We start from the raw sequence: 115343 nt of genomic DNA on the forward strand, positions 1-115343 counted from the left end.
TCATATCCAGGGTGACGTCGCCATCCTGATAAGCAGTGAGGAGACCAACCACATTTTTTTGCCCATCCCGGGGACGATAGAGTTTGACCTCCACCTCAGCGCCCTGAAATTGGGCGTAGTGCTCCGGTTTCTTTAAAGGCCGGTCGGCACCGGCAGAGGACACCTCAAAGGTGTAGCTGCCCTCAATGGGGTCAGTCTCATCTAGTTTGTCGGACAGGGGACGGGAGACGGCCTCGCAGTCGTCAATGGACACGCCGCCCTCCTTATCGATATAGACACGGAGAAACCACTCTCCGGCCTCTTTCACATACTCCACGTCCCACAAGGAGCAGCCCGCCGCTTCCACAAAGGGGGCGGCCAGGGCGGCCACCGTATCGGTTACTTTTGCCATGGGATACCTCCCTTGGCCGGCGGCAGAGCTCCGGCCACTTTTTTAAATTTAGTCAATCAAAAAGAGCGGAGCCTCGACCCCACTCTTACCAATACTACCTTAATTACATTAAAACTATACCATATCCCAAAACGGATTGCAAGAGGGGGCGGTGAAGTTTTTTCCAAAGAAAGGATAAAAGGAAGTCGAAACAGGAAAAATGGGGGACCAAAGGCAGGGATTGCCGGCTGTGATTGAGCAAAAAGAGGGCATACTAGTCCACGGATGGGACGTCCATTGGGAGAAACGAGGGGGAAAATGGAAGATGAAGCAGCAATGGATCACAGCGGCGCTGGCTTTGGGACTGGCGGTTACCTTGACTGCCTGCGGTAAGGACAGCGGCAGCACGATGGACACCAATATGACTGGCAGCGCGGGCCGGGCTGGCTACACCGGACAAAATACCACGGTGGGCCGGGCGGCTTATGATAAGAACCATACCACGCAGCGGCGCACAGCCTATGACTATCTCCATGAAGGGCGCTACACCGCGGGGGACAACGGAGCGGTGAAGGACAACGGCACCAGTTCGGCAGCTCGGGATTTCACACAGGATGCCCGGGACCTGATGCGGGACGCCGGAAATGCGGTGGGTGACGCGGGAAAAGCGGTAGGCGATGCCATCGACCGGGTTGGCGGCGGCGTGCGCGATGCGACCCGGGACATGACCAAGCAGTAATCCACCTTCACACGAGTGAATAGCCAAACACACAAAACCGCGGCAAGCCATCGCTTGCCGCGGTTTTTTCAACGGGAACCCCGTTTTTTCGTCCCTTTTTTTACTGCCGGCTTTGCTTTGGCCCAGCCCGCTTTCCGCTTAGGACGGGAAGCCTCAGAACCGGAGCGTTTTTCCACAGTGTGCCGCCCGTCAAAGGCTTCTTTGCGCCCGGAGCGGCCCTGCTTGAAGGAGGGTGAATCCTTCCGGCCATTGTCTTGCTTTGGCTGGCTGCTGCCTGTCTTGTCCGGCCGGATGAGACAGTGCTTTCCATAGCCAATTAGGTCCTCCCGGCCGGTGCGACGGAGGGCTTCCAGCACCAGGGCACGGTTTTGAGGCTTGCGCCACTGCATTAGAGCACGCTGCATGGCCTTGTCGTGGGGGGTCTTGGGCACAAATACCGGCTTCATGGTCCGGGGGTCCAGTCCGGTGTACCACATGCAGGTGGCCAGGGTGCCGGGGGTGGGATAAAAGTCCTGGACCTGCTCGGGCATGTGCCCCTGCTTATTCAGCCACTCCGCCAGCTGCACCGCGTCGGAGAGAGTGCAGCCGGGGTGGGAGGAGATGAGGTAGGGGACCAGGTACTGGTCCTTGCCGTAGCGGCGATTGAGCTTGAAATACTTTTCCCGGAACTTCTCATATACCTCAATGTGGGGTTTGCCCATGTAGTCCAGGGTGTTGGCCACGCAGTGCTCGGGAGCCACTTTTAACTGTCCGGAGATGTGGTGCTGAATGAGATCGGTGAAAAACTCTCCACTGGGGTCTTTCATCAGGTAGTCAAAGCGGATGCCGGAACGAATGAACACCTTTTTCACGCCTGGGATGGCACGCAGCTTCCGCAGGAGCATCATATAGTCGGTGTGGTCGGCGTCCAGATTGGGACAGGGCTCGGGAGCCAGACAGGCCCGGTTTTTGCACATGCCGTATTTCAGCTGCTTTTGGCAGGAGGGGCGGCGGAAGGTGGCAGAGGGGCCGCCCACATCGTGGATGTAGCCTTTAAAGCCGGGGTGATGGGTGAGGGCGGTGACTTCCCGAATGACGCTCTCATGGCTGCGGCAGGAGATGGTGCGGCCCTGGTGGAAGGCCAGGGAGCAGAAATTGCAGGCTCCGAAGCATCCCCGGTTGTGGGTGACGGAGAAACGCACCTCCTCAATGGCGGGCACGCCTCCCATGTTATCGTACATGGGGTGGGGCTCCCGGACGTAGGGCAGTTCGGCCACCCAGTCCATCTCGGGGGTGGACAAGGGCGGAGCGGGGGGATTGACCAGTAGGAACTGGCGGCCATGCTTTTGGAGAATAGCCCGCCCCACCACGGCATCGTGCTCCAGATACTCCGTCATGTTGGCCCGGGCATAGGCCTCCTTGGAGGCGGACACCTCCTCAAAGGAGGGAACCTCTACCTTGGGGTAGGCACACATTCCAGGGTGGCCAACCGCCACACAAGTGCCCCGCACGTCGGTGATCTCAGACACCGGAGTGCCTGAATTCAGGCGGCGGGCGATCTCTAAGGAGGCCTTTTCTCCCATACCGTAGGTGAGAATATCCGCCTGGGCATCGAAGAGGATGGAGCGGCGCACCTTGTCCTCCCAGTAGTCGTAGTGGGCGAAGCGGCGCAGGGAGGCCTCCAGCCCGCCGATGATGACGGGAATGTCCCCAAAGACCTCCCGCACCCGGTTGGAGTAGACCACCGTGGCGTGGTCGGGGCGCAGACCGGCCCGGCGGCCGGGAGAATAGGCGTCGTCGTGGCGGCGCTTTTTGGCGGCGGTGTAGTGGGCCACCATGGAGTCGATGTTCCCGGCCGAAATGAGTACCCCTAACCGAGGACGGCCCAGAGCGGTAAAGGCGTCAGGGAAGCGCCAGTCAGGCTGAGCCAGGATGGCCACCCGGTAGCCCTCCGCCTCCAGAACCCGCCCGATGATGGTGGGGCCGAAGGAGGGGTGATCCACGTAGGCGTCACCGGTGATAAGGAGGAAATCATATCCATCCCACCCCCGGCGGTCCATATCCTCCTTTGAGACGGGCAAAAACAGATCTCGGTCAAAGCTCATGGCGCTTCTCCCTTTCTTGATAGAATGAAGGAGGGCCGCTGGGAGCGGCCCTTCCTTATTGATCGTAGCCGATATACTTTTCCAAAATGTCCAGGGGAACCCGGCTGCCGGGCTCCTCCCCAATTTTTTGGAAGCCGTGGGTGCGGTAGAAGTGCTGAGCCCCGGCATTATAGGGAGCGCAGCGCAGGCGCAGCTTGTCCCGGCCCAGGGGGCGGAAGAAGGAGACGGCCTGTCCAATGAGCTGGACACCCAACCGCCGTCCCCGGAAGGGGGGAGTTAAGTAACAAAAGGCGATGTATCCCGCCCCGTCTTGAGCGTAGCGCTGCTGGTCTACCTGAAGCAGACCGGCAATTTCATCCCCAGCCATGGCCACGGTGATCCCCCAGGGGGAGTGGGACAGGTGCTCCCGGGCACCCTCCAGAAAAGGCTCTGCCTGGAAGGGAACATTTTCCCCATGGATGGAGGTCCAGGCCTCCTTACGAGCACAGAGGTACAGTTCCTCTTCCTGGGTCCACTGAATGGGGCGGTACCACAGGTTGATGTCCGCGTTTTTCTCCCCCTTTTTCCACCAGTTCTGCCGGCCCAGGGTGGACAGCTCCGGGGTCAGGTGGGAGGCGTCTCCCTGAAATTGGATGGTAAAGACTCCGTCCTGGTAGGTCAGGCAGGTGACAGCAGTGTTCTCAAAGTGGGGCAGGGTGCGCCAATCCTCCGGAGCGACGCCCGCAGCATTGGCCAAAAATTGCCGGATGGCGGTGCCGTGGGAGAAGATGGCCACCGTTTGCTCCGGGTGGGCCTGGGCAATGTCGCGGACAGCCTGTTCCACCCGGGCTCCCAGATCTCCTAGACTGTCCCCGTGGGGGGCGCGCCAGGTGGGGTCGCTGCGGTTAAACCGGCCCAACTCTCCTGCGTCGGTGCGGTAAATCTCACCCCAGGGGTGATCCTCCCAGTCTCCCATGTGGACCTCCCGCAGACGGGGGTCGGTGTGGAGGGAGAGCCCCTTGGGCTGAAAGACAGCACGGGCGGTGGCTTGGGTGCGGTAGAGGTCGCTGGAGTAAACGGCGTCTACGGGAACCTCCCGAAAACGGTTCTCCAGGGCTTCAATTTGGCGAAATCCGTTGTCGGTAACCAGAGCGTCATACCAGCCGTGAATCCGGCGGTAGAGGTTGCCCTCGGCTTCCGCGTGGCGGACGAGGTAAATGGTGGTCATAAAACGACAATTCCTTCTTATTGTTTCGAATTTGGCCGTGTCCGCATCTCTCCCCGCATTTCGATATGGATGAGTAGGGACAGCAGAGCCCGCAGGAGAATGACAATCCCCAGCACCAGCAGCTCATTGAGTTCCCGGACCAGGACGGTTTTCAAAATTTCTGCGGCCATTTTAAATTCCAGACTGGTGGCCAGACCATTGGCCAGGTCAAATTTCACATCCCGTGGGGCGTGAGTGACCAGCCCTGTGCAGTAGCTCCAGAAGGCCCGCAGGGCGGAGATTACCACCACGATAATGCCCATCAGCTCGCACAGAGAGATAATAGGGGGCACAATCAGCTTGACCAGTTCTTCCAGCACAGTCTCAGCCTCCAGTCCGATCAAATGGGAAGGGGTTCAGTTCCAGGGGAGCACGCCTCCGGTGAGCTGGCTTACCTGAGACAGCCCTTGGCGGGCAGCCAGCTGCGTCAGGCCGTCCCGTACCTTCAGGGGGGCGTAGGGGTCAGCGAACAGGGCGGTGCCCACCGCCACGGCGGAGGCTCCGGCCAGCATCAGTTGGGCGGCGTCCTCCCCCTTGGCCACTCCGCCCATACCCAGAATGGGCAGGTCCACCGCCTGGGATACCTCCCAGACCATCCGGACGGCCACAGGCAGTACGGCAGGGCCGGAGAGACCGCCAGTGTTCATCTTCAAAATGGGGCGGCGGGTGTTCACGTCGATGCGCATGCCCCGGATGGTGTTGATGAGGGAGAGGGCGTCCGCCCCAGCCTCCGCCACCGCCTTGGCGATTACCGTGATGTCGGTGACGTTGGGGGAGAGCTTTACCATCACCGGTACGGCTCCCGCGTGGGCCTTGGCCACCTCGGTCACCTCAGCGGCCAGCTCGGGCCGGGTGCCGTAGGCCATGCCTCCCGCCTTCACATTGGGGCAGGAGATGTTGACCTCGATCATATCCACACCGGCCTGGGAGAGCTTCTGGCACATGATGCCGTACTCCTCCGGGGTGTTGCCCGAGATATTGGCAATGACCCGGGTGTCAAACTGGCGCAGAAAGGGCAGCTCATGGGCAATAAAGGCGTCTACACCGGGGTTCTGCAGGCCCACGGAGTTGAGGATGCCCATGGGAGTTTCAGCAATGCGGGGGGCGGGGTTGCCCTCTCTGGGGTGGAGGGTAAGGCCCTTGGCGCAGATACCGCCCAGCTCGCCCAAATCATAAAACTGGTTGTACTCCCGGCCAAAGCCAAAGGTGCCCGAAGCCACGACCACCGGATTTTTCATGGTCATTCCCGCCAGGGTGACGCTCTGGTCCACCGTGGGCAGGGGCTGCTCGGACCGGGAGGGCCGGACCGAGAGGTCGGGGCGGGAGCCGGTGAGGGCGCCGCCCACATTGTGCTTGGGAAGAAACAGAGTCTTTTTCTCAGACATCCCAATCCACCTCCTTGGAGTCAAACACAGGGCCGTCCTTGCACACATGCTTCCGGCTTCCGTCTGCCATGTCGCAGGCGCACACCAGGCAGGCTCCGACGCCGCAGCCCATCCGCTCCTCCATGGAGACCTGGCAGGGCACGCCGAACTCCTCGGCGGCCTTGGCCACGTTGCGGAGCATCAGCTTGGGTCCGCAGGCCAGCACGGCGTCGTAGTGGGAGTCCTCCGCCAGCTCCTGGCGGACCAGGGCGTCCACAAAGCCGTGGTAGCCCAGAGAGCCGTCGTCGGTGGCGATCAGGACCTTGGCGCAGCTATCCTCCAGCTGGGGGAGGAGGATGGCCTTGTCCTTGGAGCGGAAGCCCACAATGGCGGTGGATTTCCCGCCGCTGTACTGGGCGCAGCCCATCATGGGGGGGACACCGATGCCACCGCCCACCAGGAGGTAGCGCCCCTCGGGCTTCATGGAAAAGCCGTTGCCCGCCAGGCCCAGCACATCCACGCTGTGGCCCACGGGCCGGTTGGCCAGCCACTCCGTGCCCTCGCCCCGCACCTCAAAGATAATGGACAAAAGGTCGTCGGGTTTATCCTCCATACAGGAGCACACGGAGATGGGGCGGCGCAGCAGCAGGCCGTCCCCGCACTTGATGTGGACGAACTGCCCCGGGGCCCGGAAGGAGGTGCGGACCATGTCGCCCACCTCCAAAACCAGAAAGACGGCGTCGGGATTGAGCCACTCCTTGGATATAATTTTACACTTTCGTTCCACTTTCATGCCAGTTACGCCCCTTTTCCTGCTTACACAATGGTAACAAACTGCTTGATGTCATCCCGCATGGCGATGGCGGCATTCCGGGCGGCCTCCTTGAAGTCGTGGCCGTCTCCGCCGGTCTTCTTCCAGGCGCACATGATGCCCCGGGAGGAGTTGACGATGGCGCCGTGGCCATACTTGTCAAAGGCGTACTGCACATCGTCGGCGGTACCGCCCTGAGCCCCGTAGCCGGGGACCAGGAAGAAGGTGTGCTCCAGGCGCTTACGCAGAGCCCGGATGTCGGAGGGGTAGGTGGCCCCGGTGACGGCTCCGGCCATGGTGTAGCCGTACTTGCCCTCGGTGCCCTTGGCAATGCGCTCGTTGAGGTCGCCCATTACCTGGTACACCAGCCGGTCCCCGGCCACAATGTCCTGCAGCTCCCCAGAGCCGGGGTTGGAGGTCTTCACCAGCACGAACACGCACTTGTCCTCCCCCTTGGCGGCCTCCAGGAAGGGCTTGATGGAGTCGGAGCCCATATAGCCGTTGAGGGTGACGCAGTCGGCGTCGAAGGACTTGAACACCTGGCCCTCGATGGGAGCGCCGGACAGCCAGCCCTCCGCGTAGGCGGAGGCGGTGGAGCCGATGTCGCCCCGCTTGATGTCGGCGATGACGAACAGGCCCTTGCTCTTGGCGTAGCGGATGGTCCGCTCCAGCATCTCCATTCCCTGCCAGCCCAGGTTCTCGTAGTAGGCCGACTGGGGCTTGACGGCGGGGACGATGTCGCACAGCGCGTCGATGAGGCCCACATTGAACTGCCAGATGGCCTCGCAGGCCCCCTTCAGGCCCACACCGTGCTCCTCAAAGGCGGCCTGGCGGATATATTCAGGGACGTACTCGATGCGGGCGTCCAGCCCGGCAACGGTGGGGTTTTTCATGGCGCGAATCTTGTCCTGCAGGATATCAAATGACATGGAATGTGCTCCCTTTCCTCTTATAAAATCAGGCGTCCTGGTAAATGATGCGGCCGCCCACAATGGTGTACTTGACCCGGCCCTTCACCTTGTGGCCGGCGAAGGGGGTGTTGCGTGCCTTGGAGGCAAACTGCTCGGGATCGATGACCCACTCCTCATCGGGGTCGAAGATGGTCAAATCGGCGTCCACCCCCAGGGACATTCGGCCCTTGGGCAGATGGAGGATGTCAGAGGGGTTAGTGGTCATACGGCGGATGATGGCGGGCAGCTCCATTTTCTTGGTGTGATAGAGCTGGGTGAGGGTGATGGCCAGAGAGGTCTCCAGGCCGATCATGCCGCTGGGGGCCCGGGTGAGGGGGCGGGCCTTCTCCTCGGCGGAGTGGGGGGCGTGGTCGGTGGCGATGACGTCAATGGTGCCATCCTTCAGGCCGGCGATGATCCCCTTCACGTCCTGGGCGGTGCGCAGAGGGGGATTGACCCGGGCCATGGCGCCCTGGGTGAGCACCTCGTCCTCGGTGAGGGTGAAGTACTGGGGACAGGTCTCGCAGGTGATGGCGATTCCCTTCTTTTTCATCCGGCGAATGATTTCCACACTTTTGGCGGTGGAGACGTGGCAGATGTGGACATGGGCTCCTGTCTCCTCGGCTAACATGGCATCCCGCATGACCACCAATTCCTCGGCGATGGCGGGGCGGCCCTCCAGCCACAGCTGGCGGGAGACGCTGCCTTCATTGACGGCCCGGCCGGCCACCATGGTGGTGTCCTCACAGTGGCACAGCACGGGGATCCCCAGGCGGCTGGCCCGGATGAGGACGTCCCGCATGAGATTGGCGTTATCCACATTGTTCCCGTCGTCGGACAGGGCCACCGCTCCGGCTTTTTTCAGCGCTTCGGCGTCGGTGGGTTCCTCCCCACGCAGGCCTTTGGACAAAGCAGCGATGGGGTAGACCTGGACTCCGCAGCCCTCCAGGGCGCGGTTTTTCACATAGGAGACCAGCTCCGGAGAGTCCACGGTGGGGTCGGTGTTGGCCATACAGGCCATGGAGGTGACCCCGCCCCGGGCAGCGGCGGCGCAGCCGGTCAAAATGTCCTCTTTATAGGTGAGACCGGGGTCCCGGAGATGGACATGCATGTCCACCAGACCCGGGCAGACCACCATTCCGGAGGCGTCAATGATCTGGTCGGCCTCCGGGGGGAGCTTGCGCTCCAGAAGGGAGATCTTCCCGTCTTCGATAAGCAGGTCCTGGAGCAGGACGGCGTTGGTGACCGGGTGAACCACCCGCCCGTTTTGAATCAGTAATTTCATAGTGTATGATTCCTCCGAACGATCAAGGCGCACAGGCCGTTAAAAAATAAGGGACAGGCAGACGCAAAAATGCGCTGCCCCGGTATGGAAAAATAAGATAGATCGCAGCCCATACCAATGGCATGATAAATTATAACGGAATGCGCAGAATTTAGCAACGGATTTTTCCCGATTCCGGGGAAGAATAATTCCCAGCGAGGCGGGACAGAAGAGACCGTTTCGCAAAAAGGAGGGAACAGCATGAACAATTGTTGTGGGGCTGGATATGGCAAATTTATCATGGGCATGGCCACAGGGATGGTGGCTGGCGCCGCTGTGGGCATGGCCATGGCACCCTCCCACCGCCAGATCCGCCGGGCGGCCCATATGGCGGCCAAACGGGTGAACGAAGCGGTGGAAAATTTGGCAGAGGCCATGGATCTGTAACCAAACAAAGCCGGACGGGAACATCCGTCCGGCTTTGGCATAAGGAGGAGAAAGGGAACTTACAGGTCCGTTCTGGGACGGGCGCTCATTTCCCAAAAGTGCAGCTCGTGGAGGGAGCAGGCGTGGAAAATTTCCCGGCACTTGGCCTGGCGTTGGGGGGAGAGGTCCTGACAGGCCTGATCGGTGAAGGAGGACCAGGACGAGCAGATGGCCTCATAGCGGTTGCCGGCATAGTCTCGGACAAAAGGCCAGTAGGGGGTGTGCTCTACCTGGGGAGAGCGGCGGATGAGCTCCCCGAAGATCCAGCCATAGCTGAGCATGCAGGGCAGGCAGGCCATCATACATTCCGCTGCACCTTCCCCTTCCTGGGCGGCCTTCAGCATGGTGTCCACATAGGCCCGATTCTCCGGCCGGAGGGGGAGAGGCTGGATGTCCCGGTCAGTGATACCGTAGCGCTTGAGGTAGTACAGGCGGGTGGCGTCCTCGCTCTCGTTGACAAAGGAGAGTAGGGAGTAGTAGTTGCGAATCTCAGCCATATCCTGGGCGTGGAGCATGCCCCAGGCAAATACCTTGGCATACTCCCGCAGATACAGGCTGTCATCCACAATGTAGCCCTTAAAGCACTCCTCGGAGAGGGTGCCGTCGGCTACCCCCCGTAAAAAATCTGTGTCCAGGCAGCGCTCCCAGATGGGCAGGCTGTCCTGAATGCATTCCTCCAGAAAGGTCATGGCTGATTTCCTCCAATGGCTTTTTTGATGGTGTTCAGGGGCAAGGCCAGAAGGATCAGGGTGGTGGCAATGCCCTCGGGGATCTTGCAGGACAGGTGGTAGGTGATGCTGTAGCCCCAGGCTCCCCAGCCGTCCCAGGCGTTTTGGGAGAAGAAGACCACACCGGAGAGCATCTGGCCCATGAATCGCAGCAGGATGGCCAACAGCACTCCGCACAGTACCTTCCATTTTTTATCGCTGCCCAGCACGCCGGCATAACCCAGGGCGGAGAAGGCCACCAGGTGCTCCACGGGGATCTGAGCCCAGTGGACGGGAGCCCAGGCAGGGATGAGGAAGATGGCCAGGATGCCGGTGACCCAGCCGGTGACACAGGCCAGGCGCCAGTCGTAAGTGAGGGCCAGCAGCATCAGGGGAATCCAGGAACCCGGGCTGATGGCCGAGCCGGTGGGCAGGTAGAATAAGAAGGAGCCCAGGACCAGGGTGGCGGCGCACATCAGGCCACCGTAGCACAAAGAGCGGGTGTTCAGCCGCAGTCCCCGGCACAGCCACAGGGTTATGAGCAGATAACCAACAGTAAATACCGTGGTGATGGTCAAAGTCATCATAGGAGGAACTCACCTCTTAAATCAAAGAGGTGGTTCATGGGCCCACGTCCGGCCCCCAGGTCCAGCATGGCCCCCAGGGCTCCGGAAATGTAGGCCTTCGCCCGCTCCACAGCGGCGTCCAGGCCATAGCCCTTGGCCAGGTTAGATGCGATGGCGGAGGATAGGGTGCAGCCGGTGCCGTGGGTGTTGGGGTTGTCGATGCGGCGGCCGCGGAACCATTTGCTTGCTCCGTCCCGCCACAGCAGGTCGTCGGCGTCGTGGATCTGGTGTCCGCCCTTGCACAAAACGGCGCAGCCATACCGCTGGCTGATGGCTTGTGCGGCCCGTTCCATGCCCTGGGCGTCGGTGATGGTCAGTCCCGAGAGCACTTCGGCCTCCGGAATGTTGGGGGTGAGGAGGGTAGCCAGGGGGAGCAGCCGCTCCTTCAGAGCATCCACAGCCTCCTCAGAGATGAGCCGGGATCCGCTGGTGGCCACCATCACCGGGTCCACCACAATGTTTTTGGCCTGGTACTGCTTGAGCTTGTCCGCGATCACCTCAATGAGGGCGGTGGAAGAGACCATCCCGGTCTTGACTGCATCGGGGTAGATGTCAGTGAAGATACAATCCAGCTGTTGAGCCAGAAAGTCAGGGGTGGATTCCAGAATGCCGTAGACGCCGGTGGTGTTCTGGGCGGTCAGGGCCGTGATGGCGCTCATGGCGTATACGCCGTTGGCGGTCATGGTCTTGATGTCGGCCTGAATCCCGGCGCCTCCGCTGGAATCGCTTCCAGCGATCGTCAATGCTGTTTTCATAGTAACTCCTTTCTTTCTACACGCATTGAAGTTTTGTTACGCGACAGAAGGTGGTGCCCCCAATCTGCCGCGGCCCATAGGGCCCATCCGGCGGTGAACCGGACGGTTATCTCAGCTGGTCCAGAAATTCCGGGTCGTCCAGAGCTTCCAGGTACCAGTTAGATACAAGTTTCATCTGTTCCCGATCCCCCTGCGCGGAAGGATCGTAGACGCCCACCACCAGAAACCCACCCGCCCGGGCGGAGCGGGCGGCGTGGAGGGCATCCTCAAAAACCAGGGTGAGCTCTGGGGCGGTGCCCAGGCGCCGGGCGGCCTCCCAGTAGAGGTCGGGGCTGGTTTTTGGGCCGTACTGGGTGGAACTAATGGCAAAGGAGAAGCAGTCCCATAGCCCCAGCCGCTCCATCGCCTGCTGGGCCTGCCGGGTCTCGCTGGCGGTGGCGATGGCGCAGGGGATGTCCAGCTCCTTCAAACGGCGGAGAAGGGTCCTCGCCCCCGGCTTCAGCGGGACCTTGTCCCGGTACTCTCCGTCCACCAGAGCGTTGACCTTCTCCATCAGCTGCGCCCCATCCAAAGGCAGGCGGAAGGTGCGGATCAGGTAGTCGGCGGCCTCCCGGCGGTCCATTTCCCGAATGGTGTAGGCCAGGTCGGGGGGCGGAGTTCCGCCCAGGCGGCGCACCAGCTCCCCGGGGACCCAGTCCCAGATGTACATGGAGTCGGTGAGGGTGCCGTCCAGGTCAAAAATTGCGCCGGCCGGTCTCATGCCTCGACCAGCTGCCCGCACAGCTGCCGCAGCTGCCGGGCGGCGGCGCGGACGTCGGGCTGGGCGAAGAGGGCGGAGACCACGGCGGCCCCGGCAATGCCGCTGCCGGCGAGCTGTAGGATGTTTTCGGCGGTGATACCCCCAATGGCTACGGCGGGTATGTCCACTGCGGCGCAGATCTCCTTTAATGCTCCGTGGGGGAGGGCGGAGGCGTCGGACTTGGTGCCGGTGGGAAAGACAGCCCCCACACCCAGGTAGTCTGCCCCGGCGGCCTGGGCCCGGAGGGCCTCTTCTACGCTGTGGGCGGATACGCCCAGAATCCGGTGGGGACCCAGCTTGGCCCGGGCCTGTCCGGCCTCCAGGTCCTCCTGCCCCACATGGACCCCGTCCGCTCCGATCTCCAGGGCCAGGTCCACATCATCGTTGACGATCAGGGGGACCTGGTAGCGCCGGCAAAGCTGCTGCAGCTGCCGGGCTTCCTCCAGAAAGGCGGCATGGGAGAGGTGTTTCTCCCGAATCTGTATCATGGTCGCGCCCCCCTCCAGGGCCTGTTCCACCTGGTCGGCCAGGGTTTTTCCCTGGGGTAGCCAAGAGCGGTCGGTGACGGCGTAAAGCAGTAGCTGATGTTTATCGAATTTCATAGTTGGCTCCCTCCTCCAATTGCCGCTCGTCCATGTGGTAGATGGCGTCTAGGATTCGATTGCGGTAGGTGGCGTTGCCCTCCCAGGGGGCCAAATGGCTCCAGCCGATCTCTCCGGCTACCCCCATGCAGGCCACAGCGGCGGCGGCGGCCTCCAGCGTTCGGTTGGGATTGGCGGCCAGAAAGGCGGCGGTGAGGGCGGAGAGCTGGCAGCCTGTCCCGGTGATGCGGCTCATCTCTCTGCGCCCGTTGCGGATGACAAAGCACCGCTGCCCGTCCGATACCAGGTCAATGGCCCCGGTGATGGAGACAAGGCACCCAAACCGGGCAGCGGCCTCCTTGGCAAAGGAGATTCCCGTCTCCAGATTTTCTTCCGTCACCGCGTCGGTACGGCTGGCGTCCACCCCCTGGGTGTCTGCCGCTCCATGGAAAAGGGCGTGAAATTCCGAGATGTTGCCTCGGATGGCGGTAAAGGAGATCTGCTCCAGCAGCCGTTTGGCCGACTGGGTGCGCAGGGCGCTGGCCCCCGCCCCCACCGGGTCCAGTACGGTGGGGTGGTCCAGGGCGGCAGCGGTCTGTCCCGCCAGCTCCATGGCGGGGAGAGTGCGCTGGTTGAGGGTGCCGATGTTGATGGTGAGTCCCGCACAGAGCTTGGAGATATCCGCTGCTTCCCCGGGGTCGTCGGCCATGATGGGGCTGGCCCCACAGGCCAAGAGGGCGTTGGCCACATCGTTGACGGTGACATAGTTGGTGATGCAGTGGATGAGGGGGGCTGCGGCGCGCACCCGATCCAGACAGGTTCCCAACAAGGAACATTCCTCCTTTGTGATAAAACAAAACCCGCGGGTACGTCCGGCCAAGGCGGAAAGACGTTCCTGCGGGAAGCTCCCAAAACTATCTCCCTACGTTGGCATTACCCAAATCAGGTCACAGGTCGAAGCGCACAGCTTCCTCTCAGCCCGTTTGCGAGCTCCCTTGTTATTGGTTCCATATGTAATGTTATCTTCAAATGCTTGGATGGATGCTATTATAGCCCCCCAAAAAGAGGATTGCAAGTTTTTTTTTCGTAGGGTATGCTAGAGTGGAAAGAGAAAGGAAGAACGCGAATCGCAGGAAGCGGCAAGGGAAGGAGACGAGAGAATGACAGATCAGGAACTGGTGCAGCGGGCCATTGATATGGAGGAGCGGGCCTATGCGCCCTATTCCCATTTCCCAGTGGGGGCGGCGCTGCTATGTGAGGACGGGACGGTGTTCACCGGCTGCAATGTGGAAAACGCCGCCTACGGCAGCAGTATCTGCGCCGAGCGCACTGCTCTGGTCAAGGCGGTAAGCGAGGGGCGGCGAACGGACTTTGCTGCTCTGGCTGTAGCAGGCCGGGGCGAGGACTACTGCTGGCCCTGCGGTGCCTGCCGGCAGATGCTCTATGAGTTTGCACCCCGGCTGCGGATCTTGGCGGTGAGAGGGGATGGAGCCTGGCAGGAAGTGGAGCTGTCCCAGCTGCTGCTCCACGGCTTTGGACCAGAGCAGCTGGGAGAAAAAGAGTAACGGGGAAATTTTACCGTTCAAGTTGGAATATTTACGTCCAGATTGGGTAAGCTACTCCCGGAAGCCAATCCGAGGAGGTAATCTGACGTGATCGTGGACAAAATTGCTTTGACTCTGCTGATTATCGGCGGGCTGAACTGGGGCAGCGTAGGTCTGTTTCAATTTGACCTGGTGGCCTTTGCCTGCGGCGGGTCCGGGAGCATGATCAGCCGGGTGGTGTACACGCTGGTTGGTCTGTCCGCTGTGTGGTGTATCTCCCTGTTGTTCCGAGATCGGGACGGGACAGGAAGAACCTGACCGGAAAGCGGCAGCATAGCATGGGAAAAACAGGGGCTGAATGCATATTTTGCATTCAGCCCCTGTTTCCTTACTATCGTTTGTTTGATTGATTTTACATTCCGTTCGATTTTACAAACAGTTAACATAGAAGTTGTTTTGCATTTTACAAAGACTTTTTATACTGAGCACCGTAATCCAGAAGAACAAATCAAACAGCAAAAGGAGTACTTAAAATGAAAAAACTGACTTGCCTGGGCCTGACCATTGCCATGGCCCTGACCCTGCTGGCCGGCTGCGGCGGCAACACCACTAGCGAGAGCACCGGCTCCAACGCCGGCACCTCCACCAACCAGAGCGCTAGCACCTCCGAGAATAACAGCGCGGAGACCACCCTGAGTGGTGTGGTAAACACCAACGGTTCCACCTCCATGGAGAGCGTGATCAAGATCCTCAGCGAGGCGTTCAGCCAGGAGAATCCTGAAGTAGAAGTGAAGTACAGCGGCTCCGGTTCCGGCGCGGGCGTGACCTCCGCCATCGAGGGCACCGCTGATCTGGGCCTGGCCTCCCGTGAGCTGAAGGCTGAGGAAGAGGAGCAGGGCGCTGTGGCCCATGTGGTGGCTCTGGACGGTGTGGCCGTTGTGGTCAACCCCGAGAACGCCGTGGAGGACCTGACTGTAGAGCAGATTGCCAAGATCTTCACTGGCGAGATCACCAACTGGAAGGATCTGGGCGGCGCTGACGCTGAGATCGCTGTGTATGGCCGTGAGGCCGGTTCCGGCACCCGCGGCGCCTTCGAGGAGATCGTGGGCGTGGTAGACGGCTGCAAGTACCTCAACGAGTATTCCTCCACTGGTGATGTGATCGGCAACGTGGCCTCCAATCCCAATGCCATCGGCTATGCCTCCCTGTCCGCTGTGGGCGACACCGTTAAGGCCGTGAAGGTTGGCGGCGTGGAGTGCTCCGAGGCCACCGTGCAGGACGGCACCTATGCCATCCAGCGCCCCTTCATCATGATCACCAAGGACGGCACCCAGCTCTCCGAGGCTGCTCAGGCCTTCCTGGACTTCGCCACCAGCGAAGCGGTGGGCGATCTCATCAAGCAGGCCGGCGCGGTGCCCCCTGTGAAGTAAGATTACTCCCTCATACAGGCTTAAGACACGCGCCGGTCGGCCGCGTGTCTTGGCCTGCATAGAGAAGATTTCAAACCCTATGAAAGAAATTCGGAACGGACAGAAAGGCGGTTTCCATCTGTGAAGCACACCAAGAAATTAAATCCGCTGGAGGCGGGGATGCACACCCTGTTTTTCCTGTGTGGATTTGTGGCGGTGGCCTTTGTGCTGGTCATCACAATTTATCTGGTCATCTCCGGCATCCCAGCCATTCGGGAAGTGGGACTGGTGGACTTCCTATTCGGGACCACCTGGGCTTCCACCAACCAGACCAATCCCCAGTATGGGATTCTCCCCTTTATTCTTACCTCCATCTATGGCACTGCGGGCGCCATTGTGATCGGCGTGCCGGTGGGATTTATGACAGCCGTGTTCCTGGCCAAGGTGGCGCCCCCCAAGGTGGCTGCCGCCATTCGTCCGGCGGTGGATCTGCTGGCGGGTATTCCTTCCGTGGTCTACGGCATGGTAGGCATGGTGATTTTGCTGCCTGGGATCCGGGAGCTGTTTCACCTGCCGGCGGGCGACACCCTGCTGGCAGCCATTATTGTGCTGGCCGTGATGATTTTGCCCTCCATCATCTCGGTATCGGAAACCGCTCTGCGGGCAGTTCCCCGGGAGTATGAGGAGGCCAGCTTGGCTCTGGGCGCCACCGAAATCGAGACCTATTTCCGAGTCACTGCCCCTGCGGCTAAAAGCGGCATCGCTGCTGCCGTAGTGCTGGGTGTGGGTCGGGCCATCGGTGAGGCAATGGCCATTATGATGGTGGCGGGCAACGCCCCCAACATGCCCAATTTGCTGGGCAGCGTGCGGTTCCTGACCACCGCCGTGGCCAGTGAAATGTCCTATGCTGCCGATGGCAGCCTACAGAAAATGGCCCTATTTTCCATCGGCCTGGTGCTGTTTGTTTTCATTATGATGATTAACGTGCTGCTCAACGTGGTGCTCAAGCACGAGAAGGAGTGAGGAGCATGGAAGGAGTGAATCTCATGTCACAGCCAGCTGGCGGCGCAGTGCAGGGCGTCGGAGCGACCCGAAGCGGTCTGTCCGCCTCCCGAAAGGCCTATGACCGGGGCCTGCGGGCTCTGGTATGGCTGTGCGCGGGTCTGACCTGCGCGCTGCTGCTGTTTTTGATCGGCTACATCTTCTACCGAGGGGTTCCCAACCTGTCCTGGGAGTTCTTGACCACCCAGGAATCCCTGCTCAAAGGGACTATGGGTATCCTCCCCGCCATCTGCAACACCCTGTACGTCATCGGCGTGACACTGGTGATCGCCCTGCCCCTGGGCGTGGGCGCCGCCGTCTACCTGACGGAGTACGCCACCAACTACCGCCTGGTGGCCGGAATCGAGTTTGCCACAGAGACCCTCTCGGGCATCCCCTCCATTTTGTACGCCCTTGTTGGCTACCTGGCCTTCAGCAAGACGCTGGGCCTGGGCTATTCCCTCTTGGCCGCCTCTCTGACTCTGGCCATGATGAATTTGCCCACTATCATTCGTACCACCCAGGAATCCCTGAAAACGGTGCCCCAGGGCTACCGGGAGGGAGCACTGGGCCTGGGCAGCGGGAAGTGGCATATGATCCGCACCATTGTCCTGCCCGGTTCCATCGACGGCATTGTCACCGGCTGCATTCTGGCCGTGGGCCGGATCGTGGGCGAGTCGGCGGTTTTGCTCTATGTGGGCGGTATGGACAGCACCATGAACTCCTTCTTTGCCAGCTGGGACAAGTTTGCCCACAGCTCCGGCGCTACCCTGACGGTGCAGCTGTACGTCTTTGCCAAGGAGCGGGCCATGATGGACCCCGCCTTCGCGGTGGCTGTGGTGCTGCTGGGTCTGACCTTCCTCATCAACCTGTGTGCCAAGCTGGCCGGGAAAAAGCTGAGACAGAAGTAATTTGGTTGCCACAACGAGATTAGAAAAGGAGCCTTCATCATATATGGAAGATATTATCCTGTCCGCCCGGGATCTGAACCTGTACTACGGGGAGAACCACGCCCTGAAAAATGTAATGATCGACATTCCCGAGCGTAAGATTACCGCCCTCATTGGGCCCTCCGGCTGCGGAAAGTCCACCTTTCTGCGCACCATTAACCGGATGAACGACCTGATTCCCAGCGTCAAGATCACCGGCTCGCTGACCTACCGAGGCCAGGAGATCTATGCTCCGGATCAGGACGTGACCGACCTGCGCAAGCGCATCGGCATGGTGTTCCAGAAGCCCAATCCCTTCCCCATGTCCATCTATGACAACGTGGCCTACGGACCCCGTACCCACGGCATCCGCAACAAGGTGAAGCTGGACGAGATCGTGGAGGAGTCCCTGCGGGGGGCTGCCATCTGGAACGAGGTCAAGGACCGGCTGAAGAAATCCGCTCTGGGCCTGTCCGGCGGCCAGCAGCAGCGGCTGTGTATTGCCCGGGCTCTGGCGGTAAAGCCGGATGTGCTGCTTATGGACGAGGCCACCTCCGCTCTGGACCCCATCTCCACCTCCAAAATTGAGGACCTTGCGGTGGAGCTGAAAAATGACTATACTATCATCATGGTGACCCACAACATGCAGCAGGCCGCCCGTATTTCCGATATGACCGCCTTCTTCCTGCTGGGTGAACTGGTGGAGTATGGGGATACCGAACAGATTTTCTCCATGCCCCAGGACAAGCGGACGGAGGACTATATCACCGGGAGGTTTGGCTAAGATGAGAAACACCTTCAACGAGCAGCTGGAGCAGCTGAACGTGGAGCTGATCAAGATGGGGGCTCTGTGCGAGGAGGCCATTTCAGCCGCCACCAAGGCCTATTTGGAGGCAGACCGGGAGCTGGGCCAGCGTGCCTGCCAGCTGGAGCAGGAAATTGACCATAAGGAGCGGGACATCGAAGGACAGTGCATGAAGCTGCTGCTGCGCCAGCAGCCGGTGGCCCGGGATCTGCGCTCGGTGTCTGCGGCCATGCGGATGATTTCGGACATGGAGCGCATTGGAGACCAGGCCTCGGATATCGCGGAGATTGCCCGGGACATCCAGAGTAACCAGCTGGCCAGCCAGGTGCCCATGGAGGAGATGGCCCGGCAGGCCATTTCCATGGTCACAGACAGCGTAGACGCCTTTGTGCGTGGCGATCTGGCGCTGGCACACAGCGTCATTGTTCAGGATGACATTCTGGACCACCTGTTCCTCCAGGTTCGGGAGGAGCTGATCGGCCTGATCGCCTCGGGAAAGAATGGCAGTGTGTGTCTGGATATGCTGATGATCGCCAAGTATTTTGAGCGCATCGGAGATCACGCCTGTAACATTGCCCAGTGGGTAGAGTATGCCATTACGGGGCAATATGAGGATGATTAAAGCGCAACAGAACGCAGGATTTTGAGATAGGGAGGACCGGAGAGGCCATGATCTATATTCTGGAGGATGACGCCAGTATCCGGAAGCTGGTGGTGTACACCTTAAACAGCCAGGGGATGGAGGCGGAAGGCTTTGACCGTCCATCCACCTTTTGGGCTGCCCTGGAAGAGAAAAAACCGGATTTGGCGCTGTTAGATATTATGCTGCCGGAAGAGGACGGCCTACAGGTGCTCAAGCGGCTGCGGAGCGATCCCTCCACCCGGAAGCTCCCCGTGCTGATGCTGACAGCAAAGGGAACCGAGTATGACAAGGTGCTGGGGCTGGATGAGGGAGCGGACGATTACATAACGAAACCCTTTGGGATGATGGAGCTGATGGCTCGAATCCGTACCGCCCTGCGGCATGCCGGTCAGAACCAGGAAAACGGCAGTACCTATCAGGTGGGGGCGCTGTTTGTGGACCCGGGCCGGCACATTGTTCGGGATGGAGACCGGGAAGTGACCCTGACCCTGAAGGAATTTCAACTGCTGTGTCTGCTGCTGGAGCGGCAGGGGACCGTGTTTACCCGGGATCAGCTACTCAACACCATTTGGGGCTACGAGTTTGACGGCGCCAGCCGCACGGTAGACGTCCACATCCGCACGCTGAGGCAGAAGCTGGGGGAGTCGGGAAACTGCATTGAAACGGTGCGGGGCATCGGCTACAAAATATCCGGAACCTGAGGCGGCGGGATAGACCAATTAAAAATATAAGGAGTCCGATATGACAGCGAAAATTTTTCGTAATTCCATGGCGGTGGGCATTTCGGTGTTCCTGTTGTCTGTAGCCCTGTTTATGGGTGTGCTGTATCAATATTTTGGAAACCAGCTGACGGAGGAATTGGAGACAGAGGCCTGGCTGGTGGCCAAGGGTGTTGAGACCATGGGAATGGACTATCTGGATGGACTGAAGTCCTCCAGCCGAATTACCTGGATTGATCAGGATGGGACCGTCCTATATGATAGCGTGGCCGATCCGGCCACAATGAAAAATCACGCCGACCGGGAGGAGATCCAGGAGGCCATGCTGGGGACCCAGGGGACGGCCCGCCGGGAGTCGGCGACTTTGTCAGAGAAGACCTTCTATGTGGCCCGCCGGCTGGAGGACGGTACGGTGATCCGCCTGGCCAGTGCCCAGTACACCGTGGTGGTGCTGCTGCTGTCCATGGTGCAGCCTCTACTGATCATTCTGGTGGTCACCCTGATTTTGGCCGCAGTGCTGGCCTCCCGGCTGTCCAAGCGCATGATCCAGCCCATTTTGGCGCTGGATTTGGAGCACCCGGAGAACTGTGATACCTATGACGAGCTTGCCCCTCTGCTGACCCGGATTCGCCGGCAGAATGATACCATTGGCCGACAGATGGAATTGATGGGCCAGCGCAGACAGGAGTTCGAGGCGCTGACGGAGAACATGTCAGAGGGCTTTGTGCTGCTGGACCAAAAGGGACATATTCTCTCCTATAACACCGGTACCCTGCGTCTGCTGGGCGTGCTGCCTCCGGCGGAGGAGGCTAATGTGCTGGCGCTGGACCGCACAGATGCGTTCCGCAAAAGCGTAGAGCAGGTGCTGCAGGGCGTGCGGAATCAGTGCCGCCTGGACCGGGGGGGCCGGTGCGTCCAGCTGTTGGCAGACCCTGTTTTCCGGGACAATCAGGTGGCCGGAGCGGTACTAGTGCTGGTGGATGTTACCGAGCGGGAGCAGGGGGAGAAGATGCGCCGGGAATTTACCGCCAATGTTTCCCACGAGCTGAAAACCCCTTTGACCGCCATTTCAGGTATGGCGGAGATCATCAGCAATGGCATGGTAAAGCCGGAGGATGTTCCTGGCTTTGCAGGCGACATCTACAAGGAGAGCCAGCGGTTGATCGCCCTGGTGGAGGATATTATTCACCTCTCCCGTCTGGACGAGGGTGGAACGGATCTGCGGCGGGAACAGGTGGATCTGCTGGAAGTGGCCCGGAAGACCGTGCAGCGCCTACAGCCCCTGGCCAAGCAGGCAGGGGTAACCCTGGCGGTGGCAGGGGCGTCCCTGGTTATGCAGGGGGTGCCCTCTGTACTGGAGGAGATGGTATACAACCTGTGCGACAACGCTGTAAAGTATAACCACAAGGGAGGGACCGTTACCCTGTCTGTGGTTCCCGGAGAGAGCGGCGGCGAAGTGACGGTGGCCGACAACGGCATTGGGATTCCGGCTGAGGATCAGGAGCGGGTATTTGAGCGCTTTTATCGGGTGGATAAGAGCCACTCCAAAGAAATTGGCGGTACCGGCCTGGGCCTGTCCATTGTTAAACATGGCGCTGCCCTTCATGATGCCAGAGTAGAGCTGAAAAGTACCCTGGGAGAGGGCACCACAGTGCGGCTGATCTTCCCTTGATTGGAGAAAAAGTCATCAGGCGGCAGAGGATTCTACCGCCTGACTGTTTGATTGGATAAAATTGCTGGAAAGTGGGGAACCTTCTTTTTAAATGGTCGTCAAAGAAATCAGACGGCTGTGACACACGTCTGAAACGGCCAAATGAGAAAAGGAGAATTAACCCAATGAAAAAGATTTGGACGCTGACTTTGGCGCTTGCCCTGACCATGGGCCTTCTGGTAGGCTGCGGAGGAAATACCGCCAGCACAAAAACGCCCGAGGAGCTTACTCAGCTATATTTCGATGCGATTACCAACAATGGCGGCGAGATGGTGGAATATAACCCGGTGATCTCCCAGGCTCAGGAAGGGGACCAATCCCAGATTATTCTGGAGTCTCTGGGATTGGCGGCGGAGGACATGGAGGCATTTGGCATTAGCATGTCCCTGATGAATGTGCAGGCCTATGGCATCGCCGCTATCATGCCTGCCCAGGACAAGGCGGAGACCGTGAAGCAGGCCCTACAGGATTATATTGATCGGCAGCAACAAAATTTTGAGATGTATCTCCAGGATCAATATGAGGTGGCAAAAAACGCCAAGCTGGAGACCCTAGAGGATGGCACCATTCTGATGGTGATGTGCCAGGACCAGGATACGGTGTTCGATGCCATCTCCACCGCCATTGAGCAGGGCTGAACATGACCGCTGAGATTATTCTCAGCGGTATTTTTATGGATAAAATGTCTGAATAATAAGAAAAGATAGAGAGATATATTGTATTGTTTGAACAGGTATGGTATGATGAAAATGGAAAGTGAGGCAGTTTGTATCAGATAGGAGGTATGGTCATGAACGTAACAGTCATTCAGCACAGACTCAACACCAAGCTGGAAATCTCCGTATACTCCGGTCATTTCGCAACCCGCCATTCCCATAACAGTCACTATATTGATATCACTCGTATGAAGCATGAGCACACTATGGCCCGGGAGGCCGCCATGATGCTGGCCCAGCGTTACTCCTACGAAAAGGGAGTGGACACCGTGGTATGCCTAGATGGCAGCGAGGTCATTGGAGCGTTCCTGGCCCGTCACTTAGCGAAAAATGATATTTTTGCCATGAACAGCAATAAAAATATCAATGTGGTTACGCCGGAATATGATTCCAATGGTCAGCTTATCTTCCGGAATAATCTGGCCCCCATGGTGGCAGATAAGGACGTTCTGATCCTGATCTCCACCGTCAACTCTGGCAAAACCGCCCGGCGCAGTTTGGAATGTGTGGAGTATTACGGCGGACGGGTACAGGGAATCGCATCTATTTTCAGTACCCAGGAGCAGGTAGACCAGGTGCCTGTCTATAGCCTGTTTACTCCAGAGGATATCCCCAATTACGCCACCCATGATCCCAAGAACTGCCCCATGTGCGCAGCCGGCAGAAAAATTGATGCCCTGTCCAATAGCTACGGATTTTCTTTGGTATAACAAACCAATCCTGTTTCCCTGCGGCCCGTCCAATAGACGGGCCGTTTTTATGCGTAAAACAGAATGAATATTCATTTTATTCCACTAAAAAATGAATAATATTCAAAATAAGCAAAAATAGATGGAAAGAACTGAAAATTTTGTGGATAATAATACGAACCAGGGCTTGCAATTCTGGCCGAAGAGTGATAGACTGACAGCACTGAACCAAGGGCGGCAGGAACCGCGGTTCCTCCGGGACGGTGTGCTGGACTGCGGCTCTGGATACATATGGAGGAATTGGATCATGTCTGAGATTAAAAAAGTCGTGCTGGCCTACTCTGGCGGCCTGGATACATCTATCATCATTCCCTGGCTGAAGGAGAACTACAATAATCCCGAGATCATCGCCGTCTCCGGCGATGTGGGTCAGGGCACCGAGCTGGACGGCCTGGAGGAGAAGGCCATCAAGACCGGAGCCTCCAAGCTGTATGTGGAGGACCTGACGGACGAGATGGTGGATGAGGTTATCATCCCCTCTATGATGATGGGCGCCAAGTACGAGGACTACCTGCTGGGCACCGCCTTTGCCCGTCCCATCATTGCCAAGCGGCTGGTGGAGATTGCCAAGCAGGAGGGAGCCGACGCCATCTGCCACGGCTGCACCGGCAAGGGCAATGACCAGGTCCGTTTTGAGCTGGCCATCAAGCGCTTTGCCCCTGAGATGAAGATCATCGCTCCCTGGCGGGAGTGGGACATCAAGGGCCGTGACGAGGAGATCGACTACGCCGAGGCCCACAACGTCCCCCTGAAGATCAGCCGGGAGACCAACTACTCCAAGGACAAGAACCTGTGGCACCTGTCCCACGAGGGCCTGGACCTGGAGGACCCGGCCAACGAGCCCCAGTATGATAAGCCCGGCTTTTTGGAGATGGGCGTGTCTCCGGCCATGGCCCCCGACAAGGCCACCTATGTGACCCTGGACTTTGAGAAGGGCTGGCCCGTGGCCATCGACGGGGAGAAGATGAAGGCCAGCGACATCATCCGCAAGCTCAATAAGCTGGGCGGGGAGAACGGCATCGGTCTGCTGGACATCGTGGAGAACCGTCTGGTGGGCATGAAGGACCGGGGCGTGTACGAGACTCCGGGCGGCACCATCCTCTACCGGGCCCATGAGGTGCTGGAGATGATCACCATCGACAAGGATACCAAGCACATGAAGAGCAAGCTGGCGGTGGACTTTGCCGACCTGGTGTACAACGGCAAGTGGTTCACCCCCCTGCGGGAGGCCCTTCAGGCCTTCGCCGTGGACACCCAGAAGCACGTCACCGGACAGGTGAAGCTGAAGCTCTACAAGGGCAACATCATCACCTCCTCCGTCACCTCTCCTGAGACCCTGTACTCCGAGAATCTGGTCACCTTTGAGGAGAGCGACTACAACCAGGATGATGCCACCGGCTTCATCAACCTCTGGGGCCTGCCCGACACCGTTCAGGCGCTGCGGGAGCAGGGAAAGCTGAAATAAGATTGAATACAAAATCAACGGGCGGCCTCTGGCCGCCCGTTGCGGAATAGGAGCGGATCATATGAAGCTATGGGCAGGACGGTTCCAGAAGGAGACCGATACCCTGGTAAATGACTTCAACTCCTCCATCGGCTTTGATGCCCGGCTGTACCGGCAGGACATCGCCGGTTCCATTGCCCACGCCCAGATGCTGGGCAAGCAGGGGATCATCGAGGAGCACGAGGCGGAGAAGATCGTGGAGGGCCTGAAGGCCATTCTGGCGGATATTGAGGACGACAAGGTGGAGTTCTCCCTGGACAACGAGGACATCCACATGAATATCGAGGCGCTGCTCACCCAGCGCATCGGGGACGCGGGCAAGCGCCTGCACACCGGCCGCAGCCGAAATGACCAGGTGGCGGTGGATACCCGTCTGTACGTCAAGCAGGAGATCCCCACCATCATCAAGGCCATTTTGAACCTGGAAGAGGTGCTGGTGAAGAAGGCTAAGGACAACCTGGACACGGTGATGCCGGGCTATACCCACCTGCAGCGGGCCCAGCCCACCACCTTTGCCCACTACATGATGGCCTACGCCAACATGTTCAAGCGGGACGTTACCCGTCTGGAGGACTGTTTGCAGCGGCTGGACGAGTGCCCTCTGGGCGCCGGCGCCCTGGCCACCTCCACCTACCCCCTGGACCGCTTCGCCACCGCCCAGGCCCTGGGCTTTGCCAAGCCCACCGACAACTCCATGGACTCCGTCTCCGACCGGGACTATGCCATCGAGTTGCTGTCCGATCTGTCCATCTTGATGATGCACCTCTCTCGCTTCTCTGAGGAGATCGTGCTGTGGTGCTCCTGGGAGTTTAAGTATGTGGACCTGGACGATGCCTACTCCACTGGTTCCTCCATCATGCCCCAGAAGAAGAACCCCGACGTGGCCGAGCTGGTCCGGGGCAAGACGGGCCGGGTGTATGGCTCCCTGGTCACTCTGCTGACCATGATGAAGTCCCTCCCCCTGGCCTACAACAAGGACATGCAGGAGGACAAGGAGGCCCTGTTCGACGCGGTGGACACCGTGGAGCTGTGCCTGCCGGTGTTTGCCGCCATGGTGGACACCCTGACGGTGCGGCCCAAGAACATGGCCAAGGCGGCCGCCGGCGGCTTCATCAACGCCACCGACTGCGCCGACTACCTGACCAAGAAGGGCCTGCCCTTCCGGGAGGCCTACATGATCGTAGGCCGTCTGGTCAACCTGTGCATCAAGACGGGGGACACCCTGGATACCCTCACACTGAAGGACTTTAGGGCCATCTCCTCCCTCTTTGACGAGGATGTGTATGACGCCCTGGCCCTGAAGACCTGCGTTAACGAGCGGAAGGTATACGGCGGTCCCTCCAAGGACTCTGTCCAGACCCAGATTAAATTGATCGAGGAGTTTGTAGACGGACATCGGGTATAATTTCCCCAAACGGTCCGGCAGCAAACGGAAGAAAGACGGCCGTCCCGCCCAGGGACGGCCCAACCATAATTTTTAGAGAGCAGGAGGACACTATGAACAAACCGAAGGTATATATCGACGGCAAGGAAGGCACCACCGGCCTGCAGATTTACGAGCGCCTGGGCTCCCGGGATGATATCGAGCTGCTGCTCATCGACGAGGATAAGCGCAAGGATACCCAGGAGCGAAAGAAGTTCCTGAATGCCGCCGATCTGGTCTTCCTGTGCCTGCCCGACGCGGCGGCCATTGAGGCCGTGTCCCTCATTGACAATGACCACACCCGGGTCATTGACGCCTCCACCGCCCACCGTACGACAGATGGATGGGTGTACGGCTTTGCCGAGCTGCTGCCCGGCCAGCGCCAGCGCATTCAGACGGCAGCCCGGGTGGCTAACCCCGGCTGCCATGCCACCGGCTTTTTGGCTGGTGCGGCGCCCCTGTCCCAGCTTGGGGTGCTGCCCAAGGACTACCCCATCACCTGCTTCTCTCTCACCGGCTATTCTGGCGGAGGCAAGAAGATGATCGCGGAGTTTGAGGACCCTAGCCGCAGCGTCCTGCTGGACTCCCCCAATATCTACGCCACCGGCCTGAAGCATAAGCACCTGCCTGAGATGCAGAAGCTGGCCGGGCTGACCCAGCCCCCCCTCTTCGCCCCCATCCTGGGCGACGTGTATAAGGGCATGGCCACTTCCATCCTGCTGCAAAACGGGATGCTCAACGGCACTCCCACCGCCCAGGACATCTACGACATGCTCTGTTCCTACTATGACGGCCAGAAGATGGTAAAGGTGGCTCCCTTCGGCGGGAGCACTCCCCGGTTGGCCACCAACGCCCTGGCGGGGAAGGACTATCTGGAGCTCACCGTCAGCGGCCACGAGGGTCAGACCATGATCACTGCCCAGTTTGACAACCTGGGCAAGGGGGCCTCTGGAGCTGCGGTGCAGAATATGAATATCATGCTGGGCTTTGACGAGACCACCGGTCTCAGCCTGTAAGAGCCCGAAACAATAAGAGGAGTGGAAACCATGAAGCTGCAAGAGATTTCCGGCGGCGTATGTGCCGCCCAGGGCTTTCAGGCTGCCGGCATCCACTGCGGCGTCAAGGCCAGCAGCAGCCCGGATAAAAACGATCTGGCCCTGATTTTGTCCGAGAAGGAGTGTACCGCCGCCGGTGTGTACACCCTCAACCGGGTAAAGGCCGCACCCATCTATGTCACCATGGACCACCTGGAAAACGGGGTGGTGTGGGGCATCGTAGCCAACAGCGGCAACGCCAACGCCTGCTGCCCCCTGAGCCATGAGAACGCCCTGGCCATGTGCCAGGCCGCTGCCGACGCCACCGGTCGGGAGGCGGGGGACTTTGCCGTAGCCTCCACCGGAGTCATTGGCCAGACCATCAACATCTCTGCCATCCAGGCCGGAATGCCCAAGGTAGCCGCCGCCCTGTCCAAGGACGGCTCCGACGCCGCGGCCAAGGCCATTATGACCACCGATACCGCTAAAAAGGAGATCGCCGTCTCCTTTACCCTGGGCGGGAAGGAGGTCAAAATCGGGGCCATCGCCAAGGGCTCCGGCATGATCCATCCCAACATGGGCACCATGCTGGCCTTCCTTACCACCGACTGCGCCATCACCCAGGAGATGCTCTCCGATGCCCTCCATGAGGTGGTGTCCAAAACCTTCAACCGGGTCACCGTGGACGGAGACACCTCTACCAACGATACCTGTTTGCTGCTGGCCAACGGCATGGCGGGCAACCCCCTGGTGGAGTGGAAGGACGAGGACTACGAGACCTTCAAGGCCGCTCTGGACCATGTCTGCCGCTATCTGGCCCGGGCCATCGCCGGGGACGGCGAGGGTGCCACCCGTCTGGTCACCTGCAAGGTGACCGGAGCCCGCAGCGAGGAGAGCGCCGAGCGCCTGAGCAAGGCGGTGGTGGGCTCCGCCCTAGTGAAGGCGGCCATGTTCGGCGCCGACGCCAACTGGGGCCGTGTGCTGTGCGCCATGGGCTACTCCAAGGCCCCCTTCCGCCCTGAGCATGTGGATGTGTCCTTCTGCTCCAAGGCGGGGGAGATCCTAGTGTGCAAGCAGGGGGACGGCCTGGACTTCGACGAGGAGAAGGCCAAGGAGATCCTCAGCCAGGAGGAAGTGATCATCGCGGTGGACCTGCATGAGGGAGACGAGAGCGCCGAGTGCTGGGGCTGCGATTTGACCTATGACTATGTAAAAATCAACGGAGACTACCGCACCTGATCCCCAAGGAAAAAATTACGACCAGGAGGAAATGGATATGTCTTTTAATGAAGTCGATCGGGCCCACGTGCTGGCAGAGGCCCTGCCCTACATCCAGAAGTATTCCGGGAAAACCGTAGTGGTGAAGTACGGCGGCAACGCCATGATTTCTGAGGAGCTGCGCCACGCCGTCATTTCCGATATCGTGCTGCTCAGCCTGGTAGGTATCCGGGTGGTGGTGGCCCACGGGGGCGGCCCGGAGATCAGCGAGATGCTCAAGAAGATTGGCAAGGAATCCAAGTTTGTGGACGGTCTGCGCTACACCGACGAGGAGACCATGGATGTGGTGCAGCAGATCCTCTGCGGCCGGGTGAACAAGGACCTGGTGGCCACCATCAACCGCACCGGTGGCCGGGCCATCGGCCTGAGTGGCATGGACGGCGGCCTGTTTAAGGCGGTGAAGCTGGACGAGAAGTACGGCCAGGTGGGCGAAATCACCCAGACTGACCCCACGGTGGTCACCGATGCGTTGAACATGGGTTATATTCCCGTGGTCTCCTCGGTGGCCCAGGGCGTGGATGAGCCGGTCTCCTACAACATTAACGCCGACACCGCTGCCGCCAAGCTGGCCACTGCCCTGAAGGCGGAAAAGCTCATCCTTCTCACCGATGTGCGCGGCCTACTCCGGGACCCCAAGGACGAGTCCACCCTCATCTCTGAACTACAGCTCTCCTCCGTCCCTGCCCTGATCCGGGAGGGGGTCATCACCGGTGGTATGATCCCCAAGATCGATTGCTGTGTGGAGTCGGTGCGCTCCGGCGTCAAGTCGGCCACTATTCTGGACGGCCGGGTGGCCCACTCCATCCTCATCGAGCTGCTGTCCGACGCGGGTATCGGCACCATGCTGGTGGGCTGAAGGACCACTTCCATTTCGTAGAGAAGAGAGGAAAGGCATATGAACTATGAAGAATTGAAGGCCCTGGACGAGCAATATGTGATGCAGTGCTACGGCCGTTTCCCCGTGGGCATCGACCACGGCAAGGGTGCTACGGTGTGGGATGGGGAGGGAAAGGAGTATATTGACTTCACCTCCGGTATCGGGGTATGTTCCCTGGGCTATGCCGACGAGGGCTGGGTCCAGGCGGTGTCCGACCAGGCCGCCAAGCTGGGCCACATCTCCAACCTCTTTTATTCCCAGCCCTATGCCCAGGTGGCCCAGAAGCTGTGCACCCGGACGGGAATGTCCAACGTGATGTTTGCCAACTCCGGTGCCGAGGCCAACGAGGCCATGATCAAGCTGGCCCGTAAGTATTCCTACGACAAGTACGGCAAGGGCCGGGGCACTATTATCACCCTCCACAACTCCTTCCATGGCCGTACCATCACCACCCTGGCGGCTACCGGCCAGGATAAGTTCCATGACTACTTCTTCCCCTTCACCGAGGGGTTCCGCTATGCTGACGCCAACGATCTGGACAGCGTGGAGGCGGTGGCGGGCCACGACGTGTGCGGCGTGATGTTTGAGCTCATCCAGGGTGAGGGCGGTGTGCTGCCTCTGGACCAGGAGTTTGTAACAAAGGTAGCTGAGCTGTGCGCCAAGCGGGACTGGCTGCTCCTCATCGACGAGGTCCAGACCGGTGTGGGCCGTACCGGCTCCCTGTTTGCCTTCCAGCAGTACGGCATCCAGCCCGACGTGGTGTCCTTTGCCAAGGGCATTGCCGGCGGTCTGCCCTTCGGTGGGGTCATGGCCAACGAGAAGTGCCGCAACGTCTTCACGGCCGGCACCCATGGCACCACCTTTGGCGGCAACCCCATCGCCGCCGCCGCGGCCAACTATGTGCTGGACACCATTGACGACGCCTTCCTGGCCCAGGTTCAGGAGAAGGGGGAGTACCTCCGCTCCCAGATCGAGGCCATGGACCTGCCCTGCCTGGGTGCCACCCGGGGCATGGGTATGATGATCGGTATCGAGGTCAAGGGAGACAAGACCAACAAGGAGTTGGCCACCAAGCTCATTGAAAGCGGACTGCTCATCCTCACCGCCGGCCCCGGCCTGCGTCTGTTGCCTCCTCTGGTGGCGACCAAGGAGGAGATGGACAAGGGTCTGGCCATTTTGAAGAATACCCTTGGCTGAGAAGTAAACAGTCCGGCGTGTAAGGAAGTGTATAGGAAATGACAAAAGACCTGTTGAAACTGCTGGACCTGACGGGGGAGGACATCGACAAGATCCTCAATACCGCCGACCAGCTGAAGTATAACCAGAAGCACGGGATTCCCCACGACTACCTGAAGGGCAAGACCCTGGCGATGATTTTCGAGAAAAACTCCACCCGGACCCGGGTATCCTTCGAGACCGGAATGTTCCAGTTGGGAGGCCACGCCCTGTTCCTGTCCGGGAAGGAGAGTCAGATCGGACGGGGAGAGCCGGTGGAGGACACCGCCCGGGTGCTGGAGCGCTACTGTGACGGTATCATGATCCGCACCTTCGCGCAGAAGGAGGTGGAGGAGCTGGCCAAGTACGCCCGCATCCCCATCATCAATGGTCTAACCGACTTCTGCCACCCCTGCCAGGTGCTGGCTGATCTGATGACCATCCGGGAGCACAAGGCCATTTTGAAGGGACTGAAGCTGTGCTACATCGGTGACGGCAACAACATGGCCAACTCCCTCATCGTGGGCGGCCTGAAGTGCGGCATGGAGGTGTCGGTGGCCTGCCCCGAGGGGTATGATCCCGATCCCCAGGTACTGGAATTTGCCAAGAGCGATCCCAACTTCCGGTTCTCTCTGGTCCGCACGCCTCAAGAGGCGGCGGTGGGGGCCGACGCGGTGTTCACCGACGTGTGGGCCTCCATGGGCCAGGAGGAGGAGCGTGCCGTGCGGGCCAAGGCCTTCGAGGGCTATCAGGTCAACGAGGAGCTCATGGCCCTCACCAACCCCGGATGTATGGTGCAGCACTGCCTGCCTGCCCACCGGGGGGAGGAGATCACCGCTGAGGTTTTCGAGGCCCATGCCCAGGAGATCTTTGACGAGGCGGAGAACCGTCTCCATGCCCAGAAAGCAGTCATGTACCTGCTGATGAAGGGAAACAAGGAATAAGAAACAAAAACCGGCCGGACTTGGAGCTCCAAGTCCGGCCGGTTTTCATCTTGCTCTCACAGAGCCTCCAGGTCCTGAATCAGGGCTTGTAGGTCCTCATCCCGGGTGGACCAGCTGGTGCAGAAGCGCACTGCGGTGTGGTCTGGATCGGGCTTAGACCAAAAACTCCAGGAATATTTCTCACCTAAAGTGGGGAGCACTCGGTCAGGAAGAATGGGAAAGAGCAGATTGGATTGGGTAGGGACTAGAAGAGGACAGCCCTTGGCCTGGAAGGCGTTAGACAGAAGTTTTGCCTGCTCCACGGCCTGGCGCCCGATTTCTTTATACAGACCATCCTCCAGCAGCATTTCAAACTGTACCCCCAGCAGCCATCCCTTGGCCAGCATCCCGCCCCTCTGTTTGATCAGGGAGCGGAAGCCGGGCTTGAGGGCGTCCAGGGTAATGACAACCGCCTCGCCAAAGAGGGTGCCTGCCTTAGTGCCTCCCAGGTAAAAGACGTCACACAGTCGGGCAAGATCTGGAAGGGTGAGGTCGGAGGCGGCCAGGCCGTAGACCAGCCGGGCCCCATCCAGAAAGAGGGTCAGGCCCCACCGGCGGGTTACGGTGTGGATGGACTCCAGCTCCGCTTTTGTATATACTGTTCCCAACTCAGTGGGGTGGGAGAGGTAGACCATGGCGGGCTGGACGGTGTGTTCAGCAGTGGGGTCCTCCTGGTAGGACCGGCAGGCCTCTTCGATCTGTCCGGCGGTCAGTTTGCCGTCAGAGGAGGGGATGGGGAGGACTTTGTGACCGGTGGACTCAATGGCCCCGCTCTCATGGACGTTGATGTGGCCGGTCTGGGCGCAGAGCACGCCCTGCCAGGGGCGTAGAGCGGCGGCGATCACCGTGGTGTTGGTCTGGGTCCCGCCCACCAAAAAGTGGACGTCGGCGTCCGGGGCCTGGCATAGCTCCCGGAGCAGAGCCCGGGCCCGGTCACAGTGGGGATCCAGACCGTAGCCGGGATTTTCCTCCAGATTCCATGCCGCCAGCCGCTGCAAGATTTTGGGGTGGGTTCCGGTGGCATAGTCGCATTCCAAACGGATCATGGGTTCTCCTCCAATCATAGGGTAATGCGGATGGAATCCGCAGCAATGAAAAAGGGGCCCGCGGCAAATGCAGTGCCGCGGGCCCTACCTGTTTGTTTAGCGCAGAACGGCGCCGCACTCCTGTTCCAGGGTCTCCAGGATGGACTTGACATCCTGGTCGGCCTCCTCACTGGTGAGGGAGCGGTCGTCCGCCCGGAGTACCAGGTTGAAGGCCACGCTCTTCTTGCCCTCGGGGACTCCCTTGCCCCGGTAGATATCGAAGAGGGCGCAGTTCTTCAGCAGCCCCTTGGCCCCCTTGCGGATGGCCTTTTCCAGCTGGCCCACGGTGACAGCCTCGTCGCACACCACGGCAATGTCCCGGGTGACAGCGGGGAACTTGGGCAGGGGGACGTACTCGGGATCGGGGCCCTTGGAGCACAGAAGTTCGTTGAGCTCCAGCTCCGCACAGTAGAACTGGGCGTCTACCCCGTAGTTCTGTGCCACCAGGGGATGGATCTGGCCGATCACGCCGATGCGGCGTTCCCCGGCGTACACGTCGGCGCAGCGGCCGGGGTGGTAGGAGGGGTTGACCTGAGAGGGAACTTCGAAGGAGATGTCGGAAATCCGCAGGTCCTTCAACACGGCCTCCACACAGCCCTTCAGGGTGTAGAAGTCCATGTCATCCCCGTAGGCGCCCATGGAGAGAATCTTGTTTTCTACAGCCAAACCGTCCTTGCCGCCGGGCAGATAGATGCGGCCCACCTCGTAGAGACGGACATTCTGGTTGCGGAAGTTGTAGTTCCGGGTCAGAATTTCCAGCATGGAGGGCAGGACCGTGGTGCGCATGATGGAGGTGTCCTCACCCAGGGGGTTGAGGATTTTAAAGGACTCCCGCCGGGGATCGTTCTCCGGCCAGCGGATCTTGTCGTAGCAGGTGGGGGAGATGAAGGAGTAGGTGATGATCTCATCATAGCCCATGGTACGGCACATGGCACCGATCTGCCGCTCCAGCTGCTCCTCCTGGGAGTAACCGCCCAGGGTGGTCTGGCCACGCATAAGGGTGGTGGGGATCTTGTTGTAGCCGTAGAACCGGGCCACCTCTTCCGCCAGGTCGGCAATGCCTACCACGTCAGCCCGCCAAGAGGGGATGACCACAGGGGCAGGGCCGTTGGGGAAACTCTTATCCTGGGTGACGATGTCCACCCGCTCCAGATACTGGTACTGGTCCACCGCCGGGATGTCGGTGCCCAGCAGGGCATTGATCCGGTCGGGATCCATGGTGATGGTACGGGGCTGGGGCACGTAGTTGAGGATATCAATGGTGCCGGGCAGCACCTCGCCGGCCCCCAGCAGCTCCACCAGTTCACAGGCCCGGTCCACCGCGGGGAGGGTGTTCAGGGGGTCCAGGCCCTTCTCGAACTTGGCAGAGGCCTCAGTCCGCATACCCAGAGCCAGAGCGCCCTTGCGGATGCAGGTGCCGTCAAAGCAGGCGGACTCAAAGACCACGTCCACCGTGTCGGAGACAATCTCACTGTTCAGTCCGCCCATGATGCCGGCCAGGCCCACGGCCCGGTGCTCGTCGGCAATGACCAGATGGTTGGCGGTGAGCTTGCGCACCTGGCCGTCCAGGGTGGTGAGCTCCTCGCCCTCCTCCGCCCGGCGGACGATGATCTTGCCGCCCTTCACGTAGCGGTAGTCGAAGGCGTGCATGGGCTGGCCATACTCCAGCATAACGTAGTTGGTGATGTCCACAATGTTGTTAATGGGTCGCACCCCCATGGCACGCAGCCGCTCCCGCATCCACTTGGGAGAGGGGGCGATCTTCACATTGCGCACCATCCGGGCGGTGTACCGAGGACACAGGTCGGCGGCGGGGGTCTCCACATCCAGCAGCTCCATCAGGTTGCCCTCGCCCTCCGCCTTCACCTGGGGCTGGTGGAGCGTCAGAGGCACGTTGAAGGTAGCGGCAGCCTCCCGGGCCAGGCCGATGACGGACAGGCAGTCGGGACGGTTGGGGGTGATCTCAAACTCTACCACGTGGTCATCCGCACCAATGATGGGCTTGATGTCGTCGCCGGGCTTGCATTCCTCGTGGAGGATGAAAATGCCGTCGGGGATGCAGTGGGGGAACTCGGCCTGCTGGGCGTGGAGGTCCTCCAGGGTGCAGATGTGGCTCTTTTTGGTGTCTAGGGCCACCAGATCTCCGGCGTGGAGGTTGGGGCAGACGGTGGACACAGAGACAGAGCCGCTGTCTACCTCGCAGGCGGCGGTGTAGCCGCCCTGTCCATTGGCGGTAACGGCGGTGATGCGGGCGCATACCACGCTGCCGAAAATCTTGTAGCCGGGCTGAATGTCGGCGGGGATGGAGGGCTTGTCCTTGTCCAGGGGGTGATAGTCCCCCAGAATGGCGGCGGGGGTGATGACGGCGTAGGGGAAGTCCCGCTCATCCAGGCCCAGCTCGTACAGGCCGCACATCATGCCGTTGGAGACCACGCCCCGCAGCTTGCCCTTTTCGATCTTTTTGCCGCCGGGGAGGGTGGACTTGTGGAGGGCCACGGGGACCAGGTCATCGGGGTGGATGTTCCAGGCGCCGGTGACGATCTGAATGGGTTCCGCCTGGCCCACGTCCAGCTGGCACACCCACATGTGGTCGGAGTCGGGGTGGCGCTCCATGGACAGGATGCGGCCTACCACTACGTTGGAAATCTCCGCTCCCAGGTCATAGGTGACCTCTACCTTGGAGCCGGAGAGGGTCATGGCCTCGGCAAATTCCTTGTCTCCCGCATCCACGGTGACAAACTCGCCCAGCCATTTACGAGATAAATTCATATCGAAAACTCCTTCATATTGGAATCACGGAAGGGGACGGTCCCCATTCCGGCAGAATCAAAGATTGACGGGAGCTTAGAACTGCTCCAGGAAGCGCACGTCGTTTTCGAAGATCAGCCGCAGGTCGGCGATCTTGAACCGGCGCATGGCGGTACGCTCCAGGCCGATGCCGAAGGCCCAGCCGGAATACTCGTTGGGGTCGATGCCGCTCATCTCCAGCACCCGGGGATGGATCATTCCGGCGCCCAGCAGCTCGATCCAGCCCTCACCCTTACAGGTGGGGCAGCCCACGCCGCCGCACTTGTGGCACTGCACGTCCATCTCGCAGGAGGGCTCGGTGAAGGGGAAGTGGTGGGGACGGAAGCGGGTCTTGGTGCCCTGGCCGTAGAGCTTCTCCACTACGGTGTTCAGAGTACCCTTCAGGTCGGCCATGGTGACGTTCTTGTCGATGACCATACCCTCCACCTGGTGGAACATGGGGGAGTGGGTGGCGTCCACCTCGTCCTTGCGGTAAACACGGCCGGGGGCAATGATGCGGATGGGCAGGGGCATGGTCTCCATGGCCCGGACCTGCATGGGGCTGGTCTGGGAGCGGAGCATGACCCGGCTGTCCTCGTCGAAGTAGAAGGTGTCCGACCAATCCCGGGAGGGGTGGCCCTCCTCGGCGTTGAGCTTGTCAAAGTTGTAGGAGGCCAGTTCCACCTCAGGGCCGTCCAGAACGGTGAAGCCCATGCCGATGAAGATCTCCTTGATCTCATCCAGAGCAATATACATGGGGTGGCGGTGTCCGGTCTTCACCGGCTTGCCGGGGACGGTGATGTCCAGGGTCTCGGCCTTGAGCCGGTCCCCCAGGGCCTTGGCCTCCAGCTGCTTGCCCTGCTCCTCCAGGGCCTGCTCCAGGGCGGCACGGACCTCGTTGGCCAGCTGTCCCATGGCGGGGCGCTCCTCGGCGGAGAGCTTGCCCATCTGCTTGAGCACGGCGGTCAGTTCGCCCTTTTTGCCCAGATACTGTACCCGCAGGGCGTCCAGGGCCGCGGAATCCGGGGCCTGGGCAAAGGCCGCCAGGGCCTCGGAGCGGATCTTGGCTAACTGTTCTTTCATGATAAAAACTCCTTTTAAAAGTTGGATTTTTTATTCCAGCGTCTCCGGGTGTTCCACATAGGAGCGCACCACGGTTCCGCATCGGCGGCAGATCAGGTGGATGAGGGTTTGACCACCAATCCGCAATATGCCCTTCATCGGGTAAACCTGGCCGTAGCCGGTCTGCTTGTACCGCTTCAAGTCGTCGCTGCCGCAATGGGGGCAACGGTCCTGCTGTTCTTCCATGAGAAACCTCCTTTTCAGGGACAAAGAAAAAAGCCCTCCGTCCCACAAATCTGGGACGAAAGGCAACCCTTCCGCGGTACCACCCGGATTCGCGCCCACAGGCAGGCGCGCACTCGTGTACTCCGATAACGGCGGAGAAACCCGTCCCCCTCTCGGGGGCCGCTCCCGGGCGAACCAAGCGCGCGATGCTCCAAGGCGGCTTTCAGCCGGTGACCGCCTCTCTCTGATGAGCCGTAGGGCGCTATTTTCCCGTTCTTCACATTTGGCTACCGTTATTTATAGCACAGATCGGGACGCTTTGCAAGAGGAAAAGCGTCCGGATCTGGGGAAATGGAGACAAACGAGCAAAATCAGGGCTGGCTTCGGCACAAAAAGTCGGGGGCGCGGTCCAATTCAAAGGCGGCAGGCTGGTTGGTCTTGGACAGGTGGTGCAGGTCGATATACTGTACCCGCTGGTTTTCGTAGCTGGTCCAGTAAAAGCGCAGGGATTCTGCACACATCACGCTGGTGTACACGGTGTAGTCGTAGGGGCTGACCCCCTGATCCAGATCTGTGATGTGCCCCTGATGGGTGACCCGGACCATGCCCAGGGGGAAGGCGGCACTCTGGAGGAGGTGGAAGAGATTGGCCACGCCCGAAGCCTCGTCTGTGCCCTTTACCCCCAGCTTTTTCAAAAAGGCCAGACGGACAAAGCGGGAGGGGGAGCTCCAGTCTCCGGGCAGGCCCTGGGCGCCGCTGCCGGAGAAGCACTGGGACAGGGTCTCGCTGCCCATATCCAGCTCGGCGTAGTCCAGGTCCCGGATGCCGGCGTAGTTGAGCAGGTTGAGGCGGTGCCAGGAGTAGCCGGGGCTGTTGGTCATCACGCCCAGGGAACGGCGGTAGATGTGCAGGCCGTCCTGGTCGGGCTCGATGATCATCGTCTCCCCGGTGCGGTCGGAAAAGGCCCAGTGGAGGGGCGGGACTGTACCCATAAAGGGGAGGGCCACCAGGGTGGTCTCCTCCTCCAGCATGGCCGCGGCCTCGTCTACCGTGGCGCATTGAGACAGCAGATGGTAGACCAGAAAGGGGGGCTGGAGAGGGACAGTGCCGGGACGGGGCACCTCGGGGTAGCAGGCAAATTCCCGGTAGTAGAGCTGTCCGCCCATCAGGCCCATCTCATTTATGCCCTCATAGAGAATGGGAGAGGAGGGGATGAGCAGTCCCATTCCGCCGCAGGCGTAGGAGGAGGTGCGGCGGTGCTCCGGCTGGGCGTTGTGCTCCATGGGGGAGCCGCAGGTATAGTACTCGGTGTTTTGGGGGAGATAGATGACCTGGCTGCCCTGGGCTAGGCGGCTGAAATCATAGTTGCGGCCCAGCAGGTGCTTGTGGTCCTGGGTCTCCCAGCTCAGAGCGCTGCAACCGGCGTGGAAGGGGTTGAGGTTAGAAGGGGGTGCATTCATAAAATAATGGCTCCTTTCCCGTTTGAGATGGTGGGGGAGAAAACATTGAACCTGCGAAAGAGGGCACTCGTTTTCGCTGGGCAGGAAGATAGCATGCCTCAAACAAAGACAGCTCATGCGTTTCTGTTGTAGAGGGACGCAACGGGAAACCACTCTGTTTCTATTACCATACCATGACTGATTTGAAATGTCCATGAGAGGATACAGCGATAAAAAAGAAAGTAAACATTGAAAAAGGGCTGTGTTATGTATAGTTTGTTGCTCAAAAATGAAAACGGACAATCCCTGATGTGCAAAGAAAGAATGTAGGGAAGAATGGCTTGACATTCCAAAGAAAAACCCGGATAATGTCGTTATGCGAATCAAAAGGGAGAGTAGGGAGCCTCATTCTCATTAGAAGAACGTACCACCGCCCCCGTGAAGCGCAGGACAACACCAAAAGCCGCAGGGATAGAAAGGAGCACCATGAAACGGAAAACGGAGTTACTTCAAATATTAACAAGTATTATGTTAATTATAGCGCTGGGGGGCACAAAGGCATATGCAGCCGAGGTGGAGGGTACCTTTCGGGATGTGCCAGTTGGCTCTTGGTTTGAAGAAGCGGTTGCCTATGTATGGGAAAACGGTCTCATGAGCGGGACTGGGGAGGACACCTTTTCCCCAGATATGGCCATGACACGGGGGATGCTGGTGACGGTGCTGTATCGGGCAGCGGGCTCCCCTAGCTGGGAAGAGACCGGGGAAGAGACCTTTTTGGATGTGCAGCCCGATGCATGGTACCGGGATGGTGTGTACTGGGCGCGGGCAGAGGGAATTGCAGATGGCTACAGCCAGACTCAGTTCGGACCCAATGATCTGGTGACCCGGGAGCAGTTGGTCACAATGCTGTGGCGCTTTGCCGGAAGCGAACAGGCCGGCGGGGAATTGGAATTTAACGATCAGGATATGATTTCCTCCTGGGCGGTTCAGGCAGTCAGATGGGCCGGGGACAATGGACTGGTCAGCGGCAAGCTGGGGAATTTTTTTGATCCGCAAGGACAGGCTACTCGGGCGGAGACAGCGGTTATCCTGACCCGGTATTGTCAGTGGGCCGCAGCGGAGGATCCGGAGTCCGGCCTGGAAGAGGAAGAGGAGCCGGAGGAGGAAGAACAGGAAGAACAGGAGGAGCAGCCCTCCAATCCTCTTGCCCATAACCCCTATGACCCGGAGGCCTTTGTGGTTGAAAACGGGTTTTTGACCTACCAGGGGGATGCGGCCAGCCATATCGGGGTGGATGTATCTGCCCACCAGGGGGAGATTGACTGGGAAAGGGTAGCGGCTTCCGGTGTGGAGTTTGCCATGATCCGGGTGGGCTACCGGGGCTATACCGCGGGCAATATTTATCAGGACGCATATTTTGAAGCAAACATCAACGGGGCGTTGGATGCGGGGCTACAGGTGGGAATTTATTTCTTTTCCCAGGCCACTACGGTGTCAGAGGCCCGGGAAGAGGCCCTTCAAACTCTGGAGTGGATCGAGGACTATGACATTACATACCCGGTTGTCTTTGACTGGGAGCGAGTCGATTCCGACTCCTCCCGGACCAAGGATACTACGGGAACTGTGGTGACAGCTTGTGCCAAGGCGTTTTGTACCGTTGTGGAGGAGGCGGCTTACACTCCCATGACCTATGGCAGTCCCTCTAAGGTGGGAAAGGACCTGCATCTGTCAGAGCTAACGGATTATGCCTTCTGGCTGGCCCACTATACCACCGGCTGGCAGCCCACCTCATTCCAATACTTTTTCAATATGTGGCAGTACAGCAGCAATGGGTCTGTGGATGGCATTGATGGCCGGGTGGATTTAAATCTCTGCCTGACCAATTGGCCCAATTCATAAGTACATTGTAAAACAAAAAACGAGCCAGGGAGCAGCGCTCCCTGGCTCATATTTTATTTGAGAGGTCTGATGTCCCGGTCTTATTCTGCCAGCCGGGCCACACCGCTGCGGCGGGCGGCCTGGGCCACCGCCTGAGAGACGGCGTCCTTGATTCTGGGATCAAAGGGGGCGGGCAGGATATAGGTGGGACTGAGTTCGTCCGGGGAGACCAGGTCGGCCAGTGCCTGGGCGGCAGCCAGCTTCATCTCGTCGTTGATATCCCGGGCCCGCACATCCAAGGCACCCCGGAAGATGCCGGGGAAGGCCAGCACGTTGTTGATCTGGTTGGGATAATCGCTGCGGCCGGTGGCCACCACCGCCGCTCCGGCGGCCAATGCCTCATCGGGGAAAATTTCCGGTGTAGGATTGGCACAGGCAAAGACGATGGGGTCTTTTGCCATGCGGCTCACCATCTCCTGGGTGAGGGTCCCCGGCCCGGACACACCGATGAAAATATCGGCTCCCTCCAAAACCTGGGCCAAGGTGCCTGTTTTCTGGTGGGGATTTGTAATGCGGGCCATCTCCTCCTTGGCCGGGGTCAGACCAGGTGTCCCCGCGCAGATGGCGCCCTTCCGGTCGCAGAGGATGACCTCCCGCAGCCCGGTGGAGAGCAACAGCTTAACAATGGCGCTGCCCGCCGCCCCCGCGCCTGCCACCACTGCCGAGCAGTCCTCCAGGCGCTTGTGGACGCATTTCAGGGCGTTGAGCAGACCGGCCAGCGTGACCACGGCGGTGCCGTGCTGGTCGTCGTGGAAAATGGGGATGTCGCAGCACTCCTTCAGCCGCCGCTCGATCTCAAAGCAGCGGGGAGCGGAGATATCCTCCAGATTGACGCCGCCAAAGCTGCCGGCCAGCAGGCGAACCGTCTCCACGATGGCGTCCGGGTCCTTGCTGCGAATGCACAGGGGGATGGCATCTACATCGCCAAAGGCCTTGAACAGCACACATTTGCCCTCCATTACCCTGATAGAGAATTACATCTCCGGGCTGTGTGGTGATGGAGGCATCACTTCTGGTCAGCGTGGTGCCCAGAGGTCCGACCTTTTCAAAGCCACCGTAGTCCTCCATCTCAATGGTCACCGGCCCTTGGGCGAGCAGCTGTTGGAACTCCTGGGCAGAAGGATTGTCCTCAAAAGTGGCCAGCAGTTCATATTCACCTACAGTGATTTTCAGCATAGGTTCCTCCGGAGTGGATGTATTACCCTCTGTCAGGTGGCCGTTTTCCGGCTGGGAGACAGACGACTGGGGCTGGGGAGAGGTGGGGACGTCGGAAGTCTCGCCGGTACCGCAGGCGGAGAGCCCCAGGGCGGCGAGAAGCAGATAGAGTATTCTGGTCATCGCAGCTCTCCTTTTGTGTCTGTGTTACTTAAATTGTTCTTGAAAAAACTGCTGGATTTTGTCGAAGGGGATGATTTCTTTCCGGTCATAGAGATCGGTGTGGACCGCGCCGGGAATGATCAGCAGTTCTTTGTTGCCGGCGTAGGGGCTGCCTGCCACCATGTGCGCAAAGGCATCCCGGCTGAAGTAGCAGGAGTGGGCCTTTTCCCCGTGGATCATCAGCACAGCACTGCGGATCTCATTGCTGTAGTGCAGAATGGGCATGTTGAGAAAGGACAGGGAGGAGGTCGTGTTCCAGCCCTCGTTGGAGTTGAGGGAGCGCTCGGTGTAGCCACGCTGTGTTTTGTAGTAGTCATAGTAGTCCTTCACAAAAAACGGCGCATCCTCCGGCAGGGGATCTACCACACCGCCTGCCCGGGCATAGGTACCGGACTGGTAATCTACCGTCCGCTGGGCGTTCAGCGCCTGCTTGGTCTCATACCGGGCGTCAGCGCTGTCGGCGGAATCGAAGTAGCCCTTGGCATTTACCCGGGTCATATCATACATGGTGGAGGTCACCGTCGCCTTGATTCGGGTGTCCATTGCGGCGGCGTTGAGGGCCATGCCGCCCCAGCCGCAGATGCCCAGGATGCCGATTTGCTCTGGATTTGCCACGCCACAGGTGGAGAGATAGTCTACCGCGGCGGAAAAATCCTCGGTGTTGATGTCCGGAGAGGCCACATTTCGCACCTGGCCTCCGCTCTCACCAAGAAAGGAGGGGTCAAAGGCCAGGGCGGCAAAGCCCCGGCTGGCTAGCTCCTCTGCGTAGAGCCCAGCGCATTGTTCCTTTACGGCACCAAAGGGACCGGCCACTGCCACGGCAGGCAGAGGCTGGGCGGCGTCTTTGGGCAGGTACAGATCCCCCGCCAGCTCGATGCCGTAGCGGTTGTGGAAGCGTACCGACTTACGCTGCACGGCGTCCCGCAGGGGGAAGGAATACCCATTGTATTTGGAATGCATATACCCAATCCTCCTTAAACATGTTTGCCCATCTGATAGGCCTGTGTTAACGCAGAATGTCCCTGGATTTCTCCCACGGAGGTCACCCCTCCGGCAAAAACGGTTCCAGCCAGGCGGGCCCGCTCAAAACAGTCGATCCAGCCCTGCAGGCCGGTGACCGCCCCCTGTACGGTGTGCTTCTCATTTTCCGCCGCCGCGGCCAGCAGGTAAATGTCCCGGAACTGATAATCAGCGGAGAACAAAGGGTTGGAGCGGTCCAGCATGGTTTTCATCTGGCCGCACATCCCATAGTAATAGATAGGGGTGGCCCAGACAATTACATCGGCGGACAGCATGGTCTGGACAATGGTGTTTGCGTCGTCCTGGATCACACAGTGCTGGGTGCTCTGACAGGTGAGGCATCCCCGGCAAAAGCCGATGGTTTTCTCGTACAAGCTAACTTTTTCCACCTGGTTTCCTGCCTCTTGGGCACCGCGGATAAATTGGTCCGCTAGGGCGTCGGAGTTGCCACCTTTCCGGGGACTGGTGGAGATCACCAAAACTTTTTTGCTCATGATTGTTCCTCCTCAATGGTTCGTATGACAGTGGCAGGTACCCCGCCTACAATGGTGCGTTCCGGCACATTCTTGGTTACCACTGCCCCGGCCGCTATAATGGCCCCATCGCCGATGGTCACTCCGGGCAGGACGGTGGCGTTAGAGCCGATCCAGACGTCTTTGCCAATGTGGATGGGGGCGGGGATCATACTGCTGCGCTCACTTGGTGATTTGGCATGATTTAGGGTAGCCAGCACCACATTGTGGCCGATGAGGGTGCCGTCTCCAATGTAAATGCCGCCCTGGTCCTGGAACTTGCAGCCCATATTGATAAAGACCCGTTTCCCAATGTGAATGTTCTTTCCGCAGTCAGTATAAAAGGGAGGGAATAGGGCGAAGCTGTCGTCCACCGGTTTGCCGATTAGCTGGGAAAAGAGGGAACGCAGCTGTTCCGGCTCATGATAGCTGCCGTTGATCTCAGCGGTAAGGCGCAGGGCCTCCTGACTGACCGTGTGCATAAACAAGTGGACCGGACTGCCTCCCAGCACGGTTTCCCCACCGTTCAGATGTTCTAAAAATCCTTCTAAATCCATGTTGTACTCCTGCTGTCAAATTGTTTTCTTCATTTTATCACCCCAAAAATTAGATAACAAATACCTATATAGAATAGTTTATTATGCTTGAAAACTATAGTTACTTTGTGCTATGATCGAGGTGTTACGGAGGTGAGAGCAATGGAGCTGCGCGTGCTGCAATATTTCCTGGCGGTAGCCCGGGAGCAGAATATCTCGGCGGCGGCTCACTCCCTGCACCTCACCCAGCCCACGCTCTCCCGGCAGCTGCGGGAGCTGGAGGAGGAGCTGGGGAAGCAGCTGATGATTCGGGGCAGCCGGAAAGTGACCCTTACTGAGGACGGCATGCTGCTGCGCAGACGGGCAGAGGAGATTTTAGAGCTGGTGGACCGGACGGAACAAGAGGTGATGCGTTCAGACGATGCCGTCAGCGGGGACATTTACATTGGGACCGGTGAGACGGATGGGGTACGGCAGATCGTTCGGGCGGCCAACCGGCTTCAGCAGCGCTACCCCGGTATCCATTTTCATATTGTCAGCGGGGACGCGGTGGATGTGTGCGAGCGCTTGGATAAGGGTTTGTTGGATTTTGGTGTTCTGCTGGGAGACATTGATAAAACCAAGTATCACTATGTGGAACTGCCGATGAAAGACACCTGGGGCGTACTGATGCGGCGGGACAGCCCTTTAGCCCAGCAGGATTCGGTCACTCCCCAGGACCTGTGGGACAAGCCGTTGATTCTCTCGCGGCAGGTGGATAACAAGAGTGGATTGTACCGCTGGTTGCGGCGGGAGCCATCAGAGCTTCACACAGTGGCCACCTATAATCTGATCTATAATGCGTCTTTGATGGTGGACGAGGGGATGGGCTACGCCTTTACTCTGGACAAGCTGGTGAACACCACCGGCAGTGAATTGTGCTTCCGTCCGCTTCGACCGGAATTTAAGCTGGGAATGTACCTGGTATGGAAAAAGTCTCAGCTATTTTCCCGGGCGGCGGAGCTGCTGTTGGAGTGTCTACAGGAGCATCTGGCGCTGTACCATGAGGAGAAGGTACAGCAGGTTCTATAACAAAAAGCCGGAGGCCACAATGGCCTCCGGCTTTCAAGTTCTTCTTAGAGGAAAAGCTCTCCTTCTTTTCGGTCGGAACAGACTTTTTTCAGGGCTAGCTCAGCAGCTGTTAACATCACAGAGCTAACTTTTCGGGCCGACTGGGGACAGATGGATACACAGCGCATGCAGGAGATACAGGTCTCCTTGTCCGTTTGTCTGGGATCAGCCAAGTCAATGGCCTGTACGGGGCACTTCTGAGCACACAGACCGCAGCTGGTGCAGTCTTTGGTGGGCTTGGGCACCATACCTACGCCGCCGTACTTTTTATAGGGACGGTTGCCTGGAATATTGGGCTTCGTTTCATCTCCAGCAGCCAGCTTTTCCTGGATTTTTTGGGCGAAGGTTTGCAGCTGCTTCTCATCCTCCACGTCAGGGCGGCCAGCCGCATACCGCCGGATGATGGAATGCTCAGCCAGAGCGGCCACTGCGGCGATAACATGAAATCCGGCCAGAACAGCGGTGTCCTCTAGCTCGGCCAAGGTATCCTCATAGGCCCGGTTGCCGTATACACATACCAGGATAGCCCGAGCGCCCTTGCCGTTCATGGTGCCCAGACGCTGTATGGCCGGGGCTGGAACTCGGCCGCCATAAGAGGGAACGGCAATCACTGCTATATCCTCCGGGGTAAATGCAAGGGAAGAGAATTGAAATCTGCTGTCTGTCAGGTCTATGGCAGTGCATTCGCCACCCAGTCCCTCAACCAATCGATCTGCTGCCCTCTGGGTGCCGCCAGTGGGGCTGAAGGTAATTTTGTAAAGGTTCATTTCATGGTGCCTCCTCACAAAGCTGGGAATTTTCTTGCCGCAATATGTTCGGACCAGTTATTCAGTGGATGATCGTGCAGGCTTCCCTGTTCCAAATTTTATCACACAAAACACACAGATGGCAATGCGAGGAAAAAATATCAATAACTGCTGAATAAGACGGCCATTCCATAACAGAGAATGGGGCGAAAAGTTCTTGCTCGTTCAGTATCGAAGCTCTGCTCCAAAATCTTGACGCTATGGAGCGACAGGTATAAAATAGAGAAAAATACAAGGAGGGATATCCCGTGGAAGAAGTGTATCAATTTTTGAAAACCTGTAAAACCTATTACCTGGCCACCATGGATGGAGATCAGCCCCGGGTGCGCCCCTTCGGAACCATCGATTGCTATAAAGGACAGCTCACCATCCAGACTGGCCGGAAAAAGGACGTAGCACAGCAAATGCTTGCAAATCCTAAGGTAGAGGTCTGTGCCTTTGATGGACAGCACTGGCTGCGGGTGACGGCCAAGGCCGTGGAGGTCCCCGAAGTGGAGGCCCAGGAGCACATGTTGAATGACTATCCCAATCTCCGGGCCACCTATACACCTGGAGATGGCAACACCATGATTTTTGCTCTGACCCAGGCCACTGCTACATTTTCCTCCTTCACGGAGCCCAGCCGCACCATCACGTTTTGAGTTTTGAATCCCAACGAAACGGCATTGTGAAGAGCAGTGCCGTTTTCCATATGGGTCTGAATTGTTTCGTGAATTTTTAATATTTCGTTCAGGAGGTGTCCCCCATGCCCCTTTCCATCGTAAAAAATGACATTACTACGATGAAAGTAGATGCCATCGTCAATGCTGCCAACGAGAGTTTGCTTGGAGGCGGAGGTGTGGATGGCGCCATCCACCGCGCTGCCGGGCCGGATTTGCTGAAGGAGTGCCGCACCTTGGGCGGCTGCAGAACCGGACAGGCCAAGATAACAAAGGGGTATCGCCTGCCTGCCAAGTTCGTGATCCACACCGTCGGTCCCATCTGGCGGGGTGGCAGCCATGGGGAGCGGGACCTGCTGGTTTCCGCTTATCGCTCCTCCTTGGAAGTGGCCTTGGCCAACGGGTGTGAGACAGTGGCCTTTCCGCTGATTTCCGCCGGGGCGTATGGCTACCCCAAGGACCAGGCCATGAAGGTGGCGACGGACACCATCGAAGAGTTTCTCCGCTCCCATGATATGATAGTCTACCTGGTCCTCTTTGATCGGACACCGCATATCATTGGAGAGAAGCCCGGAAACAGACATTGAGAAAATACCTGTTACTTGCAGGCGGCCAAAGAAGGAAAAAATCCCCCTGTGCTGTTGTTACTTTTCAACGCAGCATAGGGGGATTTTATTGTGAAAAAGATTTGATGGAGCTGGCATGTATCCTGGGGATGTCACAACTGCCCCTTCCAGACCCGGGCTAACATATCTTTGAGGACCAGCAGGGCGTCGGTGTTATTGTAGCCATAATCCACCCGAAGCTGGGTGAGCATTTCCTGTAGGGCAGGGGCATAGTCGCTGATCCGAACCGTTTTGTGGTAGGAGGCCAGCACCGGATACTTCTTGCTCCACACCTTGTTCCAGTCGATTCGGGCCTGAGCCTCATCACTGACGCTTTCGATCATCTGCTGGGCCTGCTGCTCATCAAAGTCGTACTCAATCAGTTCGTCCAGGGTCATGTGGTAGAGCATCGCCAGCCCCTTGGACTGACGAATGTCTGGCAGTGTCTCGTTGGTCTCCCATTTGGAGATGGTTTGGCGGCTGACTCCCAGCTTTTCGGCCACACTTTCCTGAGATAGGCCGCTTTTTTTGCGGGCGTGGTATAGGCTGCTTCCCAAACTCATGACTAGTTCCTCCTGATTGGCAAATTTCTGTAGGTCAGTATACCGCCTGGGTTGGGAAAAATCTACCAAGGAAAGCAGTCACTTTCGCCCGTTTTCCGGACAATTCCTCCGGGGACGGACTGCATTGCGGAAAAGAATGTAAAGGGTTGGCCTTGGAGCGGGGGGAGTCAGGGGTGTGGATCAGGGGCAGTTGCCGCTCCACCATTTAATGTTTCGGCTATCCGGTCCAGCCCCATCCCAAGTCCTTCAAAGCCTGCGCATCGGCAGGGACGGGTATTGACGGCGTGGTCCAGCAGAGGCTGGACCTGGCTGGATGGGTCCATGCACAGATCCAGTGCCAGCACATCCTCCCATGCCCGATTGAGAAAGGCCACTTCCCGGCGGCCGTGGGTGCGGGTCAGTTCCATGTCCCCTGCCTGCCGGAGATAGCCTTCCACTTGTTCCGAGGCAAACCCGGCAGAGGTGAGGCTCGCCCAGAGCCCCTCCCGGAACAGCCCGGGGAGATCAGTCCATTGGAGGGGCGACACATCGTAGCGGACGAAGGTGTAACGGCTGTGGCAGTGGACGGCCAGCAGACTTTTGCGCCCATGCAGGTCAATCACATGAAGGTCCCAGCAGAAACGCCGGTCTGGCTGCGTGCCATAGGCCGGTGTTTTCATCTTTTGGAATCGCTGCAGGGGAAAGGTCAGTCCCAGTTCCATCACTTCACCTCGTGGGGGATGGTGACTTTCTCCACTTGGAGTGTCCCTTCTGTGATCTCTGCCATCATCATGGTAATCTCCTGGTGAAACCGTCTGGGACCGCAGGAGCCAGGGTTGAGCCAAAGAATGCCGCCTTTTTCCTCCTGCACGTACCTGTGGGAGTGGCCGAAGACTACTACCTTTACGCCAGTAAGGTCTACGGGCAGCTCCTTTTTGTTATGGACCATGGCAAAGGTTACGCCCTCCAGGGTGAAGGTAAGGTGATGGGGAATTGCCTCCGCCCACTCCTTATCGTTGTTGCCCCGGACAATGTAGAGGGGGGCATATTGCTTCAGCTCCTCCACAATAGCCGGGCGGTTGATGTCACCGCCGTGGAGAATAGCGTCGGCAGTTTTAAGATATTCCACAACCTCCGGACGAAGAAGGCCGTGGGTGTCAGAGAGAATGGCAAGTTTCATGGAGTACCTCCCGTTACAGTCGGATTCTGCCATAAAGAGTCGTTTTTCAGATGCAATGGTTTCGGTTTTCCAGTTCCCGGTAAAATGTACGGGCCTTTTCCAGATCTCGCGGATTTGGGTGTCCCTTGGCAATGCCTCCCACCAGCCGGAAGGGGCCGAAGGTGTCATAACCCTTGCAGGAGAACTCCCCCAACACGGGACAGCCCTTTGCTTGTGCAATCTCTTCCATTGCCTTTGCGCCACCTCCTTTTGCTCCTCCATAGGTATAGACAAAAAACACCGGTTTTCCCTGTGGCAGGTGTTGCTGGGCAAAATGGAGAACTCCATTGTGAAATTTTCCATAATAGATGCCGGAGGCGAAGCCAATGCAGTCATAGTCCCCCAGACGCACGGCCTGGGAGGCGGTCACGTCAATTAGATCAATATCGCCCGTATCATTCATGGACTGTAAAACTTTCCGGGTGTTCCCGTGGTGACGGGAGTAATAGCAGATGTCTCGAATCATAGCTGTGTCTCCTTTGAAAGCAGAAAAGCCGCCCTTTTGGGCGGCTTTTCTTAGAAAATGGCGCAGCGGGAGGGATTCGAACCCTCGTGGGATTGCTCCCAAACTGATTTCGAGTCAGCCCCGTTATGACCACTTCGATACCGCTGCATATGAAATGAGGTACTCTTGTAAGTCTATAGCCGAGTCGGCGTAGAAAACTCGAATACAAACAAAACAAAAACGGGCGATGAAACGAGATTAAGCATACCAGAGAACGGGACAGAAATCAAGGGTTAAAAAATTTTTTTCCTGAAAATGGTGCGCCCGAAGGGGCTTCGGACGCAGCAAAAAGAAAGCGGGCAAAAAAGTGTGGAGAAAATTAGTTTTCATATGGCAGTCCAGATAAATACCGCCGAGCCAAATCAAAGGCGTGGTGAGCAGTTTGAGTGCGCAGCCGGGCACGGACGGGGCGATTCCCCAAGTTAAGTGCGCGCACATAGCTGCCCTTGGGGGTCGCAATGGCCACAAACATGGTGCCGACTTCGTTTCCGCGGTCATCACGGTCCGGCCCGGCTACTCCAGTGGAAGAGAGCGCGATGTCACACTGGAGTAGCTTGCGGGCTCCCTCGGCCATCGCTTGGGCGACGGGAGCGGAAACTGCTCCGAACTGATCCAGCAGTTCTTGGGGGACACCAAGCACACGGGCTTTAACTTCGTTTGTGTAGGATACGACCCCACCCCGGAAGACCTGAGAAGAGCCGGGAACATCGGTGAGCCGCTTGGCCATTAGGCCGCCGGTGCAGCTTTCTGCCACGCCGAGGGTAAGGCCTTGGTCTTTCAGAAGCTGTTCCACTACCTCCTCTAGAGAAGAGACATCAACTCCATAAATTTTGGAGCCAAACAGAGCCTTGAGCTGGGTCACGGTGGGCTGAAGGAGGGCTTGAGCCTCCTCATCAGTGGGGGCTTTTGCCGTGACGCGCAGTTCGCACTCCCCTTCCTTGGCGTAGGGGGCCAGGGTGGGGTTGGACATTGCATTCATTTGGTCCCGCAGCTGAGCCTCCATAGAGGACTCGCCAATGCCAAACAGCTTCAGTGTGTGGGAAGCGATAACCCCTTCCGACAGGCTTTGTAGATAGGGAACAGCCCGGTAGCGGAACATGGGACGGCACTCACTGGGGGGCCCGGGTAGCATGATGACATGCACGCCGTCGGCAAAGAACGCGCAGCCAGGTGCGGAGCCCCAGTCGTTGGACAGCACCGTGCAGCCCTCTGGAAGCATGGCTTGCTGGAGATTGTTCTCGGTCATGGGACGTCCAGTGCGGGTGAAGTAGCTCTTTATGCGCTGAGCGGACGGTTCGTCATAGACTAATTTTTTGCCAAAAGCCTCGGCCAGGACATTTTTCGTCAAATCGTCGCAAGTGGGCCCAAGACCTCCAGTGGTAATAATGATATCGGCCCGGCCTTTGGCGATCTCCACGGCCTGTTTGGCACGCTGGGGGTTGTCGCCTACCACAGTGTGGTAATAGACGTTCAGACCGAGTTCACTAAGTCCCTGGGAGAGCATTTGAGCATCGGTGTTTGCGATGTTTCCCAGAAGCAGTTCGGTTCCCACGGACAGAATTTCCACTGTATGGGACATGAGAGAGGACCTCCTGATATCGTTGTTGGTGTTGTACTGACCTGCCGGGATCAAGGCTGGTAGGTCAGTACGGCTGTTTGACTAGGTGTTTGTGAAGTCAGCTCCATGGTGTTGGAGGAGTACCGAACCACATCGCCTCGCAGCGAAAGAAAATCATCCACTGTGGTCAGTACATCATAACCAAAGGAGGAACTGCGGTAATGCATGGGGATGACAACTCTGGGATGGAGGGTCTGGATCAGCGCCTGAGCCTGCTGGGTGTCAATGGTATAGTACCCGCCTACCGGGATGAGAAGGGCGTCCAGGTTTTGAAGGCGGTCTAACTGTTCCGGGGTGGGCAGGCAGCCCAAATCGCCCAAATGGGCCACACGCATCCCCTCGGCAGAGAGAATGTGGATCCGGTTGGGGCCGCGAAGGGCACCTTGCTGGTCGTCATGAAAGGTAGAGAGGGTCTCCACCTGGGCCTCAAAGGATTGGCCGGTGAGGGAAACAACCTGTCGAGCTGCGTGATCTTTGTGGTCATGGCTGCAAAAAACAGCGTCTGCGGTGAGGGTGAGAGGAGAGAGTCCGGGGACTGAGCCGTCCAAATAAGGGTCCAGTACAGCGGAGCCCTGGTTGGTGGTGATGGTAAAGCAGGAATGTCCATTCCAAGTGAGTTTCATAGGGACGCTCCTTTCTAATAGGAAATAAAAGGGACGTTTTTTGGTGATTGTGCATATTATACCATGCAGAAGAAGGAAAAGGAAGACAACAACCGTTAGATTTTTGCCACGAAGGATAAGAAACACCGAAGAAGAGAGGGGAAAAACAAGAAAGAGGTCTGAAAAAATAAAACTAAATAGACACTTGGGAGAAGGAAAAACCAATTAAGCTGGTTGCAATGCCAAAAGATAGTAAATTAAACGGGAACTAGATGTTAGAAGTGACGAAAAAACAGACCTCAGGTGATTGAAATGGGCTGAATCTTGATTTTTTTGCAATTTTTCGACCATTTTACAGTTGAAATTCTTCTGAAATTGGAATACAATGATAGCCGCGCGAATAAGGAGGGCCAAAGGTGCTGAATATTGTATTGGTAGAGCCGGAGATCCCGATGAATACCGGCAACATTGCCCGAACCTGTGCGGCGACCCGCAGCCGGCTGCATCTGGTCAAGCCGTTGGGCTTTGATATCAGCGATAAGGCGGTCAAGCGGGCTGGGCTTGATTATTGGCCGATGGTGGATTTAAAGGTGTACGAGAATCTGGACCACTTCTTTTCGGTCAATCCCAACCCGGATCTGTGGCTTGCCACCACGAAAGCCCCGCGGGACTACAGTCAGGCGGAGTTTCGTCCGGACTGCTGGCTGATGTTCGGCAAGGAGACGGCGGGATTACCGGAATGGCTGCGCCAGGCCCATCGCGAAAGATGCATTCGAATCCCCATGCGGCCGGATGCCAGAAGCTTGAATTTGGCCAATTCGGTGGCGATTCTTGCTTATGAAGCTCTGCGCCAGCAAGGCTTCCCCGAGCTGTCAGGGGTAGGAGAGATGGGGGACGAGCCCTGAAGCAGCAAATGAAACTGCATTCCCTTTCCACATGCAACTGAAGAAAGGAGTCTATAGCAATGAATTACAACAAGAAGACCGTCAAGGATATGGATGTCAAGGGCAAGAAGGTGCTACTGCGCTGCGACTTCAACGTGCCCATGGCGAAGGATGGCAGCGGAGTCATCACCGATGATAAGCGCATTCGTGCCGCACTGCCCACGATTCAGTATCTGCTGGATCAGGGAGCTGCGGTGATTGCCTGCTCTCACATGGGTAAGCCCAAGGGCGAGGTGAAGCCGGAGCTGTCTCTCAAGCCGGTGGCGGTTCGTTTGGCCCAGTTGCTGGGCAAGGAGGTCATTATGGCCGAGGATGTGGTGGGACCTGACGCCCAAGCGAAGGCTGCCGCCCTTCAGCCCGGCCAGATCATGCTGCTGGAGAACACCCGCTTTGAGAAGGGGGAGACCAAGAACGATCCCGAGCTGGCCAAGGCCATGGCTTCCATGGCCGACCTGTATGTGTCTGACGCCTTCGGCGCGGTGCACCGTGCCCATGCCTCTACGGCTGGCGTAGCCGATTATCTGCCCGCTGTGTCCGGCTTCCTGATTCAGAAGGAGCTGGAGGTCATCGGCGGTGCTCTGGCCAACCCCAAGCGTCCTCTGGTGGCTATTTTGGGCGGCTCCAAGGTGTCCTCCAAGATCGGCGTGATCAACAACCTGCTGGAGATTGCCGACACCATCATCATCGGCGGCGGCATGGCCTATACCTTCTCCGCCGCTCAGGGTGGCAAGGTGGGCGACAGCCTGCTGGAGGCCGACTGGGAGGAGTACGCCAACGATATGGTGAAGAAGGCCCAGGAGAAGGGGGTAAAGCTGTTGCTCCCGGTGGATACCGTCTGCGCAGATGCCTTTGCTCCTGATGCCAAGAGCCAGGTGGTCGCCGCCGGAGAGATTCCCGACGGCTGGCAGGGCCTGGATATCGGTCCGGCCACCATCAAGCTGTACTGTGATGCTGTGGCAGATGCTGGCACCGTGATTTGGAACGGCCCCATGGGCGTGTTTGAGTTCCCCGCCTTTGCCAAGGGCACCGAGGCGGTGGCTGAGGCCCTGAGCAAGACCAGCGCCATCACCATCATCGGCGGCGGCGACAGCGCAGCTGCGGTGCAGCAGCTGGGCTATGCCGATAAGATGACCCATATCTCCACTGGTGGCGGCGCCTCTCTGGAGTTTATGGAAGGCAAGGAGCTACCTGGTGTGGCTTGCCTGCTGGATAAATAATCGATCGCACAAATCCCTTTCTCATCTGGAAAGATGGGAGCGCAACGGATCCATGTATTATAAATAATTTAGGGAGAGATCACCAAATGAACCGTCGTTACCGTAAAACCATCATCGCTGGAAACTGGAAGATGAACAACACCCTCACTCAGACCAAGGCCTTTGCTGAGGAGATCAAGCCCATCATGCCCAAGGGCAAGTGGTGCAGCGTGGTGCTGTGTGTGCCCGCCACCAATATCCAGGCTGCTGTCCGGCTGTTTAAGGATTGCCACATCGCCATTGGCGCGGAGACCTGCCACTATGAGGACCACGGCGCTTACACCGGTGAGATCACTGCGGAGATGATCAAGGATGCCGGAGCCAAGTATGTGATCATCGGCCATTCCGAGCGCCGCCAGTATTACAATGAGACCGACTTTACCGTCAACAAGAAGGTCCATGCCGCCATTAACGCCGGTCTGATCCCCATCATCTGCGTGGGCGAGAGCTTGGAGCAGCGGGAGCTGGGGGTGACCATGGAGCTGATTGCCTACCAGGTCAAGTGCGCTCTGGCCAATGTGCCTGCGGAGAAGATGCGCCATGTGGTCATCGCCTATGAGCCCCTGTGGGCCATCGGCACCGGCAAGACCGCTACTGCTGAGCAGGCCGGCGAGGTTTGCCAGGGCATCCGCACCGTGATCCGTAAGCTCTACGGTGCTCATGTGGCCCGTTCCGTCACCATCCAGTACGGCGGTTCTATGAATGCCAAGAACGCCGCCGAGCTGCTGGCTCAGCCTGACGTGGACGGTGGCCTGATCGGTGGCGCCAGCTTGAAGCCCGCTGACTTTGTGCAGATCATCAACGCTGCCAACCAGGAGTAAGAAGCGCGCAGGCGTATCAGTCAGACATTCAAATTTTGTGTATGTAAGAAAGGTTTCTTATGAAAACACCTACCACATTGATTATTATGGATGGCTTTGGCCTGGAGGGGCCCTCTAAGGGCAACGCAGTGGCCAATACGCCCACGCCCAACCTGGATAAAATCTTTGCCGACTGCCCTGGATGCCGGCTGTCCGCCTCCGGACTGGATGTGGGCCTGCCGGAGGGCCAGATGGGCAACAGCGAGGTGGGACACACCAATATCGGTGCCGGCCGGGTGGTGTTCCAGGACCTGCCCCATATCAGCCGGGATATCGACACCGGGGCCTTTTTCCAGAACAGCGCCTATCTAGACGCCATGTCCAACTGCCGGGAGTGGGGCAGCGCCCTGCACCTGATGGGCCTGCTGTCGGATGGCGGCGTCCACAGCCATATCACCCACCTGTTTGCCCTGCTGAAAATGGCCCAGGACCAGGGAATCAAAAAGGTCTACGTCCACTGCTTCTTGGACGGCCGTGATGTGCCCCCCTCCTCTGGCAAGCACTTTGTGGAGCAGCTCCAGGCTAAGATGCAGCAGCTGGGCATCGGACAGATCGCCACCGTCATGGGCCGGTACTACGCCATGGACCGGGATAAGCGTTGGGACCGGGTCCAGCGAGCCTACGACGCCATTGTCTGCGGCCAGGCCCCCTATGAGGCCGACGCGGCCCAGGCGGTTCAGAAGTCCTACGACGCCGGAGTCACAGACGAGTTCATGGAGCCGGTGGTCTGCCTGAAGGACGTTCAGGTGCAGGACAACGACTCGGTGATTTTCTTCAACTTCCGTCCCGACCGGGCCCGGGAGATCACCCGCTGCCTGGTGGACGAGGACATGAAGGACATCCAGCGCAAGACGGGCTTTGTGCCGGTGTTCTTCGTGTGCACCACCGAATATGATGCCACCATGCCCAATGTCACGGTTGCCTATCCCCGTCAGAAGCTGGAGAACATCTTTGGCGAGTATATCTCCAAGCTGGGGCTCACCCAGCTGCGCATTGCGGAGACGGAGAAGTACGCCCATGTGACCTTCTTCTTCAACGGCGGCGTGGAGCAGGTCTTCCCCGGGGAGGACCGGTGCCTCATCGCCTCCCCCAAGGTAGCTACCTATGACCTGCAGCCGGAGATGTCTGCCTATCAGGTTACTGAGGAGGCGGTCAAGCGAATCCTCAGCGGTGCTTATGATGTGATTATCCTGAACTTTGCCAACTGTGACATGGTAGGCCATACCGGTGTGTATGAGGCGGCCTGTAAGGCCGTGGCCACGGTGGACGAGTGTGTGGGCAAGGTGGTGGAGGCCACCTCCAAGATGGGTGGCATCAGTCTGATCACCGCCGACCACGGCAACGCCGAGCACATGGTGGACGCCGATGGGGAGCCCTTTACCGCCCATACCACCAATCTGGTTCCCTTCTATATCGTGGGTGCCAGCGTGAAGCTGCGGGATGGCCGCCTGGCGGACATCGCTCCCACCATGCTGGACCTGATGGGTCTGGAGAAGCCCGCCGAGATGGACGGGGAGACTCTGATCCTCAACTAAATGCCGCGTTCTGGCGCAATGGGGCCTCAGGCCCCTCTGCGCGGACCATATTGTCCCTGCGGCGGGAGGCGTCCTGCCGCCACAAATGAAAGGAGATTGATTCCTATGAAGCAGATGATCGAGATTGTTGACGTCGTGGGCCGTGAAATTCTGGACAGCCGCGGCAATCCTACCGTAGAGGTAGAGGTTTACCTGGAAGACGGCACCATGGGTCGTGCCGCTGTTCCCTCCGGCGCTTCCACCGGCATCTATGAGGCCTGTGAGCTGCGGGACGGCGACAAGAGCCGCTATATGGGCAAGGGCGTAGAGAACGCTGTGAAGAACGTGAACACCGAGATCGCTGAGGCCCTCATCGGCACCAACGTTCTGGACCAGGTGGCCATCGACAAGATGCTCATTGATCTGGACGGCACCCCCAACAAGAGCCGTCTGGGCGCCAACGCCATTCTGGGTGCCTCCCTGGCCTGCGCCAAGGCTGCTGCTGAGTCCCTGGGCACCTCTCTGTACAACTATATCGGCGGTGTGAACGCCAAGCAGTTGCCCGTTCCCATGATGAACATCCTCAACGGCGGCGCTCATGCCACCAACAACGTGGAGATTCAGGAGTTCATGATCATGCCTGTCTCCGCTCCCTCCTTCCGTGAGGCTCTGCGCCGCTGCGCCGAGGTCTTCCACACCCTGAAGACCGTCCTGAAGGAGAATGGCACCCCCGCTGCCGGCGTGGGCGATGAGGGCGGCTACGCTCCCAACCTGAAGAAGGACGAGGACGCCCTGAAGGTCATCGTGGCTGCCATCGAGAAAGCTGGCTACAAGCCCGGCGAGGACTTCAAGATCGCCATCGATGCCGCTTCTTCCGAGTGGTGGGACGAGGAGCAGAAGTGCTATATCCAGCCCAAGTCCGGCAAGAAGCTGACCCAGCAGCAGCTGGTGAATATGTGGAAGAAGTTCGCCGACACCTACCCCATCATCTCCCTGGAGGACGGCATGGCCGAGACCGACTGGGAAGGCTGGGCTATGCTGACCAAGGCCATCGGCGACCGCGTCCAGCTGGTGGGCGATGACCTGTTTGTCACCAACGTGGAGCGTCTGGCCACTGGCATTGAGAAGAAGGTGGGCAACGCCATTTTGATCAAGGTCAACCAGATCGGCACCCTGACCGAGACCCTGGACGCCATCCAGATGGCCAACCGGGCCGGCTACACCGCCATCGTGTCCCACCGCTCCGGCGAGACCGAGGACGCCACCATCGCCGACATCGCTGTGGCTCTGAACGCTGGCCAGATCAAGACCGGTGCTCCCAGCCGGACTGACCGCGTGGCCAAGTACAACCAGCTGCTCCGCATCGAGGAGGAGCTGGGCGACATCGCCGAGTACCCCGGCATGAAGGCCTTCTTCAACCTGAAGTAAGAAGTTCCGTTTTTACCACAAAGCGGGCCGCTCTTTTACAAAGAGCGGCCCACTTTTGTTGGTATAACAACATACACGGGAAAAAACCTGTGGTATACTGGGCCCATAAACCAAGAGAAAGGCGGGAAGAATATGATTCGCAGAATCATTGAAATCGATCAGGAGAAATGTGATGGCTGTGGTCTGTGTGCCCAGGCCTGCCATGAGGGGGCCATTGGGATGGTGGATGGGAAGGCCAGGCTCCTCCGGGACGACTACTGTGACGGCCTGGGGGATTGTCTGCCCGCCTGTCCCACCGGGGCAATTACCTTTGTAGAACGGGAGGCGGCGGCCTATGACCAGGCGGCGGTCCTGACCAATCAGCAAAAAAAGGGGGCCGAGGCTGCTCCCTGCTGCCCGGGCAGCCAGGCCAGACAGCTGCGGCAGGAGCCTGTCTCCACACCGGTCCAGGCCCCCGTTTCTTCCCAACTGCGGCAGTGGCCGGTACAAATGAAGCTGGTCCCCCTCCAAGCCCCCTATTTTAAGGGAGCCCATCTGCTGGTGGCGGCGGATTGCTCCGCCTATGCCTACGGCAACTTCCACCAGGAATTTATGGCAGGCAAGGTGACACTGATTGGCTGTCCCAAGCTGGATGGGGTAGATTACAGCGAAAAGCTCACTGAGATTTTGCGGCAGAATGAGATTAAGAGCCTGACGGTGGTGCGCATGGAGGTGCCCTGCTGCGGCGGGCTGGAGCATGCAGCGGTCACGGCCCTGAAGAGTAGTGGGAAGTTCATTCCCTGGCGGGTAGTCACCCTGTCCTCCGATGGGCGTGTGCTGGAGGGATGAAAAAAACCGGACTGTCATTGGACAGTCCGGTTATTCTTTTCCGACAGTGCGTCTGTGTGGGGGGAAAGATCCGCTTCTTCCGAGGTCAGCTTTTCCACCAGAGCCCATTCCACCCGGCGGTCGCACAGCTCTTCCACCCGAATCCGCAGCCCAAGGGCCTCTACAACGGGGCGGCTGCCATCCTCTGGAATGACGGGTAGCTGGGAGAATACCAAGCCGCCCAGAGTGTCATAGTCCAACTCCTCATCCTCCGGCAGCTCAATGCCCACCGTAGCGGCCAGCTCCTCCAAATCAGCGGAGCCGGACACCCGCCACTTGTTGTCCTCCAGAGCAATGATGTCCTGCTCCTCCTGGGGATCAAATTCATCGTAAATGTTGCCCACCAGTTCCTCCAGCAGGTCTTCCAGAGTGACCAGGCCACTGGTGCCGCCGTATTCGTCCACCACCAGGGCCATGTGGATCTTTTTTCCCTGCATGTCTCGGAAGAGAACATCGGCGGGGACAGTCTCCGGGACAAAATAGGCCGGACGAAGTAGTTCCTTGATGGGACGGGGATTGGGTAGGCGGAAATTAAGTAGATACTCTCTGGTGGATAAAATTCCAATTACATCGTCTACGTCGTCCTGATACACCGGGAAGCGGGACAGGCCCGACTGACGAATGGTCTCCACAATGGCGTCGTCTTCCTCATCCACAGCCAGGGTGACCATATCGGTGCGGTGAACCATGACATCCCGGGCGGTCATGGTGTCAAATTCAAATACGTTTTCAATCAGCTCCTTCTCGTTGCTCTGAATGGTGCCCGACTCCTCGCCCTCTTCCACCATTGCCATGATGTTGTCCTCCGACACCCGGTCTCTGCGGTGGAGCAGCTGGAGCAGTGGACGGCGCAGAAGCAGAACTATGTTACACAGCAGGCTGATACCGAACAGTATGGGCCATAAATGGTCCCCAGACACGGAAATTCCCCCTTAGTATTTCTGAGCGTTTCATAACACTAATACAGTATGCATCATAGCATAAAACTCCCTGATGTGCAAGGGGCCGCAGGGAGAGGGGGAGGGAAACGGGTGAGTGGAGAAGCGTGGAAAGGGCCGCTTTTTTGCTTTTGGTTTGCGGAAGGGGAAAAAGACAGGTGCAAATTGAAAGGGGATATGCTATAATGACTCCGTCTGAAATGAAGGGGCGTGGCGGCGCCTAACAGGGGAGAGACAAAGTGTGAGGCAGCTGATGGAGCGGGAGCAAATGCACACCCATGTTCAGGAGGGCTTAATCTTTCTGAAATGGGTTCTTTATGCCTGTAGTATCGGATTACTGGTGGGGGCGGTGGCCATTGCCTTTCACTATGGTATTGATTGGGCGGCTGAGCTGCGGGGGGAATATCCCCGAGTGGTGTGGCTGCTGCCGGCTGGGGGAGTGTCCATCGTGCTGCTCTACCGCATCTGTGGAATGGAGCGGGACCGTGGAACCAACCTGGTATTGGTGGCGGTACGGGAGGCGGAGCCCCTCAAACTGCGAACGGCACCCCTGATTTTTTTGTCCACCATCATCACCCACCTGGTGGGCGGCTCGGCCGGACGGGAAGGGGCTGCGCTGCAGCTGGGCGGTTCTCTGGCGGCTTTTGTGGGACGTAAGATCCGGCTGGATGCCAAGGACAGCCGGATGATGGTGATGTGCGGTATGGCGGCGGCCTTCTCGGCCCTGTTTGGTACCCCGCTGACGGCGGCCATCTTCGCCATGGAGGTGGTCAGTGTGGGCGTGATGTACTATGCGGCCATGGTGCCCTGCGTCACGGCGGCGCTGGTGTCCTTTCAACTGGCCAAGCTGTGCGGACTCCATATGGAGGACGGGTATGATATCACACAGGTGGCGGAGCTCTCGCCTGTATCCATGGTTCAAACGGCGGCTTTGGGACTGCTGTGTGCCCTGGTGTCCATTCTATTTTGTAAGGTGATGCATGCCGCCCCTCATCTGTACCAAAAGTATTTCCCGGGAACACTGCTGCGGGTGACAGTGGGTGCGCTGCTGGTTCTAGCGCTCACCGTGGCTGTGGGTAATCAGGACTATAATGGAGCGGGAGATGCGGTCATCCGGCGTATGTTGGCGGGAGAGACCATCCCGGAGGCATTTTTGCTGAAAATTCTGTTTACAGCCTTGACCCTGGGGGCGGGATTCCGGGGAGGAGAAATTGTGCCGGTGCTGTTTACCGGCTGTGCCTTTGGAACCCTGGTGGGCCCGCTGCTGGGGCTGCCTCACTCCTTTTCCGGAGCGCTGGGGATGGCAGCGGTGTTTTGCGGGGCCACCAACTGTCTGCTTTCCTCGTTGATGCTGGCCTTTGAGCTGTTTGGGGGAGGGGGGCTGCCTCTGTATGCCCTGTGCTGTGGAGTGTCCTATATGCTGTCCGGCTATTACGGACTGTACAGCGAGCAAAAGATTGTATATTCCAAATTCAAAACAGAGTGGATTGACAAAAAAGCAAAATAACAAGGAAAACCGGAAAGGAGCTTAACAAGATGACAACCTTTAATCATTTTAACTTTAACGTGCTCAATTTGGAGAAGAGCCTGGCCTTTTATAAAGAGGCGCTGAATTTATCCCCTGTGCGGGAGAAAAACGCCGAGGATGGTTCGTTTAAGCTGGTCTATCTGGGGGATGAGGCGGGTAGCCCCTTCCAGCTGGAGCTGACCTGGCTGCGGGACCGGGAGCAGCCCTACAATTTGGGGGAATGTGAGTTCCACCTGGCCTTTGTCACCGACCAGTATCAGGCCATGTATGAGAAGCACAAGGCCATGGGCTGTGTCTGCTTTGAAAACCCGGCAATGGGCATTTATTTTATCTCGGACCCCGATGGCTACTGGATTGAAATTGTGCCGGAGAAGAAGTAATGGCCAAGGGAGATCGAAATGTGGGATGGCCCGGATTTTTCCGGGCCTTCACCGTGCTGTGCGCCATTATTTTACTCCTGTCCCGGGCGGGAATGGAGCAGCTGGGGCAGGGAAATCAGGTGCTACAGGTCTATGAAGGCCTCACCCTGTGGGCGATTCCGGCCCTGTTTATGCTGTGGGGGATGACAGCCCTGGAGGAGGTCAAAACGGGGACTTTGCCTGCCCTGAGCGGCCTGGCCCTGCCCGCCTTCGGAGCTTTGGTGTTCTGGGGGGCGGTGTATGCTGTAGCTGCCCATCTGCTGGGCGGCGGTGCCCTGAGCTGGGGAGGAATATGGGGGGCCTTGGTATCGGCCGCCCGTGGGAATACCTATGCTCACCTCTGGGTACTCTACCCCCTGATAGGTCTGTATCTGGTCCATCCGGTGCTTCGCCGGTTTACCTCCACGGCCAGCCGGGGAGAGGCGGGGTACTTCCTGGGTTTGTGCTTTGTCTTTGCCAACCTGCTGCCTGTGTGGTCCACCTTTTTCCCTGAAAATTTCTTGGGAGAGCTCCTGCAGAGGCTCCAGGTCCATCTGGTGCTGGGCTGGGTAGGGTGCTATGTGGGCGGGTGGTACTTACGCCACTATGTCATCAGCCGGGTGTCGGAATTTGCCATATATATTCTGGGGGTTCTGGGGCTGGTGCTTACTCTGGCAGGTGACCGACTGCTGGGTGGCGGGGCAGAGCTGTGGCGGGCGTATACCTCGCCCAATGTGGTGCTTACCGCCGCTGCCTTCTGCACCCTGTTTCGCTATGTGCTGGGTATCAGCGAGGAGCGCTCCCGCCGCAGTGCAGTCAACGCCTTGGGAGGCTACGCCTTTGGAATTTATCTGATCCACCCTCTGTGGCTTCTGATCGCCCAGAAGCTGGGCATTTCCCTGTGGGGTATGTCTCCTGTGGTAGGGATACCCTTCTTCGCCCTGATCCTGTTTGCCCTGTCTGCCCCCTTTGCATGGCTGCTGGGCCTGATCCCTGGAGTGGGAGGGGCCCTGACCAGCCGGTGACAGAAACTAGGGTATAAATCAAGCCGGCCCGGAACCTAACTGGTTCCGGGCCGGCTGTTTTGTTTGTTATTGCTGGTCAGGGTGATACTCCTTGCAGGTGCACTTTTTCCACTTCAAACCAGAACCGCAGGGGCAGGGGTCGTTGCGGCCGATCTTAACCACGCGCTTGACCGGCTGCTTTTTCACGCTTCCGTCGCCGCCGGAGGACTCGGCGGTGACCTTAGCCACACGCTCCCGCTTGACCTCCTCATTGCGACGCAGACGGACCAGGAATAGGCGGCGCAGGGTCTCCTCCTGGATGGCGGCGATCATGTTCTCAAACATCTCGTAGCCTTCTTTTTTGTAGGCCACCACCGGGTCGGTCTGGGCGTAGCCACGCAGGCCAATGCCCTGCTTGAGGTCGTTCATGGCGTCGATCTGGTCCATCCAGTATTCGTCTACCACCCGAAGCATAATGACCCGCTCCAGTTCCCGCATCAGGGGAGAGCCGATCTCCTCTTCCTTCTTGGCGTAAACAGCTTTGGCCTTCTCGCTGACCAGGTCCACCAGGGCCTCTGCGTCATACTGCTGCAGCTCCTCATCGGTGAGGGTGAGCTCGCCGGGAGCCAGGAACATGGCACGGAAGGGGGCCACAGCCTCCCGGAAAGACTCAGCGTCCATGTGCTTCTGCTCTCCCATGTGGCCGTGAATGGCGTTTTCCACCATGGTGTGGAGCATGGTCTGAATGGAGTTTTGCAAGTCCTCTCCGTCCAGAACCTGGCGGCGCTGCTTGTAGATGACCTCACGCTGGGTGTTCATCACGTCGTCGTATTGCAGCACGTTTTTACGGGTTTGGAAGTTCCGGGACTCCACCTGCTTCTGGGCGTTTTCAATGGCGCCGGAGAGCATCTTGGCGTCGATGGGGGTGTCCTCATCCACACCCAGCTTTTCCATCATGCCCATGACCCGCTCAGAGCCGAACAGGCGCATGATGTCGTCCTCCAAGGAGAGGAAGAAGCGGGTCTCACCGGGGTCGCCCTGACGGCCGGCGCGGCCGCGGAGCTGATTGTCGATCCGGCGGGACTCATGGCGCTCCGTGCCCAGGATGAACAGGCCGCCCACGGCACGGACCTTGTCGGCCTCCTCCCGGATCTCGTCCTTGTACTTGGCCTCTGCCTCGGTGAACATTTTGCGGGCGTTGAGAATGTCCTGGTTGTCCGTCTCGGCAAAGCCGGTGGCCTCGGCAATGAGCTCGTCGCTCAGGCCAGCCTTGCGCAGGTCGGCTTTGGCCAAGAACTCGGCGTTACCGCCCAGCATGATGTCGGTACCACGGCCGGCCATGTTGGTGGCCACGGTGACAGCGCCGAACTTGCCGGCCTGGGCCACGATCTCCGCTTCCTTCTCGTGGTTCTTGGCGTTCAGCACGTTGTGGCGGATGCCCTTGCGCTTGAGGATCTCAGACAGCTCCTCCGACTTCTCGATGGATACGGTACCCACCAGAACAGGCTGGCCCTTGGCGTGGCACTCCTCGATTTGCTTAACAATAGCCCGCAGCTTGCCGGGGACGTTTTTATACACCACATCGGGGTCGTCGATACGGGCCAAAGGCTTGTTGGTGGGAATCTCCACGATATCCAGCTCGTAGATGGTGCCGAACTCCTCCTGCTCGGTCATGGCGGTACCGGTCATGCCGGAGAGCTTGTCGTAAAGGCGGAAGTAGTTCTGGAAGGTGATGGTCGCCAGAGTCTTGGACTCGTTGGCCACCTCCACGTGCTCCTTAGCCTCAATGGCCTGGTGGAGGCCCTCATTGTAGCGCCGGCCGAACATGAGACGTCCGGTAAACTCGTCCACAATGATGACCTGTCCATCCTTCACCACATAGTCAATGTCCCGCTTCATCACCCCCCGAGCCTTGATGGCCTGGTTGATGTGGTGGGAGAGGGTGGTGTTTTCCGGATCGGCCAGGTTTTCAATGTTGAAGGCCTGCTCGGCCTTCTTGATACCCCGGGCGGTGAGGGTGGCGGTGCGGGCCTTCTCGTCGACAATATAGTCGGCGTCGATATCCACATCCTCCTCTTCCTTGTCGTCCACCTTGGCGATGCGCTGACAGGTGAGGCGGGAGACAAACTGGTCCACCAGGGTATAGAGCTGGGTGGACTTTTCGCCCTGGCCGGAGATGATCAGAGGGGTACGGGCCTCGTCGATGAGGATGGAGTCCACCTCGTCTACGATGGCAAAGGCGTGGCCCCGCTGAACCAGCTCCTGAGAGTAAATGGCCATGTTGTCCCGCAGGTAGTCAAAGCCGAACTCGTTGTTGGTGCCGTAGGTGATATCGGCGGCGTAGGCGGCCTTCTTGGCCGGGCCCATGACGCCGTGGATGACCAGGCCGACAGTCAGGCCCATAAAGCGGTAGACCTTGCCCATCCACTCCGAGTCACGTTTGGCCAGGTAGTCGTTGACGGTGACGATGTGCACGCCCTTGCCTGCCAGAGCATTGAGGTAGGCGGGGAGGGTGGCCACCAGGGTCTTACCTTCGCCGGTTTTCATCTCGGCGATCCGGCCCTGGTGAAGGACGATGCCGCCCACCACCTGCACCCGGTAGGGACGCATCCCCAGCACACGCCAGGCGGCCTCCCGGCAGGCGGCGAAGGCCTCGGGGAGAATATCGTCCAGGGTCTCGCCATTTTGCAGACGCTGCTTAAACTCCGGCGTCTTAGCCTGGAGCTGGGCGTCGGTGAGGGCCTTATATTCTTCCTCCAGGGCGTCTACCTTGTCCGCAATGGGATAGATAGACTTTAACTCCCGCTGAGAGGAGGTACCGAACAGCTTGGTTAACAGACTCATATCAGTTCAAACACCCCTTGGTTATGAGTTTTCTCCTTATTGTGGAAACATATGGAAGTCAATCACAAATCAACTTAGTATACCACACTCACCATGGATAAAAAAGAGTAAATTGTAAACTTTGCGGGCAAAACTGACCAAATTACACCAGCTCCGGGGGTAAGAATCCGCCATGGACGCATAAATGTTCACCAGGGGTTGACAAATAGGAGGGGGTGTGGTATGGTATGGCTTACAATTGAATCGGACAGAAGAAGCGCGCAGGAAAACAGCCGCAGGCTTGCCGAAGGAGTAACACTCTCAGGTGTCCCAAGGGGGACGAGGACTGTGCGCGGATGTGACTCTGGAGAAGCTCGATCACGAGTGCCGAAGGTGCAACACGGGACAAATTGTCCCGCCAATCTCTCAGGCAAAAGGACAGAGGGGAAGACCGGCTTGCTGGGGCGCGTAGCGCCTCTAGGCGGGCATTGGGTGTTGCCTGACGGAAGGACCGTGGAGCTTTGTTCCACGGTCTTTTTTGTCCGTAAAAGGAGAGAGAAGCACATGTTAGCATCCCTGGAGGCAACCCTTTACCCCATTGTATCCAAAATCAACGTGTACCTGTCCAGCTACATCTTGGTCTTTTTGCTCATCGGCGTGGGACTTTGGTATACCATTCGTACCCGATTTGTGCAGGTGCGCTGCTTCGGCGAGGGCATGAAGAAGGTCTTTGGTAACCTATCCCTTCACGGCGGCCGGCAGGAGAGCGGAATGAGCTCCTTCCAGGCCCTGGCTACCGCCATTGCCGCTCAGGTGGGCACTGGTAATATTGTAGGCGCATCGGGCGCCATCCTTACCGGCGGCCCGGGCGCCATTTTCTGGATGTGGGTCATTGCATTTTTCGGTATGGCCACCATCTACGCTGAGGCTACTCTGGCCATTAAGACCCGTGTGCGGGATGAAGAGGGCAATATCCACGGCGGTCCTGTCTACTACATCACCACCGCCTTCCAGGGCGCCTTTGGAAAGTTCCTAGCGGGCTTCTTTGCCATAGCTATCATTTTGGCCCTGGGCTTTATGGGCTGTATGGTCCAGTCCAACTCCATCGGTTCCACCTTCCAGACTGCCTTTGGTATCCCTTCCTGGATCGTAGGCGTTGTGCTGGTGATTATCTGTGCCATCATCTTCTTGGGCGGAGTCCAGCGCCTGGCCTCCGTAACGGAGAAACTCGTGCCGGTGATGGCGGTTATTTTCCTGGTAGGCGGACTGGCGGTGCTCATTGCCCGGATTCAGTACCTGCCTGCCACCTTCGGCATGATTTTCCGTTATGCCTTTGAGCCTCAGGCCATCATTGGCGGCAGCTTCGGCTACGCCATTAAGACAGCAATCAGCCAGGGTGCCAAGCGTGGGCTGTTTTCCAACGAGGCGGGCATGGGCTCCACCCCCCACGCCCACGCCCAGGCCAATGTTAGTGATCCTCACGATCAGGGCGTGGTGGCCATGATCGGTGTGTTTATGGATACCTTTGTGGTTCTCACCCTCAATGCTCTGGTGGTCATTTCTACCCTGTATACGGTGGACGGCCCTCTGGCAAACGGCTATGTGGGGGATGTGACCAATGTTTTGAGCAATACCAATCTGGCCCAGACCGCCTTTGGAACGGTGTTCGGGACTGAGTTGGGTGCTATGTTTGTGGCAATCTGTCTGTTCTTCTTCGCCTTCTCCACAGTGCTCAGCTGGAACCTGTTTGGTAAGATCAATGTGATTTATCTGTTCGGCAAGAAGGGGGCGGCGGTCTATTCGGTGATCGCGCTGGTGTTTATCTTCCTGGGTACACTGATGTCCAATACCCTTGTGTGGGAGCTGACCGACATGTTCAACAACCTGATGGTCATTCCCAACGCCATCGCCCTGTTTGCCCTGACCGGGATGGTGGTACAGTCCACCCATGGAGTTGGGGTGAAGAAGTAAGGCGGCACGTGCCAGTATGACTGTGCACCTTGTCCATCCCAAAACAGTCTCAGCCGGGCCCTCGGGGCCCGGCTTTTTTTCTTTACGACAGAGAGAAGGCGTGCTATGATTAACATGGTTTGGTATGTCCCCAGAGAAAAGGAAGGAGGACATCATAATGTCTGAGTGGAAAAAGAATACCGTGCATCCCCTGGATATCACAGGGTACACGGCGGAGGGGCTGGGAGTGGCCCGTCTGGAGGGACGGGTAGTTTTTGTCCCCTATACCATCGTGGGAGAGCGATGGATGGTCCGCCTGGAGAAGGTGAATAAAACTGTAGCCTGGGGCCGGGGGGTGGAGCTGCTGCGCCCTTCGCCGGAACGGGTGGAGGGGGACTGTCCCCTCTTTGGCCGGTGCGGCGGGTGCCAGTTCCGGCACATGACCTATGAAGAGGAGCTGCGGGCAAAGAGACAGCGGGTGGCTGATGCCCTGGAGCGGTTGGGAGGGGTGTCGTTGGAGGTGCCCCCTGTCCTGGGGGCGGAGACGCCCGCCCGTTACCGGAATAAGGTGCAGTTTCCAGTGGCTATGGGCCGGAAGGGACTGGCGGTTGGCTATTATCGCCCCCGGAGCCATGATGTATTGGATGCGGAGGACTGCCTCCTCCAGCCTAGGGAGGTGACGATTCTCCGCCGGGCCTTTAAGGAGTGGATGGAGCGGTATCGGATTTCGCCCTATGATGAGCGGTCGGGAGAGGGGCTGATCCGGCATCTGTATGTCCGAACTAACCGAGCAGGGGAGGGGCTTTGCTGTGTAGTAGTAAACGGCACGCAAATCCCCTATTGTCAGGAATTGGTGCAGGCCCTGCGGGAGGCGCTTCCCCGTCTGGTCGGGGTGGTGCGAAACGAAAATACCCGGGATACCAACGTGATTTTGGGTGAACAATATGAAACCCTTTGGGGGCGGGACTATTTAGAGGAGGAACTGTGCGGCCTTACCTTCCGCTTGTCGGTGCCTTCCTTTTTCCAGATTAACCAGCCCCAGACCCAGAGGCTGTATCAGGTTGCGCTGGACTTTGCGGGGCTGACCGGGAAGGAGACCGTTCTGGATCTGTACTGTGGCATTGGGACCATCTCTTTGGCTATGGCCAGCCGTGCAGGACAGGTGATTGGGGCGGAGATTGTGCCCCGGGCCATTGAAGACGCAAAGGGGAACGCAGTGAGAAACCAAGTACGCAACGCAGAATTTTTTTGCGGAGATGCGGGAGCGGTGGCACAAAAGCTGAAGGAAGAAGGGGTCCAGCCGGACGTGATCTGTGTGGATCCGCCACGGAAGGGCCTGGCCCCCCAGGTTCCGTCCATCCTGGCGGGTATGGGACCAAGCCGGATTGTGTATGTATCCTGTGATCCAGCCACTCTGGCCCGGGATGTCAAGCGGTTTGGAGAGCTAGGCTACCAGGTGCAGAGAGTGCAGGCGATAGACTTGTTCCCACGCAGCGCCCATGTAGAGACAGTAGTGCGGATGGTCAAAGGATAGAACACGAGTAGAAACGGTTCAAACCTCCGGTTGTATGCTGGTATGATTCGCTCGGTTCCGGCTAAACAATAGAGAGAACCGCGGAAATAGCGAGGGAGTGGAGAGAACTGCTGGGTTTGTGTGTGGAAGAGATGTACAATTTTTCATAGATCTGCTCAGAAGCCTTGTTTTTGTTCTTATCCATGGTATAATAACCGAACGGCCTTTCTGAAATGGAAAGGAGGAGGAACGGAACAAGGGAAACTGAGTGTGCCGATTCCTGCTTATTCCGAGAGGCAAATTGCCAATGATGATATCCTGTGTTTGAGGAAGAAAAGAGGAGTTCTATGTCTGAGAATAAGATGCATCGCAATGGCAGTTTTAGTTCTGCGATTGGGTTTGTAATTGCGTGTGTGGGCTCAGCCGTTGGCCTGGGCAACATTTGGCTGTTTCCCTACCGGCTGGGACAGTATGGCGGTGCGGCTTTCCTGATTCCGTACCTGCTGTTTCTATTCCTGTTTGGCTGGGTCGGTCTGTCGGCGGAGTTTGGAATTGGCCGACTGGCCGGAACGGGAACCATTGGAGCGTATGAGTATTGCTTTGCCTCCCGGGGGAAAAAGAGTGTTGGCAGCGTACTGAGCTGGATCCCTCTGCTGGGCTCTCTGGGCATTGCCATTGGCTATGCTGTGATTATGGGCTGGGTGCTGCGCAGCCTAGCCGGGTCGGTGACTGGGGTGCTGATGGAAGCGGAGCCCGCTGCATTTTTTGAGCAGGCGGCCACCAATTTCGGCAATCCTCTGTGGCACTCGGTGCTGGTCATTTTGGTGTGCGTGGTGTTGATGCTGGGTGTGACGGCGGGCATTGAAAAGGTGAGCAAGGTGCTCATGCCCCTGTTTTATGTGTTGTTCTTGGCGTTAGCTGTCTGGGTGGCCATGCTGCCGGGAGCCTGGGAAGGCTACCGCTTCCTACTGGTACCGGACTGGAAGCAGCTGCTGCGGGTCGATACCTGGGTGATGGCGATGGGACAGGCATTTTTCTCCTTGTCCATTACTGGTTCTGGCATGATCGTCTACGGTGCTTATTTAAGTAAAAAAGAGGATATTCCCAAGGCCTCTATCCGGACGGCAATTTTTGATACCATGGCTGCCCTGCTGTCCGCGTTTGCCATTATGCCTGCTGTGTTTGCCTACGGTTTGGATGTAAAGAGTGGACCTCCTCTGATGTTCATTACCCTGCCCGCCGTATTCCAGAAAATGCCCATGGGTCAGCTGTTTGCCGTATTTTTCTTTGTGTCTGTGGCCTTTGCTGGAATTACTTCGCTGATCAACATGTTTGAGGCGGTGACTGAGAGCTGGCAGACCCATTTCCGGCTGGACCGTAAGGCGGCAGTGTTGATCTGCTCAGCTTTGACTCTGGGTGTGGGTCTGTTTATGGAGGGGCAGGACCGGGTGGATGCCTGGATGAATTTCATCACCATCGTAGTCGTTCCCATCGGCGCGGTTTTGGGTGCGGTGTCTGTCTATTACGTGCTGGGCTGGCCGAAGCTGAGGTCAGAGTTGGAGACCGGCCGAGAGAAGCCGCTGAGCCGTTGGTTCGGAATCGTGGGAAAATATATTTATGTTCCCCTGACCATTTTGGTTGTTATTTTGGGCTTTATTTATAAAGGAATCGGATAAGTCCGCATCGCGGGGATGAGACGCATACGGAAATAAATTTAAGCAGAAGGCGGTTTAAAATCCATGCGAAAGCGACAATATCAGATTGACATGTGCAGTGGCCCGCTGTGGAACAAGCTCTTGCTGTTTGCCCTGCCTCTTATCGCATCCAGTATGCTCCAGCTGCTGTTTAACGCGGCGGATGTGGTAGTGGTGGGCTGGTTTGCCGGGAAAGAGGCTCTGGCGGCAGTGGGCTCCAACACATCGCTGATTAACCTGTTGGTCAACCTGTTTATCGGACTGTCAGTTGGTACCAATGTGGTGGTGGCTCGGGATCTGGGGGCGGGCAGGCACGACAATGTCAGCCGCAGCGTCCATACCTCCATTACACTGGCGCTGATCAGCGGTGTGATAATGACTATTTTTGGCGAAGTTATGGTGCGGAAGCTCCTGATATGGATGTCCTCTCCCACCGATGTGATCGACCTGTCTACCATCTACCTGCGGATCTATTTCTTTGGCATGCCGGCCAATCTGCTGTATAATTTTAGTGCAGCCATTTTGCGTGCCCAGGGTGATACACAGCGCCCCCTCTACTTCCTTACCATTGCCGGTGTCATAAACGCCCTGCTGAATCTGTTTTTTGTTGTGGTGGTGGGGATGGACGTGGATGGCGTGGCCTATGCCACCATTATTTCCCAGTATATCTCGGCGGCCCTTGTGTTGCGGTGCCTGATGCGGGAGGAGGGCCCGCTGCACGTAGAATTGAAGAAGCTGGGGTTGGAATGGTCAGTGGTCAAGCGAATTTTGCAGGTGGGCCTGCCAGCTGGTTTCCAAGGAATCATTTTTTCCCTGTCCAATGTAGTTATCCAGTCGGCGCTGAACTCCTTTGACGACGCTGTTGTGGTAGCCGGTTCGGCGGCCTCGGCCAATATTGAGGGCTTTGTGTATGCAGGCATGAACGCCTTTTATCAGACTGCCCTTACCTTCAGCGGCCAGAATTATGGAGCGGGGCAGTGCAAGCGGGTAGATAAGGTGCTACTTTGGTGCCAGGCATTTGCTGTAGGAACGGGGCTGGTACTGGGGAATCTGGCATACCTGTTCGGCAATCAATTGGCTGGAATCTATGCCCCAGGAGAGCCGGATGTTATTGCGCAGACGGTGCTGCGCCTGGGATTGGTTTCCTGCCCCTATTTTCTCTGTGGCTTTATGGACACTATGGTTGGCGTGCTGCGGGGAATTGGTTATTCCGTCGGTCCTATGATTGTCTCCCTGGTTGGGGTATGTGGTCTGCGGCTATTCTGGGTGGCGACCATATTCCATGTGTTCCCCAGTCCCTGGGTGCTGTACGCATCCTACCCGGTGACCTGGACCATCACCGGAATCGTACACCTGGTATTTTTCCTATACGTAAGAAAACGAGCCTACGCCCGTGTAAATAGCGGAGGTGCCCTTGCTGCGATGGAGGGGCATCATCCGGTGCAGACATAACAAAACACCCCGGAGAATTGCTCCGGGGTGTTTTTTATTTGTGTTTAATTTTCTTAGATCAAACCAAACGCCGGCCGCCTACAAAGCCGGAGGTGTAGTAGGCCTCGTCCATACCGCTGATAATCACGCCCACGGTAGAGGTGGAGGCGTGGACAAACTGGTTGTTGCCGATGTAAATGCCCACGTGGGAGGCCCGCTTGCTGCCGGAGCCAGACTTCTTGAAGAATACCAAATCGCCGGGCTGAAGCTCGCTCATGGAGACGGCAGTGCCGTTGTCCAGCTGATTGGAAGCAGTGCGGTTGATGGAGTAGCCAAACTGTTTGTATATGTAGGTAGTAAAGCCGGAGCAGTCAAAGCCCTTGGGGCTGCTGCCGCCGTAAACGTAGGGGTAACCCACAAAGGTAAGAGCGTAATCCGCGATCTCCTGGCCCTTGCTGGAGCTAGTGGCCTCAGAGGCGTCTACGATGGCAACATACTCCGCGCTGATGTAGCCGTTTTCAATCTGGTACCAGCCGTCGCACTCACCGGTCAGTTCAACGATCTTGCCCATGGACAGGCTGTCTATCTTGTCATAATCGGTACCAGCGCCAGAGCGGACATTGAGGGAGGAGGCGGTAACCTTGCCATACTTGATCTCCTCGTAAACCGTAACAGTGGGAGCCTCAGCAGCCACAGCGGCAGGGGAGGGGGCGGCGGCAGCCGAAACGGCGCCGGCGGAAGTGTCAACCTTCAGATAATCGCTGGAGACGAAACCAGTGACATCCCGGTAAGAAATCTGATACCAGCCATTTTCCACGGAGGAGAGGACCTCAACCTGGGTGCCGGAGTTCAGTTTAGTCAGAACATCCGCCTGGGTGCTGGCTTCACTGCGGACCCGCAAAGGGCTGGTGCCGGAATCAACGACACCCGTCACAGCAAAAGAAGGGGCGACAAGAGTACTGATAACCAGGAGGCCTGCGGTAAGACGAACGGCGGATGATCGAATGGCGTGCATGGCTGGTTTCCTCCCTAATTCTATCTATAAATTCTGGTTTACGGTAAAATCATTGGTGTTACTTGGTGCTCAATGCACGTTCCAGCCATACAGAGGCCACGTCCATGGCGGCATAGAGGCTGTCCTTCTCGCTTTTCTTCACCACACGGTCCCGGCTTTTCAGTTCGGGATCGGTGAGCTGAAGCTGTACGCTGACCCGGTCTGCCATCTCCAAACCATTGATGTTTTTGGTGGAGAGGACCTGGAGCATGATGATGTACTTCTCCGCCATGGTGCCGTAGTAGATCAGATTGTCTTTCCGACGCAGGGGATGCCCTTTATAGGAAAGAGGAATGTGTTCGCTGGCCAATGTGATTCCTCCTCAAATCAAAACTTGTAACCGAATTGTAACATATTTGTTACCAGTTGTCAAATCTTTTTCCAGAAGGAATTTTTAGGTAGTTATACAAAAAAGGAGGACAAAAGATGGAAAAAAACGGAGGCAGGGCTTGACAGCCCTGCCTCCGCATGGTACAATAAAATGCTCTTATAGCCAAGTTTAAAGGGAAGCAAACGCCTCCATCATCATGGAAAGATTACCATGAACGGGGAAAAAAGGCAAGAGAGTCCGGAAGGAAACGAACAACGCGGCCGGGTGTGCGGAAAAGCGGTCTGACGCCAAACTTGTGCAGAATGACGGCGAAAAGGGCTGTTTTTCCTTGCATCCGGGGGAAAACAAGTGAGAACCAACCGTTGAGTCAAAAGAAAGCGAGTTGATTTTTTAGAATGGTCAAGGACGTGTATTACGGCAAGACCCTGCGCAAGAGCTTTGCCCGGTACAAAGAGATCCTGGAGATGCCCAACCTGTTGGAGGTTCAGAAGACCTCCTATCAGTGGTTCCTGGACACCGGCCTGCGGGAAGTGTTCAAGGACGTCGGCGCCATCACCGACTACGCGGGCAACCTGGAGCTGAGCTTCGTGGATTACTCCATGGATGAGAAGCCCAAGTACGATGTGGAGGAGTGTAAGGCCCGGGACGCCACCTATGCCGCTCCCATCAAGGTAAAGGTCCACCTGCGCAACACCCAGAACAACCAGATCAATGAGCAGGAGATCTTCATGGGGGACTTCCCCATCATGACCAACTCCGGCACCTTCGTGATCAATGGCGCCGAGCGTGTCATCGTCTCCCAGATCGTCCGTTCCCCCGGCATGTACTACACCCGTACGGCGGACAAGGCGGATAACCTGACCTTTGCCACCACGGTCATCCCCTACCGGGGCGCCTGGCTGGAGTATGAGACCGACCTGTCCGACATCTTCTATGTCCGCATCGATAAAAACCGCAAGCTGCCCATCACCTGTCTGATCCGCGCCCTGGGCCCCCGGTCTGACGCGGAGATCATCGAGCTGTTCGGTGAGGACGAGCGCATCCTGTCCACTCTGGAGAAGGACGCCTGTAAGACCTATGAGGACGCCCTGCTGGAGATCTACCGCAAGCTGCGTCCCGGTGAGCCCCCCACGGTGGACTCCGCCGAGTCTCTCCTGTCCGCCACCTTCTTTGACCCCCGGCGCTATGACCTGTCCGCCGTGGGCCGCTATAAATTTAATAAGAAGCTGGGCCTGTGGGCCCGGATTTCCGGCCAGAAGCTGGCCCTGCCCGTGGCCGACCCCCGTACCGGCGAGATCATCGCCGAGGCCGGTGAGATCCTCACCCGGGAGCGGGCCCACGAGCTGGATGACCGGGGTGTCAATGAGGTCATCGTGGACATGGACGGCAAGAACGTCAAGGTCTTCTCCAACAACATGGTCCACCTGAAGGACTTTGTGGACTTTGACCCCGCCGAGGTGGGCGTGGACGAGATGGTTTTCTTCCCCGCTTTGTGCCAGTTGCTGGACCAGTTCTCCGGCGAGGAGCTGAAGGACGCCATCCGGGAGCACCTGGATGACCTGATCCCCAAGCACATCACTGTAGAGGATATCATGGCCTCCATCAACTACCTCAACTGCCTGGCCCACAACCTGGGCACCCCCGATGACATCGACCACCTGGGCAACCGCCGCCTGCGCTGCGTGGGCGAGCTGATCCAGAACCAGTTCCGCATCGGCTTCAGCCGCATGGAGCGCGTCATCCGGGAGCGCATGACCACCCAGGACCTGGATGTGGTCACCCCCCAGTCCCTCATTAACATCCGTCCTGTCACTGCTGCCATCAAGGAGTTCTTCGGGTCCAGCCCCCTGAGCCAGTTCATGGACCAGACCAACCCCCTGGCCGAGCTGACCCACAAGCGCCGTCTGTCCGCTCTGGGCCCCGGCGGTCTGTCCCGTGACCGGGCCTCCTTCGACGTCCGAGACGTCCACTACAGCCACTACGGCCGTCTGTGCCCCATTGAGACCCCCGAAGGTCCCAACATCGGCCTGATCTCCTACCTGGCCTCCTATGCCCGCATCAACCGCTTCGGTTTCATCGAGGCCCCCTACCGCAAGGTAGACAAGGAGACGGGCAAGGTTACCGACCAGATCGAGTATATGACCGCCGACGTGGAAGACGAGTACACCATCGGCCAGGCCACCGAGCCTCTGGACGAGAACGGCTGCTTCGTCAATGAGCGTATCACCTGCCGTCACCGCAATGAGACCATCTCCGTGGACCGCCACCAGGTGGACTACGTGGACGTGTCCCCCAAGATGATGGTGTCGGTGGCTACCGCCATGATCCCCTTCCTGCAGAACGACGACGCCAACCGTGCCCTGATGGGCGCCAACATGCAGCGTCAGGCTGTGCCTCTGCTCCGCCCCGAGGCCCCCATCGTGGCCACCGGCCAGGAGCACAAGAACTGCATCGACTCCGAGATCGCCATCCTGGCTGAGGGTCCTGGCACCGTCACCAAGGTGTCCGCCCGGTACATCACCGTGGCCTACGACAACGGCGAGACCAAGGAGTACCGCTTGACCAAGTACCTGCGCTCCAACCACACCACCTGCATCAACCAGCGGCCCATCGTGGACGCGGGACAGCGGGTGGAGTTCCAGGACGTGCTGGCCGACGGCCCCTCCACCGACCGGGGTGAGATCGCTCTGGGCCGGAACATCCTCATGGGCTTTATGACCTGGGAAGGCTACAACTACGAGGACGCCATCCTGCTTAACGAGCGCATGGTGAAGGACGACGTGTTCACCTCCATCCACATCGAGGAGTATGAGACCGAGGCCCGTGACACCAAGCTGGGCCCCGAGACCATCACCCGCGACATCCCCAACGTGGGCGAGGATGCCCTGAAGGATCTGGACGAGCACGGCATCATCCGCGTGGGCGCCGAGATCCGGGCCGGGGATTACCTGGTTGGTAAGGTCACCCCCAAGGGCGAGGCCGAGGCCACCGCGGAGGAGAAGCTGCTCCGGGCCATCTTTGGTGAGAAGGCCCGTGAGGTCCGTGACACCTCCCTGAAGGTGCCCCACGGCGAGGCCGGTATCGTGGTGGACGTAAAGATCTTTACTCGGGAGAACGGCGACGAGCTGTCCCCCGGTGTCAATCAGGTGGTTCGCGTCTACATCGCCCAGAAGCGTAAGATCTCCGTGGGCGACAAGATGGCCGGCCGCCACGGCAACAAGGGCGTGGTGTCCCGCATCCTGCCCCAGGAGGATATGCCCTTCCTGCCCGACGGCACCCCCCTGGACATTGTGCTGAACCCCCTGGGCGTGCCTTCCCGTATGAACATCGGTCAGGTGCTGGAGGTCCACCTGGGCTACGCCGCCAAGACCCTGGGCTGGAAGGTGGCCACCCCCATCTTCAACGGCGCCACCGAGGAGGACATCCAGGAGTGCTTGAAGATGGCCGGCCTGGCCCGCGAGGTGGGCTACGAAGAGCCCCTCATCGGCAAGCAGCTCTACCTGGCTGACGACACCCAGGAGGACGGCCTGCGGGCCCTGACTCCGGAAGAGATGGCCGACGACCGGCAGGTCCGGGCTTGGCAGAAGGCCGGACAGCTGCGCCTGGTGGACGGCAAGAACTGGCTGTACGACGGCCGTACCGGCCGGCGGTTTGACAACCCCGTCACCGTGGGCTACGTCTACTTCCTGAAGCTGCACCATCTGGTGGATGATAAGATCCACGCCCGTGCTACCGGCCCCTACTCCCTGGTCACCCAGCAGCCTCTGGGCGGCAAGGCCCAGTTCGGCGGCCAGCGCTTCGGCGAGATGGAGGTGTGGGCCCTGGAGGCCTACGGCGCCGCCTATACCCTGCAGGAGATTTTGACCGTCAAGTCCGACGACGTCACCGGCCGTGTGAAGACCTACGAGGCCATTGTCAAGGGCCTGAACGTGCCCAAGCCCGGTGTACCTGAGTCCTTCAAGGTTCTGATCAAGGAGCTGCAGTCCCTGTGCCTCGACATGCGGGTGCTGGACGCCGAGGGCAACGAGATCGAGCTGAAGGATGACGATGAGGACAACTACCAGCCCGTCCGGGATGACTACTATGACCGGGACGACGACTTCGGCTACCAGAAGGACGCCGACTTTGCTTCCGCCGGCGGCTTCACCTTCAAGGGTGACAGCGACGACGACGACCTGGTCCTGGACACCGATGAGGACAGCGACGAGGAGGGCTCCGAGGACGGGCTTTCCGACGAGGACTTTTGAGAACGGGAGGAGATTATAGGATATGAGTTACGCTGAATTCGACGCCATCCGCATTGGCATCGCCTCCCCTGAGCAGATCCGTGAGTGGTCCTACGGCGAAGTGAAGCGCCCGGAGACCATCAACTACCGCACCCTGAAGCCCGAGAAGGACGGCCTGTTCTGTGAGAAGATCTTTGGCCCAACCAAGGACTGGGAGTGTAACTGCGGCAAGTACAAGAAGATCCGCTATAAGGGGAAGGTGTGCGACCGCTGCGGCGTGGAGATCACCAAAGCCAAGGTGCGCCGGGAGCGTATGGGCCACATTGAGCTGGCCGCCCCTGTCTCCCACATCTGGTACTTTAAGGGCATCCCCTCCCGGATGGGCCTGCTGCTGGACATCAGCCCCCGGATTTTGGAGAAGGTGCTGTATTTCGCCGCCTATATCGTCATCGATCCCGGTTTCTCCCCTCTGTCCAAGAACCAGATCCTGTCCGAGAAGGAATACCGGGACATGCGGGAGAAATATGAGGACGACTTTGACGCCGGCATGGGCGCTGAGGCCGTGAAGAAGCTGCTGCAGCAGATCGACCTGGAGCAGCTCTCCCAGCAGCTGCGCACCGAGCTGAAGGACGCCTCCGGCCAGAAGAAGGCCCGTATCGTTAAGCGTCTGGAGGTAGTGGACGCCTTCCGCCTCTCCGGCAACAAGCCCGAGTGGATGATCATCGACGTGCTGCCCGTCATCCCCCCCGAGATCCGGCCCATGGTTCCCCTGGATGGCGGCCGCTACGCCTCCTCCGACCTGAACGATCTCTATCGCCGGGTCATCAACCGCAACAACCGTCTTAAGCGCCTCATCCAGCTCAACGCCCCTGACATCATCGTCCGCAATGAGAAGCGGATGCTCCAGGAGGCGGTGGACGCCCTCATCGACAACGGCCGCCGGGGCCGCGCCGTCACCGGCGCCAACAACCGGGCGCTGAAGTCCCTGTCCGACATGCTCAAGGGTAAGCAGGGGCGTTTCCGTCAGAACCTGCTGGGTAAGCGTGTAGACTACTCCGGCCGTTCCGTTATCGTGGTAGGCCCCTCCCTGAAGATCTATCAGTGCGGCCTGCCCAAGGAGATGGCCATTGAGCTGTTCCGGCCCTTCGTCATGAAGAAGCTGGTGGACGATGGCCTGGCCAACAACATCAAGGCCGCCAAGAAGATGGTGGAGAAGGGCGAGGCCGCTGTGTGGGACGCCCTGGAGTTCGTCATCAAGGACCACCCCGTGATGCTGAACCGTGCGCCTACTCTGCACCGTCTGGGTATCCAGGCTTTCGAGCCGGTGCTGGTGGAGGGCCGCGCCATCAAGCTGCACCCCCTGGTGTGTACCGCCTTTAACGCCGACTTCGACGGCGACCAGATGGCCGTCCATGTGCCCCTGTCCGCCGAGGCCCAGACCGAGGCTCGGGTGCTCATGCTTTCGGCCAACAACCTGCTCCGTCCCCAGGACGGCGGCCCGGTTACCATCCCCTCTCAGGATATGATTCTGGGTGCCTACTACCTCACCTTTACCCGGGATGAGGAGGGCACCGGCCATTGCTTCGCCGATAAGGACGAGGCCATGCTGGCCTACGACGCTGGTGTGGTCACCCTCCACTCTCCCATCAAGGTGCGGATGTACCGGGAAGTGGATGGGGTCATGCAGCACAAGCTGGTGGAGACCACTGTGGGACGCTTGATCTACAACGAGGCCATTCCCCAGGACCTGGGCTTTGTGGACCGCACCAACCCCGAGACCATGTTCGATCCCGAAATCAACTTCGTGGTGGGCAAGAAGCAGCTGGGCAAGATCATCGACAAGTGCATCACCAAGCACGGCTTCACCGTCTCCGCCGGGGTGCTGGACGCCATTAAGGACCTGGGCTACCACTACTCCACCCGGGGCTCCCTTACCGTGGCCATTGCCGATATGACCGTTCCCGCCAAGAAGTATGAACTGATTGCCGAGACTGAGAAGGAGATCGTGAAGATCGACCGGCAGTACCGCCGCGGTCTTATCACCAACGACGAGCGCTACCGCCTGTCCGTGTCTGCTTGGGAGCAGACCACCAAGGACGTTACCGAGGCCCTCCAGGAGTCCATGGACCGCTACAACCCCATCTTCATGATGGCCGATTCCGGCGCCCGTGGTTCTATGGCCCAGATCCGTCAGCTGGCCGGTATGCGTGGCTTGATGGCCGATACCGCTGGCCGTACCATTGAGATTCCTATTAAGGCCAACTTCCGTGAAGGTCTGTCCGTGTTGGAGTACTTCATCTCCTCCAGAGGCGCCCGAAAGGGCATGGCCGATACCGCTCTGCGTACCGCCGACTCTGGTTACCTGACCCGCCGTCTGGTGGACGTGTCCCAGGAGGTCATCATCCGGGAGGAGGACTGTGGTACCACCGATGGCATTGAGGTGGCGGAGATCGAGGAGCACGGCCAGGTCATCGAGACCTTCGCCGAGCGTGTCCATGGCCGCTATCCTGCCGAGGACATTGTGGACCCCGCCACCGGCGAGGTGCTCTTCACCCGCGACACCATGATGCGCAAGGACGACGCCGCGGTGCTGGAGGCCCATGGTATCCATTCCGTAAAAATCCGCTCCGTGCTCACCTGCCGGGCCCGCAGCGGGGTGTGTTCCAAGTGCTACGGCATCAACCTGGCCATTGGTGAGCCTGTGGGCGCCGGTGAGGCGGTTGGTATTATCGCCGCCCAGTCCATCGGCGAGCCTGGTACCCAGCTGACCATGCGTACCTTCCACACCGGCGGCGTGGCCGGCGGCGATATCACCCAGGGTCTTCCCCGTGTTGAGGAGCTGTTCGAGGCCCGTAAGCCCAAGAAGATGGCCCAGCTGGCGGAGATCGGCGGCCGGGTGACCATCGAGGAGACCAAGCGCAACGTCATGTGCAACCTGACCATCACCGCTGACGACGGCGAGGTGGTCACCTACGCTCTGCCTTACTCCGCCGGCATCAAGGTGAAGGACGGCGACGTAGTGCCCAAGGGCCTGGAGCTCACCGAGGGTGCTCTGTCTCCCCACGAGGTTTTGCGCATCCGCGGGTTGTCTGACTGTCACAACTACCTCATCCGTGAGGTGCAGAAGGTGTACCGTCAACAGGGCGTTGACACCAACGATAAGCATATCGAGGTTATTGTCCGCCAGATGATGCGGAAGGTGCGTGTGGAGGATGCCGGGGACTCCGACCTGCTGTCCGGCTCCACCATTGACATCATCGAGTTCCTGGACGCCGAGGAGGCCGTCAAGGCCCGCATCGAGGCCGGGGAGAAGAACGAGATGGGCGAGGATCTGCGCCTGCCCACCTGTACCCGTCTGCTCATGGGTATCACCAAGGCCTCTCTGGCCACCGAATCCTTCCTGTCTGCCGCTTCCTTCCAAGAGACCACCAAGGTGCTCACCGAGGCGGCCATCAAGGGCAAGGTGGACCACCTGCTTGGCTTGAAGGAGAACGTCATCATTGGTAAGCTGATCCCGGCCGGTTCCGGCCTGGCCCAGTACCGCAAGGAAGACCCCATCGATGATGAGGGGAACCTGGTCGGGGCCCAGAGCGGTTCCATTGTGGCGGATGCCCTGGATGAGCCCGAAGAGGGCGGGGAGGACAGCGGCGAGCTGTTCTTTGAGACCGGCTCTATGGAGCTGGAAGCCGCTTCGGAGCAGCACAGCGAGGACACTCTGGTCTAAGCAAATAGCCATAAATGTCTGAAAAACCCCGGCAGCAGAGGGAAGCCTCTGCTGCCGGGGTAAAAAACACCCCTGTTTTCCTGAGAAGTTAGGAAAACAGGGGCGTTTTTATTTTTTGGGTGGGGCGCAGGATTCCCGGCAAATCAGTTGGCTGGGGAAAAACAACTTCACCGGCTGCTTGTGGCCCCCTTCAATGCGGTCGACGAGCAGCTTGGCCGCCGCGTGTCCCATTTCCTCAATGGGGATGTGGTTGCTGGTGAGCATGGGGCTGAGGTAGCGCACAGTCTCCATATCATTGACGCCAATGAGAGAGACGCCCTGAGGAACTTTGAAACGGTGCTCTTTGAGCGCTTTGAGGGCTCCGATAGCCGTCATGTCATTGGCGCAGAGAATGGCGGTAAAATCCAGCCCCTGGGCCAACAGCTTTTGTGTGGCATCGTAGCCGCCTGTGGGAGTGAACATGGTCTCAATGACATAGTCATCAGGTAGGTTGAGATTTAGGTCACGAACAGCCCGCAAGTAGCCCTGGAAACGCTGCTCGTTGGCTGTTTCGCCCATATAACAAATACGGCGATGACCCAGGTTGTAGAGATAGTGGACACTGTTTTCGGTCGCCCGGCAGCCCCGGCTAACTACCTGGTCAATGTCGAAGGGGAGATTCTGCAGGCCGACATAGACAATATGGCGGTATTGGGCCTGCAAAACGTTTAACGTGCTGGCGTCCGGGCGGCCCAGTACCAGAAGTGATTCCACAGAAGGATCAAGGGCCTGCCAGCCGGCACTTTGGAGATTTGCTGCGCTGTACTGGTAGCGCAGGATATAACCTAAATCGAAGATGGCATGCTCGGCAGCATTCATCAAAATGGAGAAAAAGGGGTCTAAATGGGCATCGATCATACGGGCGTGAAAGCAAGCGATTTCCTTGCTGGAAGAGTGGGAGGTGCTCTGGGAACGTTTGAGGCTGCGTGCGTTTTGATTGGGCGTATAGCACAATTCACGGACCGCAGCCCAAATCTTTTTTTGAGTTTCTGCACTGGCAGCGGAGGTTTCGTTGCCGTTTACCACCCGAGAGACCGTCGATGGGGAAACGCCCGCAACGCGGGCTACATCTTTTATTGTCATATTCAATAAACCCACCAAAATCGTTTAATTTCAAGGGGATTATAACACACACGGCGGCGTTAGACAACTCCCCGAGGTGGAGAATTTTAGTAAAATAAACAGACAAACGTTTGCGTAATTACTGGTTGCTTTTTTCTTGGGACAATGGTAAGATTTGTGCACAGAGACGATAAGAGGGGAAATATTGTTAAAAAATTATCTATTTCAACAGGTAATGAGAGAAAAAAAGAAAGTATGCGAAAACGTTTGTGTAAAAAATTACGAAATTTTACGCAACTAGTTGGGATTTGGAAAGGAGCTTGAAGCGGGCATGGATAAGAAGATATTGTTTCTTGGACTGGACGCTGCGATGCCGGATCTGATCAAAAAGTTTGTTGCTGAGGGCAGTATGCCCAATACGGCCAAGCTGATGGAGCAAGGTGTATTTTCCCGTCTGGAAACGGTGTTCCCACCTCTGACTGCGGCGGCTTGGACTGCTATTGTCAGCGGCGCCGGGGCGGGGACCAACGGTGTTCCCAGCCTGATGGTAAAGCACGCGGGGGAGGAGCTGGACCACTGGCACACCTCCTTTGACCGCAACGAGGTGCTCTGTGAGACCCTGTGGGACGTGGCTAAGCGGATGGGGAAGAAGACGGCCCTCATCAACTGGCCAGTGACCTTCCCCATGGGAGCCATTTCCGTGGAGGACGGCTGCCAGCTGGCGGGTTCTCTGAATCCCCCTTTCCGTTACTTCTTCATGCCCCTGTGGGACGTGGCCTCCAGCGCCTGTTTCTCCAACCAGCTGCTGCGCTGCAACCAGATCCCCGGCCGGGCAGTGAAGGTAGAAGCCAAGCCCGCTCAGGGCTGGACCAATCTGCCCAAGAGCGAGAAGGAGCCCCTGGAGTTCGAAATCACCGTGCCTCCCACCTATGTGGAGGGGTACAAGATGCAGGTGCTGATCTACGCCTCCACTGCGGAAGGATATGACCGGATGCTGGTGTCGGAGAGCAAGGACGCTGCCCAGGCGGTCACCGATATCACCATGGGCGACTACGGCCCCTGGATCACCAAGGTCTTCGATGCCCGTGATTATCGCCGGGCCGGCCGGTTCCGTTTCCAGATCTTGGAGCTGTCCAAGGACGGCAAGGACTTCAAGCTCTATCAGAGCTCCATCAATATGGCCGAGCCTTACTCGGTTCCTGCCAGCCTGAGCAAAGAGGTAGAGGCTGTGGCCGGTACTTACATGGAAGTGGATGATCCCTGGGCCTTTATGGATGGCTGGATGTCTCCGGAGCTCTACCTAGATCAGCTACAGATGCACGCCGACTGGTGGGGCAAGGCCACCAAGTATGTGCTGGATCATCAGCAGTGGGATATGGCCTTCTCTTGGGTGGGTACCATTGACCACATTGAGCATGCCCTGTATGCTGGCATCGAGCCCAAGGCCCGTGTCTATGATCCGGAAAAGGCTCCCTTCTGTTGGCACATGATTCGTGAGACCTATCGCCAGGTAGATGAGAACATCGGCCGGATCATGGAGAGCGTGGATCTGGAGAACACCTACGTGGTGCTCATCTCCGACCACGGCATGACTCACCTGGACTGGAACCCCTATGTCAAGGAGCATCTGTCCCGGGCTGGACTGCTGAAGTATGTGCTGGACCTGTCCACCGACGATCCCAGCAACCTGTCCATCGATTGGTCCCAGACCAAGTGCCATCCTCTGGAGCCCTGTCACGCTCACATCTTCATCAATCTGAAGGGCCGAGACCCCCACGGAATTGTGGAGCCCGAGGATTACGAGAAGGTCCAGGAGGAGATCATACGGGCACTGTACGACATGAAGGACCCGGAGACCGGAGCTCAGGTGGTGGCGCTGGCCATCAAGAAAGAGGAGAGCGGTACTCTGGGGATCTATGAAGGCAAGGGCTATGACCGGGTAGGCGACGTAATCTACGCCTGGAAGCCGGGCTACATGTCTCATCCCTTTATCTACCGCTCTGCCATCAAGTATCGGGATGGCAGCGAGCGAATCATCGCCAACCCCGAGCTGTATGAGGCCGCCGGCCTGTGCCGCAACTTTACCGGTGTCCATTTGGCACTGCCTTCCCTCCATGACATGCACGCCTGTATGCTGATGGCGGGACCCGGTGTGACCAAGTATGAGCGCAAGTACGCCGCAAAGATCATCGATGTGGCGCCCACGATTTCGAAACTGCTGGGAATTGATGTTCCCGCTGATGCTGAAGGAGGAGTTTTGTATGATATCCTGGACCGGATCAAATAAGCCCATTGAAAAGGTTGGCCTGGTAGGCTGTGGCCGTATGGGCAAGTGCATGCTCAAGGGCATGCAGGAGGGCGGCTTCTCGGTGGTGGCCTATGATAAGTTCCCCGCCGCCGCCCAGAGCGCCAAGGAGATGGGAGCCGAGATCGTGGAGACCCCGGCTGAGCTGGCCAAGGCCTGCTCCGTCATTATCATGTCTCTGCCCGGCCCCGCCCAGCTGGACGAGGTGATCTGTGGGGAAGGCGGCCTGATGGAAGGTCTGACCAGCGACCACGTGGTGGTGGATACCAGCACCGTGTCCCCCGATACCACTCGGACCAATGCCCAGCGGGTAGCTGAGGTGGGAGCGGCCTATCTGGACTGCCCCATCCTGGGCCGTCCCTCTGCGGCAGGCAAGTGGCTGCTGCCCACCGGCGGTAACGAGGATGCCCTGAAGAAGGTGGAGCCTGTGCTGCTGACCTTCGCGTCCAAAGCGGTGTTTGTGGGCGGCCCCGGCTCGGGCAACGCGCTGAAGCTGCTCAACCAGATGATGTTTACCTGTATCAATGCCATCAGCTCCGAGGTCATGGCCATCTGTGACCACGTGGGCATTGACAAGGCCGTGTTCTATAACGCCGTGGCTTCCAGCTCTGCCGGTACGGTGAGCGGCCTGTTCAAAGAGGTGGGCCGGTGCATTGTGGACGAGGCCTATGAGAGCCCCGCTTTCACCGTGGACCTGCTGATTAAGGACACCAAGCTGGCCCTGCAGATGGCCAAGGACGCCAAGGCTCCCTCGGTCATTGCCGGTACGGTTCAGATGTATAACGAGATCGCCAGTGCCAATGGCCTGGGCGGCCAGGATACGGCGGCCCTGTACAAGGTCTTTGACAAGCATTACCAGGAACTGGGCTAATTGGCCCACAGCAAAAAACAGATAGGAGTGTACCAATTTTGAAGCTGGATTTTGAGTATGGCAACGGCTTGATGAGCGCCGAGCTGCCCGACAACACCGACGTATTTATCCCCGGAAAGACCATTCCCGATCCTCCCTGCCTGCCCCAGGACTGGGACAGCCTGTACGCCGCTACTCTGGAGAGCATCCGCAATCCCATTGGGATGAAGCCTCTGCGGGAGCTGGCCGGCCCGGGTAAGAAAGTTGTCTTCGTCATTCCCGATATTGTTAAGGGTGGCCTGCAGCCCACCAGCCACCGGAAGGTATCTATCCGGGCCTGCCTGGATGAGCTGTACGCCGCTGGTGTGGAGAAGAAGGACATCCTGCTGCTGTTCTCCAACGGTCTGCATCCCCGCGCCACTGTGGAGGAGATGAAGAAGATCCTGGGCGACGAGCTGTTCAACGAGTTTTATTACACCAACCAGATCACCAGCCACGACAGTGAGGACCCCGAGCACATGGTGGACTTGGGAACCACCGACCGGGGCGACCCCGTGCTGATGAACAAGTACGTCTTCGACTGTGATCTGCCCATCCTCATCGGCCACACCCAGGGCAACCCCTATGGCGGCTACTCCGGCGGCTACAAGCACTGCGCCACCGGCATCACCCACTGGCGCTCCATCGCCAGCCACCATGTGCCCCAGGTTATGCACCGCCCCGACTTCACCCCCGTTTCTGGCCACTCCCTGATGCGCACCAAGTTCGACGAAATTGGTATGCACATGGAGAAGAAGATGGGGCATCCTTTCTTCTGCTGTGATGCAGTGCTGGACACCTACTCCCGCCAGATCGCCCTGTACTCCGGCTATGCCAAGGAGATGCAGCCCGAGTCCTGGAAGATCGCCAACAAGCGCACCTACGTCCCCTTCGCGGAGAAGAAGTACGACGTGATGGTCTTTGGTATGCCCCAGGACTTCCACTACGGCAACGGCATGGGCACCAACCCCATTCAGATGATGCAGGCCCTGTCTGCTCAGGTCATCCGTCACAAGCGGGTGATGAAGGAAAACTGTGTGATCATCTGCTCCTCCATCTGCAACGGCTACTTCCACGACGAGCGGTGGCCCTATCTGCGGGAGCTGTACGAAATGTTCCAGCACGACTACATGCAGACCCTGCCCGACATGAACCGGTACGGTGAGTACTTTGCCACCAATGAGGAGTACATCCGCAAGTATCGCTTCGCCAATGCCTTCCATCCCTTCCACGGCTTCTCCATGATGGCCTGCGGTCACATCGCCGAGATGAACACCAGCGCCATCTACATCGTGGGAGCTCAGGAGCCCGGCATTGCCCGCAGCATGGGACTGAAGACCCGGGCTACCTTTGAGGAGGCTCTGGAGGACGCCAAGAAGAAGTTTGTCGGTCCCAATCCCAACATTCTGGCCCTGCCGCAGACCTTCAAGATCGGCGCCGTCCATCTGTGCATGAAGGACGACGATCTGTCTACGGTGTAATCCTTGTTCTCGGGGGATCAGGGTCCAGGTACAGGCAGCCGCAGTCATGGCAGGCTGCGGCGCTCCCCCGAAAGGAATCCCAGCAAATTTTTAGAAAGAAGGAAGGAAGACAAAAATGAAAAAGATGATTGCTCTGCTGCTTTCCCTGTCCATGATGTTTGCTCTGGTCTCCTGTGGCTCTGGCGGCGCCTCCTCCAGCGAGGAAGCGGGCGGCTCCTCTTCCGCACAGGTCTCCGGCGGCGAAGACCTCACCTGGGGCCTGACCCCCTTTGAGACGAAACAGACAGTCCGTCTGGGCTTTTTCACCGGCTCCCCTCTGTCCTATGGCTTCCTGTTTGCGGATAACCTGGGTGTGTTCGATGCGTTGAACATTGAGGTGGAGTATGTCCCCTTCACTGGCGGTCCCGCTATGATGGAGGCCAACGCCGAGTGGGATATGGCTTCCTGCGGCGCCGGCGGCCTGGCGCTGGGTCTGTACGGCTATGACTTCCCTCTGATTGACATCACCGACTATGAGGAGAACCTGGCTCTGTTCGTGCGTCCTGATTCTCCCATTGCCAAGGATCCCACCAACCCCGAGGTGTGGAAGGGCACCACTTGGGTCTATCCTGCCGGCACCACCGCTCAGGCCGTACTGGCCAGCGCTCTGCAGCAGCTGGGTCTGACCCTGAATGATATCACCAGCGTGAACATGGACAACGCGAATGCTCTGACCGGCTTTAACGGTGGCACCGGCGACGGCCTGGGCTGCTGGAACGCCATTGCCTTCTCCGCGGAAGACGCCGGCTACGTCCGTGTGGGCGATGCAGGCACCCTGGGCTTCACCGCTCCCTGCGGCACCTTCGTGCAGCCCGACTTTTTGGAGAACAACCTGGACCTGGTGACCACTATGTGCATCGTCTTCCACAAGGCTGCCGAGTGGTGTTATGAGTCCGAGGAGAACATGGCTCAGGCTGCTCAGTGGTACCTGGATAACTGCGACGAAGAGGGCTTCCTGTGCAATGAGGATATTGCCCAGCGGACCATGGAGTGGTGGCGCAGCCCCACCGTGGACGAGTGGATTGAAATCTACACCACCTCTTCTCCCGACGACAAGGGCCTGTACACCAGCCGTGACCTGCTCCAGGCGGAGAAGGACGTTCTGGTCAGCGTAGACTTCTTTATCTCCGAGGGCAAGTATACCAACGAGGACCGCGCTCGCTATTTGGACGATGCGCGCATTGATCCTACCGTCGCTCTGCGCGCCCAGGAGATGCTCGGCAAGTAAAATCGATAGAAACTGAAGGGACACAACAGATACGGCTGCCCTCCCGCCTGGCGGGCGGGAGGGCAGTTGTATTTTGGGTAGGAAAGTAGGGATGAATTTGAGCGAAAAAAAGACCCAGGCACTGACCAATGAAGAACGCGTCGCACTGGTACAACGGCAGAGAAGACAGCTGCGCAACCGCGATCTGGTCCTAGCCGTGTCGGGCGTTGTTCTGTTTTTTGTCATTTGGGAAGTGCTGTCGGTGACCAAGCTGGTGGACGCCAAGTACATCAGTGAGCCGGTACAGATTTTCCAGCTGTTTATCACCAAGCTCTCAGACCCCAATCCGGATGGAGCGGTACTGGCGGTCAACATCTGGTCCAGTCTCCAGGTGGCCTTGTGCGGGTTTGGACTTGCGGTAGTTATTGGTGTGCCTCTGGGCTGGCTGATGGGATGGTATCGGGGCTTTGACAGCTTTATGCGCCCCATCTTTGAGATCATCCGCCCCATTCCTCCGGTCTCCTGGATTCCTCTGACCATCGTATGGATGGGCATTGGATTGCAGGCCAAGGCGTTTATCGTGTTTTTTGCAGCCTTTGTTCCCTGCCTGATTAACTCCTATACTGGTATTCGGCAGACGAAAGAAGTTCTGAAAAACGTGGGCAAGACCTTTGGCGCCTCCTATTTCACTGTGTTCTGGAAGGTGGGCATTCCCTCCTCTATGACCATGACCTTTGCTGGTATCAAGGTGGCCATCGGTAACGCGTGGGCTACTCTGGTGGCGGCTGAGATGCTGGCTTCCTCTAGCGGTCTGGGCTACATGATCCTGATGGGCCGCTCTTACGGCCGTGTGGATATCGTGATCCTGGGCATTGTGGTCATCGGTGTGATTGGCGTGATTATTACCGCCCTTATCAACCTGTTGGAAAATAAGATTTTGGGGTGGAAGAAGCTATGAGCAAGAAAAAGATCAATATTGAAAATATGAGCGCAGCGGAGATCCGCGAGCACCGCTTGAACATCCTCTATAAAGTGCTCCCCATTATCTCCATTCTGCTCCTGATCGGGCTCTGGCTTTTTGCTTCCAGCCTTAGCTCTGGATTTCCCTCTCCCGGGGATGTGTGGGAGCGTACCGTTCGTCTGTTTACCAAGCCGGTAAAAAAGATGAACCTGTTCGGCCATATCTTTGCCAGCCTGCAGCGCATTGGCTTGGCTCTGCTCTTTGACTGGACATTCGGCATCGCGTTTGGTATTCTGATCGGGTGGAACCGAAAGGCAAAGGCCTTCTTCACCCCCATGTTCAACGCCTTCCGTGCGGTGCCCCCTCTGGCATGGATTCCTCTGATCACGCTGTGGTTCGGCATTGGCGAGTTCCCCAAGGTGCTGATCGTTATTTTTGGCTCTCTGGCCTCTATCGTGGTGAATGTCCAGGCGGGCATGAGCAACGTGGAGCAAATCTACTTAAATGTTGGCACGGTGTTTAACACCAATTCCCGTCAGCAGCTGTTTAAAATTGCGATTCCCTCCGCTTTGGATGCCATTTTTGCCGGCGTGCGGACCTCCACCAGCGCGGCCTGGATGGTGGTGCTGGCGGCTGAGATGCTGGGCGCGGATTCCGGCGTCGGTTTCCTCATTTCCCGCGGTATGGACTCCATGGATATGCCCCTGGTGCTGACTAGCATGATCTCCATTGGCATCGTGGGAGCCCTCCTGGCCATCATCACGCAGTATGCAGAAAGGTTGATTTGTCCATGGACGAGAAGAAAAAAGTCATTCTGAAATTGGAACATATTTCACAGAGCTATGTTGTGAACAGCCAGGTGAAGGACGCAGTTGAAGATGTCTCGCTGGAAGTATATGACAACGAGTTTCTCGTGATTTTGGGCCCCGGCCACTGCGGAAAGACGGTTTTAATGAATATTATTGCCGGGTTGGAGAAGCCGGTGGGCGGAGCAGTTTATTTGGACGGCGAGCAGGTAGAGGGCAGCGACAAGCGGATTGGCATGGTGTTCCAGTCCCTGGCCCTCATGCCCTGGAAGACGGTTATGGCCAATGTGGAGTTTGGACCGGAGGTAGCCGGCGTTCCCAAGGAGGAGCGCAGAAAGACGGCCCAGAAGTACATTGACCTGGTGGGGCTGAAGGGCTTTGAGAAGTCCTATCCCCATGAGCTGTCCGGCGGTATGAAGCAGCGCGTGGGCATTGCCCGGGCCTACACCAATAACCCGGAGATCCTCCTGATGGATGAGCCCTTCGGTCAGTTGGACGCCCAGACCCGGTATGCCATGGAGGAAGAGGTGCTGCGGATCTGGGAGAAGGAGAAGCGGACCATTATCTTCGTGACCAACAACATTGAGGAAGCGGTCTACCTTGGCGACCGGATTGTTCTGCTGAGCAATTGTCCGGCCAAGGTGAAGGAGATTTATGATCTGAAAAACCTGGCCCGGCCGCGGAACACAACCGATCCTGAGTTCTTGCGTATCCGTACCGAGATCTCGGATAATACCGACCTGGCGCTGTGATGGAGGTGCCCTATGAGTAACACAGTAAACAAGGACGAGAATAAGGTCCGAGTCGAGCACTTAACCAAGTTTTTTGGGGACCTCCACGTGTTGGATGACGTTTCCTTTAACATCAAAAAGGGCGAATTTCTGTGTGTTGTCGGTCCGACCGGCTGCGGAAAGACCACCTTTTTGAACCTGCTGACCCGGATCTACATGCCCACCAAGGGCGAGCTGTACATTGATAACGAGCCTGCCGATCCCAAGAAGCACAACCTGGCAGTGGTGTTCCAGGAGCCCTCCTCCATGCCTTGGCTGACGGTAGAACAGAACCTGCGTTTTGGAATGGAGATTAAGCACCTGCCCAAGCACGAGATTGACAAGCGGGTAGAGAACATTATCAACCTGCTGGGCCTGCAGGAGTTCCGGAACCAGTATCCCCACCAGCTGTCTATCAGTACAGCCCAGCGTATCATCATCGGACGGGCCTTTGCCATGCAGCCCGACCTGCTGTTGATGGATGAGCCTTACGGCCAGATGGACATTAAGCTGCGCTTCTATTTGGAGGACGAGGTCATCCGTCTTTGGCGTGAGATGGGCACCACGGTGGTGTTCATTACCCACAACATCGAGGAGGCCGTATATCTGGCAGAGCGGGTGCTCATCCTGACCAACAAGCCGGCCAAGATTAAGGAGGAGGTCAAAATTGACCTGCCCCGGCCCCGTGACGTCAGCTCTCCGGAATTTATCGAGATCCGTAATCACATCACCGATCAAATTAAGTGGTGGTAATCACCGCGTTCAAAAGAAAAAGGAATGCTGCCGGCTTGGGCCGGCAGCACCTTTTTCTGTAAATGAGACAGGGAGGGATCCTCATGCTGTTAGGAGTAACGGCAGTGAATTTCGCCTCGGCCTTTTTCCAGGCTAGCAGTGGGTTTGGGTATGCGCTGATTGCCATGGCCATCATGCCCCAGTTTTTGCCCATGCGGGACTGCTCCGCTATTTCGGCGGTGACAGTGGTGGTCATCGGCCTACAGATGAGCTTGACGCTGCGAAAGCATTTGAAACTGAGAATTGTGCTGCTGCCCATCCTGTGCTGCATGCTTACCATCAATGTGGGACTTTATATTCTGATGCACTTTGATGAGTTTACCCTGCGGCTGATTTTGGCGGGGCTGCTGTTTTTGGTGACCGGCATCTTCTTTTATTGCCGCAAGCGTCAGATCGTCATACCCAACCGCTGGTACAGCGCGGCCATCGCCGGGCTGGTAACGGGGCTGTCCACAGGGATGTTCAACATTGTGGGCCCCTTCCTGCTGATTTATTATATGAATGTGTGCGAGGACACCCTGACCATGAAGGCGAGCTTGGAATTTAGCTTTCTGTTGGCGGGACTGTACTCCATGATCATGCATATCTCATACGGGAATATTCGCCTGGAGCTGCTTCCTGCCCTGACCTGCTCCGCTGTTGCGGCAATCATGGCGGGAATCATCGGCCTGCGGGTCTATCAAAAGATCAATAAGGATAAAATCGCACTGATGGCGTATATTTTGCTGCCCATTATGGCAGTGTCTCTGATTGTCAACGGCTAAGGGAGGGAAGAAAGATGCGGGATCTGTTGGTCCTGATCGGTCTTGCCATAGGGGTAGGACTGATGGGAATGGGACTGGGGCGCAGTATCCGGTACGGGCGACGAAGGGCCGCTTGTACCAGCCGGACCATTGGCCATGTGGCAGAGGTTCTGGAGGAGCGGAGCCTTCTGTATTGGCCGGACCAGCTGCGGAAGGTCCCGGTTATCTGCTTTTCTCCTGAGGGGAGTGGAGGGATGGTAACCACAGCTACCCTGTATGCCGACAGCAACCTGGGGCGGCTGAATCAGGGGCAGCAGGTGGAAGTTCGTTATTCCCCCCGTCAGCCGGAATGCTGTCTGATTGCGGGCTGGGATGAGGCATATGTCCGCACGGCACTGGCCCAAATCCTGGTGGGAGCGGTGATCTTGATTCTCACCCTTCGTTCCCTGGGATGAGGACGGTAAAACAACATGAAGATTGCGGCAGCGGCTGGAACTTACCGTTCCGGCCGCTGCTTTTTTGTCAGGGATTCACTTCAATGGCGGCGGCGGGACAGCTTTCCGCGGCCTCCCGGACCTGGGACTCCTGCTCGGGGAAAATTTCGTCCCGGGCAGCGGCCACACCTTCATCGGTCATGGTGAAGACGCCGGAACAGATACCGGCGCACAGGCCGCAGCCGACGCAGCTCTCGTTGACATGAGCGGTCATACAACGCTCCTCCTTCTATTGGTTTTGGAGTAGTATGCCACTGGTTTCTTTCCTTATTCAAAGGTGCCGATAAACAGGGGGGCGCCGTTTTGAAGATCAACAATTCCGTAGAGGAAGGGGCGGTCAAAGACCAAGGTGATTCCCTCCTCGGCGGGCGCGGCGGACCCGCTGGCAGCCACCACCGTGGCGGCGGCCGCCTCAGTGCCCTTTTCATTCACTTTGATTTTGGTGGCGTGGATCACCTGAGACAGGTAGTAGCCCTCCTCCAGGTCTCCCATCCGGGAAAAGTCAGCCACGCCGGGGAGGAAAGCGTCTTCCAGCCCCAGCTGGGAGAGAGCGTCGCACAGGTCGCCGCCCCATTCAGCCTCGAATTTCGGAAGGCCCAGGTGGAAAAACTGGGTGTCGGTCTGCTGGGACAGCAGCGCGGCAAAATCTACTCCCTCCAGCGTGCTCAGCCAGCTGTCCAAATCCTGATCGGGGAGGAGAGCGAAAAAGCCCAGCCGTCCATCATCATAGGGCAGAACGGCGCCCTGAACCCCTTCTCCCTGGATGTAAGGGAACGTGCAAAAACCGGTGTTCAAAAAGTCCATGTCCTCTGTTTGCCCATTCTCAAAGGTAAAGGTCCGTTCATGGGTGCTATTGGGGTCGAATTTCTGCGCCCAGGTGTTTTTTAAATAGAGGGCGTTGACCAGCAGGGCGGCGGTGCTCTCCTGGAAGGGTTGGGAGATGATCTGGGGAATCATGTTGTTGGTGTGCTCCGACACCCAGCCGTTGAGGGCAGGCACAATACCGGAGGCAGACAGGTCCTCCTGGAAGATCTGGGCGTCAAAGATACCGGCACACCGGCCAATAAATTCCTCAGAGATTTGTCCGTCCGGGTCGGCCCATACGCTGTTGGCAATGGAACACTGGGTAGAGCCGCCCAGGAGATTTTGGTAGATGGAGAGAAGGGCATGGCAGGCCACGTTGATGGCTTCCAGGCTAGTATCCCCTCCCAGTACCTGTTCAAATTGGCTTAGAGTATTGTGATCTGCTCCGTTTGCCGCCATGGCCAGGGCCAAGGAGACGGAGAGAGGGGAAATGAGGGTGTCCGTGCCCTCCTGACGGACATTTTTCAGCAATTCCATCCCAAAGGAAGAGAGGGCGGCGTAGACTTCGGTGGCTTCCGGGTCGTACTGCACCAGCTGTTCCTGGGATAGGGGGATTGGCTGTGCGGAGAGAGGCTGGGCGGTAGAGGGGGTGGTGCAGCCGGAGAGGGAAGCGAGGGCCAGAGCGCAGGTCAGGGAAAGAGCAAGCATCCGTTTCATAGTAAAACCTCCTATTTGATCAGTCAGTAAGACGGGGGAGAGCTTCCTTTGTCTATCCAGACGGAAAATAGAAAAGAGGGTTGCGCTGGAATGGAAAAAATTTGTCTCTTGTGTCTCCTTGGCAAAAAAACGGGGGAGTGGTGGAAAACTTTGTGGATTTCTTTCCAATTCCTCCTTGACGGCCGGAATCCAACATGGTATAATTTCAACTTGCGGTGGTAGGGGCCTTGCGCCCTTTTACCCGATGAAACACCCCAGGTATTCAGGGGGCGAGGAGGGCGCCGAAGATGATCACAGAATTGCAGACCACACAAAAGGTGGTTGGCACCAAGCAGGCCAAGCGGGCCCTCAATGACGGACGGGCCAAAAAGCTGTTTTTGGCTGCTGACGCCGACCCCCGAGTCACCGAGCCGCTGGAGCGGCTGGCCAAAGAAAAAGGGGTCCCGGTGGAGGAGATCTCCGCCATGAAGGAGCTGGGTGCCGCCTGTGGCATCGCCGTGGGAAGCGCGGCAGCGGCCCTTCTATAAAAATTTGGTTTTAATGGAATAGGAATCCACCTGTTCCGTTAAAATATATATCATGCCCCACAGGGGCAGCTTTTCAGAAAGGAGGAAAATCATGCCTACTTTTAATCAGCTGGTCCGCAAGGGCCGTCAGCAGGTGACGGATAAGTCCACTTCTCCCGCTCTGCAGCACGGTCTGAACACTCTGAAGAACAAGAGCACCGATCTGCCTTCTCCCCAGAAGAGAGGTGTGTGCACCGCCGTTCGTACTTCCACTCCGAAGAAGCCGAACTCCGCTCTGCGTAAGATCGCCCGTGTTCGCCTGACCAACGGCTATGAGGTTACCGCCTACATCCCCGGTGTTGGCCACAACCTACAGGAGCACTCTGTGGTCATGATCCGCGGCGGCCGTGTTAAGGACCTGCCCGGTGTTCGTTACCACATCATCCGCGGCACTCTGGATACCCAGGGCGTCAACGGCCGTATGCAGGCTCGTTCCAAGTACGGTGCTAAGCGGCCCAAGGCCGGCAAGAAGTAAGATCACTTCTTCCAGACCCATCGGAACGTAAGTTCCCACTGAAATTGCATTGTGCGTTTGCGCAAGGCAGCCCCGCCTTGCCGAGCGTTTATTCCATATAATATATGGGTAGACCTCGGACAGGCATTACACGGATTGTCACAAAGACACTTCGAGTACCTATGAAATCATTTTTATATGAAGGAGGGAAGCAAAGTGCCCAGAAGAGGAAATGTACCCAAGCGGGAGGTTCTGCCTGATCCGCTTTACAACTCCATCCTGGTTACCAAGCTCACCAACAGCATCATGCTGGATGGCAAGAAGGGCGTGGCTCAGAAGGTGGTTTACGGCGCCTTCGATATCATTAAGGAGAAGACCGGGAAGGACCCCATGGAGGTCTACACCCAGGCTCTTGAGAACATCATGCCCTCCCTGGAGGTCAAGGCCCGCCGTGTGGGCGGCGCTACCTACCAGGTGCCCATTGAGGTCCGCCCCGAGCGGCGTCAGACCCTGGGTCTGCGGTGGCTCACCACTTACGCCCGCAACCGCGGCGAGAAGACCATGAAGGAGCGGCTGGCCGGCGAGCTGATGGACGCGGCCAACAACACCGGCTCTGCCGTGAAGAAGCGCGAGGACACCCACAAGATGGCTGAGTCCAACAAGGCGTTCGCCCATTACCGCTGGTAATAAAGGAGAGAAAGTATGCCTAGAAAAGTTTCTCTGGAGAACACTCGGAACATCGGCATCATGGCCCACATCGACGCGGGCAAGACGACCACCACCGAGCGTATCCTCTACTACACCGGCGTCAACTACAAGATCGGCGAGACCCATGAGGGTACCGCCACCATGGACTGGATGGTGCAGGAGCAGGAGCGCGGCATCACCATCACCTCCGCCGCCACCACCTGCTACTGGAAGGGAACTAAGAATCAGTTCCCCCAGACCCGTATCAACATCATCGACACCCCGGGCCACGTGGACTTCACCGTGGAGGTGGAGCGGTCCCTGCGCGTGCTGGACGGCTCTGTGACCGTCATGTGCGCCAAGGGCGGCGTGGAGCCCCAGTCTGAGACCGTGTGGCGCCAGGCTGACCACTACAAGGTCCCCCGCATGATCTACGTCAACAAGATGGACATCATGGGCGCCGACTTCTACAACGTGCTGCACATGATCCATGACCGTCTGAAGTGCAACGCGGTGCCCATTCAGCTGCCCATCGGCTCCGAGGATACCTTCAAGGGCATCATCGACCTGGTAGAGATGGACGCCGACGTGTACTACGACGAGATGGGCAAGGATATGCGCGTGGAGGAGATCCCCGCGGATATGCTGGAGCTGGCTCAGGAGTACCGCACCAAGCTGCTGGACGCCTGCGCTGACATCGACGAGGAGATCATGATGCTGGTCCTGGAGGAGCAGCCCGTGCCCCAGGATATGATCCGCAAGGCTCTGCGGAAGGGCACCATCGAGAACCTGCTGGTCCCCGTCACCTGCGGTACCTCTTACCGCAACAAGGGCGTGCAGAAGCTGCTGGACGCCATCGTGGATTATATGCCCTCTCCCCTGGATATCCCCGCCATCAAGGGCGTGAATCCCGACACCGAGGAGGAGGACGAGCGTCCCGCCGACGACAACGCCCCCTTCTCCGCTCTGGCCTTTAAGATCGCCACCGACCCCTATGTGGGCCGTCTGTCCTTTATCCGTGTGTACTCCGGCGTGCTGAACACCGGTACCACGGTGCTCAACTCCACCAAGAAGCAGAAGGAGCGCATTGGCCGTATCCTCCAGATGCACGCCAATCACCGTGAGGACATCGAGTGTGTTTACTCCGGCGACATCGCCGCTGTTGTGGGTCTGAAGAACTCCACCACCGGCGACACCCTCTGCGACGAGAAGGCTCCCATCATCCTGGAGTCCATGGAGTTCCCCGAGCCGGTTATCCGCGTGGCCATTGAGCCCAAGACCAAGGCCGGTCAGGAGAAGATGGGCCTGGCCCTGGTGAAGCTGGCCGAGGAGGACCCCACCTTCAAGACCTACACCGATGAAGAGACTGGTCAGACCATCATCGCCGGCATGGGCGAGCTGCACCTGGAGATCATCGTGGACCGTCTGCTCCGTGAGTTCAAGGTGGAGGCCAACGTTGGAGCTCCCCAGGTCGCCTATAAGGAGACCATCAAGAAGAGCGTGGAGCAGGACACCAAGTATGCCCGTCAGTCCGGCGGTAAGGGCCAGTACGGTCACGTTAAGATCCGTGTGGAGCCCAACGAGTCCGGCAAGGGCTACGAGTTCGTCAACGCCATCGTGGGCGGCGCCATTCCCAAGGAGTATATCCCTGCGGTTGACGCCGGTATCCAGGGTGCCATGCAGGCTGGCGTGCTGGCCGGCTACCCTGTGGTGGACGTAAAGGTCACCCTGTATGATGGCTCCTTCCACGAGGTGGACTCTTCCGAAATGGCCTTTAAGATTGCCGGTTCCATGGCCTTCAAGGAGGCCTGCCGCAAAGCGAATGCCGTGCTGCTGGAGCCCATCATGAAGGTTTCTGTCATTGTTCCTGACGACTATCTGGGCAACGTCATCGGCGATCTGAACAGCCGCCGTGGCCAGATCCTGGGTCAGGAGAGCCGTCCCGGTGCCCAGCAGGTAGACGCTCTGGTGCCTCTGGCCAACATGTTTGGCTACGCCACCGACCTGCGTTCCAGCACCCAGGGCCGTGGTCAGTATTCCATGGAGCCCCACAGCTATGTGGAGATTCCCAAGAGCATCGCCGACAAGATCATTGCCGAGCGCGGCCGCAGCCAGGACTAAGTCCTGTCCCATAGGAGTACTGGAAAATGGGGTTGCATTTGTACGCAGAATAGGATAAAATGTCCCTGATACGAAGCAGCCCCCGAAATATCATGATAATTGCAATATAAGGAGGAAATCCCAAATGGCTAAGCAGAAATTTGAGCGTACCAAGCCCCATGTCAACATCGGCACCATCGGCCACGTTGACCACGGCAAGACCACCCTGACCGCTGCTATCACCAAGTACCTGGCTATGCAGGGCAAGGCTGACTACACCGACTACAGCTCCATCGATAAGGCTCCCGAGGAGCGCGAGCGCGGCATCACCATCAACACCGCTCACGTGGAGTACGAGACCGACAAGCGTCACTATGCCCACGTTGACTGCCCGGGCCACGCCGACTATATCAAGAACATGATCACCGGCGCTGCTCAGATGGACGGTGCTATCCTGGTTATCGCTGCTACCGACGGCCCCATGGCTCAGACCAAGGAGCACATCCTGCTGGCCCGTCAGGTAGGCGTGCCCGCCATCGTGGTCTTCCTGAACAAGTGCGATCAGGTTGACGACGAGGAGCTGCTGGAGCTGGTTGAGATGGAGGTCCGCGAGACTCTGGACAAGTACGAGTTCCCCGGCGACGAGATCCCCATCATCAAGGGTTCCGCTCTGAACGCTCTGGTTTCCGAGTCCACCGATCCCAATGCTCCTGAGTATGCCTGCATCAAGGAGCTGATGGACGCTGTTGACGACTATATCCCCACTCCCGCCCGTAACGACGACATGCCCTTCCTGATGCCCGTTGAGGACGTGTTCACCATCTCCGGCCGTGGTACCGTTGCTACCGGCCGTGTGGAGCGTGGCATGATCAAGACTGGCGAGACCGTGGAGATCGTTGGCCTGTCCGACGAGAAGAAGTCCACCGTCGTTACCGGTCTGGAGATGTTCCGCAAGACCCTGGACTTCGCCGAGGCCGGCGACAACATCGGCGCTCTGCTGCGTGGTGTTGCTAAGACCGACGTGGAGCGTGGCCAGGTTCTGTGCAAGCCCGGCTCCATTCACCCCCACACCAAGTTCAAGGGCCAGGTTTACGTGCTGACCAAGGAAGAGGGCGGCCGTCACACCCCCTTCTTCAACAACTATCGTCCTCAGTTCTACTTCCGGACCACCGACGTGACCGGCATCATCTCCCTGCCCGAGGGCACTGAGATGTGCATGCCCGGCGACAACGTTGACATGGACGTGGAGCTGATCACCCCCATCGCCATTGAGAAGGGCCTGCGTTTCGCTATCCGTGAGGGTGGCCGCACCGTGGGTTCCGGCGTTGTTATCGACATCAACGAGTAATTCTTACTCCACTTGATGGTGCTTCAGTGGGCCTCCTTTGGGAGGCCCACTGTTTTTTTGTGGGAGTGGGGGGTTGACAAATAGGGGTAAGCTCGCTATAATAAGCCCAACAATCCAATCAGCAAAACCTATGAGGAAGATTAGTAGCCGGTGCGGCAAACCTTCAGAGAGCCCTGGGTGGTGGGATCAGGGCGGGGCGCGGCCGAGTGAATGGACTTCCGAGGGCGGCTTGAACGGGAAACCAAGTAGATGCCGACGGGGACCCACCCGTTATCCACCGGGCACGCGTGATGGCGCGTGAAGCGAGCGGACGTTTCTAACGTCAATTTGGGTGGTATCGCAGGAGTAAGGCTCTTGTCCCATGTGGGGGACAGGGGCGTTTTTTTATTCCGAAACAAGGCCGTTGGCAGCGGCCCCTCCATCACCCACCCAAACAATTTTCGGCCCACAGGCCAATATTATGGAGGTAACCACAATGAAAAAGAACACTCTGAAGAAGCTCATCTCTGCTGCCCTGTCCCTGGCTATGGCCCTGTCCCTGTGTGCCTGTTCCAGCACTTCCAGCTCCGGCAGCAGCGCATCCTCTGCGGGCAGCTCCTCGGGAGAGCCGGTGGAGTCCGGTTCCACTGGGGAAGCCGGTGCGTATAAGATCGCCATTGTCAAGCAGATGGACCACCCCTCGCTGGACGAGATCACCAACGCCATCGCCACCCGGCTGGAAAAGATCAAAGAGGAGACCGGGGTCGCCATTGACTATGAGATCTACTCCGGCCAGGGTGATGAGACAGTGCTCAACCAGATTGGCGCTCAAGTCATTGCCGACGGTGTCTCCGCCATTATCCCCGTTGCCACTACCGCGGCTCAGCTGATGACGGTAGCCGCCGAGGAGACCAAAACTCCCGTCATTTACGCCGCGGTCAGCGACCCGGCCCAGGCTGATCTGTTGGATATCGACTACGTCACCGGTACTTGCGACGCCCTGAATACGGCCTTCATTCTGGATATGATGCTGGCCCAGAACCCCGATACCCAGAAGGTTGGCCTGCTCTATTCCCTGTCCGAGCCCAACTCCACCACCCCCATTGCAGAGGCCAAGGAGTATCTGGATGCCAAGGGCATTGCCTACGAGGAGTTTACCGCTAACAGTGATGACGAGGTCGTAGCTGCTGCCGGCGCGCTGATCGCCGCTGGTGTGGACGCGGTGTTCACCCCCACCGACAACAAGATCCAGTCTGCGGAACTGGCCATCGCTCCCGATTTCATTGAAGCGGGTATTCCCCACTACGCGGGGGCCGATTCCTTTGTCCGCAACGGCGCCTTTGCCACCTGCGGCGTGAACTACACCAACCTTGGCACGGAGACTGCCGACTTGGCCTACGAGATGCTGACCAACGGCATGGCGGACAAGGAGGACTACTACCTGTCCCAGGGTGGGATCATCACCGTCAACACCGAGACTGCTTCCGCTATGGGCCTGGACTACTCCATGTTTAACGACATGGGTCAGGTGGTGGAAGTGACCACTACCGAGGATTAAGATCTCAGGGACCTAAACTACATTCCGCCAGTCCCCCGGTGAGAGCCGGGGGGCTTTGGCCTGAAAGGGAGAAGGACGATGCTCTACATTTTGCAAACGGCTCTGGAGCTGGGCTTTCTGTATGCTCCGGTGGCGCTGGCGCTGTTCCTCAGCTACCGCATTCTGGACATTGCCGATTTGACCACAGACGGAGCTTTTACCCTGGGAGCGGCAGTGTCTGTTGTAGTCTGTGCTGCCGGTCATCCTATCCTGGCCGTGCCGTTGGCCATGCTATGTACGGCGGCGGCGGGTTTTGTTACCGCTCTGCTGCAGACGAAGTTGGGAGTCCCTTCCATTCTGGCTGGCATCATCACCAACACGGGACTTTACACTGTCAACTTGATGGCCATGGGCTGGACCTCCAACGCCAGCCTTATTAAACAGCAGACCATTTTCCATATGTTCCGGGATCTGGGAGTGGGAGGCAGCTGGTACGAGATCATTTTGGCCGGAGTAATCACGGTGGCTGCGGCCCTGCTGCTGGTGGCCTTTTTGGGCACCCGGCTGGGATTGTCGATCCGGGCCACCGGAGATAACCGGGACATGGTTCGCGCGTCTTCCATCAACCCCACCTTTACCATCACCGTAGGCCTGTGTGTGGCCAATGCCCTCACTGGCCTGTCTGGAGCCCTTGTAGGCCAGGCTCAGCGCAGCGCCAACGTAAACATTGGCACTGGTATGGTGGTCATTGGTCTGGCCTGCCTGATTATTGGTGAAACCGTGTTGGGGCGCGGCTCCATGCTCCGGGGGGCCCTGTCTGTGTTTGCAGGCAGCATCATTTACCGCTTGATTTACGCGGTCGCCCTTAGCTCCAAGGTGTTCCCCATTGAGGCCATGAAGCTGGTCACCGCGATCATCGTGGCCCTTGCCATCGCCGCACCCGCCCTGAAAAACTGGGCGGCTTTTGAAAAACGGAAGGCGGAAGCCAGGAAAGGGGGACGCTGATATGCTTACCATCCATGCTATTTCCAAAACCTTTAACCCGGGTACCGTCAATGAAAAGAAGGCGCTTTCCGGCCTGTCCCTCCACCTGGAGCATGGGGATTTTGTCACCATTGTGGGCTCCAATGGGGCGGGAAAATCCACCCTCTTTAACGCCATTGCGGGTGCTTTTTATGTGGATGAAGGGTCTATTTTTCTGGCAGGAGAGGACATCACCTATAAACCGGAGTACCGGCGCAGCCGGGAGATGGGACGGCTGTTCCAGGACCCCATGCGGGGGACTGCCCCTCATATGACCATTGAGGAAAATTTAGCGTTGGCCTATCTCCGGGCTTCAAAAAACCAACACGCCTTTTTCAGCCGCACCAGTAAGGCGGACCGTGCCTTCTTCCGTGAGCAGCTGGCCAGGCTGAACATGGGGCTGGAGGACCGGATGAAGCAGCCGGTGGGATTGCTGTCCGGAGGACAGCGCCAGGCCTTGACTCTGCTGATGGCCACTCTGGTGCCCCCCAAGGTACTGCTGCTGGACGAGCATACGGCGGCTTTGGACCCTGCCACAGCGGAAAAGGTGTTGAAGCTGACCGAGGAGATTGTGAAGGAGAACCACATCACCACCCTAATGGTGACCCACAACATGTACCAGGCCTTAAAGCTGGGCAATCGCACCCTGATGATGAACGATGGGGCTATCGTTCTGGATGTGCAGGGGGAGGAGCGCGCTGGCATGACCGTGGATGACCTGCTGGCGCAATTCCGCAGCCGGGCAGGGAAAGCGTTGGACAACGATCGAATTTTACTGTCCGAGTAAAAGAATACATGGACCGCCCCGGAAGAATTTGTTCTTCCGGGGCGGTTTTTTAAAAAATTTTTTGCCTTTGAGATTTTTCATGTCTGTCAGGGATATTCCTAATGAAAGATCTTTCTGATACCAAACCAACGAGGAGGTGAGCAGCCATGACGGAAGAGGAATTTGGCCAGGCGGCCCGAACCTACGGCGATATGATTTATCGGGTGGCCTACCATGGGCTGAAGAACCGGTCGGATGCGGAGGATGTGATGCAGACGGTGCTGCTCAAGCTGATTGAAAGCAAGGTAGAGTATGCCAGCCAGGATCATTTAAAGCACTGGCTGCTGCGGGTGACGGTGAATGAGAGCCGGAAGCTGCTGCGCTCCTTCTGGAGGCGAACTTCAGTGCCGCTGGAGGAGCGGAGGGACGGTCCCGTCCTGGAGGACCCGGAGAAGGAGGAACTGTTTCGAGCGGTGATGGGGCTGGAGGCAAAGTACCGCCTAACCATATACCTTTACTATTATGAGGGGTGTACGGTTTCGGAGGTTGCTGCTGCTATGAAGGCCAAACCGTCTACCGTCCAGACTTGGCTGCTTCGGGCGCGGGAGCGGCTGCGTAGGGAATTGTCACAAGAGGAAGAAAAGGAGGGAGAGCGGTATGTTCGACCGCAAATTGTACCATGAGGTGTGTGAACAACTGCACGCGTCCCAAGAAACGATTGAGGAGACCATTGATATGATGCATGGAGCAAAAAAACGAGTTCGCCGTCCGGTTCAGATTTTGGTAGCCGCCGCTGCTTTGACCACAATGGTGGTGGGAGTAGGAGCGGCCAATCCAGAGGCGGTTCAAAGCATATTTTATAACATTACAGCTACCATTAAGGTGGGAGATTACCGCCAGGAGATGACCACCAGCACGGGGGAGCAGATCACGGTGTTTGACGTCCCCCAGGTAAACGTGGAAAACCGGAATGGGCGGGCCATTTTGGTGGTAGATGGAGAAGAGACGGATATCACAGACGCCTTGGAGAAGGACGGCCGATATACCCGGGACTGGGGGGACGAGGGTACGGAGCTGACCCTGGAGGTGACTGGAAGCGCGGAAGAGTGGCAGGCAACCGTGTGGACGGGAGCGCCGGGGGAGGAGCCCAGCAGCTACACCGTGCGCAGCGATGAGGATAGTTTACGGCCGGGCCATTTATTTGATATCGGGGAACAGGGGGGCATCACATCGGGAGAGGTAGATCTGAACGGCAGTGCAGCGGATTCTTCCGAAGATGAGCTGGAGGAATATCAAATGTCGATCATCCCCGTCTCTTGAGAAAATAAAGTTTCAAACAAATACCCCCACCAGGCGCTGCATTGCTGCGCCTGGTGGGGGTATTTTCTGGTGTTTGAATGGAGGCTCAGGAGTGGGACAGGGCCATAGCCCGGTCTAAGATTCTGCCTGCTGCCTTCTCTTTGGACATGAGGGGGAGCTCCTCACATCCGTTCGCAGTGATTAGGGTGAGCACATTGGTGTCCACACCGAAACCGGCACCGGCCACCTTCAAATTGTTGGCGCAGATCATATCCACGTGCTTTTTGGTGAGCTTGGCGGTGCTGTTTTCCACCATGTCCCGGGTCTCCATGGAGAAGCCGCAGATGACCTGACCGGGGCGGCGGTGATCCCCCAGGTACTGGAGAATGTCTGTGGTGCGCTTGAGGGGGATGGACAGGTCCCCGTCCTTCTTTTTCACCTTGTCGTCACTGTACCCCACAGGGGTGTAGTCGGCCACAGCGGCAGCTTTAAAGATAAAGTCGGCCTGGGGGGCATGGCTGGCTACCGCCTCAAACATGTCCTGGGCGGAAACCACTGGGACTACCTCCACAAAGGGGGGCGGCTGAATGGCGGTGGGACCGGAAATCAAAGTGACCTGGGCGCCCCGGAGCATGGCAATGCGGGCGATGGCGTAGCCCATCTTGCCGGTGGAGTGGTTGGTGAGGTAGCGTACCGGATCCAGGGATTCCTGGGTGGGACCGGCGGTGACCAAGACGCGTTTGCTCTCCAGATCGTGGGGAAGGGCAAGGACACGCAGAATGTGCTGGAGGAGCAGGTCGGGCTCGGGGAGTTTGCCAGCTCCCACCGCGCCGCAGGCCAGACGGCCCGAGGCGGGAGCGATGACCTCCCAGCCGTAGCGGCGCAGAGTCTCCAGGTTGTCCTGGGTCACCGGATTTTCAAACATGTGGGTGTTCATGGCCGGGGCGATGAGCTTGGGACAGGTGCAGGCCAGAACGGTGGTGGTGAGCATATCGTCGGCCAGACCGTGGGCCAGCTTGGCGCATACGTTGGCGGTGGCGGGGGCGATGATCACCAGATCGGTACGGTCGGCCAGAGCGATGTGCTCCACCTGGTGGGAGAAGTTGCGGTCGAAGGTGTCCACCATACACCTGCGGCCGGTGAGCTGTTCAAAGGTGAGGGGGGCGATGAACTTTGTTGCGTGCTCGGTCATAACCACCTCCACATTGGCGTGGAGCTTGACCAGAGCGGAGGCCAGATAGGCGGCCTTGTAGGCGGCGATGCCGCCGGTAACGCCCAGTAGGACGGTTTTTCCCTGTAGCATAGGAGTTCCTCCTCTGAAAACCGGACAAACCCGGAATGTTTCGCCCTTCATTATACAAATTTCCATGCCGCCTGTAAAGGAGGGGGAAGGGAAAGAAAAAATAAAAAATGGGCTGGCCGGGCAAAAATTATCCTTGCGTCAGAACACGGCATCCTGTATAATACAACGAATGAGAGTGCTAAGACGGCGCAGTTGTCCGCCAGCCTCTGAAATCATGCGCTGCATCTTCCGGGGGAAGAGCGGCAGCAGGAGGTAATTGAATATGAAAACCAACAAGCGTGATACCCGTTGGATGGTAGGGGTGGCCATGATGGCCGCGATTGTGGTCCTGTTGGCCAACACCCCGCTGGGATTGATCAGTGTTCCTCCCATCAAGGCGACCACCATCCATATCCCGGTTATTCTGGGCGGTGTTTTGTTCGGCCCGCTGGCAGGGGGAATCTTAGGCGGAGTATTTGGCGTGTGTTCCATGGTGAGCAACACCATTGCCCCGGTTCCGGCGTCGATTTGTTTTTCCCCCTTCCTAAATGATACCCCGGTGGGGGCGCTGAAGGCCGTATGGGTGGCAGTGGGCTGCCGTATTTTGATCGGTGTGGTGGCCGGCTGGCTGTGGCTGGCGCTGAAGAAGCTCAAGGCCAACGAGTATGTCGCTTTGCCCGTGGTCGGGTTCCTGGGTTCCATGACCAACACCGTGACCGTCATGGGCAGTATTTATGTTCTGTTTCGGGCGGAATATGCAGCGGCCAACAATAAGGCCGTATCGGTGGTGTTTGATTTTATTATGGCAACCGTGACCGGTGCGGGTGTAATGGAGGCCGTTGTGGCGCTGGTGCTGGTCACGGCCATCGGAAAGGCATTGCTCAAGGTGATGCGGCCTGTGCAGCGAACCGGAGCAGTCTGATACACTTGGGTTTGAGGTGAAGGAACGATGCTTCTTGCCATCGATATCGGCAATACCAATATTGTCATCGGCGGGATCCGGGACAATAAAATTGCATTTGAGGCCCGCATCGCCACGGACCATATTAAAACCTCCGACCAGTATGGGGCGGAGATCAAGAACATGCTGGGGCTGTTTGACGTAAAGCCAGGAGACATTCAGGACTGCATCATTTCCTCGGTGGTGCCTCCGGTGTTTAACTCGGTGCGTACCGGAGTGATGAAGGTCATCGGTAAGCCGCCCATGGTGGTGGGCCCCGGCATCAAAACGGGGCTCAACATTCAAATGGATACCCCCTCTCAGGTGGGCAGTGACCGCATTGTCATTGCGGTGGCGGCTCTGGCGGAATATGAGCCTCCGCTGACTCTGCTGGATTTGGGCACCGCTACCACCATTGAGGTGGTTGGCAAGGGCAACACCTACCTGGGAGGCTGCATCATCCCGGGTGTGCGGATCTCGTTGGAGGCCCTGACCTCCCGGACCGCTCAGCTGCCCGGTATCCGCCTGGACAAGCCTCGCAAGGTCATCGGAAAGAATACGGTGGACTGCATGCGCAGCGGAATCATGTACGGTACCGCCGCCATGGTGGACGGGATGCTGGACCGGGTGGAAGAAGAACTGGGCTGTCCCACAACGGTGGTGGCCACAGGAGGAATGGCTCAGTTTGTGGTTCCGCTGTGCCACCGGAAAATCCGCCTGGAAAAAGACCTGCTCCTCAAGGGACTAAACATTCTGTACCAGAAAAATCAGACCAACAAGCACTGAAAAACAGCTGGGCCGGCACCTGTCAGGTGCCGGCCCGTTTCTGTAGGCGGGAGACTTGACAGCGGCGGCACAGCTTGGATATAATCATTCCTTGAATAATGCCTACGTAGAGGCGAATGATAGACAGGGGGAGCAAATATGACGTCCTTTCGCAGCCACACCGATTATGATTTGGAGAACATGGAGGAGCTGCAGCGGGTGATGGGCAAAACTCTGACCCGGAAGCAGAGCCTGCGCAAGCGGACCGTCTTTTTATCCTGGGGGGCGGTGTGTCTGGCCATTGGGATGTACCTGGCTGTGCAGAAGAACAGCGTGATCTTGGCCCTTGCCTGCTGCGCGGTGGGCTGCCTGCTGTTTGGCTCCGGCCTCTTTTTCTACCAGGTGACCGGCTGGACCGCTTTCCGGGCTATGGGGGGCAATCTGGGCGGCAGTGACTTTACCCTGGACAAGAATGGAATTTTAGCGGTGCGTCAAAAGGCTGGGACCCGGTTTTTGTATACCGACTGCGCCTATCTGATGGAGACGGAGAACAACTTCTACTTTGTGGCCTCAGACGGACAGGGCCTGATGATAGACAAGCACCATCTCCGGGGCGGTACAGCCGATGAGCTGCGGGCCTGGCTGGAGGAGAAAAGCGGCAAAACCACTTTATGGGTGGGTAAGGGAAAGGCCCCGAACCAGGGGTGAGGCCCACAGGCAGAACAGAAGGGGGAATCCCTTGACACTGCCGGAAAAGTTGGATATAATACCACTGGTATCGGCTGTGAAGGGAACCAGTATCCATGCAGATCAGGGCACAGAGAGGCGCCGGATGGTGTAAGGCGCTGCCTGGCGGTGGAGAAGTGATCCCGGAGCCCCGGCGCTGAAGAAATCTAAGCCCGGCGGGACCTCCCGTTACAGAGGGACGAGCGCCCTTTTCAAGAGGGAATTCAGGTGGTACCGCGGAGGTTATTTGCTTCGCCCTGAGCCAAATTGGCTCAGGGCGTTTTTGTTTTACCCCTCACCGCGGGAACCCTAATGGAACGAAAACATATCAGAACTGGAAGATAAAAGGAGAATCTCAGATGAGCATCGAACTGCCAAAGGTCTATGAGCCCCAGGAGGCCGAACACCGCATCTATGAGAAGTGGGAGAAGTCGGGGTGCTTCAAGGGCCACAGGGACCCCAAGAAGAAGCCCTTCACCATCGTCATGCCCCCTCCCAATGTAACGGGCCAGCTGCACATGGGCCACGCCATGGACTGCGCCCTCCAGGACATCCTCATCCGCTTTAAGCGTATGCAGGGCTACGCCGCTTTGTGGGTGCCCGGGATTGACCACGCCGGCATTGCCACCCAGATCAAAGTGGAGGAGGAACTGCGCACCAAGGAGGGGCTGACCCGCTACGACCTGGGCCGGGAGAAGTTCCTGGAGCGGGTGTGGGACTGGAAGCGCACCTACGGTGATCGCATTGTCAAGCAGCAGAAGAAGATGGGTATCTCCTGCGACTGGGACCGGGCCCGGTTTACCATGGACGAGGGCTGTTCCAAGGCGGTGCGGGAGACCTTCTGCAACCTGTATGAGAAGGGTCTCATCTATAAGGGCAGCCGGATCATTAACTGGTGCCCCCACTGCGTCACCGCCTTGAGCGACGCGGAGGTGGAGTATCAGGACAAGCCCGGCTACTTCTGGCACATCCGCTACCCCATTCAGGGAGAGGAGGGGCGGTATGTGGTGGTGGCCACTACCCGTCCGGAGACCATGCTGGGCGATACCGGTGTAGCTGTCCACCCCGACGACGAGCGGTATAAGGACATTGTGGGCAAGAAGTGTATCCTGCCCCTGGTGGGCCGGGAAATGCCCATCGTGGCCGACGAGTACGTGGACATGGAGTTCGGCACCGGCTGCGTGAAGATGACTCCCGCCCATGACCCCAACGACTTTGAGGTGGGCCTGCGCCAGAATCTGGAGACCATCCGGGTGCTGGACGACAACGGCCGCGTGGTGGAGGGCTACGGCAAGTACTCCGGCATGGACCGCTACGAGGCCCGGAAGGCCATTGTGGCCGATCTGGAGGAGCAGGGCTACCTGGTGAAGGTGGAGCCCCACCAGCACAATGTGGGTACCTGCTACCGCTGCCACAGCGACGTGGAGCCCATCATCTCCGCCCAGTGGTTCGTAAAGATGGAGCCCCTGGCCAAGGAGGCCCTGCGGGTGGTATATGACGGGGAGACCAAGTTTGTCCCCGAGCGCTTTGCCAAGACCTACACCAACTGGATGGAGAACGTCCATGACTGGTGTATCTCCCGCCAGCTGTGGTGGGGCCACCAGATCCCCGTGTGGTACTGCGACGACTGCGGCCACATGACCGTCAGCCGTGAGGATGCCACCGAGTGTGAGAAGTGCCACTCCAAGCGCATCCACCGGGACCCCGACGTGCTGGACACCTGGTTCTCCTCCGCCCTGTGGCCCTTCTCCACCCTAGGCTGGCCGGACAAGACGGAAGACCTGGACTACTTCTATCCCACCGACGTGCTGGTCACCGGCTACGACATCATTTTCTTCTGGGTGGCCCGCATGATCTTCTCCGCCTGTGAGCAGACCAAGCAGCCCCCCTTCCACACCGTGTTCATCCACGGCCTGGTCCGGGACGACAAGGGCCGTAAGATGTCCAAATCCCTGGGCAACGGCATTGACCCCCTGGAGATTGCCGACAAGTACGGGGCCGACGCCCTGCGCTTCAACCTGGTCACCGGCAACTCCCCCGGCAACGACATGCGCTTCTATACCGAGCGGTGCGAGGCCATGCGTAACTTCGCCAACAAGATCTGGAACGCCAGCCGCTTCCTGATGATGAACCTGACCATCGACAAGTGCCAGCTGCCCGAGAAGCTGGAGCTGGAGGACAAGTGGATTCTCTCCAAGCTCAATCGGGTTATCCCCGAGGTCACCGAAAACATGGACAAGTACGAGCTGGGTGTGGCCGCCCAGAAGATCTACGACTTCATCTGGGACGACTACTGCGACTGGTATATCGAACTGACCAAGACCCGCCTGCAGGGAGAGGATGAGGACAGCAAGGTTCGGGCCCAGCAGGTGCTGTGCTACGTGCTCACCCAGATGCTCAAGCTGCTCCACCCCTTCATGCCTTTCATCACGGAGGAGATCTGGCAGGCTCTGCCCCACGAGGGGGACTTCCTCATGCTGTCCGACTGGCCCCAGGCCAAGGCGGAGCTGTCCTTCCCCGAAGAGGAGCAGGCTATGGAGCTCATTATGGACGCCATCCGCGCGGTGCGTACCCGCCGCAGTGAGATGAACGTGCCCCCCAGCAAGAAGGCCCACCTCACCGTAGCCACGGGGGAGGAGAAGGTCTTTGCTCTGGGCGTGCCCTTCCTGAAGAAGCTGGCCTACGCCAGTGATGTGGCCATCGTGCCCGCCGACCAGGCGCCCACTGCTGCCGGAATGGTAGCGGTGGTCACCCACGCCGCCCAGATGTTCATCCCTCTGGGCGAGCTGGTGGACCTGGAGAAGGAGAAGGCACGTCTGGAGAAGGAGCTGAAGAAGAACTCTGCCGAGTTGGAAAAGCTGAATACCAAGCTCCAGAATCCTGGCTTTGTGAACAAGGCCCCCGCCCATGTGGTGGAGGCGGAGCGGGAGCGCTCCCAGAAGCTGGCTGAGCTGGTGGCTAAGCTGGAAGAGCAGCTCAAAGGGATGTAATCCAATCTCATAGAAGCAGGGAACGGGCGGCACTCGCTGTGCCGCCCGTTCTGTTTTTTTCGAAGATTCTTCCGCTCCCCTTGACAGAAGGGAGAATGTAGCATTTAATGAAAGAAGAGAAATTGCCGTGAGGAGGAGAGATTATGGCAACTGTGACCCTGGGGAAGACTGGCTTGCAGGTGGAGAAAAACGGCTTTGGCTGTCTGCCTATCCAGCGCGTGACGAAGGAGGAGGCGGCCTATCTGCTGCGGAAGGCGGTGGACGGGGGAATGAATTATTTCGATACCGCCCGCAGCTATACCGACAGTGAAGAGAAGGTGGGTTACGCATTTGATGGAATCCGGGACAAAGTGATTCTGGCCACCAAGAGCCATGCTCAGACTGGGGTGGAGATGCGGAAGCACCTGGAGACCAGCCTGCGCAATTTGCGCACGGATTACATCGACGTCTACCAGTTCCATAACCCGGCTTTCTGCCCCAAGCCCGGGGGAGAGGACGGGCTGTATGATGCCGCCTTGGAGGCCCAGGCCCAGGGGAAAATCCGGTTTATTTCCATCACCAACCACCGGTTGAAGGTGGCCCACGAGGCCATTGACTCCGGTCTGTATGCCACCCTTCAGTTTCCCTACAGCTACCTGGCCGGTCCTCAGGAGCAGGAGCTGGTGGACAAGTGCCGCCAGGCGGGTATGGGCTTTATCGCTATGAAGGGGATGGCCGGCGGCCTGATTCGGGACGGACTGGCAGCGGCAGCCTTCATGGCTCAGCAGCCGGATGTGGTGCCCATTTGGGGCGTACAGCACGAGTGGGAGCTGGATCAGTTTTTGTCCTGTGTCCGTCAGGAGCCGGAAATGACCCCGGACTACCAGGCGGTCATTGACCATGACCGGAAGGAGCTTTCTGGAGACTTCTGCCGTGGCTGCGGCTATTGTATGCCCTGTCCGGTTGGTATCGAGATCAACAACTGTGCCCGTATGTCCCTGATGCTGCGCCGGGCGCCCACCAAGGAGTGGCTGTCCCCCAAGTGGCAGGAGCAGATGGAGAAGATCAAAAACTGTCTGCACTGCGGCCAGTGCAAGTCCAAGTGCCCCTATGGCCTGGACACCCCTCACCTGTTGGAGGAGAACTACAAGGACTACCAGACCTTTTTGAAGTAAGCAGGAAAGCGTTGACAAGTTCCCAAGTTTTGCATACAATTTACCTGTACAATTCAATGATACCTTTGAGTGTCCTTCCAGGCGGGTGAGTTTGGGAGGAAGAATAGGAAACCGGGTGAAAATCCCGGACGGTACCGCCGCTGTAACGCGTGTTGTGCATTGCTCCTGGTGAAAGCCAGCCATTGGGGAAACCTGAGAAGGCGGAGCAAAGCCGGGCTGGACACAGCCCCCACGTGGAGTCAGAAGACCTGCTCAAGGGGAGTGTACCCGAGCCCCCGGGATAGGGGCGAAACGGTACAGCCAAGCTGAAACGCGGAAAAAGGCCGCGGCGGTCCGTTGTGGGCTGCCGCGGATTTTTATGGGTTCAGGCGGTTGACCGAGCTTGCGTGGGCGGAGAAGACCGCCGGAAAGGAAGATGTGCATGAGGAGTACCAGACAGCGCGTGTTCAGCCTGCTGCTGGCGCTGGTCCTGATGGTGGGGCTGCTGCCGGTTGGGGCCTGGGCGGCAGGGACGGAGGGGGATACCGTGACCGTGGAGGTCCGGTTTGACTTCCGGTCCGTGGGAGAGCCGGCCGCTTTGGAGGGAACGGTTGCATACCCCAGCGACCAAAGGGTGACGGTTCCCAGCGGGAGCAGCCTGTATGAGGTCATTGAGGCGGCCAAGAATCAGGGCGGATTTACCGTTACCTACGGCCAGGGCTTTGACGGCTCAGAAAATGGCTATGTCATTGGGTTTGGAGACATTGGAGCGATTGAGCCTCTGTGTGAGAGCCTTGGAGCCGACTATACCGATCTGTTCCAGTATGCCGGCTGGACCTATGCCGGCGACCCTGTGGGTGGCATGGGAATCCAGAGCGACAAGGTCACTCAGGATGGAACGGTGACCTTCACTTACCGGGTGTATACCGCTTATGATTCAGATTGGACCGAGCACAACTACGACGGTCCCTTTGTGGAGACCTACTACGGCCTGAAGGAGGACCTGACTGCGGCGGAGCAGCTCCGGGAGGAGAGCTTCTCCGGGGATTGGACGGCTTTACAGTCGGCCATTGCCCAGGGGACCCAGGCGCTGGCAGAGGTGGAGGAAGAGGATGAGAGGGGCGGCCTGGAATATGGTTTAGTTCTTCCCTATCTATGCCAAAAAGGCGTCACTCTTTGGGGCGGTGACAGCTCTCCTACCGGAAAGCTGGAGAAGGCCCGGCTGGTTTTGGACCAGGCCATGCGGGGTGAGGTAGCGCCCGCCTCCATTAAGCTGGCAGAAAACAACGCGGAGCTGACAGTGGGCACGCGCTATACCCTGCGTGCTGCTGTGCTGCCGGAGGGGGCTTCTCAGGAGGTGACCTATGAGGTCCTGCTGGGTGAGGACTGCTTTACCATAGACGGGGCGGGCGTCATTCTTCCCACTAAAGAGAGTTCGCTGTGCATGATCCAGGTCAAGTCCCGGAAGGACCCTTCGGTCATGGCCAACTTCATGTTTAAAATCGTGCCTGCCGCTCCGGTCCAGGCGGACCCGGAGGCGCTGCTGAGCAATATTTCTTCCGGCTATACCGCCAACAGCAGTGAGTGGAACGTGATGGACATGGCGGCCTATGCCCTGCTTCGGCCCCAGGGGGCCAAGCTGGACGGCCAAGCCCGGCAGGCCTACCTTGACCAGACCATTTTGGCTCTGGCCAACCAGGCCTCCATGGGGACCTGTGCCAAGGGGGTGCTGATCCTCTCCTCCCTGGGGGTGGACCCCACCGCCCTGACTCTGGTGGACGGAACGGTCGTTAACGCCGTGGAGAAACTGAAGGCCTGCTCCTGGGACCCCAAGGACCCCTACTTTGTGTATACCGCTCCCTATGTGCTGCTGGCCTACCAGCAAGGAAACTGGGATACCCAGGAGCAGGAACAGGCGCTGGTGGATTATCTGCTGAGCCTGCAGAAGGAGGACGGCAGCTGGGATACCTCCTGGGGCTATGACACCATGGGCATGATGTTCCAGGGGCTGGCGGCCTATTACGGAAAACAGGAGGCTGTCACATCGGCCCTGGACCGCGGCGTAGATTATCTGCGCACTGCCATTGGGGGGGATGGCCTGTATCCCAACAGCTTTGATGTGGCTCTGTCTTCCGCTGAGGTGGCCATAGGCCTGAGCGCCATCAGCGTGGACCCCGCCCAGGTGAAAAACGGGACCACAGGGGTGAGCCTGAAGGAGGGAATCCTCTCCAAAGCCAATGAGAATAATACCGCCTTTACTTACAACGGCAGTGATAACCCCGGCACCACCGAGCGGTGCTTCCGGGCCCTGATTGCCATGGCCGGGGTAGAGGAGAAGCAAAGTGCCTATTCCGTGTATGACTTCACCAGCATCCCCAAGGAAGGGGCTCAGATGTCCTGGACGGCCTGCCCAGTGGAATTTACTCTGGTTCCCGGTCAGGCGACGGTGACGGTAACGGGAAGCAGCGGAGAGATTGCAGCCAAGTCTGGAACGCTCTATGACCTGGAGGCGGGGGATTACACCTATACGGCCTCCTGTGAGGGCTATACCACCAAATCTGCCAGCTTTACTGTAACCGAGGAGGAAGCGACTTCCCACCAGCGAAAAACCATTTCCGTGTCCCTAACATCCCAAGGTGGTCAGGGTGGCGGCAGCGGCACCAAGGAGATTGATGTCACCGTCAAGGTCATGGTGCCCCCGGAGGATACCAGCCGGATCTATACCTATAAAAATGACCGTTCTGAGTACACCAATCTACTGGATGACGTGTCCATGCCGTTGACGGTGGAGTCAGGCAGTACTGTGCGGGACGTTCTGATTGAGGCGTTGGATCAGCAGGGGCTGGACTACGAGGAGAAGTCAGACGGCTACTTTGTCTCCATTGACGGCTGGGAGGAGATGGGGCGCGGCTCCAGTTCCGGGTGGCTGTATATGGTGGGCAGCACAGTGCCTGAGCAGTCGGCGGATAACTACCAACTGACCTCAGACAAGCAGGTGACCTGGTTCTATACCGATGACTACAGCAGGGACTACGGTTCGGAAAGCTGGAGCGATGATTCCTCGTCGTCCAACTCCAAGGAAGAACAGGCCCAGGTGGAGAAGGGCTCCAATGGGACCTATGTGGTGACTCTGCCGGAGGACAGCAGCGGTCCAGTCCGGGTCTCCATCCCCAATGTGGAGTCGAATCAGCTGATTGTGGTGGTGAACGCTGACGGCACAGAGACGGTGGTAAAGAAGTCCATTGTGAAAGATGGAGAGGCCGTCCTTCTGCTGGAGAAAAATGCTACTGTTCGGGTGGTAGACTACTCCTCCAGCTTTACCGATGTGGCAGAGGACGCCTGGTATAGTGGGGCGGTGGACTTTGTTACCAGCCGCAGTCTGTTCTCCGGAGTGGGAGAGGATACCTTTGCACCCCAGGAGGGACTGAACCGGGGCATGCTGGTGACGGTGCTGTACGCTCTGGAGGAGCCTGGTAAATCGTCGATGGAGCAGAGCTTTACCGATGTGGCGCAGAACGCCTGGTATGCCCCGGGGGCTGCCTGGGCGGTGGAACATGGCATTGTTTCTGGGTATGGCGACGGCCTGTTTGGCCCGGAGGATTCAGTGACTCGGGAGCAGTTGGCCGTGATGCTCTACCAGTATGCGCAGTACCTGAAATTGGACACCAAGAATACGGCCAGCCTGGCCCAATTCCAGGACAGTCCGGCAGTGTCCAGTTGGGCCCGGGAGGCGATGGCCTGGGCAGTGGAAGCCGGACTTCTCAGCGGACGCTCGGACGGTACGCTGGATCCTGCCGGAAGCGCCACGCGGGCGGAAGCTGCGGTGATGATTCAGCAGTTTGTTGGCGTTCTGATGAAATAAGTTACAAAAAGTTCCCCGTTGGCTATGACAGCGGGGGGCTTTTTTATAAAAGTTAAGCCGTAAAAATGCACTAACAATGGACTGAAAATGAGAGCACAAGGATATGCTTAGTCTATTACACGGAAGATAGGAGAAGCATAAATGAAAGAGCGCACACACCTCAGTATTCGAATGGATAAAGATTTGCATGATAAATTTCAGTCCATATCAGCGTATGAAGGACGTTCCATGAGCGGTCAGATTTTGTATTTAATTCAAAAATGTGTGCGTGAGTTTGAGCGGGAA

101 protein-coding genes, 1 tRNA gene, 4 pseudogenes, 3 riboswitches and 2 other annotated features (2 of these 111 cut by a window edge) are annotated in these 115343 nt (G+C 58.2%); of the genes and pseudogenes, 66 read left to right on the forward strand and 40 right to left on the reverse strand.

Annotated features, from left to right (window positions below; all coding sequences use genetic code 11):
* Window positions 1–391, reverse strand: the 5' portion of a protein-coding gene (rimP, locus tag B5E43_RS00540; protein ID WP_087392799.1) for a ribosome maturation factor RimP. Its footprint begins 65 nt before the window's first position; the window shows 391 of its 456 coding nt (coding positions 1–391); the start codon lies at window positions 389–391; its stop codon lies off the left edge, out of view.
* Between the two features lie 304 nt (window positions 392–695).
* Here rimP and B5E43_RS00545 point away from each other — a divergent pair, with 304 nt between their 5' ends.
* Window positions 696–1109, forward strand: coding sequence for a hypothetical protein (locus B5E43_RS00545; RefSeq protein ID WP_087392800.1), 414 nt, complete (start codon window positions 696–698; stop codon window positions 1107–1109).
* Window positions 1110–1177: 68 nt separating this feature from the next.
* On the opposite strand, the gene B5E43_RS00550 is transcribed toward B5E43_RS00545, so the two are convergent.
* From B5E43_RS00550 to B5E43_RS00580, 7 genes are all read right to left on the reverse strand, one after another.
* Complete coding sequence (locus B5E43_RS00550; RefSeq protein WP_087392801.1) at window positions 1178–3193, reverse strand: YgiQ family radical SAM protein; 2016 nt, start codon at window positions 3191–3193, stop codon at window positions 1178–1180.
* Between the two features lie 55 nt (window positions 3194–3248).
* Window positions 3249–4400, reverse strand: a complete 1152-nt coding sequence (locus B5E43_RS00555; protein WP_087392802.1) for a bifunctional histidine phosphatase family protein/GNAT family N-acetyltransferase — start codon at window positions 4398–4400, stop codon at window positions 3249–3251.
* Between the two features lie 17 nt (window positions 4401–4417).
* Complete coding sequence (locus B5E43_RS00560; RefSeq protein ID WP_087392945.1) at window positions 4418–4759, reverse strand: DUF1622 domain-containing protein; 342 nt, start codon at window positions 4757–4759, stop codon at window positions 4418–4420.
* Window positions 4760–4795: 36 nt separating this feature from the next.
* Window positions 4796–5719 carry a dihydroorotate dehydrogenase gene (locus B5E43_RS00565; RefSeq protein ID WP_087392946.1) on the reverse strand — a complete coding sequence of 308 codons (924 nt, stop codon included), beginning with the start codon at window positions 5717–5719 and terminating at the stop codon, window positions 4796–4798.
* Between the two features lie 97 nt (window positions 5720–5816).
* Window positions 5817–6596: a dihydroorotate dehydrogenase electron transfer subunit gene (locus B5E43_RS00570; RefSeq protein ID WP_087392803.1), complete on the reverse strand. Its 780-nt coding sequence runs from the start codon at window positions 6594–6596 to the stop codon at window positions 5817–5819.
* A 23-nt stretch (window positions 6597–6619) separates the two neighbouring features.
* On the reverse strand, window positions 6620–7543 hold the full coding sequence (pyrF, locus tag B5E43_RS00575) for an orotidine-5'-phosphate decarboxylase (protein ID WP_087392804.1): 924 nt from the start codon (window positions 7541–7543) through the stop codon (window positions 6620–6622).
* A gap of 28 nt (window positions 7544–7571) precedes the next feature.
* Window positions 7572–8849, reverse strand: coding sequence for a dihydroorotase (locus B5E43_RS00580; RefSeq protein WP_087392805.1), 1278 nt, complete (start codon window positions 8847–8849; stop codon window positions 7572–7574).
* 240 nt (window positions 8850–9089) lie between these two features.
* Between B5E43_RS00580 and B5E43_RS00585 the strand changes: the two genes are divergently transcribed.
* Window positions 9090–9275 (forward strand): hypothetical protein, encoded by a 186-nt coding sequence (locus B5E43_RS00585; RefSeq protein WP_087392806.1) that lies wholly within the window; start codon window positions 9090–9092, stop codon window positions 9273–9275.
* 59 nt (window positions 9276–9334) lie between these two features.
* Here the strand turns inward: B5E43_RS00585 and B5E43_RS00590 are convergent, their stop codons facing one another.
* The 6 genes from B5E43_RS00590 to thiM form a co-directional block, all read right to left on the reverse strand.
* A complete protein-coding gene (locus tag B5E43_RS00590; protein ID WP_087392807.1) occupies window positions 9335–10003 on the reverse strand; it encodes a TenA family protein in 669 nt (222 codons plus the stop codon).
* A complete protein-coding gene (locus B5E43_RS00595) occupies window positions 10000–10608 on the reverse strand; it encodes an energy-coupled thiamine transporter ThiT (RefSeq protein WP_087392808.1) in 609 nt (202 codons plus the stop codon). Before B5E43_RS00595 ends, B5E43_RS00590 begins: the two co-directional genes overlap by 4 nt.
* Window positions 10605–11402, reverse strand: a complete 798-nt coding sequence (gene thiD / locus B5E43_RS00600; protein ID WP_087392809.1) for a bifunctional hydroxymethylpyrimidine kinase/phosphomethylpyrimidine kinase — start codon at window positions 11400–11402, stop codon at window positions 10605–10607. The genes B5E43_RS00595 and thiD overlap by 4 nt, the downstream gene beginning before the upstream one ends.
* Before the next feature lie 106 nt (window positions 11403–11508).
* Window positions 11509–12162 (reverse strand): HAD family phosphatase, encoded by a 654-nt coding sequence (locus tag B5E43_RS00605; RefSeq protein WP_087392810.1) that lies wholly within the window; start codon window positions 12160–12162, stop codon window positions 11509–11511.
* A complete protein-coding gene (gene thiE / locus B5E43_RS00610; protein WP_087392811.1) occupies window positions 12159–12803 on the reverse strand; it encodes a thiamine phosphate synthase in 645 nt (214 codons plus the stop codon). The genes B5E43_RS00605 and thiE overlap by 4 nt, the downstream gene beginning before the upstream one ends.
* Window positions 12790–13611 carry a hydroxyethylthiazole kinase gene (gene thiM, locus B5E43_RS00615; RefSeq protein WP_087392812.1) on the reverse strand — a complete coding sequence of 274 codons (822 nt, stop codon included), beginning with the start codon at window positions 13609–13611 and terminating at the stop codon, window positions 12790–12792. Before thiM ends, thiE begins: the two co-directional genes overlap by 14 nt.
* Window positions 13612–13684: 73 nt before the next feature.
* Window positions 13685–13789, reverse strand: a riboswitch (TPP riboswitch).
* 135 nt (window positions 13790–13924) lie between these two features.
* Here thiM and cdd point away from each other — a divergent pair.
* The 18 genes and pseudogenes from cdd to argF all read left to right on the forward strand — a co-directional run.
* Window positions 13925–14347, forward strand: a pseudogene (cdd, locus tag B5E43_RS00620) (cytidine deaminase); the annotation flags it as partial.
* 90 nt (window positions 14348–14437) lie between these two features.
* Window positions 14438–14644 carry a DUF378 domain-containing protein gene (locus tag B5E43_RS00625; protein WP_164475072.1) on the forward strand — a complete coding sequence of 69 codons (207 nt, stop codon included), beginning with the start codon at window positions 14438–14440 and terminating at the stop codon, window positions 14642–14644.
* A 215-nt stretch (window positions 14645–14859) separates the two neighbouring features.
* Window positions 14860–15756 carry a phosphate ABC transporter substrate-binding protein gene (locus tag B5E43_RS00630; RefSeq protein WP_087392815.1) on the forward strand — a complete coding sequence of 299 codons (897 nt, stop codon included), beginning with the start codon at window positions 14860–14862 and terminating at the stop codon, window positions 15754–15756.
* Between the two features lie 159 nt (window positions 15757–15915).
* On the forward strand, window positions 15916–16758 hold the full coding sequence (gene pstC / locus B5E43_RS00635; RefSeq protein WP_087392816.1) for a phosphate ABC transporter permease subunit PstC: 843 nt from the start codon (window positions 15916–15918) through the stop codon (window positions 16756–16758).
* A 23-nt stretch (window positions 16759–16781) separates the two neighbouring features.
* On the forward strand, window positions 16782–17687 hold the full coding sequence (gene pstA, locus B5E43_RS00640; protein ID WP_087392947.1) for a phosphate ABC transporter permease PstA: 906 nt from the start codon (window positions 16782–16784) through the stop codon (window positions 17685–17687).
* 43 nt (window positions 17688–17730) lie between these two features.
* Window positions 17731–18489 (forward strand): phosphate ABC transporter ATP-binding protein PstB, encoded by a 759-nt coding sequence (pstB, locus tag B5E43_RS00645; protein ID WP_087392817.1) that lies wholly within the window; start codon window positions 17731–17733, stop codon window positions 18487–18489.
* Between the two features lies 1 nt (window position 18490).
* On the forward strand, window positions 18491–19132 hold the full coding sequence (gene phoU / locus B5E43_RS00650) for a phosphate signaling complex protein PhoU (RefSeq protein ID WP_087392818.1): 642 nt from the start codon (window positions 18491–18493) through the stop codon (window positions 19130–19132).
* Between the two features lie 47 nt (window positions 19133–19179).
* A complete protein-coding gene (locus tag B5E43_RS00655) occupies window positions 19180–19854 on the forward strand; it encodes a response regulator transcription factor (protein ID WP_087392819.1) in 675 nt (224 codons plus the stop codon).
* Window positions 19855–19894: 40 nt separating this feature from the next.
* Entirely contained in the window at window positions 19895–21544 is a 1650-nt protein-coding gene (locus tag B5E43_RS00660) for an ATP-binding protein (RefSeq protein WP_087392820.1), read from the forward strand.
* A gap of 164 nt (window positions 21545–21708) precedes the next feature.
* Window positions 21709–22221 carry a DUF4358 domain-containing protein gene (locus B5E43_RS00665; RefSeq protein WP_087392821.1) on the forward strand — a complete coding sequence of 171 codons (513 nt, stop codon included), beginning with the start codon at window positions 21709–21711 and terminating at the stop codon, window positions 22219–22221.
* A 152-nt stretch (window positions 22222–22373) separates the two neighbouring features.
* Window positions 22374–23009, forward strand: coding sequence for an orotate phosphoribosyltransferase (locus B5E43_RS00670; RefSeq protein WP_087392822.1), 636 nt, complete (start codon window positions 22374–22376; stop codon window positions 23007–23009).
* A gap of 286 nt (window positions 23010–23295) precedes the next feature.
* Window positions 23296–24513, forward strand: a complete 1218-nt coding sequence (locus B5E43_RS00675; RefSeq protein WP_087392823.1) for an argininosuccinate synthase — start codon at window positions 23296–23298, stop codon at window positions 24511–24513.
* Window positions 24514–24574: 61 nt separating this feature from the next.
* On the forward strand, window positions 24575–25957 hold the full coding sequence (argH, locus tag B5E43_RS00680; RefSeq protein WP_087392824.1) for an argininosuccinate lyase: 1383 nt from the start codon (window positions 24575–24577) through the stop codon (window positions 25955–25957).
* 92 nt (window positions 25958–26049) lie between these two features.
* Window positions 26050–26991 carry an N-acetyl-gamma-glutamyl-phosphate reductase gene (argC, locus tag B5E43_RS00685; protein WP_087392825.1) on the forward strand — a complete coding sequence of 314 codons (942 nt, stop codon included), beginning with the start codon at window positions 26050–26052 and terminating at the stop codon, window positions 26989–26991.
* A 30-nt stretch (window positions 26992–27021) separates the two neighbouring features.
* Complete coding sequence (gene argJ, locus B5E43_RS00690; protein WP_343214256.1) at window positions 27022–28248, forward strand: bifunctional glutamate N-acetyltransferase/amino-acid acetyltransferase ArgJ; 1227 nt, start codon at window positions 27022–27024, stop codon at window positions 28246–28248.
* A 37-nt stretch (window positions 28249–28285) separates the two neighbouring features.
* Entirely contained in the window at window positions 28286–29143 is an 858-nt protein-coding gene (gene argB, locus B5E43_RS00695; RefSeq protein WP_087392826.1) for an acetylglutamate kinase, read from the forward strand.
* 39 nt (window positions 29144–29182) lie between these two features.
* Window positions 29183–30361, forward strand: coding sequence for an aspartate aminotransferase family protein (locus tag B5E43_RS00700; RefSeq protein WP_087392827.1), 1179 nt, complete (start codon window positions 29183–29185; stop codon window positions 30359–30361).
* 38 nt (window positions 30362–30399) lie between these two features.
* Window positions 30400–31323, forward strand: coding sequence for an ornithine carbamoyltransferase (gene argF, locus B5E43_RS00705; protein ID WP_087392828.1), 924 nt, complete (start codon window positions 30400–30402; stop codon window positions 31321–31323).
* A 56-nt stretch (window positions 31324–31379) separates the two neighbouring features.
* On the opposite strand, the gene B5E43_RS00710 is transcribed toward argF, so the two are convergent.
* From B5E43_RS00710 to B5E43_RS00730, 5 genes are all read right to left on the reverse strand, one after another.
* On the reverse strand, window positions 31380–32408 hold the full coding sequence (locus B5E43_RS00710; protein ID WP_087392829.1) for an aminotransferase class I/II-fold pyridoxal phosphate-dependent enzyme: 1029 nt from the start codon (window positions 32406–32408) through the stop codon (window positions 31380–31382).
* Between the two features lie 96 nt (window positions 32409–32504).
* Window positions 32505–35216 carry a phenylalanine--tRNA ligase subunit beta gene (gene pheT / locus B5E43_RS00715; RefSeq protein WP_087392830.1) on the reverse strand — a complete coding sequence of 904 codons (2712 nt, stop codon included), beginning with the start codon at window positions 35214–35216 and terminating at the stop codon, window positions 32505–32507.
* Window positions 35217–35291: 75 nt separating this feature from the next.
* On the reverse strand, window positions 35292–36317 hold the full coding sequence (gene pheS, locus B5E43_RS00720) for a phenylalanine--tRNA ligase subunit alpha (RefSeq protein ID WP_087392831.1): 1026 nt from the start codon (window positions 36315–36317) through the stop codon (window positions 35292–35294).
* A 30-nt stretch (window positions 36318–36347) separates the two neighbouring features.
* A complete protein-coding gene (locus B5E43_RS00725; protein WP_087392832.1) occupies window positions 36348–36542 on the reverse strand; it encodes a hypothetical protein in 195 nt (64 codons plus the stop codon).
* Window positions 36543–36892: 350 nt separating this feature from the next.
* A complete protein-coding gene (locus tag B5E43_RS00730) occupies window positions 36893–37981 on the reverse strand; it encodes a linear amide C-N hydrolase (protein ID WP_087392833.1) in 1089 nt (362 codons plus the stop codon).
* A gap of 507 nt (window positions 37982–38488) precedes the next feature.
* Between B5E43_RS00730 and B5E43_RS00735 the strand changes: the two genes are divergently transcribed.
* Window positions 38489–39859, forward strand: a complete 1371-nt coding sequence (locus B5E43_RS00735) for a GH25 family lysozyme (RefSeq protein WP_158098922.1) — start codon at window positions 38489–38491, stop codon at window positions 39857–39859.
* A gap of 80 nt (window positions 39860–39939) precedes the next feature.
* On the opposite strand, the pseudogene B5E43_RS00740 reads toward B5E43_RS00735, so the two are convergent.
* From B5E43_RS00740 to B5E43_RS00755, 5 genes and pseudogenes are all read right to left on the reverse strand, one after another.
* Window positions 39940–40860 (reverse strand): annotated as a pseudogene (locus tag B5E43_RS00740) (malic enzyme-like NAD(P)-binding protein); the annotation flags it as partial.
* Window positions 40861–40915: 55 nt separating this feature from the next.
* Window positions 40916–41236, reverse strand: a pseudogene (locus B5E43_RS15700) (cyclophilin-like fold protein); the annotation flags it as partial.
* 24 nt (window positions 41237–41260) lie between these two features.
* Window positions 41261–42235: an alpha/beta hydrolase gene (locus tag B5E43_RS00745; RefSeq protein WP_087392836.1), complete on the reverse strand. Its 975-nt coding sequence runs from the start codon at window positions 42233–42235 to the stop codon at window positions 41261–41263.
* Window positions 42236–42249: 14 nt separating this feature from the next.
* Window positions 42250–42789 (reverse strand): flavodoxin family protein, encoded by a 540-nt coding sequence (locus B5E43_RS00750; protein ID WP_087392837.1) that lies wholly within the window; start codon window positions 42787–42789, stop codon window positions 42250–42252.
* A complete protein-coding gene (locus tag B5E43_RS00755; protein ID WP_087392838.1) occupies window positions 42786–43364 on the reverse strand; it encodes a sugar O-acetyltransferase in 579 nt (192 codons plus the stop codon). Before B5E43_RS00755 ends, B5E43_RS00750 begins: the two co-directional genes overlap by 4 nt.
* Before the next feature lie 141 nt (window positions 43365–43505).
* Between B5E43_RS00755 and B5E43_RS00760 the strand changes: the two genes are divergently transcribed.
* Window positions 43506–44414 carry a LysR family transcriptional regulator gene (locus B5E43_RS00760; RefSeq protein ID WP_087392839.1) on the forward strand — a complete coding sequence of 303 codons (909 nt, stop codon included), beginning with the start codon at window positions 43506–43508 and terminating at the stop codon, window positions 44412–44414.
* 44 nt (window positions 44415–44458) lie between these two features.
* On the opposite strand, the gene B5E43_RS00765 is transcribed toward B5E43_RS00760, so the two are convergent.
* Complete coding sequence (locus B5E43_RS00765; RefSeq protein WP_087392840.1) at window positions 44459–45220, reverse strand: 4Fe-4S binding protein; 762 nt, start codon at window positions 45218–45220, stop codon at window positions 44459–44461.
* Window positions 45221–45507: 287 nt separating this feature from the next.
* On the opposite strand from B5E43_RS00765, the gene B5E43_RS00770 reads away from it, so the two are divergent.
* Window positions 45508–45900: a pyridoxamine 5'-phosphate oxidase family protein gene (locus tag B5E43_RS00770; protein WP_087392841.1), complete on the forward strand. Its 393-nt coding sequence runs from the start codon at window positions 45508–45510 to the stop codon at window positions 45898–45900.
* Window positions 45901–46004: 104 nt separating this feature from the next.
* Window positions 46005–46463, forward strand: a pseudogene (locus B5E43_RS00775) (O-acetyl-ADP-ribose deacetylase); the annotation flags it as partial.
* 173 nt (window positions 46464–46636) lie between these two features.
* Here the strand turns inward: B5E43_RS00775 and B5E43_RS00780 are convergent.
* The 7 genes from B5E43_RS00780 to B5E43_RS00810 form a co-directional block, all read right to left on the reverse strand.
* Window positions 46637–47086, reverse strand: a complete 450-nt coding sequence (locus B5E43_RS00780; RefSeq protein WP_087392843.1) for a helix-turn-helix transcriptional regulator — start codon at window positions 47084–47086, stop codon at window positions 46637–46639.
* Between the two features lie 167 nt (window positions 47087–47253).
* The gene (locus B5E43_RS00785) at window positions 47254–47787 is read right to left on the reverse strand and encodes a hypothetical protein (RefSeq protein WP_087392844.1); all 534 of its coding nucleotides are present in this window, start codon (window positions 47785–47787) and stop codon (window positions 47254–47256) included.
* On the reverse strand, window positions 47787–48245 hold the full coding sequence (locus B5E43_RS00790) for a metallophosphoesterase family protein (protein ID WP_087392845.1): 459 nt from the start codon (window positions 48243–48245) through the stop codon (window positions 47787–47789). Before B5E43_RS00790 ends, B5E43_RS00785 begins: the two co-directional genes overlap by 1 nt.
* 46 nt (window positions 48246–48291) lie before the next feature.
* Entirely contained in the window at window positions 48292–48750 is a 459-nt protein-coding gene (locus tag B5E43_RS00795; protein WP_087392846.1) for a flavodoxin domain-containing protein, read from the reverse strand.
* Between the two features lie 58 nt (window positions 48751–48808).
* A tRNA-Ser gene (locus B5E43_RS00800) sits at window positions 48809–48897 on the reverse strand.
* Window positions 48898–49108: 211 nt separating this feature from the next.
* On the reverse strand, window positions 49109–50368 hold the full coding sequence (locus B5E43_RS00805; RefSeq protein WP_087392847.1) for a competence/damage-inducible protein A: 1260 nt from the start codon (window positions 50366–50368) through the stop codon (window positions 49109–49111).
* A 50-nt stretch (window positions 50369–50418) separates the two neighbouring features.
* The gene (locus B5E43_RS00810; protein WP_087392848.1) at window positions 50419–51030 is read right to left on the reverse strand and encodes an MBL fold metallo-hydrolase; all 612 of its coding nucleotides are present in this window, start codon (window positions 51028–51030) and stop codon (window positions 50419–50421) included.
* Window positions 51031–51425: 395 nt separating this feature from the next.
* Here B5E43_RS00810 and B5E43_RS00815 point away from each other — a divergent pair, with 395 nt between their 5' ends.
* The 6 genes from B5E43_RS00815 (at window position 51426) to B5E43_RS00840 (ending at window position 57839) form a co-directional block, all read left to right on the forward strand.
* Complete coding sequence (locus B5E43_RS00815) at window positions 51426–51914, forward strand: tRNA (cytidine(34)-2'-O)-methyltransferase (RefSeq protein ID WP_087392849.1); 489 nt, start codon at window positions 51426–51428, stop codon at window positions 51912–51914.
* 59 nt (window positions 51915–51973) lie between these two features.
* Window positions 51974–53170: a phosphoglycerate kinase gene (locus B5E43_RS00820; protein ID WP_087392850.1), complete on the forward strand. Its 1197-nt coding sequence runs from the start codon at window positions 51974–51976 to the stop codon at window positions 53168–53170.
* A gap of 86 nt (window positions 53171–53256) precedes the next feature.
* A complete protein-coding gene (gene tpiA, locus B5E43_RS00825; protein WP_087392851.1) occupies window positions 53257–54030 on the forward strand; it encodes a triose-phosphate isomerase in 774 nt (257 codons plus the stop codon).
* A gap of 59 nt (window positions 54031–54089) precedes the next feature.
* On the forward strand, window positions 54090–55604 hold the full coding sequence (gene gpmI / locus B5E43_RS00830) for a 2,3-bisphosphoglycerate-independent phosphoglycerate mutase (protein WP_087392852.1): 1515 nt from the start codon (window positions 54090–54092) through the stop codon (window positions 55602–55604).
* A gap of 105 nt (window positions 55605–55709) precedes the next feature.
* Window positions 55710–57011 (forward strand): phosphopyruvate hydratase, encoded by a 1302-nt coding sequence (gene eno / locus B5E43_RS00835; RefSeq protein ID WP_087392853.1) that lies wholly within the window; start codon window positions 55710–55712, stop codon window positions 57009–57011.
* Window positions 57012–57143: 132 nt separating this feature from the next.
* Window positions 57144–57839: a 4Fe-4S binding protein gene (locus B5E43_RS00840; protein ID WP_087392854.1), complete on the forward strand. Its 696-nt coding sequence runs from the start codon at window positions 57144–57146 to the stop codon at window positions 57837–57839.
* Between the two features lie 14 nt (window positions 57840–57853).
* Here B5E43_RS00840 and B5E43_RS00845 read toward each other — a convergent pair whose 3' ends face one another.
* The gene (locus B5E43_RS00845; RefSeq protein WP_242964652.1) at window positions 57854–58798 is read right to left on the reverse strand and encodes a hemolysin family protein; all 945 of its coding nucleotides are present in this window, start codon (window positions 58796–58798) and stop codon (window positions 57854–57856) included.
* Between the two features lie 259 nt (window positions 58799–59057).
* Here B5E43_RS00845 and B5E43_RS00850 point away from each other — a divergent pair, with 259 nt between their 5' ends.
* Genes B5E43_RS00850 through B5E43_RS00860 form a run of 3 tightly spaced genes read left to right on the forward strand, consistent with a single transcriptional unit; the run spans window position 59058 to window position 61767 of the window.
* Window positions 59058–60323: a chloride channel protein gene (locus B5E43_RS00850; RefSeq protein ID WP_242964653.1), complete on the forward strand. Its 1266-nt coding sequence runs from the start codon at window positions 59058–59060 to the stop codon at window positions 60321–60323.
* Between the two features lie 29 nt (window positions 60324–60352).
* The gene (locus tag B5E43_RS00855) at window positions 60353–60724 is read left to right on the forward strand and encodes a VOC family protein (protein WP_087392855.1); all 372 of its coding nucleotides are present in this window, start codon (window positions 60353–60355) and stop codon (window positions 60722–60724) included.
* Window positions 60724–61767 carry an acyltransferase family protein gene (locus tag B5E43_RS00860; RefSeq protein WP_087392856.1) on the forward strand — a complete coding sequence of 348 codons (1044 nt, stop codon included), beginning with the start codon at window positions 60724–60726 and terminating at the stop codon, window positions 61765–61767. The genes B5E43_RS00855 and B5E43_RS00860 overlap by 1 nt, the downstream gene beginning before the upstream one ends.
* A 66-nt stretch (window positions 61768–61833) precedes the next feature.
* Here the strand turns inward: B5E43_RS00860 and secA are convergent, their stop codons facing one another.
* Window positions 61834–64590 carry a preprotein translocase subunit SecA gene (gene secA, locus B5E43_RS00865; protein ID WP_087392857.1) on the reverse strand — a complete coding sequence of 919 codons (2757 nt, stop codon included), beginning with the start codon at window positions 64588–64590 and terminating at the stop codon, window positions 61834–61836.
* A 333-nt stretch (window positions 64591–64923) separates the two neighbouring features.
* A riboswitch (glycine riboswitch) is annotated at window positions 64924–65021 on the forward strand.
* A 112-nt stretch (window positions 65022–65133) separates the two neighbouring features.
* On the opposite strand from secA, the gene B5E43_RS00870 reads away from it, so the two are divergent.
* The 4 genes from B5E43_RS00870 (at window position 65134) to B5E43_RS00885 (ending at window position 71178) form a co-directional block, all read left to right on the forward strand.
* Complete coding sequence (locus B5E43_RS00870; protein ID WP_206406883.1) at window positions 65134–66540, forward strand: sodium:alanine symporter family protein; 1407 nt, start codon at window positions 65134–65136, stop codon at window positions 66538–66540.
* A 157-nt stretch (window positions 66541–66697) separates the two neighbouring features.
* Window positions 66698–68053 (forward strand): 23S rRNA (uracil(1939)-C(5))-methyltransferase RlmD, encoded by a 1356-nt coding sequence (rlmD, locus tag B5E43_RS00875; protein WP_087392858.1) that lies wholly within the window; start codon window positions 66698–66700, stop codon window positions 68051–68053.
* 326 nt (window positions 68054–68379) lie between these two features.
* Window positions 68380–69708, forward strand: coding sequence for a sodium-dependent transporter (locus tag B5E43_RS00880; protein ID WP_087392859.1), 1329 nt, complete (start codon window positions 68380–68382; stop codon window positions 69706–69708).
* A gap of 63 nt (window positions 69709–69771) precedes the next feature.
* Window positions 69772–71178, forward strand: a complete 1407-nt coding sequence (locus tag B5E43_RS00885) for an MATE family efflux transporter (RefSeq protein WP_087392860.1) — start codon at window positions 69772–69774, stop codon at window positions 71176–71178.
* 58 nt (window positions 71179–71236) lie between these two features.
* On the opposite strand, the gene B5E43_RS00890 is transcribed toward B5E43_RS00885, so the two are convergent.
* Window positions 71237–72091 (reverse strand): SH3 domain-containing C40 family peptidase, encoded by an 855-nt coding sequence (locus B5E43_RS00890; RefSeq protein WP_158098923.1) that lies wholly within the window; start codon window positions 72089–72091, stop codon window positions 71237–71239.
* A gap of 139 nt (window positions 72092–72230) precedes the next feature.
* Window positions 72231–72521: a hypothetical protein gene (locus tag B5E43_RS00895; RefSeq protein ID WP_087392862.1), complete on the reverse strand. Its 291-nt coding sequence runs from the start codon at window positions 72519–72521 to the stop codon at window positions 72231–72233.
* A 416-nt stretch (window positions 72522–72937) separates the two neighbouring features.
* Here B5E43_RS00895 and rpoB point away from each other — a divergent pair, with 416 nt between their 5' ends.
* Both rpoB and rpoC read left to right on the forward strand, forming a co-directional pair.
* Window positions 72938–76789, forward strand: coding sequence for a DNA-directed RNA polymerase subunit beta (rpoB, locus tag B5E43_RS00900; protein ID WP_087392863.1), 3852 nt, complete (start codon window positions 72938–72940; stop codon window positions 76787–76789).
* Between the two features lie 22 nt (window positions 76790–76811).
* On the forward strand, window positions 76812–80492 hold the full coding sequence (gene rpoC / locus B5E43_RS00905) for a DNA-directed RNA polymerase subunit beta' (protein WP_087392864.1): 3681 nt from the start codon (window positions 76812–76814) through the stop codon (window positions 80490–80492).
* A 108-nt stretch (window positions 80493–80600) separates the two neighbouring features.
* Here rpoC and B5E43_RS00910 read toward each other — a convergent pair whose 3' ends face one another.
* Entirely contained in the window at window positions 80601–81389 is a 789-nt protein-coding gene (locus B5E43_RS00910) for a substrate-binding domain-containing protein (protein WP_242964654.1), read from the reverse strand.
* A gap of 535 nt (window positions 81390–81924) precedes the next feature.
* Between B5E43_RS00910 and B5E43_RS00915 the strand changes: the two genes are divergently transcribed.
* The 10 genes from B5E43_RS00915 to B5E43_RS00960 all read left to right on the forward strand — a co-directional run bounded on the left by B5E43_RS00915 (window position 81925) and on the right by B5E43_RS00960 (window position 92041).
* Window positions 81925–83880, forward strand: a complete 1956-nt coding sequence (locus B5E43_RS00915) for an alkaline phosphatase family protein (RefSeq protein ID WP_087392866.1) — start codon at window positions 81925–81927, stop codon at window positions 83878–83880.
* Complete coding sequence (locus tag B5E43_RS00920) at window positions 83855–84769, forward strand: NAD(P)-dependent oxidoreductase (RefSeq protein WP_158098924.1); 915 nt, start codon at window positions 83855–83857, stop codon at window positions 84767–84769. Before B5E43_RS00915 ends, B5E43_RS00920 begins: the two co-directional genes overlap by 26 nt.
* A 38-nt stretch (window positions 84770–84807) precedes the next feature.
* On the forward strand, window positions 84808–86268 hold the full coding sequence (locus B5E43_RS00925) for a lactate racemase domain-containing protein (protein WP_087392868.1): 1461 nt from the start codon (window positions 84808–84810) through the stop codon (window positions 86266–86268).
* 115 nt (window positions 86269–86383) lie between these two features.
* On the forward strand, window positions 86384–87535 hold the full coding sequence (locus B5E43_RS00930) for an ABC transporter substrate-binding protein (RefSeq protein ID WP_087392869.1): 1152 nt from the start codon (window positions 86384–86386) through the stop codon (window positions 87533–87535).
* 91 nt (window positions 87536–87626) lie between these two features.
* Window positions 87627–88472 carry an ABC transporter permease gene (locus B5E43_RS00935; RefSeq protein WP_087392870.1) on the forward strand — a complete coding sequence of 282 codons (846 nt, stop codon included), beginning with the start codon at window positions 87627–87629 and terminating at the stop codon, window positions 88470–88472.
* Window positions 88469–89293, forward strand: a complete 825-nt coding sequence (locus B5E43_RS00940; protein WP_242964655.1) for an ABC transporter permease — start codon at window positions 88469–88471, stop codon at window positions 89291–89293. Before B5E43_RS00935 ends, B5E43_RS00940 begins: the two co-directional genes overlap by 4 nt.
* Window positions 89266–90033 (forward strand): ABC transporter ATP-binding protein, encoded by a 768-nt coding sequence (locus B5E43_RS00945; RefSeq protein WP_087392871.1) that lies wholly within the window; start codon window positions 89266–89268, stop codon window positions 90031–90033. Before B5E43_RS00940 ends, B5E43_RS00945 begins: the two co-directional genes overlap by 28 nt.
* A 12-nt stretch (window positions 90034–90045) precedes the next feature.
* Window positions 90046–90804, forward strand: a complete 759-nt coding sequence (locus tag B5E43_RS00950; RefSeq protein ID WP_087392872.1) for an ABC transporter ATP-binding protein — start codon at window positions 90046–90048, stop codon at window positions 90802–90804.
* An 83-nt stretch (window positions 90805–90887) separates the two neighbouring features.
* The gene (locus B5E43_RS00955; RefSeq protein ID WP_158098925.1) at window positions 90888–91607 is read left to right on the forward strand and encodes a sulfite exporter TauE/SafE family protein; all 720 of its coding nucleotides are present in this window, start codon (window positions 90888–90890) and stop codon (window positions 91605–91607) included.
* A 14-nt stretch (window positions 91608–91621) separates the two neighbouring features.
* Window positions 91622–92041: a DUF3592 domain-containing protein gene (locus B5E43_RS00960; RefSeq protein ID WP_087392874.1), complete on the forward strand. Its 420-nt coding sequence runs from the start codon at window positions 91622–91624 to the stop codon at window positions 92039–92041.
* 67 nt (window positions 92042–92108) lie between these two features.
* Here B5E43_RS00960 and B5E43_RS00965 read toward each other — a convergent pair whose 3' ends face one another.
* On the reverse strand, window positions 92109–92294 hold the full coding sequence (locus tag B5E43_RS00965; protein WP_087392875.1) for a ferredoxin: 186 nt from the start codon (window positions 92292–92294) through the stop codon (window positions 92109–92111).
* Between the two features lie 53 nt (window positions 92295–92347).
* Complete coding sequence (locus B5E43_RS00970; protein ID WP_087392876.1) at window positions 92348–93601, reverse strand: serpin family protein; 1254 nt, start codon at window positions 93599–93601, stop codon at window positions 92348–92350.
* A gap of 287 nt (window positions 93602–93888) precedes the next feature.
* Between B5E43_RS00970 and B5E43_RS00975 the strand changes: the two genes are divergently transcribed.
* From B5E43_RS00975 to B5E43_RS01020, 10 genes are all read left to right on the forward strand, one after another.
* Window positions 93889–94128 carry a ribosomal L7Ae/L30e/S12e/Gadd45 family protein gene (locus B5E43_RS00975; RefSeq protein ID WP_087392877.1) on the forward strand — a complete coding sequence of 80 codons (240 nt, stop codon included), beginning with the start codon at window positions 93889–93891 and terminating at the stop codon, window positions 94126–94128.
* 91 nt (window positions 94129–94219) lie between these two features.
* Window positions 94220–94642 carry a 30S ribosomal protein S12 gene (gene rpsL, locus B5E43_RS00980; RefSeq protein WP_087392878.1) on the forward strand — a complete coding sequence of 141 codons (423 nt, stop codon included), beginning with the start codon at window positions 94220–94222 and terminating at the stop codon, window positions 94640–94642.
* Window positions 94643–94837: 195 nt separating this feature from the next.
* Window positions 94838–95308, forward strand: a complete 471-nt coding sequence (gene rpsG / locus B5E43_RS00985; RefSeq protein ID WP_206406888.1) for a 30S ribosomal protein S7 — start codon at window positions 94838–94840, stop codon at window positions 95306–95308.
* A 15-nt stretch (window positions 95309–95323) separates the two neighbouring features.
* A complete protein-coding gene (gene fusA, locus B5E43_RS00990; protein WP_087392880.1) occupies window positions 95324–97429 on the forward strand; it encodes an elongation factor G in 2106 nt (701 codons plus the stop codon).
* A gap of 124 nt (window positions 97430–97553) precedes the next feature.
* On the forward strand, window positions 97554–98756 hold the full coding sequence (gene tuf / locus B5E43_RS00995) for an elongation factor Tu (RefSeq protein ID WP_087392881.1): 1203 nt from the start codon (window positions 97554–97556) through the stop codon (window positions 98754–98756).
* Window positions 98757–98877: 121 nt separating this feature from the next.
* Window positions 98878–99121 (forward strand) — a binding site (T-box leader).
* A 110-nt stretch (window positions 99122–99231) separates the two neighbouring features.
* Window positions 99232–100293 carry an ABC transporter substrate-binding protein gene (locus tag B5E43_RS01000; protein ID WP_087392882.1) on the forward strand — a complete coding sequence of 354 codons (1062 nt, stop codon included), beginning with the start codon at window positions 99232–99234 and terminating at the stop codon, window positions 100291–100293.
* A gap of 78 nt (window positions 100294–100371) precedes the next feature.
* A complete protein-coding gene (locus tag B5E43_RS01005) occupies window positions 100372–101277 on the forward strand; it encodes an ABC transporter permease (RefSeq protein ID WP_087392883.1) in 906 nt (301 codons plus the stop codon).
* A gap of 1 nt (window position 101278) precedes the next feature.
* Complete coding sequence (locus B5E43_RS01010) at window positions 101279–102082, forward strand: ATP-binding cassette domain-containing protein (protein WP_087392884.1); 804 nt, start codon at window positions 101279–101281, stop codon at window positions 102080–102082.
* 146 nt (window positions 102083–102228) lie between these two features.
* A complete protein-coding gene (locus B5E43_RS01015) occupies window positions 102229–102744 on the forward strand; it encodes a sigma-70 family RNA polymerase sigma factor (protein ID WP_087392885.1) in 516 nt (171 codons plus the stop codon).
* Window positions 102719–103381: a hypothetical protein gene (locus B5E43_RS01020; RefSeq protein ID WP_087392886.1), complete on the forward strand. Its 663-nt coding sequence runs from the start codon at window positions 102719–102721 to the stop codon at window positions 103379–103381. The genes B5E43_RS01015 and B5E43_RS01020 overlap by 26 nt, the downstream gene beginning before the upstream one ends.
* Window positions 103382–103466: 85 nt before the next feature.
* Here B5E43_RS01020 and coaBC read toward each other — a convergent pair whose 3' ends face one another.
* Window positions 103467–104663 carry a bifunctional phosphopantothenoylcysteine decarboxylase/phosphopantothenate--cysteine ligase CoaBC gene (coaBC, locus tag B5E43_RS01025; protein WP_087392887.1) on the reverse strand — a complete coding sequence of 399 codons (1197 nt, stop codon included), beginning with the start codon at window positions 104661–104663 and terminating at the stop codon, window positions 103467–103469.
* A gap of 262 nt (window positions 104664–104925) precedes the next feature.
* Here coaBC and B5E43_RS01030 point away from each other — a divergent pair, with 262 nt between their 5' ends.
* The 7 genes from B5E43_RS01030 to B5E43_RS15215 all read left to right on the forward strand — a co-directional run.
* Window positions 104926–105564: an ECF transporter S component gene (locus tag B5E43_RS01030; protein ID WP_087392888.1), complete on the forward strand. Its 639-nt coding sequence runs from the start codon at window positions 104926–104928 to the stop codon at window positions 105562–105564.
* A gap of 27 nt (window positions 105565–105591) precedes the next feature.
* Window positions 105592–106368, forward strand: coding sequence for a type III pantothenate kinase (locus B5E43_RS01035; protein WP_087392889.1), 777 nt, complete (start codon window positions 105592–105594; stop codon window positions 106366–106368).
* Window positions 106369–106506: 138 nt separating this feature from the next.
* Entirely contained in the window at window positions 106507–107055 is a 549-nt protein-coding gene (locus B5E43_RS01040; RefSeq protein WP_087392890.1) for a YcxB family protein, read from the forward strand.
* Between the two features lie 67 nt (window positions 107056–107122).
* Window positions 107123–107336, forward strand: a binding site (T-box leader).
* Between the two features lie 96 nt (window positions 107337–107432).
* Complete coding sequence (locus tag B5E43_RS01045) at window positions 107433–110063, forward strand: valine--tRNA ligase (protein ID WP_087392891.1); 2631 nt, start codon at window positions 107433–107435, stop codon at window positions 110061–110063.
* Window positions 110064–110206: 143 nt separating this feature from the next.
* Window positions 110207–111217: an aldo/keto reductase gene (locus B5E43_RS01050; protein WP_087392892.1), complete on the forward strand. Its 1011-nt coding sequence runs from the start codon at window positions 110207–110209 to the stop codon at window positions 111215–111217.
* A gap of 50 nt (window positions 111218–111267) precedes the next feature.
* Window positions 111268–111488, forward strand: a riboswitch (cobalamin riboswitch).
* A gap of 150 nt (window positions 111489–111638) precedes the next feature.
* Window positions 111639–115058 carry an S-layer homology domain-containing protein gene (locus tag B5E43_RS01055; protein WP_143382910.1) on the forward strand — a complete coding sequence of 1140 codons (3420 nt, stop codon included), beginning with the start codon at window positions 111639–111641 and terminating at the stop codon, window positions 115056–115058.
* A gap of 141 nt (window positions 115059–115199) precedes the next feature.
* Window positions 115200–115343: the 5' portion of a hypothetical protein gene (locus tag B5E43_RS15215; RefSeq protein ID WP_164475070.1), read on the forward strand. It continues 33 nt past the right edge of the window; only the first 144 of its 177 coding nucleotides appear in the window; the start codon lies at window positions 115200–115202; its stop codon lies off the right edge, out of view.

It is taken from the genome of Flavonifractor sp. An100 (assembly GCF_002161175.1).
GTDB lineage: Bacteria > Bacillota > Clostridia > Oscillospirales > Oscillospiraceae > Lawsonibacter.

Excerpts from the sequence above, each read along its gene's own strand:
- B5E43_RS00545 (WP_087392800.1), top strand. The coding sequence starts at position 696 with ATGAAGCAGCAATGGATCACAGCGGCGCTGGCTTTGGGACTGGCGGTT.
- B5E43_RS00550 (WP_087392801.1), bottom strand. The coding sequence starts at position 3,193 with ATGAGCTTTGACCGAGATCTGTTTTTGCCCGTCTCAAAGGAGGATATG.
- B5E43_RS00555 (WP_087392802.1), bottom strand. The coding sequence starts at position 4,400 with ATGACCACCATTTACCTCGTCCGCCACGCGGAAGCCGAGGGCAACCTC.
- B5E43_RS00570 (WP_087392803.1), bottom strand. The coding sequence starts at position 6,596 with ATGAAAGTGGAACGAAAGTGTAAAATTATATCCAAGGAGTGGCTCAAT.
- pyrF (WP_087392804.1), bottom strand. The coding sequence starts at position 7,543 with ATGTCATTTGATATCCTGCAGGACAAGATTCGCGCCATGAAAAACCCC.
- B5E43_RS00580 (WP_087392805.1), bottom strand. The coding sequence starts at position 8,849 with ATGAAATTACTGATTCAAAACGGGCGGGTGGTTCACCCGGTCACCAAC.
- B5E43_RS00585 (WP_087392806.1), top strand. The coding sequence starts at position 9,090 with ATGAACAATTGTTGTGGGGCTGGATATGGCAAATTTATCATGGGCATG.
- B5E43_RS00590 (WP_087392807.1), bottom strand. The coding sequence starts at position 10,003 with ATGACCTTTCTGGAGGAATGCATTCAGGACAGCCTGCCCATCTGGGAG.
- B5E43_RS00595 (WP_087392808.1), bottom strand. The coding sequence starts at position 10,608 with ATGATGACTTTGACCATCACCACGGTATTTACTGTTGGTTATCTGCTC.
- thiD (WP_087392809.1), bottom strand. The coding sequence starts at position 11,402 with ATGAAAACAGCATTGACGATCGCTGGAAGCGATTCCAGCGGAGGCGCC.
- B5E43_RS00605 (WP_087392810.1), bottom strand. The coding sequence starts at position 12,162 with ATGAGACCGGCCGGCGCAATTTTTGACCTGGACGGCACCCTCACCGAC.
- thiE (WP_087392811.1), bottom strand. The coding sequence starts at position 12,803 with ATGAAATTCGATAAACATCAGCTACTGCTTTACGCCGTCACCGACCGC.
- B5E43_RS00630 (WP_087392815.1), top strand. The coding sequence starts at position 14,860 with ATGAAAAAACTGACTTGCCTGGGCCTGACCATTGCCATGGCCCTGACC.
- pstC (WP_087392816.1), top strand. The coding sequence starts at position 15,916 with ATGCACACCCTGTTTTTCCTGTGTGGATTTGTGGCGGTGGCCTTTGTG.
- pstA (WP_087392947.1), top strand. The coding sequence starts at position 16,782 with ATGTCACAGCCAGCTGGCGGCGCAGTGCAGGGCGTCGGAGCGACCCGA.
- pstB (WP_087392817.1), top strand. The coding sequence starts at position 17,731 with ATGGAAGATATTATCCTGTCCGCCCGGGATCTGAACCTGTACTACGGG.
- phoU (WP_087392818.1), top strand. The coding sequence starts at position 18,491 with ATGAGAAACACCTTCAACGAGCAGCTGGAGCAGCTGAACGTGGAGCTG.
- B5E43_RS00655 (WP_087392819.1), top strand. The coding sequence starts at position 19,180 with ATGATCTATATTCTGGAGGATGACGCCAGTATCCGGAAGCTGGTGGTG.
- B5E43_RS00660 (WP_087392820.1), top strand. The coding sequence starts at position 19,895 with ATGACAGCGAAAATTTTTCGTAATTCCATGGCGGTGGGCATTTCGGTG.
- B5E43_RS00665 (WP_087392821.1), top strand. The coding sequence starts at position 21,709 with ATGAAAAAGATTTGGACGCTGACTTTGGCGCTTGCCCTGACCATGGGC.
- B5E43_RS00670 (WP_087392822.1), top strand. The coding sequence starts at position 22,374 with ATGAACGTAACAGTCATTCAGCACAGACTCAACACCAAGCTGGAAATC.
- B5E43_RS00675 (WP_087392823.1), top strand. The coding sequence starts at position 23,296 with ATGTCTGAGATTAAAAAAGTCGTGCTGGCCTACTCTGGCGGCCTGGAT.
- argH (WP_087392824.1), top strand. The coding sequence starts at position 24,575 with ATGAAGCTATGGGCAGGACGGTTCCAGAAGGAGACCGATACCCTGGTA.
- argC (WP_087392825.1), top strand. The coding sequence starts at position 26,050 with ATGAACAAACCGAAGGTATATATCGACGGCAAGGAAGGCACCACCGGC.
- argJ (WP_343214256.1), top strand. The coding sequence starts at position 27,022 with ATGAAGCTGCAAGAGATTTCCGGCGGCGTATGTGCCGCCCAGGGCTTT.
- argB (WP_087392826.1), top strand. The coding sequence starts at position 28,286 with ATGTCTTTTAATGAAGTCGATCGGGCCCACGTGCTGGCAGAGGCCCTG.
- B5E43_RS00700 (WP_087392827.1), top strand. The coding sequence starts at position 29,183 with ATGAACTATGAAGAATTGAAGGCCCTGGACGAGCAATATGTGATGCAG.
- argF (WP_087392828.1), top strand. The coding sequence starts at position 30,400 with ATGACAAAAGACCTGTTGAAACTGCTGGACCTGACGGGGGAGGACATC.
- B5E43_RS00710 (WP_087392829.1), bottom strand. The coding sequence starts at position 32,408 with ATGATCCGTTTGGAATGCGACTATGCCACCGGAACCCACCCCAAAATC.
- pheT (WP_087392830.1), bottom strand. The coding sequence starts at position 35,216 with ATGAATTTATCTCGTAAATGGCTGGGCGAGTTTGTCACCGTGGATGCG.
- pheS (WP_087392831.1), bottom strand. The coding sequence starts at position 36,317 with ATGAAAGAACAGTTAGCCAAGATCCGCTCCGAGGCCCTGGCGGCCTTT.
- B5E43_RS00725 (WP_087392832.1), bottom strand. The coding sequence starts at position 36,542 with ATGGAAGAACAGCAGGACCGTTGCCCCCATTGCGGCAGCGACGACTTG.
- B5E43_RS00730 (WP_087392833.1), bottom strand. The coding sequence starts at position 37,981 with ATGAATGCACCCCCTTCTAACCTCAACCCCTTCCACGCCGGTTGCAGC.
- B5E43_RS00735 (WP_158098922.1), top strand. The coding sequence starts at position 38,489 with ATGTTAATTATAGCGCTGGGGGGCACAAAGGCATATGCAGCCGAGGTG.
- B5E43_RS00745 (WP_087392836.1), bottom strand. The coding sequence starts at position 42,235 with ATGCATTCCAAATACAATGGGTATTCCTTCCCCCTGCGGGACGCCGTG.
- B5E43_RS00750 (WP_087392837.1), bottom strand. The coding sequence starts at position 42,789 with ATGAGCAAAAAAGTTTTGGTGATCTCCACCAGTCCCCGGAAAGGTGGC.
- B5E43_RS00755 (WP_087392838.1), bottom strand. The coding sequence starts at position 43,364 with ATGGATTTAGAAGGATTTTTAGAACATCTGAACGGTGGGGAAACCGTG.
- B5E43_RS00760 (WP_087392839.1), top strand. The coding sequence starts at position 43,506 with ATGGAGCTGCGCGTGCTGCAATATTTCCTGGCGGTAGCCCGGGAGCAG.
- B5E43_RS00765 (WP_087392840.1), bottom strand. The coding sequence starts at position 45,220 with ATGAACCTTTACAAAATTACCTTCAGCCCCACTGGCGGCACCCAGAGG.
- B5E43_RS00780 (WP_087392843.1), bottom strand. The coding sequence starts at position 47,086 with ATGAGTTTGGGAAGCAGCCTATACCACGCCCGCAAAAAAAGCGGCCTA.
- B5E43_RS00785 (WP_087392844.1), bottom strand. The coding sequence starts at position 47,787 with ATGGAACTGGGACTGACCTTTCCCCTGCAGCGATTCCAAAAGATGAAA.
- B5E43_RS00790 (WP_087392845.1), bottom strand. The coding sequence starts at position 48,245 with ATGAAACTTGCCATTCTCTCTGACACCCACGGCCTTCTTCGTCCGGAG.
- B5E43_RS00795 (WP_087392846.1), bottom strand. The coding sequence starts at position 48,750 with ATGATTCGAGACATCTGCTATTACTCCCGTCACCACGGGAACACCCGG.
- B5E43_RS00805 (WP_087392847.1), bottom strand. The coding sequence starts at position 50,368 with ATGTCCCATACAGTGGAAATTCTGTCCGTGGGAACCGAACTGCTTCTG.
- B5E43_RS00810 (WP_087392848.1), bottom strand. The coding sequence starts at position 51,030 with ATGAAACTCACTTGGAATGGACATTCCTGCTTTACCATCACCACCAAC.
- B5E43_RS00820 (WP_087392850.1), top strand. The coding sequence starts at position 51,974 with ATGAATTACAACAAGAAGACCGTCAAGGATATGGATGTCAAGGGCAAG.
- tpiA (WP_087392851.1), top strand. The coding sequence starts at position 53,257 with ATGAACCGTCGTTACCGTAAAACCATCATCGCTGGAAACTGGAAGATG.
- gpmI (WP_087392852.1), top strand. The coding sequence starts at position 54,090 with ATGAAAACACCTACCACATTGATTATTATGGATGGCTTTGGCCTGGAG.
- eno (WP_087392853.1), top strand. The coding sequence starts at position 55,710 with ATGAAGCAGATGATCGAGATTGTTGACGTCGTGGGCCGTGAAATTCTG.
- B5E43_RS00840 (WP_087392854.1), top strand. The coding sequence starts at position 57,144 with ATGATTCGCAGAATCATTGAAATCGATCAGGAGAAATGTGATGGCTGT.
- B5E43_RS00855 (WP_087392855.1), top strand. The coding sequence starts at position 60,353 with ATGACAACCTTTAATCATTTTAACTTTAACGTGCTCAATTTGGAGAAG.
- B5E43_RS00860 (WP_087392856.1), top strand. The coding sequence starts at position 60,724 with ATGGCCAAGGGAGATCGAAATGTGGGATGGCCCGGATTTTTCCGGGCC.
- secA (WP_087392857.1), bottom strand. The coding sequence starts at position 64,590 with ATGAGTCTGTTAACCAAGCTGTTCGGTACCTCCTCTCAGCGGGAGTTA.
- B5E43_RS00870 (WP_206406883.1), top strand. The coding sequence starts at position 65,134 with ATGTTAGCATCCCTGGAGGCAACCCTTTACCCCATTGTATCCAAAATC.
- rlmD (WP_087392858.1), top strand. The coding sequence starts at position 66,698 with ATGTCTGAGTGGAAAAAGAATACCGTGCATCCCCTGGATATCACAGGG.
- B5E43_RS00880 (WP_087392859.1), top strand. The coding sequence starts at position 68,380 with ATGTCTGAGAATAAGATGCATCGCAATGGCAGTTTTAGTTCTGCGATT.
- B5E43_RS00885 (WP_087392860.1), top strand. The coding sequence starts at position 69,772 with ATGCGAAAGCGACAATATCAGATTGACATGTGCAGTGGCCCGCTGTGG.
- rpoB (WP_087392863.1), top strand. The coding sequence starts at position 72,938 with ATGGTCAAGGACGTGTATTACGGCAAGACCCTGCGCAAGAGCTTTGCC.
- rpoC (WP_087392864.1), top strand. The coding sequence starts at position 76,812 with ATGAGTTACGCTGAATTCGACGCCATCCGCATTGGCATCGCCTCCCCT.
- B5E43_RS00910 (WP_242964654.1), bottom strand. The coding sequence starts at position 81,389 with ATGATCGATGCCCATTTAGACCCCTTTTTCTCCATTTTGATGAATGCT.
- B5E43_RS00915 (WP_087392866.1), top strand. The coding sequence starts at position 81,925 with ATGGATAAGAAGATATTGTTTCTTGGACTGGACGCTGCGATGCCGGAT.
- B5E43_RS00920 (WP_158098924.1), top strand. The coding sequence starts at position 83,855 with ATGATATCCTGGACCGGATCAAATAAGCCCATTGAAAAGGTTGGCCTG.
- B5E43_RS00930 (WP_087392869.1), top strand. The coding sequence starts at position 86,384 with ATGAAAAAGATGATTGCTCTGCTGCTTTCCCTGTCCATGATGTTTGCT.
- B5E43_RS00935 (WP_087392870.1), top strand. The coding sequence starts at position 87,627 with ATGAATTTGAGCGAAAAAAAGACCCAGGCACTGACCAATGAAGAACGC.
- B5E43_RS00940 (WP_242964655.1), top strand. The coding sequence starts at position 88,469 with ATGAGCAAGAAAAAGATCAATATTGAAAATATGAGCGCAGCGGAGATC.
- B5E43_RS00945 (WP_087392871.1), top strand. The coding sequence starts at position 89,266 with ATGGACGAGAAGAAAAAAGTCATTCTGAAATTGGAACATATTTCACAG.
- B5E43_RS00950 (WP_087392872.1), top strand. The coding sequence starts at position 90,046 with ATGAGTAACACAGTAAACAAGGACGAGAATAAGGTCCGAGTCGAGCAC.
- B5E43_RS00955 (WP_158098925.1), top strand. The coding sequence starts at position 90,888 with ATGCTGTTAGGAGTAACGGCAGTGAATTTCGCCTCGGCCTTTTTCCAG.
- B5E43_RS00960 (WP_087392874.1), top strand. The coding sequence starts at position 91,622 with ATGCGGGATCTGTTGGTCCTGATCGGTCTTGCCATAGGGGTAGGACTG.
- B5E43_RS00965 (WP_087392875.1), bottom strand. The coding sequence starts at position 92,294 with ATGACCGCTCATGTCAACGAGAGCTGCGTCGGCTGCGGCCTGTGCGCC.
- B5E43_RS00970 (WP_087392876.1), bottom strand. The coding sequence starts at position 93,601 with ATGAAACGGATGCTTGCTCTTTCCCTGACCTGCGCTCTGGCCCTCGCT.
- B5E43_RS00975 (WP_087392877.1), top strand. The coding sequence starts at position 93,889 with ATGATCACAGAATTGCAGACCACACAAAAGGTGGTTGGCACCAAGCAG.
- rpsL (WP_087392878.1), top strand. The coding sequence starts at position 94,220 with ATGCCTACTTTTAATCAGCTGGTCCGCAAGGGCCGTCAGCAGGTGACG.
- fusA (WP_087392880.1), top strand. The coding sequence starts at position 95,324 with ATGCCTAGAAAAGTTTCTCTGGAGAACACTCGGAACATCGGCATCATG.
- tuf (WP_087392881.1), top strand. The coding sequence starts at position 97,554 with ATGGCTAAGCAGAAATTTGAGCGTACCAAGCCCCATGTCAACATCGGC.
- B5E43_RS01000 (WP_087392882.1), top strand. The coding sequence starts at position 99,232 with ATGAAAAAGAACACTCTGAAGAAGCTCATCTCTGCTGCCCTGTCCCTG.
- B5E43_RS01005 (WP_087392883.1), top strand. The coding sequence starts at position 100,372 with ATGCTCTACATTTTGCAAACGGCTCTGGAGCTGGGCTTTCTGTATGCT.
- B5E43_RS01010 (WP_087392884.1), top strand. The coding sequence starts at position 101,279 with ATGCTTACCATCCATGCTATTTCCAAAACCTTTAACCCGGGTACCGTC.
- B5E43_RS01015 (WP_087392885.1), top strand. The coding sequence starts at position 102,229 with ATGACGGAAGAGGAATTTGGCCAGGCGGCCCGAACCTACGGCGATATG.
- B5E43_RS01020 (WP_087392886.1), top strand. The coding sequence starts at position 102,719 with ATGTTCGACCGCAAATTGTACCATGAGGTGTGTGAACAACTGCACGCG.
- coaBC (WP_087392887.1), bottom strand. The coding sequence starts at position 104,663 with ATGCTACAGGGAAAAACCGTCCTACTGGGCGTTACCGGCGGCATCGCC.
- B5E43_RS01030 (WP_087392888.1), top strand. The coding sequence starts at position 104,926 with ATGAAAACCAACAAGCGTGATACCCGTTGGATGGTAGGGGTGGCCATG.
- B5E43_RS01035 (WP_087392889.1), top strand. The coding sequence starts at position 105,592 with ATGCTTCTTGCCATCGATATCGGCAATACCAATATTGTCATCGGCGGG.
- B5E43_RS01040 (WP_087392890.1), top strand. The coding sequence starts at position 106,507 with ATGACGTCCTTTCGCAGCCACACCGATTATGATTTGGAGAACATGGAG.
- B5E43_RS01045 (WP_087392891.1), top strand. The coding sequence starts at position 107,433 with ATGAGCATCGAACTGCCAAAGGTCTATGAGCCCCAGGAGGCCGAACAC.
- B5E43_RS01050 (WP_087392892.1), top strand. The coding sequence starts at position 110,207 with ATGGCAACTGTGACCCTGGGGAAGACTGGCTTGCAGGTGGAGAAAAAC.
- B5E43_RS01055 (WP_143382910.1), top strand. The coding sequence starts at position 111,639 with ATGAGGAGTACCAGACAGCGCGTGTTCAGCCTGCTGCTGGCGCTGGTC.